The sequence below is a fragment of the Vibrio sp. CJQ_6 genome (assembly GCF_043106745.1).
In the GTDB taxonomy this organism is placed as follows: domain Bacteria; phylum Pseudomonadota; class Gammaproteobacteria; order Enterobacterales; family Vibrionaceae; genus Vibrio; species Vibrio furnissii.
Genome location: NZ_JBICMV010000036.1, coordinates 57672 through 170101, shown reverse-complemented (window position 1 = coordinate 170101; position 112430 = coordinate 57672). Strand labels below are relative to the sequence as shown.

At 52.0% G+C, this 112430-nt stretch carries 119 protein-coding genes (2 of these 119 cut by a window edge); 79 read left to right on the top strand and 40 right to left on the bottom strand.

Features of this window, described 5'->3' with window-relative positions:
• Together gpsA and cysE are read left to right on the top strand one after the other, a co-directional pair.
• A protein-coding gene (gene gpsA / locus ACF8PK_RS21125; RefSeq protein ID WP_055465841.1) for an NAD(P)H-dependent glycerol-3-phosphate dehydrogenase crosses the window boundary here: on the top strand, window positions 1–450 show its 3' portion. 585 nt of this gene lie to the left of the window's left edge; 450 of the gene's 1035 nt are visible here — the last part of the coding sequence; the start codon falls outside the window, past its left edge; its stop codon occupies window positions 448–450.
• Between the two features lie 93 nt (window positions 451–543).
• Window positions 544–1365, top strand: coding sequence for a serine O-acetyltransferase (gene cysE, locus ACF8PK_RS21120; protein ID WP_004728552.1), 822 nt, complete (start codon window positions 544–546; stop codon window positions 1363–1365).
• Window positions 1366–1425: 60 nt separating this feature from the next.
• Here cysE and ACF8PK_RS21115 read toward each other — a convergent pair whose 3' ends face one another.
• The 3 genes from ACF8PK_RS21115 to argE form a co-directional block, all read right to left on the bottom strand.
• Window positions 1426–1965 (bottom strand): PadR family transcriptional regulator, encoded by a 540-nt coding sequence (locus ACF8PK_RS21115; protein WP_041942469.1) that lies wholly within the window; start codon window positions 1963–1965, stop codon window positions 1426–1428.
• Between the two features lie 357 nt (window positions 1966–2322).
• On the bottom strand, window positions 2323–4956 hold the full coding sequence (gene ppc / locus ACF8PK_RS21110; protein ID WP_004728554.1) for a phosphoenolpyruvate carboxylase: 2634 nt from the start codon (window positions 4954–4956) through the stop codon (window positions 2323–2325).
• Window positions 4957–5185: 229 nt separating this feature from the next.
• Window positions 5186–6322, bottom strand: coding sequence for an acetylornithine deacetylase (gene argE / locus ACF8PK_RS21105; RefSeq protein WP_004728555.1), 1137 nt, complete (start codon window positions 6320–6322; stop codon window positions 5186–5188).
• Window positions 6323–6478: 156 nt separating this feature from the next.
• On the opposite strand from argE, the gene argC reads away from it, so the two are divergent.
• The 4 genes from argC (at window position 6479) to argH (ending at window position 11714) form a co-directional block, all read left to right on the top strand.
• Complete coding sequence (gene argC / locus ACF8PK_RS21100) at window positions 6479–7483, top strand: N-acetyl-gamma-glutamyl-phosphate reductase (RefSeq protein ID WP_004728556.1); 1005 nt, start codon at window positions 6479–6481, stop codon at window positions 7481–7483.
• Window positions 7484–7492: 9 nt separating this feature from the next.
• The gene (gene argB, locus ACF8PK_RS21095; protein ID WP_004728557.1) at window positions 7493–8284 is read left to right on the top strand and encodes an acetylglutamate kinase; all 792 of its coding nucleotides are present in this window, start codon (window positions 7493–7495) and stop codon (window positions 8282–8284) included.
• Window positions 8285–8370: 86 nt separating this feature from the next.
• Entirely contained in the window at window positions 8371–9588 is a 1218-nt protein-coding gene (locus tag ACF8PK_RS21090) for an argininosuccinate synthase (RefSeq protein ID WP_004728558.1), read from the top strand.
• 251 nt (window positions 9589–9839) lie between these two features.
• A complete protein-coding gene (gene argH / locus ACF8PK_RS21085; protein WP_004728559.1) occupies window positions 9840–11714 on the top strand; it encodes an argininosuccinate lyase in 1875 nt (624 codons plus the stop codon).
• A 199-nt stretch (window positions 11715–11913) separates the two neighbouring features.
• Here argH and ACF8PK_RS21080 read toward each other — a convergent pair whose 3' ends face one another.
• Together ACF8PK_RS21080 and ACF8PK_RS21075 are read right to left on the bottom strand one after the other, a co-directional pair.
• Window positions 11914–12177 (bottom strand): DUF3624 domain-containing protein, encoded by a 264-nt coding sequence (locus tag ACF8PK_RS21080; RefSeq protein ID WP_004728560.1) that lies wholly within the window; start codon window positions 12175–12177, stop codon window positions 11914–11916.
• A 123-nt stretch (window positions 12178–12300) separates the two neighbouring features.
• On the bottom strand, window positions 12301–13035 hold the full coding sequence (locus ACF8PK_RS21075) for a glutathione peroxidase (RefSeq protein WP_004728561.1): 735 nt from the start codon (window positions 13033–13035) through the stop codon (window positions 12301–12303).
• Between the two features lie 143 nt (window positions 13036–13178).
• On the opposite strand from ACF8PK_RS21075, the gene oxyR reads away from it, so the two are divergent.
• A complete protein-coding gene (gene oxyR / locus ACF8PK_RS21070; RefSeq protein WP_014204332.1) occupies window positions 13179–14075 on the top strand; it encodes a DNA-binding transcriptional regulator OxyR in 897 nt (298 codons plus the stop codon).
• Window positions 14076–14161: 86 nt separating this feature from the next.
• Here oxyR and ACF8PK_RS21065 read toward each other — a convergent pair whose 3' ends face one another.
• The gene (locus ACF8PK_RS21065; RefSeq protein ID WP_143680273.1) at window positions 14162–16642 is read right to left on the bottom strand and encodes a penicillin-binding protein 1A; all 2481 of its coding nucleotides are present in this window, start codon (window positions 16640–16642) and stop codon (window positions 14162–14164) included.
• 144 nt (window positions 16643–16786) lie between these two features.
• Here ACF8PK_RS21065 and pilM point away from each other — a divergent pair, with 144 nt between their 5' ends.
• From pilM to ACF8PK_RS20975, 18 genes are all read left to right on the top strand, one after another.
• Complete coding sequence (gene pilM, locus ACF8PK_RS21060; protein WP_004728564.1) at window positions 16787–17791, top strand: type IV pilus assembly protein PilM; 1005 nt, start codon at window positions 16787–16789, stop codon at window positions 17789–17791.
• Window positions 17781–18371, top strand: coding sequence for a PilN domain-containing protein (locus ACF8PK_RS21055; RefSeq protein ID WP_392443441.1), 591 nt, complete (start codon window positions 17781–17783; stop codon window positions 18369–18371). Before pilM ends, ACF8PK_RS21055 begins: the two co-directional genes overlap by 11 nt.
• Window positions 18364–18954 carry a type 4a pilus biogenesis protein PilO gene (locus tag ACF8PK_RS21050; protein WP_158141364.1) on the top strand — a complete coding sequence of 197 codons (591 nt, stop codon included), beginning with the start codon at window positions 18364–18366 and terminating at the stop codon, window positions 18952–18954. Before ACF8PK_RS21055 ends, ACF8PK_RS21050 begins: the two co-directional genes overlap by 8 nt.
• On the top strand, window positions 18944–19456 hold the full coding sequence (locus ACF8PK_RS21045) for a pilus assembly protein PilP (protein ID WP_392443439.1): 513 nt from the start codon (window positions 18944–18946) through the stop codon (window positions 19454–19456). The genes ACF8PK_RS21050 and ACF8PK_RS21045 overlap by 11 nt, the downstream gene beginning before the upstream one ends.
• Before the next feature lie 24 nt (window positions 19457–19480).
• On the top strand, window positions 19481–21205 hold the full coding sequence (locus tag ACF8PK_RS21040) for a type IV pilus secretin PilQ (protein ID WP_041942471.1): 1725 nt from the start codon (window positions 19481–19483) through the stop codon (window positions 21203–21205).
• Between the two features lie 187 nt (window positions 21206–21392).
• Window positions 21393–21911 (top strand): shikimate kinase AroK, encoded by a 519-nt coding sequence (gene aroK, locus ACF8PK_RS21035; protein ID WP_004728569.1) that lies wholly within the window; start codon window positions 21393–21395, stop codon window positions 21909–21911.
• 27 nt (window positions 21912–21938) lie between these two features.
• On the top strand, window positions 21939–23024 hold the full coding sequence (gene aroB / locus ACF8PK_RS21030) for a 3-dehydroquinate synthase (protein WP_392443437.1): 1086 nt from the start codon (window positions 21939–21941) through the stop codon (window positions 23022–23024).
• Between the two features lie 45 nt (window positions 23025–23069).
• Window positions 23070–24569 (top strand): SPOR domain-containing protein, encoded by a 1500-nt coding sequence (locus tag ACF8PK_RS21025; RefSeq protein WP_392443434.1) that lies wholly within the window; start codon window positions 23070–23072, stop codon window positions 24567–24569.
• Between the two features lie 94 nt (window positions 24570–24663).
• Window positions 24664–25494 carry a Dam family site-specific DNA-(adenine-N6)-methyltransferase gene (locus tag ACF8PK_RS21020; RefSeq protein ID WP_238773782.1) on the top strand — a complete coding sequence of 277 codons (831 nt, stop codon included), beginning with the start codon at window positions 24664–24666 and terminating at the stop codon, window positions 25492–25494.
• A 125-nt stretch (window positions 25495–25619) separates the two neighbouring features.
• Window positions 25620–26291 (top strand): ribulose-phosphate 3-epimerase, encoded by a 672-nt coding sequence (rpe, locus tag ACF8PK_RS21015; RefSeq protein ID WP_004728573.1) that lies wholly within the window; start codon window positions 25620–25622, stop codon window positions 26289–26291.
• Between the two features lie 37 nt (window positions 26292–26328).
• Window positions 26329–27009 (top strand): phosphoglycolate phosphatase, encoded by a 681-nt coding sequence (locus ACF8PK_RS21010; RefSeq protein WP_014204341.1) that lies wholly within the window; start codon window positions 26329–26331, stop codon window positions 27007–27009.
• 154 nt (window positions 27010–27163) lie between these two features.
• Window positions 27164–28180, top strand: a complete 1017-nt coding sequence (trpS, locus tag ACF8PK_RS21005; RefSeq protein ID WP_392443432.1) for a tryptophan--tRNA ligase — start codon at window positions 27164–27166, stop codon at window positions 28178–28180.
• 307 nt (window positions 28181–28487) lie between these two features.
• Complete coding sequence (locus tag ACF8PK_RS21000; RefSeq protein ID WP_392443429.1) at window positions 28488–31121, top strand: ExeM/NucH family extracellular endonuclease; 2634 nt, start codon at window positions 28488–28490, stop codon at window positions 31119–31121.
• Between the two features lie 276 nt (window positions 31122–31397).
• Window positions 31398–31976 carry an aminodeoxychorismate/anthranilate synthase component II gene (locus ACF8PK_RS20995; RefSeq protein ID WP_392443427.1) on the top strand — a complete coding sequence of 193 codons (579 nt, stop codon included), beginning with the start codon at window positions 31398–31400 and terminating at the stop codon, window positions 31974–31976.
• A 432-nt stretch (window positions 31977–32408) separates the two neighbouring features.
• Window positions 32409–33620, top strand: coding sequence for an aspartate aminotransferase family protein (locus tag ACF8PK_RS20990; RefSeq protein ID WP_004728578.1), 1212 nt, complete (start codon window positions 32409–32411; stop codon window positions 33618–33620).
• 99 nt (window positions 33621–33719) lie between these two features.
• Window positions 33720–34739 (top strand): arginine N-succinyltransferase, encoded by a 1020-nt coding sequence (gene astA, locus ACF8PK_RS20985; protein ID WP_392443425.1) that lies wholly within the window; start codon window positions 33720–33722, stop codon window positions 34737–34739.
• Between the two features lie 33 nt (window positions 34740–34772).
• A complete protein-coding gene (astD, locus tag ACF8PK_RS20980) occupies window positions 34773–36230 on the top strand; it encodes a succinylglutamate-semialdehyde dehydrogenase (protein ID WP_238820885.1) in 1458 nt (485 codons plus the stop codon).
• A 185-nt stretch (window positions 36231–36415) separates the two neighbouring features.
• Entirely contained in the window at window positions 36416–37210 is a 795-nt protein-coding gene (locus ACF8PK_RS20975; protein ID WP_055465827.1) for a DUF1338 domain-containing protein, read from the top strand.
• A gap of 82 nt (window positions 37211–37292) precedes the next feature.
• On the opposite strand, the gene crp is transcribed toward ACF8PK_RS20975, so the two are convergent.
• The 6 genes from crp to ACF8PK_RS20945 all read right to left on the bottom strand — a co-directional run bounded on the left by crp (window position 37293) and on the right by ACF8PK_RS20945 (window position 42927).
• Window positions 37293–37925: a cAMP-activated global transcriptional regulator CRP gene (gene crp / locus ACF8PK_RS20970; protein WP_004728582.1), complete on the bottom strand. Its 633-nt coding sequence runs from the start codon at window positions 37923–37925 to the stop codon at window positions 37293–37295.
• A gap of 242 nt (window positions 37926–38167) precedes the next feature.
• On the bottom strand, window positions 38168–39037 hold the full coding sequence (locus ACF8PK_RS20965) for a phosphoribulokinase (RefSeq protein ID WP_004728583.1): 870 nt from the start codon (window positions 39035–39037) through the stop codon (window positions 38168–38170).
• Between the two features lie 94 nt (window positions 39038–39131).
• Window positions 39132–39341: a YheU family protein gene (locus ACF8PK_RS20960; RefSeq protein WP_004728584.1), complete on the bottom strand. Its 210-nt coding sequence runs from the start codon at window positions 39339–39341 to the stop codon at window positions 39132–39134.
• Window positions 39342–39429: 88 nt separating this feature from the next.
• A complete protein-coding gene (locus ACF8PK_RS20955) occupies window positions 39430–40407 on the bottom strand; it encodes a hydrolase (protein ID WP_004728585.1) in 978 nt (325 codons plus the stop codon).
• A 127-nt stretch (window positions 40408–40534) separates the two neighbouring features.
• A complete protein-coding gene (locus tag ACF8PK_RS20950; protein ID WP_004728586.1) occupies window positions 40535–41008 on the bottom strand; it encodes a TIGR02444 family protein in 474 nt (157 codons plus the stop codon).
• On the bottom strand, window positions 41005–42927 hold the full coding sequence (locus tag ACF8PK_RS20945; RefSeq protein ID WP_004728587.1) for an ABC transporter ATP-binding protein: 1923 nt from the start codon (window positions 42925–42927) through the stop codon (window positions 41005–41007). Before ACF8PK_RS20945 ends, ACF8PK_RS20950 begins: the two co-directional genes overlap by 4 nt.
• A gap of 136 nt (window positions 42928–43063) precedes the next feature.
• On the opposite strand from ACF8PK_RS20945, the gene kefG reads away from it, so the two are divergent.
• The 7 genes from kefG (at window position 43064) to ACF8PK_RS20910 (ending at window position 49812) form a co-directional block, all read left to right on the top strand.
• On the top strand, window positions 43064–43633 hold the full coding sequence (gene kefG / locus ACF8PK_RS20940) for a glutathione-regulated potassium-efflux system ancillary protein KefG (RefSeq protein ID WP_004728588.1): 570 nt from the start codon (window positions 43064–43066) through the stop codon (window positions 43631–43633).
• 1 nt (window position 43634) lies between these two features.
• Window positions 43635–45437, top strand: coding sequence for a glutathione-regulated potassium-efflux system protein KefB (kefB, locus tag ACF8PK_RS20935; protein WP_143680285.1), 1803 nt, complete (start codon window positions 43635–43637; stop codon window positions 45435–45437).
• A 13-nt stretch (window positions 45438–45450) separates the two neighbouring features.
• Entirely contained in the window at window positions 45451–45666 is a 216-nt protein-coding gene (locus ACF8PK_RS20930) for a YheV family putative zinc ribbon protein (RefSeq protein WP_014204352.1), read from the top strand.
• Between the two features lie 164 nt (window positions 45667–45830).
• A complete protein-coding gene (slyD, locus tag ACF8PK_RS20925) occupies window positions 45831–46394 on the top strand; it encodes a peptidylprolyl isomerase (protein ID WP_392443418.1) in 564 nt (187 codons plus the stop codon).
• A gap of 169 nt (window positions 46395–46563) precedes the next feature.
• Window positions 46564–47505 (top strand): isoaspartyl peptidase/L-asparaginase family protein, encoded by a 942-nt coding sequence (locus ACF8PK_RS20920; RefSeq protein WP_004728592.1) that lies wholly within the window; start codon window positions 46564–46566, stop codon window positions 47503–47505.
• Window positions 47506–47633: 128 nt separating this feature from the next.
• Window positions 47634–48950, top strand: coding sequence for an adenylosuccinate synthase (locus ACF8PK_RS20915; protein WP_004728593.1), 1317 nt, complete (start codon window positions 47634–47636; stop codon window positions 48948–48950).
• Between the two features lie 226 nt (window positions 48951–49176).
• Window positions 49177–49812 (top strand): flagellar protein MotX, encoded by a 636-nt coding sequence (locus ACF8PK_RS20910; protein ID WP_014204354.1) that lies wholly within the window; start codon window positions 49177–49179, stop codon window positions 49810–49812.
• Between the two features lie 53 nt (window positions 49813–49865).
• Here ACF8PK_RS20910 and ACF8PK_RS20905 read toward each other — a convergent pair whose 3' ends face one another.
• Window positions 49866–51701, bottom strand: coding sequence for a DUF3413 domain-containing protein (locus ACF8PK_RS20905; protein ID WP_172561689.1), 1836 nt, complete (start codon window positions 51699–51701; stop codon window positions 49866–49868).
• A gap of 184 nt (window positions 51702–51885) precedes the next feature.
• Between ACF8PK_RS20905 and rnr the strand changes: the two genes are divergently transcribed.
• From rnr to rplQ, 30 genes are all read left to right on the top strand, one after another.
• Entirely contained in the window at window positions 51886–54336 is a 2451-nt protein-coding gene (gene rnr / locus ACF8PK_RS20900) for a ribonuclease R (RefSeq protein WP_004728596.1), read from the top strand.
• Between the two features lie 7 nt (window positions 54337–54343).
• Window positions 54344–55084 carry a 23S rRNA (guanosine(2251)-2'-O)-methyltransferase RlmB gene (gene rlmB, locus ACF8PK_RS20895; RefSeq protein WP_055465822.1) on the top strand — a complete coding sequence of 247 codons (741 nt, stop codon included), beginning with the start codon at window positions 54344–54346 and terminating at the stop codon, window positions 55082–55084.
• A 418-nt stretch (window positions 55085–55502) separates the two neighbouring features.
• On the top strand, window positions 55503–55814 hold the full coding sequence (gene rpsJ / locus ACF8PK_RS20890; protein ID WP_001181007.1) for a 30S ribosomal protein S10: 312 nt from the start codon (window positions 55503–55505) through the stop codon (window positions 55812–55814).
• A 14-nt stretch (window positions 55815–55828) separates the two neighbouring features.
• On the top strand, window positions 55829–56458 hold the full coding sequence (gene rplC / locus ACF8PK_RS20885; protein WP_004728598.1) for a 50S ribosomal protein L3: 630 nt from the start codon (window positions 55829–55831) through the stop codon (window positions 56456–56458).
• A gap of 16 nt (window positions 56459–56474) precedes the next feature.
• Entirely contained in the window at window positions 56475–57077 is a 603-nt protein-coding gene (gene rplD / locus ACF8PK_RS20880; RefSeq protein WP_004728599.1) for a 50S ribosomal protein L4, read from the top strand.
• Window positions 57074–57376 carry a 50S ribosomal protein L23 gene (rplW, locus tag ACF8PK_RS20875; RefSeq protein ID WP_004728600.1) on the top strand — a complete coding sequence of 101 codons (303 nt, stop codon included), beginning with the start codon at window positions 57074–57076 and terminating at the stop codon, window positions 57374–57376. The genes rplD and rplW overlap by 4 nt, the downstream gene beginning before the upstream one ends.
• Before the next feature lie 16 nt (window positions 57377–57392).
• Window positions 57393–58217 carry a 50S ribosomal protein L2 gene (rplB, locus tag ACF8PK_RS20870; protein WP_004728601.1) on the top strand — a complete coding sequence of 275 codons (825 nt, stop codon included), beginning with the start codon at window positions 57393–57395 and terminating at the stop codon, window positions 58215–58217.
• 21 nt (window positions 58218–58238) lie between these two features.
• On the top strand, window positions 58239–58517 hold the full coding sequence (rpsS, locus tag ACF8PK_RS20865; RefSeq protein WP_004394525.1) for a 30S ribosomal protein S19: 279 nt from the start codon (window positions 58239–58241) through the stop codon (window positions 58515–58517).
• Window positions 58518–58527: 10 nt separating this feature from the next.
• On the top strand, window positions 58528–58860 hold the full coding sequence (gene rplV / locus ACF8PK_RS20860; RefSeq protein WP_004728603.1) for a 50S ribosomal protein L22: 333 nt from the start codon (window positions 58528–58530) through the stop codon (window positions 58858–58860).
• 19 nt (window positions 58861–58879) lie between these two features.
• On the top strand, window positions 58880–59581 hold the full coding sequence (gene rpsC, locus ACF8PK_RS20855; RefSeq protein WP_004728604.1) for a 30S ribosomal protein S3: 702 nt from the start codon (window positions 58880–58882) through the stop codon (window positions 59579–59581).
• An 11-nt stretch (window positions 59582–59592) separates the two neighbouring features.
• Entirely contained in the window at window positions 59593–60003 is a 411-nt protein-coding gene (rplP, locus tag ACF8PK_RS20850) for a 50S ribosomal protein L16 (protein ID WP_004728605.1), read from the top strand.
• Window positions 60003–60194 carry a 50S ribosomal protein L29 gene (gene rpmC, locus ACF8PK_RS20845; RefSeq protein WP_004728606.1) on the top strand — a complete coding sequence of 64 codons (192 nt, stop codon included), beginning with the start codon at window positions 60003–60005 and terminating at the stop codon, window positions 60192–60194. Before rplP ends, rpmC begins: the two co-directional genes overlap by 1 nt.
• Entirely contained in the window at window positions 60194–60448 is a 255-nt protein-coding gene (gene rpsQ / locus ACF8PK_RS20840; RefSeq protein WP_004728607.1) for a 30S ribosomal protein S17, read from the top strand. The genes rpmC and rpsQ overlap by 1 nt, the downstream gene beginning before the upstream one ends.
• Window positions 60449–60609: 161 nt before the next feature.
• Window positions 60610–60981: a 50S ribosomal protein L14 gene (gene rplN, locus ACF8PK_RS20835; protein WP_004394532.1), complete on the top strand. Its 372-nt coding sequence runs from the start codon at window positions 60610–60612 to the stop codon at window positions 60979–60981.
• A gap of 14 nt (window positions 60982–60995) precedes the next feature.
• Window positions 60996–61313: a 50S ribosomal protein L24 gene (gene rplX / locus ACF8PK_RS20830; protein ID WP_004728608.1), complete on the top strand. Its 318-nt coding sequence runs from the start codon at window positions 60996–60998 to the stop codon at window positions 61311–61313.
• Window positions 61314–61337: 24 nt separating this feature from the next.
• Window positions 61338–61877: a 50S ribosomal protein L5 gene (rplE, locus tag ACF8PK_RS20825; protein WP_004728609.1), complete on the top strand. Its 540-nt coding sequence runs from the start codon at window positions 61338–61340 to the stop codon at window positions 61875–61877.
• A 17-nt stretch (window positions 61878–61894) separates the two neighbouring features.
• The gene (gene rpsN / locus ACF8PK_RS20820) at window positions 61895–62200 is read left to right on the top strand and encodes a 30S ribosomal protein S14 (RefSeq protein ID WP_004728610.1); all 306 of its coding nucleotides are present in this window, start codon (window positions 61895–61897) and stop codon (window positions 62198–62200) included.
• A gap of 29 nt (window positions 62201–62229) precedes the next feature.
• Complete coding sequence (rpsH, locus tag ACF8PK_RS20815) at window positions 62230–62622, top strand: 30S ribosomal protein S8 (protein ID WP_004728611.1); 393 nt, start codon at window positions 62230–62232, stop codon at window positions 62620–62622.
• 12 nt (window positions 62623–62634) lie between these two features.
• A complete protein-coding gene (gene rplF, locus ACF8PK_RS20810; RefSeq protein ID WP_004728612.1) occupies window positions 62635–63168 on the top strand; it encodes a 50S ribosomal protein L6 in 534 nt (177 codons plus the stop codon).
• Between the two features lie 9 nt (window positions 63169–63177).
• Window positions 63178–63531 (top strand): 50S ribosomal protein L18, encoded by a 354-nt coding sequence (gene rplR / locus ACF8PK_RS20805; protein WP_004728613.1) that lies wholly within the window; start codon window positions 63178–63180, stop codon window positions 63529–63531.
• 15 nt (window positions 63532–63546) lie between these two features.
• A complete protein-coding gene (rpsE, locus tag ACF8PK_RS20800) occupies window positions 63547–64050 on the top strand; it encodes a 30S ribosomal protein S5 (RefSeq protein ID WP_004728614.1) in 504 nt (167 codons plus the stop codon).
• A gap of 7 nt (window positions 64051–64057) precedes the next feature.
• Complete coding sequence (gene rpmD, locus ACF8PK_RS20795) at window positions 64058–64234, top strand: 50S ribosomal protein L30 (RefSeq protein ID WP_000201159.1); 177 nt, start codon at window positions 64058–64060, stop codon at window positions 64232–64234.
• Window positions 64235–64239: 5 nt separating this feature from the next.
• Window positions 64240–64674, top strand: a complete 435-nt coding sequence (rplO, locus tag ACF8PK_RS20790) for a 50S ribosomal protein L15 (protein ID WP_004728615.1) — start codon at window positions 64240–64242, stop codon at window positions 64672–64674.
• Window positions 64675–64694: 20 nt separating this feature from the next.
• Window positions 64695–66029, top strand: a complete 1335-nt coding sequence (gene secY / locus ACF8PK_RS20785) for a preprotein translocase subunit SecY (protein ID WP_004728616.1) — start codon at window positions 64695–64697, stop codon at window positions 66027–66029.
• A 38-nt stretch (window positions 66030–66067) separates the two neighbouring features.
• Complete coding sequence (rpmJ, locus tag ACF8PK_RS20780; protein ID WP_000868186.1) at window positions 66068–66181, top strand: 50S ribosomal protein L36; 114 nt, start codon at window positions 66068–66070, stop codon at window positions 66179–66181.
• A gap of 149 nt (window positions 66182–66330) precedes the next feature.
• Complete coding sequence (gene rpsM / locus ACF8PK_RS20775) at window positions 66331–66687, top strand: 30S ribosomal protein S13 (protein ID WP_004728617.1); 357 nt, start codon at window positions 66331–66333, stop codon at window positions 66685–66687.
• 19 nt (window positions 66688–66706) lie between these two features.
• Window positions 66707–67096, top strand: a complete 390-nt coding sequence (gene rpsK, locus ACF8PK_RS20770) for a 30S ribosomal protein S11 (protein ID WP_001118870.1) — start codon at window positions 66707–66709, stop codon at window positions 67094–67096.
• Between the two features lie 27 nt (window positions 67097–67123).
• Window positions 67124–67744, top strand: a complete 621-nt coding sequence (rpsD, locus tag ACF8PK_RS20765; RefSeq protein ID WP_014204361.1) for a 30S ribosomal protein S4 — start codon at window positions 67124–67126, stop codon at window positions 67742–67744.
• A 24-nt stretch (window positions 67745–67768) separates the two neighbouring features.
• Entirely contained in the window at window positions 67769–68761 is a 993-nt protein-coding gene (locus tag ACF8PK_RS20760) for a DNA-directed RNA polymerase subunit alpha (RefSeq protein ID WP_004728619.1), read from the top strand.
• Window positions 68762–68787: 26 nt separating this feature from the next.
• Window positions 68788–69174 carry a 50S ribosomal protein L17 gene (rplQ, locus tag ACF8PK_RS20755; RefSeq protein WP_001216360.1) on the top strand — a complete coding sequence of 129 codons (387 nt, stop codon included), beginning with the start codon at window positions 68788–68790 and terminating at the stop codon, window positions 69172–69174.
• An 85-nt stretch (window positions 69175–69259) separates the two neighbouring features.
• On the opposite strand, the gene ACF8PK_RS20750 is transcribed toward rplQ, so the two are convergent.
• A complete protein-coding gene (locus ACF8PK_RS20750; RefSeq protein ID WP_158141376.1) occupies window positions 69260–69757 on the bottom strand; it encodes a DUF2780 domain-containing protein in 498 nt (165 codons plus the stop codon).
• Between the two features lie 99 nt (window positions 69758–69856).
• The gene (locus ACF8PK_RS20745) at window positions 69857–70477 is read right to left on the bottom strand and encodes an FKBP-type peptidyl-prolyl cis-trans isomerase (RefSeq protein WP_004728621.1); all 621 of its coding nucleotides are present in this window, start codon (window positions 70475–70477) and stop codon (window positions 69857–69859) included.
• Window positions 70478–70707: 230 nt separating this feature from the next.
• Between ACF8PK_RS20745 and ACF8PK_RS20740 the strand changes: the two genes are divergently transcribed.
• Window positions 70708–71286 carry a LysM-like peptidoglycan-binding domain-containing protein gene (locus ACF8PK_RS20740; protein WP_143680287.1) on the top strand — a complete coding sequence of 193 codons (579 nt, stop codon included), beginning with the start codon at window positions 70708–70710 and terminating at the stop codon, window positions 71284–71286.
• On the opposite strand, the gene ACF8PK_RS20735 is transcribed toward ACF8PK_RS20740, so the two are convergent.
• Both ACF8PK_RS20735 and ACF8PK_RS20730 read right to left on the bottom strand, forming a co-directional pair.
• A complete protein-coding gene (locus ACF8PK_RS20735; protein ID WP_081454510.1) occupies window positions 71232–72137 on the bottom strand; it encodes a DMT family transporter in 906 nt (301 codons plus the stop codon). The two genes, ACF8PK_RS20740 and ACF8PK_RS20735, sit on opposite strands and share 55 nt — an antisense overlap.
• Entirely contained in the window at window positions 72134–72586 is a 453-nt protein-coding gene (locus ACF8PK_RS20730; protein ID WP_392443399.1) for a GNAT family N-acetyltransferase, read from the bottom strand. The genes ACF8PK_RS20735 and ACF8PK_RS20730 overlap by 4 nt, the downstream gene beginning before the upstream one ends.
• A 170-nt stretch (window positions 72587–72756) precedes the next feature.
• Between ACF8PK_RS20730 and dbpA the strand changes: the two genes are divergently transcribed.
• Window positions 72757–74139, top strand: coding sequence for an ATP-dependent RNA helicase DbpA (dbpA, locus tag ACF8PK_RS20725; protein ID WP_014204363.1), 1383 nt, complete (start codon window positions 72757–72759; stop codon window positions 74137–74139).
• Window positions 74140–74142: 3 nt separating this feature from the next.
• Here the strand turns inward: dbpA and ACF8PK_RS20720 are convergent, their stop codons facing one another.
• Entirely contained in the window at window positions 74143–74709 is a 567-nt protein-coding gene (locus ACF8PK_RS20720) for a Crp/Fnr family transcriptional regulator (protein WP_392443522.1), read from the bottom strand.
• Window positions 74710–74794: 85 nt separating this feature from the next.
• Window positions 74795–76756 (bottom strand): 2',3'-cyclic-nucleotide 2'-phosphodiesterase, encoded by a 1962-nt coding sequence (gene cpdB / locus ACF8PK_RS20715; RefSeq protein WP_004728626.1) that lies wholly within the window; start codon window positions 76754–76756, stop codon window positions 74795–74797.
• A gap of 304 nt (window positions 76757–77060) precedes the next feature.
• Between cpdB and cobA the strand changes: the two genes are divergently transcribed.
• The 5 genes from cobA to cysC all read left to right on the top strand — a co-directional run bounded on the left by cobA (window position 77061) and on the right by cysC (window position 82786).
• A complete protein-coding gene (cobA, locus tag ACF8PK_RS20710; RefSeq protein ID WP_154180448.1) occupies window positions 77061–77939 on the top strand; it encodes a uroporphyrinogen-III C-methyltransferase in 879 nt (292 codons plus the stop codon).
• 72 nt (window positions 77940–78011) lie between these two features.
• The gene (gene cysD / locus ACF8PK_RS20705; RefSeq protein ID WP_038152619.1) at window positions 78012–78920 is read left to right on the top strand and encodes a sulfate adenylyltransferase subunit CysD; all 909 of its coding nucleotides are present in this window, start codon (window positions 78012–78014) and stop codon (window positions 78918–78920) included.
• A 17-nt stretch (window positions 78921–78937) separates the two neighbouring features.
• Window positions 78938–80368, top strand: coding sequence for a sulfate adenylyltransferase subunit CysN (cysN, locus tag ACF8PK_RS20700; RefSeq protein WP_014204369.1), 1431 nt, complete (start codon window positions 78938–78940; stop codon window positions 80366–80368).
• 43 nt (window positions 80369–80411) lie between these two features.
• On the top strand, window positions 80412–82136 hold the full coding sequence (locus ACF8PK_RS20695) for an SLC13 family permease (protein WP_004728631.1): 1725 nt from the start codon (window positions 80412–80414) through the stop codon (window positions 82134–82136).
• A 29-nt stretch (window positions 82137–82165) separates the two neighbouring features.
• Window positions 82166–82786 carry an adenylyl-sulfate kinase gene (cysC, locus tag ACF8PK_RS20690; RefSeq protein WP_014204370.1) on the top strand — a complete coding sequence of 207 codons (621 nt, stop codon included), beginning with the start codon at window positions 82166–82168 and terminating at the stop codon, window positions 82784–82786.
• 68 nt (window positions 82787–82854) lie between these two features.
• On the opposite strand, the gene ACF8PK_RS20685 is transcribed toward cysC, so the two are convergent.
• The 8 genes from ACF8PK_RS20685 to msrA all read right to left on the bottom strand — a co-directional run bounded on the left by ACF8PK_RS20685 (window position 82855) and on the right by msrA (window position 89025).
• Window positions 82855–83754, bottom strand: coding sequence for a TIGR03899 family protein (locus ACF8PK_RS20685; protein ID WP_004728633.1), 900 nt, complete (start codon window positions 83752–83754; stop codon window positions 82855–82857).
• 297 nt (window positions 83755–84051) lie between these two features.
• A complete protein-coding gene (locus tag ACF8PK_RS20680; protein ID WP_392443394.1) occupies window positions 84052–84546 on the bottom strand; it encodes a DUF3299 domain-containing protein in 495 nt (164 codons plus the stop codon).
• Between the two features lie 27 nt (window positions 84547–84573).
• Entirely contained in the window at window positions 84574–85833 is a 1260-nt protein-coding gene (locus tag ACF8PK_RS20675; protein ID WP_392443392.1) for an ABC transporter permease, read from the bottom strand.
• Window positions 85830–86546: an ABC transporter ATP-binding protein gene (locus ACF8PK_RS20670; RefSeq protein ID WP_004728637.1), complete on the bottom strand. Its 717-nt coding sequence runs from the start codon at window positions 86544–86546 to the stop codon at window positions 85830–85832. Before ACF8PK_RS20670 ends, ACF8PK_RS20675 begins: the two co-directional genes overlap by 4 nt.
• Before the next feature lie 57 nt (window positions 86547–86603).
• A complete protein-coding gene (locus tag ACF8PK_RS20665; RefSeq protein ID WP_238825694.1) occupies window positions 86604–87260 on the bottom strand; it encodes a DUF2796 domain-containing protein in 657 nt (218 codons plus the stop codon).
• Window positions 87261–87280: 20 nt separating this feature from the next.
• The gene (locus tag ACF8PK_RS20660) at window positions 87281–87622 is read right to left on the bottom strand and encodes a DUF2607 family protein (RefSeq protein WP_004728639.1); all 342 of its coding nucleotides are present in this window, start codon (window positions 87620–87622) and stop codon (window positions 87281–87283) included.
• Between the two features lie 106 nt (window positions 87623–87728).
• A complete protein-coding gene (locus ACF8PK_RS20655) occupies window positions 87729–88280 on the bottom strand; it encodes a YtfJ family protein (protein WP_004728640.1) in 552 nt (183 codons plus the stop codon).
• A 109-nt stretch (window positions 88281–88389) separates the two neighbouring features.
• A complete protein-coding gene (gene msrA / locus ACF8PK_RS20650; RefSeq protein WP_004728641.1) occupies window positions 88390–89025 on the bottom strand; it encodes a peptide-methionine (S)-S-oxide reductase MsrA in 636 nt (211 codons plus the stop codon).
• Between the two features lie 145 nt (window positions 89026–89170).
• Here msrA and ACF8PK_RS20645 point away from each other — a divergent pair, with 145 nt between their 5' ends.
• The 4 genes from ACF8PK_RS20645 (at window position 89171) to ACF8PK_RS20630 (ending at window position 95469) form a co-directional block, all read left to right on the top strand.
• A complete protein-coding gene (locus ACF8PK_RS20645; RefSeq protein WP_038152622.1) occupies window positions 89171–90886 on the top strand; it encodes an autotransporter assembly complex family protein in 1716 nt (571 codons plus the stop codon).
• A complete protein-coding gene (locus ACF8PK_RS20640) occupies window positions 90883–94638 on the top strand; it encodes a translocation/assembly module TamB domain-containing protein (RefSeq protein WP_392443388.1) in 3756 nt (1251 codons plus the stop codon). The genes ACF8PK_RS20645 and ACF8PK_RS20640 overlap by 4 nt, the downstream gene beginning before the upstream one ends.
• Before the next feature lie 46 nt (window positions 94639–94684).
• Window positions 94685–95032 carry a gamma-glutamylcyclotransferase gene (locus ACF8PK_RS20635; protein WP_004728644.1) on the top strand — a complete coding sequence of 116 codons (348 nt, stop codon included), beginning with the start codon at window positions 94685–94687 and terminating at the stop codon, window positions 95030–95032.
• A gap of 89 nt (window positions 95033–95121) precedes the next feature.
• Window positions 95122–95469, top strand: a complete 348-nt coding sequence (locus ACF8PK_RS20630) for a DUF2799 domain-containing protein (RefSeq protein WP_143680297.1) — start codon at window positions 95122–95124, stop codon at window positions 95467–95469.
• A gap of 91 nt (window positions 95470–95560) precedes the next feature.
• Here ACF8PK_RS20630 and ppa read toward each other — a convergent pair whose 3' ends face one another.
• Complete coding sequence (gene ppa, locus ACF8PK_RS20625) at window positions 95561–96091, bottom strand: inorganic diphosphatase (protein ID WP_004728646.1); 531 nt, start codon at window positions 96089–96091, stop codon at window positions 95561–95563.
• Window positions 96092–96320: 229 nt separating this feature from the next.
• A complete protein-coding gene (gene fbp, locus ACF8PK_RS20620) occupies window positions 96321–97331 on the bottom strand; it encodes a class 1 fructose-bisphosphatase (RefSeq protein WP_004728647.1) in 1011 nt (336 codons plus the stop codon).
• Window positions 97332–97590: 259 nt separating this feature from the next.
• Between fbp and mpl the strand changes: the two genes are divergently transcribed.
• From mpl to thiQ, 5 genes are all read left to right on the top strand, one after another.
• Window positions 97591–98961, top strand: coding sequence for a UDP-N-acetylmuramate:L-alanyl-gamma-D-glutamyl-meso-diaminopimelate ligase (gene mpl, locus ACF8PK_RS20615; RefSeq protein ID WP_014204376.1), 1371 nt, complete (start codon window positions 97591–97593; stop codon window positions 98959–98961).
• Window positions 98962–98986: 25 nt separating this feature from the next.
• Window positions 98987–99610, top strand: a complete 624-nt coding sequence (locus ACF8PK_RS20610; RefSeq protein WP_004728649.1) for a flavin prenyltransferase UbiX — start codon at window positions 98987–98989, stop codon at window positions 99608–99610.
• A gap of 254 nt (window positions 99611–99864) precedes the next feature.
• On the top strand, window positions 99865–100854 hold the full coding sequence (gene thiB / locus ACF8PK_RS20605; RefSeq protein ID WP_206981751.1) for a thiamine ABC transporter substrate binding subunit: 990 nt from the start codon (window positions 99865–99867) through the stop codon (window positions 100852–100854).
• A 7-nt stretch (window positions 100855–100861) separates the two neighbouring features.
• The gene (gene thiP / locus ACF8PK_RS20600) at window positions 100862–102472 is read left to right on the top strand and encodes a thiamine/thiamine pyrophosphate ABC transporter permease ThiP (protein WP_392443384.1); all 1611 of its coding nucleotides are present in this window, start codon (window positions 100862–100864) and stop codon (window positions 102470–102472) included.
• Window positions 102466–103182 (top strand): thiamine ABC transporter ATP-binding protein, encoded by a 717-nt coding sequence (thiQ, locus tag ACF8PK_RS20595; RefSeq protein WP_392443381.1) that lies wholly within the window; start codon window positions 102466–102468, stop codon window positions 103180–103182. The genes thiP and thiQ overlap by 7 nt, the downstream gene beginning before the upstream one ends.
• 87 nt (window positions 103183–103269) lie before the next feature.
• On the opposite strand, the gene yjgA is transcribed toward thiQ, so the two are convergent.
• A complete protein-coding gene (gene yjgA, locus ACF8PK_RS20590) occupies window positions 103270–103797 on the bottom strand; it encodes a ribosome biogenesis factor YjgA (RefSeq protein WP_004728653.1) in 528 nt (175 codons plus the stop codon).
• A gap of 108 nt (window positions 103798–103905) precedes the next feature.
• Here yjgA and pmbA point away from each other — a divergent pair, with 108 nt between their 5' ends.
• A complete protein-coding gene (gene pmbA, locus ACF8PK_RS20585) occupies window positions 103906–105249 on the top strand; it encodes a metalloprotease PmbA (RefSeq protein WP_004728654.1) in 1344 nt (447 codons plus the stop codon).
• Window positions 105250–105353: 104 nt separating this feature from the next.
• Here pmbA and mgtE read toward each other — a convergent pair whose 3' ends face one another.
• The 10 genes from mgtE to kdsC form a co-directional block, all read right to left on the bottom strand.
• Entirely contained in the window at window positions 105354–106712 is a 1359-nt protein-coding gene (gene mgtE / locus ACF8PK_RS20580) for a magnesium transporter (protein WP_004728655.1), read from the bottom strand.
• A gap of 115 nt (window positions 106713–106827) precedes the next feature.
• Complete coding sequence (locus ACF8PK_RS20575; RefSeq protein WP_014204381.1) at window positions 106828–107106, bottom strand: HPr family phosphocarrier protein; 279 nt, start codon at window positions 107104–107106, stop codon at window positions 106828–106830.
• 9 nt (window positions 107107–107115) lie between these two features.
• A complete protein-coding gene (rapZ, locus tag ACF8PK_RS20570; protein WP_004728657.1) occupies window positions 107116–107976 on the bottom strand; it encodes an RNase adapter RapZ in 861 nt (286 codons plus the stop codon).
• Window positions 107977–107984: 8 nt separating this feature from the next.
• Entirely contained in the window at window positions 107985–108440 is a 456-nt protein-coding gene (gene ptsN / locus ACF8PK_RS20565; RefSeq protein ID WP_004728658.1) for a PTS IIA-like nitrogen regulatory protein PtsN, read from the bottom strand.
• A gap of 2 nt (window positions 108441–108442) precedes the next feature.
• Window positions 108443–108730 carry a ribosome hibernation promoting factor gene (hpf, locus tag ACF8PK_RS20560; protein WP_004728659.1) on the bottom strand — a complete coding sequence of 96 codons (288 nt, stop codon included), beginning with the start codon at window positions 108728–108730 and terminating at the stop codon, window positions 108443–108445.
• 23 nt (window positions 108731–108753) lie between these two features.
• Entirely contained in the window at window positions 108754–110214 is a 1461-nt protein-coding gene (locus tag ACF8PK_RS20555; RefSeq protein ID WP_004728660.1) for an RNA polymerase factor sigma-54, read from the bottom strand.
• Window positions 110215–110264: 50 nt separating this feature from the next.
• A complete protein-coding gene (gene lptB, locus ACF8PK_RS20550) occupies window positions 110265–110990 on the bottom strand; it encodes an LPS export ABC transporter ATP-binding protein (protein ID WP_392443374.1) in 726 nt (241 codons plus the stop codon).
• Between the two features lie 8 nt (window positions 110991–110998).
• Window positions 110999–111490 carry a lipopolysaccharide transport periplasmic protein LptA gene (gene lptA / locus ACF8PK_RS20545; protein ID WP_004728662.1) on the bottom strand — a complete coding sequence of 164 codons (492 nt, stop codon included), beginning with the start codon at window positions 111488–111490 and terminating at the stop codon, window positions 110999–111001.
• Window positions 111471–112034: an LPS export ABC transporter periplasmic protein LptC gene (gene lptC / locus ACF8PK_RS20540; RefSeq protein WP_004728663.1), complete on the bottom strand. Its 564-nt coding sequence runs from the start codon at window positions 112032–112034 to the stop codon at window positions 111471–111473. Before lptC ends, lptA begins: the two co-directional genes overlap by 20 nt.
• Window positions 112031–112430: the 3' portion of a 3-deoxy-manno-octulosonate-8-phosphatase KdsC gene (gene kdsC, locus ACF8PK_RS20535; protein WP_014204382.1), read on the bottom strand. Its footprint extends 158 nt past the window's final position; only the last 400 of its 558 coding nucleotides appear in the window; the start codon falls outside the window, past its right edge — the gene reads right to left on this strand; it ends in the stop codon at window positions 112031–112033. Before kdsC ends, lptC begins: the two co-directional genes overlap by 4 nt.

The following is a 112430-nucleotide window of genomic DNA, read 5'->3' as shown; positions in this document are numbered from 1 at the left end:
ATGCAACTGGGGGGCGCTGTGAAGAACGTGATTGCCATTGGTGCGGGGATGTCGGATGGCATCGGCTTTGGTGCCAACGCACGTACGGCGCTGATTACCCGTGGTTTGGCGGAAATGACCCGTCTAGGCGCGGCGCTGGGCGCGCAGCCGGAAACCTTCATGGGCATGGCGGGGCTGGGTGATTTGGTGCTGACGTGTACCGATAACCAATCGCGCAACCGTCGCTTTGGTTTGGCCTTGGGTCAAGGCAAAGATGTTGATACGGCGCAGCATGATATCGGCCAAGTGGTGGAAGGGTATCGGAACACCAAAGAGGTGTGGCTACTGGCGCAACGCATGGGCGTGGAGATGCCAATAGTTGAACAAATTTATCAAGTATTGTATCAAGGAAAGGACGCCCGCATGGCAGCACAAGATTTGCTGGCGCGTGATAAAAAAGCAGAACGATAACCACAGCAATAAGCTGCTTGGCATTTTTTGAAGGATTAAAAGAGCAACCCGGCGTGACGCCATGCCGGGGAAAAGCCCGAGGCAGAGTGATCAATGAAACAGTGCGCACAAAATAAAGTCTGGCAAGCCATCGTGAACGAGGCTCGCGAGCAGTCAGAGCAAGAGCCAATGCTGGCCAGCTTCTATCACGCGACGATTATTAAACACGAAAGTTTGGCGGCTGCGCTGAGTTATATTCTGGCGAATAAACTCAATACCGCATCTATGCCAGCCATGGCGGTTCGTGAAGTGGTGGAAGAGGCGTTCGCCGCCGATCCGAGAATCACTGAAGCCGCGGCGTGTGATATTTGTGCGACGGTGACGCGTGACCCGGCGGTTTCCATGTACTCGATGCCGCTGTTGTATCTGAAAGGGTACCATGCGCTGCAAGGGTATCGCGTGGCGAACTGGCTGTGGCGACAAGGCCGTCAGGCGCTGGCAACTTATCTGCAAAACCAAATTTCAGTCGCGTGTCAGGTGGACATTCACCCGGCAGCGCGCATCGGTCGCGGCATCATGCTCGACCACGCCACGGGGATCGTGATTGGTGAAACGGCGGTGGTGGAAGATGATGTGTCTATTCTGCAAGACGTGACATTGGGTGGTACGGGTAAAGAGTGTGGTGATCGTCACCCGAAAATCCGCGAAGGCGTGATGATTGGTGCTGGGGCAAAAATTCTCGGCAACATCGAAGTGGGGACAGGCGCCAAGATTGGGTCGTGCTCGGTGGTGTTGCAACCGGTTCCGCCGCACACCACAGTGGCGGGCGTGCCCGCACGCATTGTCGGCCGTCCGAGAACCGATAAGCCGTCGCTGGACATGGACCAGAACTTTAACGGTCGTTCACAAACCTTTATTGGCGGCGACGGCATCTAGTTCGAGCTGTCAACGATAACAAAAAAGGGATGGTGCTGCGCATCATCCCTTTTTTTCACTTTACGCCATCGCGTCCAGTTCAGCGACCACTTCTTCGGCCCACTGAATCCAGGCTTGACGCACCAACAGGTTGCGACGCAGTGTCAGGCGCTCTAACCGCTGCTGCTTGTCCATCACGGCTGGGTTGGCATAGTACGCCGCTTCAATCTCGTTGTAGTGGGCAACCAGTTTGCGCGACTCTTCGATGAGTTCGGTCAGTTGAATGCGGTACGGATCCGCCGGTTGGACAGCACAAGCCATTAATTTTGCGCTGAATTCATCACGTACAGTTGGGTGGGCGGTCGGTTGGTCAAACCATTCACCTAGCGCGCTGCGGCCTAAATCGGTGATGGAGTAGACTTTACGATCCGGTTTGCCTTCTTGAGGTTCCAGAACACAGGTCACCAGATTCTGCTGACCCATTTTGTTCAGTTCACGATAAACTTGTTGGTGACTGGCTTTCCAGAAATAGCCGATGCTTGCAGAAAACTCTTTTGTGATGTCGTATCCGGTTGCATCGCGTGTGCTCAGAACAGTGAGGATAACGTGTGGTAATGACATGTCTTCAATCCAAATGGTTAATAAACTTCTAACAGTAGACTCAGCCATCGTGCGTACTTCTTGTTGGTACGCTGTGATTCAGGGTTTGAGTCTTGTCAGCAACGATGTGCTGCCCTTGTCACCTTGAAAGCCGTTTATCACCTAGGATTGATATGTCGTTGCATATCGAACTGCGACTTGTAGTGTTTGAATAGATGTCGCAGAGGAGCTGTAGTATATCTAAATAATAAGCATAAAGTAGAATACAATAGCGTTTTTTTTCAAAAAACTGATATTATTCTCAATAAATCTATCAAATAAAATAAAAGACCGCCAGTAAGCGGTCTTTTGGTTTTAAGTGGTTTTTTATGCTGTTAATTAGCCGGTATTGCGCATACCTGCTGCAATGCCCGCAATGGTGACCATCAGCGCTTCTTCCAGTTCCGGTGCTGGTTCCTGCGATTGACGCGTCCGGTACAGCAGTTCGGCCTGGAGCATGTTCAACGGCTCGACGTAGATGTTGCGCAGACGAATGGACTCATGGCCCCACGGATCACTTTGCATCAAGTTCTCGTTGTTCTCGACGTTCAGCACTGTCTTGATGTCTTTTTGCAGTTGCGCGCGCAGGCGTTGGCCCAATGGGCGCAGTGCTTCATCCACCAAACGCTCGTCGTAGTAACGGGCAATGTCGACGCTGCACTTGGTGTACACCATTTCCAACATGCCCAGACGGGTAGAGAAGAACGGCCATTCGCGGCACATCTCTTCCAACAGCGCCTGATGGCCTTTGTCGATAGAGTACTGAATCGCTTCACCCGCTCCCAGCCACGCAGGCAAGACCAGACGGTTTTGGCTCCACGAGAAGATCCACGGGATCGCACGCAAGCTTTCGACGCCGCCGTTCGGGTTACGTTTGGCCGGACGTGAGCCCAGCGGCAGTTTACCCAGTTCTAGCTCCGGCGTGGCTTGGCGGAAGTACGGCACAAAGTCCGGTTCGCCCCGTACCACGGCACGATAGGCTTCACATGACACTTCCGATAGCACGTTCATCAGATCGCGCCATTCCTGTTTCGGCTCCGGTGGTGGCAGCAGGTTCGCTTGCAACACCGCGCTGGCGTATAGGTTAAAGCTGTTGACCGCGACTTCGGGCAGACCGAGTTTAAAGCGAATCATCTCGCCTTGCTCCGTCACGCGCAGGCCGCCTTTCAAGCTTTTCGGTGGCTGAGACAGCAGTGCCGCGTGCGCTGGCGCGCCACCACGACCAATTGTACCGCCACGGCCGTGGAACAGAGTCAGTTCAACACCCGCTTCTTCTGCCACTCTCACCAGCGATTCCATCGCGTGGTACTGCGCCCAACCTGCGGCCATCACGCCAGCATCTTTGGCGGAATCGGAGTAACCGATCATGACCATTTGATGGTTTTGAATAAAGCCGCGGTAGAGATCGATGCTCATCAATTGAGTAATGACGGCTTCGGCGTTGTTGAGGTCGTCCAGCGTTTCAAACAGTGGACACACGTCCATGCGGTAAGGGCAGCCCGATTCTTGCAGCAGCAGGTGAACCGCGAGCACATCGGAAGCTGTGCGCGCCATCGAAATCACGTAAGCACCAAACGCTTCGCGCGGCTGCGCGGCGATGATCTTACACGTATCCAGTACTTCTTTGACCGGCTCAGATGGTTCCCAATCACGTGGCAACAGCGGACGTTTGGACGCCAGCTCGTTGGTCAGGAACGCAATTTTGTCTTGTTCGCTCCAGTGATTGTAATCACCGATGCCAAGGTAACGGGTCAGTTCCGACAAAACATCGGAATGACGGGTGCTTTCTTGGCGAATGTCGAGGCGTACCAAGTGAACCCCGAACGCTTTGACGCGGCGCAGGGTATCGAGCAGCGAGCCGTCGGCAATCACGCCCATGCCACACTCATGTAGCGATTGGTAACAGGCGTACAGTGGATCCCACAGCTGGCTGATGTTTTGCAGCGGTGCTTTCACCGCGAGTTTTTGGCCGTGAATTTTTGCATCGAGAATATCGAGTGTTTCTTGCAGCAACGAACGAACGCGTTTCAACACCGCGCGATACGGTTCGTGCTCTTCTTCACCGGCTAGTTCACGTAGCGTGTCGTTGCATTTGGTCATCGACAGTTCGGCCACCAACTCGCTGATGTCGCCTAAATACAGGTCGGCAGCTTTCCAGCGCGACAGCAGCATCACTTCACGCGTGATGGAGTGGGTCACAAACGGGTTACCGTCGCGGTCGCCGCCCATCCAAGAGGAGAAGTGCACCGGACGAGCGTCGATAGGTAATCCTTCTCCCAGATACCCTTTGACGCTCTCGTTTAGTTCACGAAGAAACTCAGGTACCGCTTGCCACAGAGAGTTTTCCACCACGGCAAAGCCCCATTTGGCTTCATCCAGCGGGGTTGGGCGCTGTTTACGAATCACGTCGGAATGCCAGCCCTGTGCGATCAGCTGCTCTAAGCGACGCTCGGTTTTGAGGCGTTCTTTGGAAGAGAGTTCGCTCAGCTCCAGTTTGGACAGGCATTCGTTAATTTTGACCAGGTTGTTGATCATGGTGCGACGGGTAATTTCCGTCGGGTGCGCGGTCAGCACCAGTTCAATGTTCAGATCGCGTACCGCTTGGGCGGTATCCAGTTTGCTGATGCCGTTCTGGCTCAGTTGGCTGAACAGCGAATGCACCGCATCCGGTTCACACACATGCGCTTCACAATGACGTGAAATGGTGTGGTATTGATCGGCGATGTTGGTCAGGTTCAAGAATTGGTTGAAAGCACGAGCGACGGGCGTGAGCTCATCGTTGTTAAGGCTTTTAATCTCTTCAATGAGATTCGCGTGATCCGCTTGGTTGCCGGCGCGGGCAGATTTGGAAAGTTTTCGGATGGTCTCCACTTTCTCTAAAATAACGTCTCCGTCTGCATCTTGAATGGTCTGACCGAGGAGTCGACCCAACATGCTCACGTTACTTTTGAGCGCGGCGTATTTTTCGTTCATTGTCATCCTGCCTTGTAAAAAAATTACATCCATTGTTCTTTTCTTTAAGTACACAATCTAACGAAATTTGTCCAGTGCCGTCAAACATAGCAGACTAAGATTCCATTTATTGCTTCGTTGGTTCTTTTGAACAGCTGTTAGGATAAAACACCTTTTTTGTTGAAATTTTCTTACAAAAAGCCCTGAGTGGTAAAACCGACTCAGGGCGACGTAACAGCTTGTTCACACTTTAAAAGCAGTATTTGACCATCGCTTTGGACAACACGTTGATGGTGGGGTCGATGAACTCAAATGCCAAAAATTCGTCTGGTTGGTGGGCTTGATCAATCGAGCCCGGGCCTAAGACTAAAGTCGGACATAGCTCCTGCAAGAACGGCGCTTCCGTGCAGTAGTTGACGGTTTGCGCTTCATGGCCACAAATTTCACTCACGCCGGTGATAAATGGGTGATCGTGCGCGCACTCGTAACCCGGAATCGCGTCGTGCAGCGGCTCCAATTCAATTCGCCCCGGCCATTTTTCCTGAACCTCTTGTAGCGCGCCACGCAGCATGTTGTCCAACCCATCCAAACTGATGCCCGGTAGCGGGCGCACATCGTAATGCAGTTCGCAGCAACCACAGATCCGGTTGGGCGCATCGCCGCCGTGAATATGGCCAAGGTTGAGTGTCGGCGTGGGAATTTCAAAACCGGGGTGATGGTACTCTTTCACCAGTTTGTCGCGCAGTTGCATCATCGCAAACAGCACTTCATACATGATTTCAATCGCGTTTACACCGAGCGCAGGGTTCGAGGAGTGCCCCGATTTGCCTGTCACGCGAATGGCGTTGGCGACGTGGCCTTTGTGGCCGTGAATTGGCACCAAGCTGGTGGGCTCACCGATGATGCAGTAATCCGGTTTGAATGGCGCATTTTGCGTGAAGTGACGTGCGCCCAGCATGGTGGTTTCTTCATCGCAGGTCGCCAGCACATACAGCGGTTTGCGCTGTTTGCTCCAGTCCACTTTTTTCACCGCTTCCAGAATGAAGGCAAAAAAGCCCTTCATGTCGGCGGTGCCGAGGCCGTAAAACCGGTTGTTATCCTGCGTGAGCGCATGAGGATTATAGTTCCAGCGCCCTTCATCAAACGGCACGGTATCGCTGTGGCCTGACAGTAACAGACCGCCTTCCCCTTCGCCCTTTTTGGCAATCAGGTTTTGTTTACCCGGCGCCACTTGATCAATCGTCACCTGAAAGCCGAGATCGGTCAGCCAGCCTGCCAATTTGGCAATCACCTGTTCATTACCTTGGTCCCATTTGGGATCGGTGGCACTAATCGACGGGGTCGAAATCAAGCCTTCATAGACTTCGAGGAAACTGGGTAATTGCATATTATCTTCGCTCCTACTATTGACAGAATAACGCTGAAAATGTAAAACACATATTAAATCACTTTTAATGAATAAAAAACCGATTAATCTGGTCTTTTTGGAAATTAATAGTCAGTTTTAAATGTTGTTATTCACCTTCTTTTTGGATGTTTTACGATGCTAAAAACCACCATCATCGGCGCAAGCGGTTACACCGGAGCAGAGCTGGCTCTTATGGTTCATAAACACCCAGAGCTCACGCTATCAGGTTTATACGTTTCCGCCAACAGCGTAGACGCTGGAAAGTCAATTGCCCAATTGCACGGCAAATTGGCTGGATTGGTGGAGATGCCAGTGCAGGCATTACTCGATGTCGAGCAAGTAGCGCAAGATGCTGATGTGGTCTTTCTTGCCACGGCACATGAAGTCAGCCATGACCTCGCGCCTGTGTTTCTGGCCAACAACTGTCAGGTGTTTGACCTGTCTGGCGCGTACCGCGTGCAAAGCGAAGGGTTTTATCAACAGTTTTATGGGTTCGAACATCAGCATGGTGATTGGTTAGCCGAAGCGGCTTACGGATTGGCGGAGTGGAACCAAAACGCGATTCTCAATAGTCAGTTGATTGCCGTCGCGGGTTGTTATCCAACCGCTTCGCAACTGGCGATTAAGCCGCTGCTGGTGGCGGGTCTGGTGGATAAATCTCAGTGGCCGGTGATCAACGCGGTGAGCGGTGTGTCCGGCGCGGGGCGTAAAGCCAGCATGACCAACAGTTTCTGCGAAGTCAGCTTGCAGCCATATGGCGTATTTACCCATCGTCACCAACCTGAAATCGCGGCACACCTCGATTGCGATGTGATTTTTACGCCGCATCTGGGCAACTTTAAGCGTGGCATTCTGGCCACCATTACCCTGAAGCTCGCCGCGGGTGTCACGGCGGAGCAGGTCGCGCAAGCGTTTGAGCAGGCCTACCACAACAAACCAGCCGTGCGTTTGCAGACCAACACACTGCCAAGCATTCAGAATGTGGAATTCACGCCTTTCTGCGACATCGGTTGGAAAGTGCAGGGCGAACACATCATCGTCGTATCGGCGATAGACAATTTATTGAAGGGTGCATCGAGTCAAGCGATGCAATGTTTAAACATTCACTACGGTTTCGATGAACTAACCGCTTTGGTGTAAGGGTTAAAAATGACGGATACAAAGCAAAATCCATTGGTGATTAAGTTAGGTGGTGCCGCTCTGTCGTGTGCAGAGACACTCAGCAAGCTTTTCGGCGCAATCGCCCAGTATCAAGCCCAAGCACAGCGACGAATTGTGATCGTACACGGCGGTGGTTACCTCGTGGACGAACTGATGGAAAAACTGCAGCTGAAAACCGTGAAAAAAGACGGTTTGCGCGTGACCCCTTACGATCAGATCCCGGTCATTGCCGGTGCGCTGGCCGGGACGGCGAACAAGATGCTGCAAGGCCAAGCGATCAAAGATGGTTTGAATGCGGTGGGGCTTTGTTTGGCTGACGGCGGCCTGTGTCAGGTGGTTGAACTGGATCCGGAACTGGGCGCGGTTGGTCTGGCGAAAGCGGGTGATGCCAAGCTGGTTGAAGCGCTGCTGACGGCGGGTGCTCTGCCCATCATCAGCTCCATCGGCCTGACCGCTGAGGGGCAGATGATGAACGTCAATGCTGACCAAGCTGCTGTTGCAGTGGCTGGCGCGCTCGACGCTGAACTGGTGCTGCTGTCGGATGTGAGCGGTGTGTTGGATGGCAAAGGTCATCTGATTGCCAGCCTTGATGAACAGCAAGCCGACGCGTTGATCGCCGGCAAAGTGATTACCGACGGCATGATTGTGAAGGTCAAAGCGGCGCTGGAAGCGGCTAAAGATCTGGGTCGCCCGATTGAAGTGGCCACCTGGCGCTATCCGGAAAAGCTCGCCAAGCTGTTCGCCGGACAAAGCATCGGCACGCAGTTTCTGCCTGAATAAACGAATTGAAATAACAAACGAATTAATGGACATAAACCTGAGCACTGACCGCCAAGCGCAGAGCCAGGAAGTTGGAGAGAAGTACAATGAGTAAAGTTCAAGTAAATAAAGTGGTTGTCGCATATTCTGGCGGTCTGGATACATCAGTCATCATTCCATGGCTGAAAGAAAACTATGACTGTGAAGTCGTGGCGTTTGTGGCCGATGTTGGTCAAGGCGCGGATGAGCTGGTCGGCATTGAAGAGAAAGCGATCGCCTCAGGGGCTTCAGAGTGTTACGTCGTCGATCTGAAAGACGAGCTGGTTAAAGACTACATCTACCCAACGCTGAAAACCGGTGCTTACTACGAAGGTAAATACCTGCTGGGAACGTCAATGGCGCGCCCGGTGATCGCGAAAGCACAAGTGGAAATTGCACGTCAAGTTGGCGCAGATGCACTGGCGCACGGTTGTACCGGTAAAGGCAACGACCAAGTGCGTTTCGAAGGCGCGTTCGCTGCGCTGGCACCGGATCTGCACGTGATTGCCCCTTGGCGTGAGTGGGATCTGGTCAGCCGTGAAGAGTGTCTGGATTACCTTGCCGAGCGTAACATTCCATGTGCGGCGTCACTGACAAAAATCTACTCGCGTGACGCAAACGCATGGCACATCTCTACAGAAGGTGGCGTACTGGAAAGTACTTGGAACGCACCGAACGACGATTGCTGGGCATGGACAGTCGACCCAGAGCAAGCGCCAAATGAAGCCGAGTACGTGACGCTGAAAGTCGAGAAAGGCGAAGTGGTTGCCGTGGACGGCCAAGCGCTGTCACCTTACGACGTGTTGGTTGCGCTGAACGAGAAAGGCGTGAAACACGGTGTGGGTCGTATCGATATCGTGGAAAACCGTTTGGTGGGCATGAAGTCTCGTGGCTGTTATGAAACGCCGGGGGGCACCATCATGATGGAAGCGCTGCGTGCTGTTGAACAGCTGGTTCTCGACAAAACGGCGTTTGAATTCCGTGAAGAGCTGGGCATCAAAGCCTCTCACCTGGTGTACGATGGCCGTTGGTTTACACCACTGCGTAAGTCTGTGTTTGCCGCGGCAGAAGAGCTGGCGCAAGACGTGAATGGTGAAGTGGTGATCAAGCTTTACAAAGGTCAGGCAACGGCGACTCAGAAACGTTCTGAGAACAGCCTCTACTCGGAAGAGTTTGCCACATTCGGTGCAGACGACGTGTACGACCAAAGCCACGCGGGCGGTTTCATTCGTCTATACTCTCTGTCGAGCCGTATTCGTGCGCTAAGCGCTGCAGCGAAGAAATAACGCGCAAATAAATAATCAAAATTTGCCACAAATAGAAAAGCCCGTTTGCTCTGCAAGCGGGCTTTGTTGTATCTGCGATAGTAAACGAGTCAGTCTTAAAATATTTACTGAATAACTATGTTTAAAAAGTGAATTTTTACTTTATTTTTTGTTCAACTTCCCGTAACTTTGACAAACACAATAAATCGCCTGATTCAGGTCGGATATCATACTAGCACAGCAAGTGATGAGTGAGCATTAGGAGACACGCAATGGCATTATGGGGCGGAAGATTTACCCAAGCGGCAGACACAAGATTCAAAGACTTTAATGATTCATTGCGCTTCGATTACCGATTGGCTGAGCAGGACATTGTGGGGTCCATTGCTTGGTCGAAAGCTTTGCTGTCTGTGAATGTGCTGAGCGAAGAAGAACAGCAAAAGCTGGAGCTGGCGCTCAATGAACTCAAGCTAGAAGTGATGGAAGACCCTGAGCAGATTTTGCTGTCGGATGCGGAAGACATTCACTCTTGGGTTGAGCAACAACTGATCAGTAAAGTCGGCGATTTAGGTAAAAAACTGCACACCGGCCGTTCGCGGAACGACCAAGTGGCCACCGACCTGAAATTGTGGTGTCGTCAGCAAGGTCAGCAACTGCTGATTGCACTGGATCGTCTGCAAAACAAAATGGTCGACGTGGCCAAAGCACATCAGGGCACCGTACTACCGGGTTATACACACCTGCAACGGGCTCAACCAGTAACATTTGCGCACTGGTGCTTGGCGTATGTTGAAATGTTTGAGCGTGACTATTCTCGTTTGAGCGATGCGATTAAACGCCTCGATACATGCCCGCTGGGTTCTGGCGCGCTGGCGGGGACCGCTTATGCGATTGATCGTGAAAAACTGGCGCACTCACTCGGCTTTCGTCGTGCGACTCGGAACTCACTCGATTCCGTATCGGACCGCGACCATGTGATGGAACTGATGACCACGGCGTCGATTTCGATGCTGCACCTGTCACGTCTGGCGGAAGACATGATCTTCTACAACTCCGGTGAATCAGGCTTTATTGAACTGGCAGATACCGTCACCTCGGGCTCGTCCTTGATGCCACAAAAGAAAAACCCAGACGCGCTGGAGCTGATTCGTGGCAAGACTGGTCGTGTGTATGGCTCACTGGCTGGCATGATGATGACCGTGAAGGCGCTGCCGCTGGCGTACAACAAAGACATGCAAGAAGACAAAGAAGGGCTGTTTGACGCGCTCGACACTTGGAATGACTGTATGGAAATGGCGGCGCTGTGCTTTGAAGGGATCAAAGTGAACAACGCACGTACGTTGGAAGCCGCCAAACAAGGATACGCCAACGCCACTGAACTGGCAGATTACTTGGTGGCGAAAGGCATTCCATTCCGTGAAGCGCACCATATTGTTGGGGTTGCGGTCGTGGGTGCGATTGCCAAAGGCTGCGCACTGGAAGAGCTGTCACTGGAAGAGTTGAAAGCCTTCTCACCCGTGATTGAAAACGATGTGTATGCGATTTTGACCATTGAGTCGTGCTTGGAAAAACGGAGCGCTCTCGGCGGCGTGGCACCACATCAAGTGGCCTACGCAGTGGAACAAGCGGAGAAACGCCTGTCTAAACGCGATGCGTCTTCAGTCAAAGTGCGTCCTGCGCGTCTGACCGACATTGAAACGTTGGAAGGCATGGTGACTTACTGGGCCAACATGGGCGAAAACCTGCCGCGTTCACGCAATGAAATCGTGCGCGATATCGGTTCGTTTGCGGTGGCGGAACACAATGGTGAAATCACCGGTTGTGCGTCGCTTTATGTGTACGATTCCGGCTTAGCCGAGATTCGCTCACTGGGCGTGGAAGCGGGCTGGCAAGGACAAGGTCAGGGCACGGCCATCGTCGACTATCTGGTGAAAAAAGCGCGCCAAATGGCGATCAAGAAAGTGTTTGTGCTGACACGGACACCGGAGTTCTTTATGAAGCTGGACTTCATTCCGACCTCGAAAACGTTGCTGCCTGAGAAAGTACTGAAAGATTGCGAGCAGTGTCCGCGTCAACATGCGTGTGATGAAGTCGCGCTGGAAGTCAATTTGGATGAGCACCTGATCATTAAGGCCAGTGTTGCATAACCAATTGAATATTCAGTACTCGATTGAATGACTCAAAAAGATCGAAAAAAGATCGATTTTTTTGGGAACCAATAAGAGGAAGCTGGGTCTATATCTGTACCACTGCTTTTTCTTAGAAGAATCTAAGAGAGCCCTGAAACACGTTTCGTTTTGGGGCTTTTTTCTTTTCTGAGCCGCAATAAATCAAAGTCTTCGTGTTTCATCTATCGCGCTTATGATTCCCTTGGCGTTGACGCCACGGCAGAATGACAAACTTCATCCACAAATGCAGAAACAGCAACGTGTTAAACGCAAAACCGGCCACGATCAAAGCGATCGATTGGATGCTGCGTGGATCGTCTCGAAATGCAAAATACCACACCACCCAGCACACCACCGACAACGTGGTGAGTTGATCCATGCAGCGCTGACAGCGGCCAATTTTTTTCCAGAACCAGTTTTCGCGGCAATCATGACACGCCATCGATTTTCGCCTCACAGGGATGATTGGATACGACACCGTTAGTATACGCAACCCAAACGCCAATGCGAACTCATCAATAGAGCGACGAAAAAAAGCCCCTGAATAGGGGCTATCGGCATGAAATTAGCGGTTGAGCAAGTGCGCTTCTAACTCTTCACTGCCACCAATGTGGCGTCCTCCGATGAAAACTTGTGGCACTGTGGTGCGGCCAGTAATGGCACGTAGGCTGACGCTAGTGGCATCTTTGCCCAGAATCACTTCTTCGTATTGCAGGCCAGCATCAATCAGGTTCTGCTTGGCTTTGGCACAGAATGGGCAACCGGGTTTGGTGAAGACGGTAATCGACTCTTGCGTCTTGTAGTCCGGGGCCAAGTAATTCAGCATGGTATCTGCGTCTGACACTTTGAATGGGTCACCTGGCTCATTGGGTTCAATGAACATTTTCTCGATGATGCCATCTTTGACCAGCATGCTGTAGCGCCATGAACGTTTGCCAAAACCGAGTTCTTTTTTATCAACCAGCAAGCCCATGCCATCGGTAAACTCACCGTTGCCATCAGGAATGAACTGAATGTGTTCTGCTTCCTGATCGTGTTTCCATGCATTCATCACGAAGGTGTCGTTGACGGATAAACACAGAATGCTATCGACGCCGTGCTCCTTGAATACCGGAAACAGCTCGTTGTAGCGAGGCAGGTGGCTGGATGAACACGTGGGTGTGAAAGCGCCCGGTAAACTGAATACGATGACGGTTTTGCCCTTGAACAACTCATCACTGGTCACGTTGACCCAAGCATCGCCTTGACGAATCGGAAACGTAACTTGTGGTACAGCTTGGCCTTCTTTTGATGCAAACATGATTTTTCCTTATAAATTTGAGAAATTCAGTTCAAGGGGATGGGTGCGCCCCGTTAAGTTGTGCCTATTATTGAAGAAAAACTTTGATAGCTCTAATCGTTTGATGTTATGGTTTTGATAGGTGCATTCTATCGAGGTACAAAATGAACATTCGAGATTTTGAATACTTGGTGGCCTTGGCTGAGCATAAACATTTTCGTAAAGCCGCAGAGGCTTGCTTTGTCAGTCAACCTACCTTAAGTGGTCAAATTCGTAAGCTGGAAGACGAATTGGGAACGGTACTGCTGGAGCGCAGCAGTCGCCGAGTTCTGTTCACGGATGCCGGATTGCAATTGGTGGATCAGGCCAAGCGGATTCTGAGTGAAGTCAAAACCTTCAAAGACATGGCGAGCGGCCAAAGTGGCGCCATGACTGGCCCGATGCATATCGGGTTTATTCCAACGTTGGGGCCGTATTTGCTGCCGCGCATTGTGCCGACATTGAAAGAGCGCTTTCCTGAGCTGGAGCTTTACTTGCATGAAGCGCAAACGCATCAGCTGGTGCGTCAGTTGGAAGAGGGGAAGCTCGATTGCTTGGTGCTGGCTTCGGTTGAAGAGACCGCGCCATTCAAAGAAATTGATATTTTCAACGAACCGATGAGCATCGCGGTGCCGTGTGGTCATGAATGGGCGGGGCGCAACGAAGTCGACATGCTGGAGCTGAACGGAAAAACCGTGCTCGCGCTGGGCGATGGGCACTGCTTGCGTGATCAAGCCTTGGGGTTCTGTTTTGCGGCAGGCGCTAAAGATGACGAACGTTTCAAAGCGACCAGCTTAGAGACGCTGCGCAATATGGTGGCGGCGGGCGCTGGTATCACGCTGTTACCACAATTGTCGTTGCCGGGCGAAAAAGAGAAAGATGGCGTGTGTTACATCAAAGCGGTCAATCCGGTGCCGTCACGTCGTTTGGTGTTGGTCTACCGTCCCGGTTCGCCGCTGCGTCAACGATTTGAAAACCTCGCGGCATCCATGCAAGGTTGTTTGAGCGCGACACTGCATTAAGCGATAGGCGAGCGTCGCAATCAATAAAAACGAGCGATAAAAAAAAGAGGCTGAAGATTCTTCAGCCTCTTTTTTCGTCCTTGTCATCAGAACAGCGATTCGTTGTCGTCGCTGGTGTAGATGCTGTTGGTGCTTGATTCCGTCATGTACTCTTTCGGTTCTGTGCCATTAACGAAGTATTCAAACATGGAGCTGGAATCCAGCTTATTGGTCAGCAGGCCACTGTCGCGGTCGATACGCACGCGCACGATGTTGTCGGGGATCGCTTGCTCTTGATACGGCACGCCATCTAACGCCAGACCCATAAATTCAATCCAAGCTGGTTGCGCTGTTTTAGCTCCCGCTTCTGCGCCGGAGACATCGTCTTCAATCGCTGGGTTTGGCGTGGTGCGACCGAGGTTGCGACTGTGTTCGTCAAAGCCGACCCAAGCGGTGGCCACAATGCCCGGACCATAACCGTTGTACCACGCATCTTTTGAATCGTTGGTGGTCCCGGTTTTACCGCCGATATCACGACGTTTCAACGCTTGCGCGCGCCAACCTGTGCCGTTCCAACCTGTGCCTTCACGCCAGTCACCGCCGCCCCAGATGTTGCTGTACATCATCTGACGCACTAAGAATGCGTTCTGTTCAGAAATCACTTTCGGGGCGTATGGTGCATCGACATCTTGCTCTTCAATGCCATTGCTCAGCGTGGTGGTGCACTCGCTGTGGCATACCGCTTTCGGAGTTGCCGCAAATTCAGCGTCGCCGTAAGGCCCTTCCACTTTGCTGATGTAGAACGGTTCCACATAGTAACCGCCGTTGGCAAACACGGAATACCCTTGTGCCATTTTCACCGGCGTTAAACTGCCTGCACCCAGTGCAATGGTTTCGGAACGGGGTAGTTGGTTGAGGTTAAAGCCAAAACGAGTCAGGTACTGACGCGCATCGTCAAGGCCCACTTCACGCAGCACCCGCACCGCCATGACGTTTTTCGATTGTGCCAAACCAATGCGTACGCGGGTGGGGCCTGCGTAAGTTGGTGGTGAGTTCTTTGGACGCCATGCGGTGCCTTGGCTCTCATCCCATTGGTTGATGGGCGCATCGTTGATCAGGGACGCCAGCGTCAGCCCTTTGTCCAATGCCGCCGAATAGATAAACGGTTTGATACTCGAACCCACTTGGCGCACCGACTGAGTCGCACGGTTAAATTTGTTGTGGACGAAGTTGAAGCCACCCACCAGTGCCAGTACGGCGCCGTTTTCTGGATTCATTGCCACAAAGGCCGTTTGTGCATTCGGTACTTGGCTCAGTTTCCAGTGCTGTTCCTCTGCGCCGCTGTCGTGTAACTGACGTACCCACACTTGTTCGCCGACGGCCAAAATGTCCGCTGCTTTGTTAGGCACTGGCCCTTGACGTTCATCCGTAATGAAGCGACGTGCCCAGTTCATGTCATCCCAAGCGATGGTTTGTAGACCGGTATTTTTCACCCACACCTGGGCCGATTTGCTGTCAACCTTCATCACCACAGCAGGGAAGAGGTCGTTGTACGTCGGTTCATTGCGCAGGTGACTGCTGATTTTCTCTTCATCCCAAGCGGCTTGACCCGATTTCCACAGTTCTTTTTCTGCGCCGCGGAAGCCGTGACGTTCGTCGTAAGCCAGCAGGTTATCGAGGGCTGCTTTGTTGGCCGCCCGTTGCAGTTTGGAATCAACCGTGGTGTAGACGTTCATGCCGGAGGTGTACGCATCTTCGCCGTAACGATCAATCATCCAAGCGCGAGCGATTTCAGCCACGTAAGGCGCGCTGAGTTCAATTTCTGCGCCGTGGAAACGCGAGTCGAGTTGCTCGTTGCGCGCTTCATCATACTGTGCCTGCGTGATGTATTTTTCGTTGAGCATACGCAGCAGCACCACGTTTCGACGGTTCGTCGCACGCTCAACGGAATAGATAGGGTTCATGGTGGATGGGGCTTTTGGCAAGCCAGCAATCATCGCAATTTCACCCAAGGTCAGGTCTTTCACTTCTTTGCCGAAGTAGGCCTGAGCCGCAGCGCCAACCCCGTAAGAACGGTAGCCGAGATAAATCTTGTTGAGGTAGAGCTCAAGAATCTCGTCTTTGGTCAGCAGTTGTTCGATGTGAACGGCGATAAAAATCTCTTTGATTTTTCGCATGATCTTCTTCTCGTTTGAGAGGAAGAAGTTACGCGCAAGCTGTTGCGTGATGGTACTGGCGCCTTGCGACGCACTGCCAGAAGCTAACACGGCAAATGCAGCGCGCGTGATACCGATGGGGTCAAAACCATAATGTTCGTAAAAACGGGAGTCTTCGGTTGCGATGACCGCTTCGAGCAGCTCTTTTGGCATTTCGTCGAGTTTCAGCGGAATACGACGTTTTTCCCCAAACTGAGCAATCAGTTTGCCGTCCTGACTAAAAACTTGCATTGGCGTTTGCAACTGCACGTCACGCAGTGTCGCCACATCTGGGAGATCAGACTTCACATAGAAGTAGAAGCCAAAGATTGTAGTGACTCCAAGAATAATGCAAATCAATGAAAATACTAATAAACGCTTTATGAACTTCACCGGAGAATCCCTGTTTAGTAGAGGCTGCCCTAATGCAAACCCCTGTACTCTAGACTAAAAACGCAGCACTTAAAAATGTCGCGTGACTATTTTTCACATAAATAAATGTGCTGCCATTGCGTGTAGCCACCGGAGTACGTGGGCATGGGTAAATCATTAGTTACAGGTGTCGATATCGGCCACCACAGTATTAAAGCGGTGGTTTTAAAACCGAAGGGCGAATCGTATTCGCTGGTCGGCTACCAAGAAATAGTCGTATCCGACGATATTTTCGCTGATAACCACACGCTGGATTATCAGAAAATTGTAAAGAAACTCAAAGAACTAAAAAAGGGATTACCGTTATTTAGTCGCAAAGTTGCGCTGGCTGTGCCGGATAATGCGGTAATAAGTAAGGTATTACAGATAGATAGCGATTTAGATGCCAGCGAACAAGAATTTGCTGTCTATCAGGCGTTTTCCCATCAATCGCCGTTTCCCATCGATGATCTGAGTTTGGATTTCGTGCCAAGCGGCGATAACCCCGCCGGGCGCAGCACCAACACCCTGTATCAAGTGTACGCCACGCGACGTGAAGTGGTCGATAACCGGTTATCGGTGGCGAGCAAAGCGGGCTTTGAGCCGCTGCTGCTCGATGTGCAGGTGCATGGGTTGCTCCAGATTTGGCAATGGGTGAGTCGCGCGCAGCAGCGCGACGATTGGATGCTGGTGGACGTCGGGCTGACGCAAACCACGTTATGCATGGATTTCGCCGATAAAGCGCCCTTCTATAAAGACATTCCGCTGGGAACGCGTCAATGGCATGCCGACCCCACGCCCCATCCTGTGCCGCTGAGCGAGCCACCGATGGCTGGGGTCAACGAGCTGGTTGAGCGAATTGCGCGCCAAGTGCAACTGCTGTTGTCCTTGCAGGGCCATCAAGCGCTGGGCGGGATTTGGCTGTCGGGTGGTGGGGCGACAACGGAAGGCCTCAGCGCGGCTTTGGCTGCGCGACTGAATCTGCCGTGTGAACTGTTTCATCCGCTGACGGGATTTGTGACGCGCCGCCGCATGCGAGCGCGTGTACCAGACGATCTGCAACGCTTTAGTACGGCGGCCGGCTTGGCGCTGCGCGGACTCAACTGGTTGGAGCGTGACCATGGTGCATGACATCAATTTAATGCCGTGGCGAGAAGCGCGGCGCGAAGCCCATAAACGCCATTTTGCCGGTTTGTGTGTACTGGCGGTGCTGGCCGCGTTGGGACTGCAATGGGGCGCAGGAGCGTATATCGACCGTCAAACGCAAGTGCAGCAGCAACGGCTGGATTTTCTCAACCAACACATTCGTGACTTAGACAGCCAAATTGCGGCGCTGAAGGTGACTGAGCAAGAGCATAAGGCGTTGTTGACCCGTTTGTCGGTGGTGGAGTCGTTGCAGCAGAAACGCAACAAGACCACTGAGTTTATGAACTTGATGCCCCAACTGATCCCGGAAGGCGTCTACGTCGACAAAATCAAAATGAACGGTCAGGAAATTGAGCTGAGTGGTATCAGCGACAGCACCGCGCGGCTGGCAACCATGCTCGATAATTTGGAGAAATCCGACCAACTGTCTGAGGTCGGTATGCATTCGATTGTGGCGGGTAACCGTCGGTTTGGTAAGCAATTTCAGAGTTTTAAAGTGTCGTTCTTGTTCCACGCTTCGTCGCAGCAAGCGGTGAGTGCTGATACCGGAGGTGCCCATGGCTAACGTACACGATCTGGAACTGGACGAAATCAGCGAATGGCCGTTGGTGGCTCAATTGGTCGCCTTGGTGCTGCTGGTGTTGGTGTTGCAGGGCGCGGGATACTGGTTCTATTTGCAGCCTAAACAAGACACATTGGCCGCACACAAGCAGCAAGAGCAAACGCTGAAGTCGACGATTCGCATCAAAGCCAGCAAAGTCGCGACATTGCCGAAGCTCAAGATTCAGCTGGATGAACTGGCACAGCGGTACGACTTCCTGTTGCGTCAGCTGCCGGTGCAAAAAGAGCTCGCCAGCATGTTGGCGTCGGTGAACGAGTTGGGGCTCGACAACAGCCTGACTTTTACTCGCATCGATTGGGGGGAAAAGCAGAATCAGCAATTTCTCTATCGGCTGCCGCTCAATATCGAATTGACCGGTAATTATCACGACATCGGCGATTTTTCTGAAGCGATCGCGCGTCTACCGCGCATCATTAATTTTGACGACGTTGACTGGCAGCGCGTCAGCCAAGAGAGCAGCACGCTCCATTTCCGCGTTCGCGCCTATACCTATCAGTTCAAACCGGAGGTCAGTGATGAACAGTAAATGGTGCGGGTGTTTGCTCCTGATGCTGCTGGGCGGCTGCAAAGCTAATCAAGAGTCCTTGACGGATTACCTAGCGACGGTGGAACGGCAGGCTCAGCGCGATGTCGCGGTGCTGGCGCCCGTGGTGCAATTTGAGGTGTTTGCTTACACCCAGCAGCAGGGGCGCGAGCCGTTTGTACTGCCACAAGAAGCTTTAGTGCAAAACCAACCGGTGGTGAAAGCCAACTGTTGGCAACCGACAGCGCGGCACAAAAGTGGCGTGTTGGAGCGCTATCCGCTCAGTCAATTGCACCTGAAAGGCGTGATGAGCAGTGGTGGTGCCGTTTCAGCGTTGGTGCAAACGCCGCAAGGTTCAGTCATGAATATTAAAGCAGGACAGTACCTGGGATTAAACAACGGCCGGGTGACCCGCGTGGCAGACGATTATCTGTTGATCAAAGAGACCCTGCCGGATGGATTGGGATGTTGGAACCAACGCAACGTTAAATTGGCTTTGAAATAAAATTTTGAGTTTAGAGACATAACTATGATTAAAGGACTAAATGCCTCCACGGCTTGGGGAATACGTTGTCTGTTTGTGGGCGTATGCCTGCTGTTATCTGCCGCCACATTTGCTCAGGAAGCGGCGGCCAATCAGCTGAAAAATATCGACTTTCGCATCAATAAAGACAAAGCGGCGGTGTTGATTGTCGAACTGGCGTCGGCTTCTGCGGTGGTGGATGTGCAGAAAACGGAGCAAGGATTGACGATCGAATTGCTTAAAACCGATGTTAGCGATGACAAACTGTATTTGGTGGACGTGCGCGATTTTGCCACGGCGGTGGAAAACATCGAAGTGTTTCGCCAGCAACCGAGCACGGTGCTGGTGGCGACGGTGCAAGGGGCATTCAATTACGAATACAGCCTGAAAGGCAATTACTTGGAGGTGGTGATCAGCAAAGTCAGTGCGCAAGAACCGCAACCGAAAAGTGTCTTAGAAAAAGAAGGCAAGCTGATTTCGATTAACTTCCAAGACATTCCCGTGCGCAACGTGCTGCAGCTCATCGCCGACTACAACCAGTTCAACTTGGTGGTCTCTGATTCCGTCAGCGGTAACTTGACATTGCGCCTCGATGGCGTGCCGTGGCAACAAGTGCTGGATATCATTTTACAAGTCAAAGGGCTGGACAAACGGGTCGATGGCAACGTCATTCTGGTGGCACCCAAAGAGGAGCTGGACCGACGCGAGCAGCAGCAATTGGAAAAGGCGCGCATGGCGGAAGAGCTGGGCGATCTGCAATCGGAAATCATCAAAATCAATTTCGCCAAGGCATCTGACATTGCACAGATGATCGGTGGGGATGGCGCGGTGAACATGTTGTCAGAGCGCGGCTCCATCAGTATTGATGAGCGCACCAACGCCTTGCTACTGCGCGAGCTGCCCGACAACATTCACGTGATCCGCGACATCGTGGCCTCTCTCGACATTCCGGTTAAACAAGTGCAAATCGAAGCGCGCATCGTCACGGTGAATGAGGGCGATTTGGATGAGCTTGGCGTGCGCTGGGGCTTTAGTTCCACCAACGGGAGCACCACCACCGGGGGTTCGATTGAAAGTAATCTCGGTGCCATTGGGTTGTATGACGGCAGCAGTGATTCGGGCGATGGCGCCGCGATTGATGATTTCCTCAATGTGAACCTCGCCGCCACCTCCGCCAATGCATCCAGTATTGCGTTTCAAGTCGCCAAGCTGGGCGCTGACACCTTACTTGATCTTGAATTGTCGGCGATGCAGCGCGAGTCGAAAGCGGAAATTATTTCCAGCCCAAGACTGATTACCACCAACAAACAACCGGCTTACATTGAACAGGGGACGGAAATTCCTTATCTCGAATCGTCCTCCAGTGGCGCAACCAGCGTGGCATTTAAAAAAGCGGTCCTCAGCCTCAAAGTGACCCCGCAAATCACGCCTGACAACCGTTTGGTGCTCGATTTGAGCGTGACCCAAGACCGACCGGGTGAAGTGGTGAAAACGGGCACGGGCGAAGCGGTGGCGATTAACACGCAGCGTATTGGGACCCAAGTGTTAGTTAATAACGGTGAAACCGTGGTGCTGGGCGGCATTTTTCAACACAGCGTGACCAGTTCTGTGGACAAAGTGCCCTTGCTTGGGGACTTGCCATTACTGGGCGCGCTGTTCCGTCGCAGCTACGAACAGATGGGGAAAAGTGAGCTACTGATCTTCGTCACGCCGAAAGTTGTGATTCAGTAACTTATCGTCATAATTGTCAGGCAGACAAAATTAAAGTTGCATTAGTGGCACCATATCTAGATAATTTCGGGTCTTATCACGAAATATCTGTGAGGAATAGGTGCCACAAGCATTCCTATCGCTGACGGCTGTCTGGCGTAACCTTGTGGCGATGTCATTGAATTAACGTTGTAAATTACTGCTAAACATGGCTGAAAAACGCAATATTTTCCTTGTTGGCCCGATGGGCGCCGGCAAAAGCACAATTGGTAGACACCTGGCTCAACAACTGCATATGGAGTTTGTCGACTCTGATACAGTGATTGAAGAGCGCACAGGTGCAGATATCGCATGGGTCTTTGACGTCGAAGGTGAAGAAGGCTTCCGCAAACGCGAAGAAGCGGTCATTAATGATCTCACCGAAGAGCAAGGTATTGTTCTTGCCACGGGTGGTGGTTCTGTGAAGAGCAAAGAGAACCGCAACCGTCTATCTGCACGTGGTATTGTTGTTTACCTTGAAACGACCATTGAAAAACAACTGGCGCGCACTAACCGCGACAAGAAACGCCCGTTGCTGCAAACCGACAATCCGCGTGAAGTGCTCGAAACACTCGCGGGTGAGCGTAACCCTCTGTATGAAGAAATTGCAGATATTACGGTACGCACAGACGATCAAAGTGCAAAAGTGGTAGCCAACCAGATCGTAAAAATGCTAGAAGAACATTAAGTTGTTCTTTTACTTGGAGTACGAACCATGGAACGGATTACGGTCAGTTTAGATGAGCGTAGCTACCCAATCTCAATTGGTGCCGGATTATTTAATGATCCGGCTCTTCTTTCTTTATCAGCAAAACAAAAGGTTCTGATCATCACCAATCATACAGTGGCTCCGCTGTATGCTGATCGGATCACGGCTTTGCTCGATCAAAAAGGCTGTCAGTCTGCGGTGTTAGAACTGCCTGACGGTGAAAAATACAAAAGCCTCGATACCTTCAATACGGTCATGAGCTACCTGCTCGAGCACAAGTACAGCCGCGATGTGGTGATTATTGCTCTCGGTGGTGGCGTGATTGGTGACTTGGTGGGCTTTGCTGCGGCATGTTATCAACGTGGCGTCGATTTCATTCAGATCCCCACCACATTGCTGTCTCAGGTGGATTCGTCCGTGGGGGGAAAAACCGCGGTCAATCACCCTCTGGGCAAAAACATGATTGGTGCATTCTACCAACCCAAAGCCGTCATCATCGACACCGATTGTTTGTCGACGTTGCCTGCACGCGAATTTGCCGCGGGGATGGCGGAAGTGATCAAATACGGCATCATTTACGATCACGACTTCTTTGTGTGGCTGGAACAGAACATGGACTCGCTCTATGCGCTGGACAAGCACGCGCTCTCTTATGCGATCGCACGTTGCTGTCAGATCAAAGCGGAAGTGGTGGCGCAAGATGAAAAAGAAGCCGGTATTCGTGCGTTGTTGAACCTAGGTCATACATTTGGTCATGCGATCGAAGCGGAACTGGGTTATGGTAATTGGCTACACGGTGAAGCCGTGGCAGCAGGCACAGTGATGGCGGCGAAAACCGCTCAGCTTCAAGGGCTTATCTCTCAAGATCAACTGGATCGCATTCTCGCGATTCTGCAAAAAGCCAATCTGCCGGTGCACACGCCAGACAGCATGTCGTTCCACGATTTCATGAAACACATGATGCGCGATAAAAAAGTGCTGGCGGGTGAGCTACGCTTGGTATTACCGACCAGCATTGGGACCGCCGATGTGGTGAAAGGGGTACCGGAAGCGGTGATTGAACAGGCGATCGACTACTGCCGTACGGTGTAATGCGAATTTTTTCAGTGTGACCACTGATTGTCATTAGGAATCTCCATGAGTTTGGCACATGAGTTGACGTTGGATTCTCAGGTCGAGCTGCTTGAACGCTTGCAGCTGCTGACCCGCTTTGGCTCCAACTTCGTCAATGTGGTCGGTCCGTTGGGGGCCGGAAAATCCTGGTTGGCTCAACGTTATCTGGAACATTGGGCAGACGATAAAAACCAGTCGCTCTTGATGTGCCATCCGAATCAGGATGACGAACAGCGCCGCACCACGTTGTTGACACAACTGGTGTCGGAGCCGCTGTTCAATCCGAAAGATGCTTTGGTCGAAAGTTTCTCCCGCCTGTTTGAAGACAGCAGCTGCGACATCGTGGTGGTGGTGGATGATGCCCATCTGCTCACGGACACCATGGTGTCTGAATTGTGGATGTGGGTGCTAGAAGCGCAAAGCAATCCGCGCTGGACGGTGAACGTTGTGTTGTTTGCGCAGTCCAACAGCTTGGACGCACTGCTGACTCGCCTGAGTTATGGCCAGGATTTGAAACCGGTGGACCTCGAAATTGAAGCGCTTTCACCGGATGAGTCCGACCGGCTGTTTGAACAGCGCGTCATGCGTTATGTGGAAGACGAGATGGAACGTCAGGTGCGCAACGCCTACAAGAAAGTGAAACCGTTACCGGGAGAGATTATGGCACTCGCAGATCAGAAAATGGAAAAACGCATTGTGATTCGTTCTATCATCGGTTCGCCGTTGAAGATTACGTTACTGGTGCTGATTCTGTTGCTCCTGATTGGCGGCGGTTACTGGTGGATGCTCTCGCAACCTTCCCCAAATGAAAAAACGCAGCGTTTGACACAAACGGCTGATCAAACGGCCATTCCGACGTTGAGCGTGTCGAGCGGCTCGGCCACCAAGATGGATTCGGTGCTGTCGACTGTCAGCTCGCAACCTGATCAAGCGGAAGATGACTCGTCGGCACTCCCGCCAGATGTGAAAGAATCTACCGAAGGCGTGGGGCAAGCCGACAGCGATCAACAGCGTGTGGTGATTACCTCCGATGTGGTTGATGCGCTGCTGGAAGGCAAAGCGCAACCTTCGGATACCCAAGTGCTGGATGAGGTCGTGGCCGCTGCGCCTCAAAGCGATGCGTCAGCACAAACCACGGCACAAACGACGGTAGAAGCACCGCAGCCTGCGTTAGAGCAACCGAGTGCGGAGGCGCAAACGCCACCGTCGTCGCCCATCACGTTCTCATTTGGCCGAGACGAGCTAAAAGCGATGTCGCCACGTAGCTACACGTTGCAACTGGCGGCGGTCAACTCGCTGGCCGAAGTGCAGACGTTCATTGAACGGCATCAGTTGCAAGGCCAAGTGAATGTGTACCCGACACTGCGCAACGACGTCGAGTGGTACATCATCACCTACAGCAATTACCCCACCATTCAGATGGCGCGTGATGCGGTGGAAACACTGCCAAAAGCGCTACAAGCGATGGGGCCGTGGGCCAAATCACTCAGTCAGGTGCAGCGAGAAATTGAGCGTGGCCAGTAAGGCTGCGCCATTCGGTGCCTTTTACGTTGGGTCTGGTCTGAAAATGTGTTACATTCCGCAGCCTTATTTTTTCGGTGATTGATTAGAGCAGTAGATGAAAAAGCAGCGTGCCTTTCTGAAATGGGCGGGGGGAAAGTTTGGCCTCGTCGAAGATATTCAACGCCACCTGCCACCGGCTGATGAACTGGTTGAACCGTTTGTCGGCGCTGGGTCTATCTTTCTCAACACCGAGTTTAAGCATTACTTGCTGGCGGATATCAATCCGGACCTGATCAATCTCTACAATCTGCTCAAAGAGCGTCCAAACGATTATATCGACGAAGCCCGACGCTGGTTTACGCCGGAAAATAATCGCAAAGAAGCGTACCTGTCGATTCGTCAGCAGTTTAATCAGACCGACGATATCATGTACCGCTCGCTAGCCTTTTTATACATGAACCGTTTTGGTTTTAATGGCCTGTGCCGTTACAACAAAAAAGGCGGCTTCAATGTGCCGTTCGGTTCGTACAAAAAGCCTTATTTCCCGCAAGCAGAACTGGAATTCTTTGCCGAAAAAGCGCAGCGCGCGACCTTTATCTGCACGGGGTATGACGAAACATTCCGCCGCGCGGCAGCCAGCAGCGTGGTGTATTGCGATCCCCCGTACGCGCCGCTCTCCTCCACGGCGAACTTTACCTCATACGCAGGCAATGGCTTTACGCTTGATGACCAAGCGGCGCTGGCCGATATCGCTGAAAAAACCGCAACAGAACGTGGCATTCCGGTGCTGATTTCTAACCACGACACCATTTTGACCCGCCGTTTGTATCATGGCGCGCAGCTCAACGTGGTGAAAGTGAAGCGTACCATCAGCCGCAACGGCGCGGGCCGCAATAAGGTCGACGAACTGCTGGCGCTGTTTAGTCCGGTTCAACAGGATTTGTAATCACTGGCGCAGAATGTGCAGATTTGCCAGTTGGCTTGGCCCTTGGCGCTAGGATCTCTCTGCGCCCTTAGGTAGAATGTCGAACACAAACTGTTCACTCCATTCCATCGCCTAAGAGGTCAGGTATGAAAGATTTTCTCATTGCGCCATCCATTCTCTCTGCAGATTTTGCCCGTCTCGGGGAAGACGTCGAAAAAGTGCTCGCGGCGGGTGCCGACGTGGTTCACTTTGACGTGATGGACAACCACTACGTACCTAATCTGACGTTTGGCGCGCCGATTTGTAAAGCGCTGCGCGATTACGGCATTACCGCACCGATCGACGTGCACCTGATGGTCAAACCGGTCGATCGCATCATTCCTGATTTCGCCAAAGCGGGCGCCTCAATGATCACCTTCCATGTGGAAGCGTCGGAGCACGTGGATCGCACACTGCAACTGATCAAAGAGCACGGCTGCAAAGCGGGCGTGGTGCTCAACCCCGCAACATCACTCAGCCACCTCGATTACATCATGGACAAAGTGGATATGATTTTGCTGATGTCGGTCAACCCGGGCTTTGGCGGCCAGTCATTCATTCCGCACACGCTGGATAAACTGCGCGCAGTGCGCAAGCTGATTGACGACAGCGGCCGTGACATTCGTCTGGAAATCGACGGTGGTGTGAAAGTGGACAACATTCGCGAAATCGCAGCCGCTGGTGCAGATATGTTCGTTGCAGGCTCCGCGATTTTCGGTCAGCCCGATTACAAAGCGGTGATCGATGCGATGCGTGCCGAACTGGCACACGTTGAATAACGCGATCCCATCATTTGAAAGCTTTAGGAAGATTGTTTTGAACCAAATTAAGTTGATCGCTTTTGATCTCGACGGCACGCTGCTCGACAGTGTGCCAGACTTGGCGGTTGCCGCCGATCAAGCGGTGCGCGCCATGGGATTCCCGGGCGTGACAGAACTGCAAGTACGTGATTATGTCGGCAATGGTGCTGATGTGTTGATTGCGCGTTCATTAAGTCACAGTTTGACGATTGATCCGTCATTGAGCGACGAAGTGCGCAGCCAAGCGCGCGTGTTGTTTGATGAGTTTTATGAGCAAACCGGCCACAAACTGAGCCATTTGTACCCCAACGTGAAAGAGACGCTGGCGCAGCTGCACCGCGCGGGCTTTACGCTGGCGTTGGTGACCAACAAACCGTCGAAGTTTGTGCCCCACGTGTTGGCGCAACACGGCATTGATGGCTTTTTTAGCGACGTGATTGGCGGTGATACCTTCCCGAATAAAAAACCGGATCCGATGGCACTCAACTGGTTGCTGGACAAACATCACCTCAGCGCCAGCGAAATGCTGATGGTCGGCGATTCCAAGAACGACATTCTGGCGGCGAAAAATGCAGGCTGTGCGTCGTTTGGTCTGACTTACGGATACAACCACGGTGAGCCTATCGCGGCATCTGAGCCGAATGTGGTCGCCGACAACATCGCGCAATTGCTCGATGTTGTGCTCGTTTCTGCGTAAAAGACGTCAATCTTCGCTGGCAAAATACTTGTTAATGAGTACACTGCTGGTTTGATGTTTTTCACATCAAAGCGCGCGCCGCGTGGTCTGAGCGCGCTTTTTTCACAGATTTGTTCTGTCTTATCTCATATTAAGTAACAAGGAAATCATTCTCATGAGCAAACCCATTGTATTGAGTGGTGTTCAACCGTCAGGTGAACTAAGTATCGGTAACTACTTGGGTGCTCTCCGTCAATGGCAACAGATGCAAGACGATTATGACTGTCACTACTGTGTGGTAGATTTGCATGCGATCACGGTTCGTCAAGATCCGAAAGCGCTGCATGAAGCGACACTGGATGCATTGGCAATCTGTCTGGCCGTTGGTGTTGACCCGAAAAAGAGCACGCTATTTGTTCAGTCTCATGTACCAGAGCATGCTCAATTGGGTTGGGTTCTTAACTGTTACACCCAGATGGGCGAGCTGAGCCGCATGACTCAGTTTAAGGACAAATCAGCGCGTTACGCGAACGATGTGAACGCGGGTCTGTTTGATTACCCGGTGCTGATGGCTGCGGATATTTTGCTGTACGGTGCGCACCAAGTGCCCGTGGGCAGCGACCAGAAGCAGCACTTGGAGCTGGCGCGCGATATCGCCACCCGTTTCAACAACATCTACAGCCCAGAAATGCCTATCTTTGAAGTGCCAGAGCCGTACATTCCAACTGTGAATGCGCGTGTGATGAGCCTGCAAGATGCGACCAAGAAGATGTCGAAGTCGGATGACAACCGCAAGAACGTGATCACGTTGCTGGAAGATCCGAAGTCGATCATCAAGAAGATCAACAAAGCCCAGACAGACACAGACACGCCGCCACGTATCGCACACGATGTTGAAGCGAAAGCGGGTATCTCGAACCTGATGGGCCTGTACGCTGCGGCGACCGGTAAAACGTTTGCCGAGATTGAATCGCAATATGCAGGCGTGGAAATGTACGGTCCGTTTAAGAAAGACGTCGGTGAAGCGCTGGTGGCGATGCTCGAACCCGTTCAAGCCGAATACCACCGCGTGCGCGCAGATCGTGCCTACCTCGACAGCGTGATGCGTGATGGTGCAGAAAAAGCCTCAGCGCGTGCGCTGCAAACGCTGAAGAAAGTGTTTGATGCTGTCGGTTTTGTCGCTCGTCCGTAAACGTTCTCCGAATGTAAAAAGCCCCGGCATGGTCCGGGGCTTTTTTATGCCTGAAGAAATCGCTTTGCAATCAATGTTTAATCTAATGTTCATTTAAGTTTTTACGTTAACTGTTGAAACTTTGCACTGGGTTCAAATATTGATTTTGAGAATGCGAGATATGTCTCGATATGCATAGTGAATGGTTTGTGTTTGCAAACAAAAGCACAACACTGGTTGATGTTTTTAACCGTGTTGCACTGCTGAGTGTGACATATCGCACTTTACTTCATACCCAGATTACATCGTAGGGATGACGAGGCTAATCATGCATACCCAACCCACTTTTTCAGTTTCTTTTTCGGCACTGGCGCTGGCCATTGCTGCGGGACTCAGTGCGCCAGTGCGCGCGGAGATTGTGCTGTCGCAATACGTTGAGGGCAGCAGTTACAACAAAGCGATCGAGATCGCCAACACGGGCGACGCGTCGGTCAGCCTGGATGGCTACGTGCTGGCCATGTCGACCAACGGCAGTGGCAGCTGGGATAAAACCCTGCCGCTGAGCGGCCAAGTGATCGCCGCACACGATGTGTTGGTGCTGTCCAACTCTGGCGCGAACAGTGATATTCAGGCGGTCACCGATATCAGCAACAACAGTGTGATTAATTTTAACGGCAACGACCCAGTGGCGCTGCTTAACAGCGATGGTGCCGTGCATGATGTTATTGGCGAGATGGGCGGCGCCGATTTCGGGAAAGACCGCACGCTGGTGCGCCAAGCCGATGCGCTGACGCCATCGGCGGTGTATCAACCACAGCAGTGGATGGTGTGGGATGCCAATGTCATCGACGGTTTGGGGTCGCTTGATACAGCGCTGCCTCAGGCGTTCACTTGTGCTCAGGATGGCAACGAGCCAACCTTTACCGCCATTCAGGATATTCAGGGCGAGGGCGATACGTCACCGTTGATCAACGGTTATCCGTACATCACCGACGACGAATACACGGTGAAAGGGGTGGTCAGTGCGGTGACGGGCGGCCTGACCAAAGGGTTTTATCTGCAAGCGTTGGACGATGACCACAATCCGTTGACGTCAGAAGGGCTGTTTGTGTTGACCGGTCAGTCGTCGAGCGATCTTCAGCCGGGTGATGTCGTGTGTACTCGCGGTAAAGTGCAGGAGTACTACAATCTGACCCAACTGAAAGTAGACAACAATCAGTGGGAAAAATTGTCCGAACAAGCCGCGCCGACCGCGCACGAGGTCACCATGTTGGACAGTGACGAGCACTTTGCCCAAACCATGGAACGCTACGAAGGCATGTTGGTGACGCTGCCGAAAGCGCTGGATATGCGTGTCACCCGCACCTTTGGTTACGATTACGATGCGCGCCGCAACAATATGGTGCTCGCCCAAGGGCGTGTGAACATGCAGCCGAACCAGTTGTTCCCGGCAGGCTCCGAGCCCGCTCAGCAACAGAGCCTCGACAACGCTCAGCGCCGACTGTTTGTCGAATCGGATGCCAAAGCGGGTGATGGTCAGATCCCTTACTACCCGCAATTTGGCCGCAGCGATATCGATCAGGATGGCTCAACGGAAGACTACATTCGTGTGGATGATACGCTGTTCGATGTGGAAGGCGTGGTAACCTACAGCTACGGCGAATACCGTCTGGTGGTGACCAACACCATCAACCAAGACAATCTGGTCCACAACGATCCGCGTACCGCCAAACCGAAGATGTACGAAGGGGATTTACGCATCGCGTCGTTTAACGTCCTCAACTACTTCAATTCCCCTTATGGGGGAGACGCGAATCAGCACGGTGCTAACCGCGGTGCCAGCAACTTGACTGAGTTCTCGATGCAGCAGGCGAAGATCGTCAATGCGATTTTGCGTCTGGATGCGGACATCGTCGGCTTGATGGAAATTGAGAACAATGGTTTTGGTGATGGTGCGGCGATTCGCCAACTGGTTGATCAGCTCAACGAACGTATCGATGACAAGAAAAAACGTTACCAGTTTGTGGCCGTGGATTCGAATCAGGATGGTCAGACCGATGAGAAAGATTCGGTTGGCAGCGACGCGATCACCACAGGCGTGATTTATCGCGGCAAAGTGGTCAAACTGCTGCAAAGCCGCGTGATCCCCATGCCGAGTCAGCACGCCCCTGAAGTGCTGAATGAGGAAGGCAAAGTGATTGAAGATGGTCAAAACTACCAGCGTGATACGCTGGCGCCGACCTTTCAAGTCAAAGGCGGCAATGAGACCATCACCGTTGCCGTCAACCACCTGAAATCCAAAGGGTCAACCTGCTGGGAAGATGCGGCGCCAGTCAGTGAAGGCGGGCAGGGCGGCGAGGATGCCGATCTGCAGGGGTCGTGTGAGAACTTCCGTGTTGCCGGAGCAGTTGCACTGGGTGAAGCGTTGGCGAAAATCGACGGTCACAAAGTGATTCTTGGCGACATGAACTCGTACGGTAAGGAAGATCCGATGCTGGTTCTGACGGACTACACGCCAGAGAAATACGGTAAAGTCATTAAGGCCGCGCGCAATACCGTGATTGGTGAACAACCCCAGTTTGGCGATGACGGCGCGGTGATCACGCAAGGTTTCGGTTACCTGAGTGCGATGGAACTGGCGCACAAAGACAACAGCTGGAGCTACTCGTACAACGACGAAGTGGGCGCGCTCGATCACCTGTTGGTCAGCGACAGTCTGAAGCTGCGTGTCGTCGATGCCATGGATTGGCACATCAACGGCGGTGAGTCGACGCTGTTTGACTACAACGATGAATACAAAGGCGATCTGCCGAAATATGCGGACCATTTCCGCGCTTCTGACCATGATCCCGCCGTGGTTGAACTCAATATCTACGGCGGTTCATTCAGCGTGGCAGGGCTGGCCTTGCTGCTTGGGTTAGGTGGGTGGCGTTGCCAATCTGGCCGCCGAGCATCCGCGTAATGTGCTGAGTCATACCTCGGGGCATATACCTCGAAATATCGCCACAGCATGAACATTCGAGTCCGGCACGTTGGCAACAATTACGGGGGAGCATGGCTCCCCTGATTTGTTGGCGCCCTTGATGTGTTCGCCCGCAATTTGCTCGCCCACGACACGCGTGCGCGCTCACCGATGGCAAGTCAGCTCGGCTGAAAACAAAATAAACCGCTTTATTGATTGAATCTGGCGCGCTGGTTTGTAGAATGCGAGGCATTCTTGTCTCACGCTGGCGACGTTATGCTTCTGATCATCGATAACTACGACTCTTTTACTTACAACCTCTACCAGTATTTTTGCGAACTGGGTGCCGAGGTCAAAGTGGTGCGTAACGATGAAATCACGCTGGCACAGATAGAAGCGCTGGCGCCCAGTCACCTGGTGATTTCTCCGGGGCCGTGTACGCCAAATGAAGCGGGCATTTCACTGGCGGCGATTGCGCATTTTGCCGGCCGGCTGCCAATTCTGGGGGTGTGTCTTGGTCATCAGGCGATTGCACAGGTGTTCGGGGGTGAAGTGGTGCGCGCCCGTCAGGTGATGCACGGCAAAACTTCCCCAGTGCGTCATACCGGGCGCAGTGTATTTGCCGGGCTGAATAACCCACTCACCGTCACGCGTTACCATTCGCTGGTGGTGAAAAACGGCACGCTTCCCGATTGCTTTGAGCTGACGGCGTGGACGGAACTACCGGATGGCACGCCGGACGAGATCATGGGCTACCAGCATAAAACACTGCCTATTGATGCAGTGCAGTTCCACCCGGAATCGATCAAAACCGAACAAGGTCATGAACTGCTGGCCAATTTCCTGTGTCGATAACCTCTCATCCCTGTTCTCCTGTGCGCTACCGCCGAGGATGCGGCAGGGCGGGCTGTACAATTTTTCCTGATCGCGATCACTATTCTTAACATTTTCGTCATCAAAATTTCCTTTTTTCTACATTGAAAATTTATTCGCCGCAGATCCTGCCAATCCCTTGCTATGCCTTATTCAACCAAGGTGCGAACAGGGTTTTTTCAGCCATAATAAAAAAGTGCTTCATAAAAGTGTTTACTTGGTGCATAAATAATCATGAGTGGTGAAGATTGTGAGCTGAATCGACTGGCTGAAAGAATAAATCACTATTGAACTGGTTAATAATTTGTAAATACAATGCTGCATCAGCTGATATGCAATACAAAATCTTATTGACGAGGTTTTGTGAAAGGACGGCCTTTCTGCTAGGCATGCGGTATCGAGAAGGAATGTGCAATGACAGTGGAAACTAAAGTAGAACGCGGTTTGTTTGATGAGGTGATGGTGCCTTGTTACAACCCGATGGAATTCATCCCGGTGAAGGGACAGGGCTCACGTGTGTGGGATCAGCAGGGCAACGAGTATATCGATTTTGCCGGTGGTATCGCGGTGAGCTGTTTAGGGCATTGTCACCCTGCGATGGTGAACGCACTGACGGAGCAAGGCAACAAACTGTGGCACCTCAGTAACGTGATGACCAACGAGCCTGCACTGCGTCTGGCAAAGAAACTGACTGAAGTCAGCTTTGCGGAAAAAGTGTTCTTTGCCAACTCAGGCGCGGAAGCGAACGAAGCGGCACTGAAACTGGCACGTCGCTACGCGGCCGATGTGCACGGCCCTGAAAAATCAGAAATCATCGCCTTCAAACAAGGTTTCCACGGCCGTACGTTCTTTACCGTGACTGTGGGTGGCCAAGCGGCTTACTCTGACGGTTTTGGTCCCAAACCGGGGGATGTGACGCATCTGCCATACAATGATGTGGCCGCGCTGCAAGCACATATGTCTGACCGCACTTGCGCGGTGATGATGGAGCCGCTGCAAGGTGAAGGCGGTATTGTTTCGCCAACGCCAGAATTTGTTCAGGCGGTGCGTGAGCTGTGTGACAAACACAATGCGCTGCTGATTTTTGATGAAGTGCAAACCGGGAACGGTCGTACCGGTCACTTCTACGCTTACCAAGGCATTGGCGTGACGCCAGATATCCTGAGCACCGCCAAATCACTGGGCGGCGGTTTCCCAATCGGCGCCATGCTGACCACATCGAAACTGGCAGAGCACATGAAAGTGGGCGTGCATGGTTCGACTTACGGCGGTAACCCGCTGGCTTGTGCGGTCGCAGAAGCTGTCGTGGATGTGGTGAGCAAGCCAGAAACATTGGCGGGTGTCAAAGAGCGTGAAGCGCTGTTCCGTGAAGGTTTGGCGAAAATCAATGCCAAGTACAACCTGTTTGAAGAAATTCGTGGTAAAGGCCTGCTGTTAGGTGCAGCACTGAACGACGAGTGGCAAGGCCGCGCGCGTGATGTGTTGGTTGCCTGTGGTAAACAAGGGCTGATGCTGCTGGTGGCTGGTGCGAACGTGGTTCGTATGACCCCATCCTTGATCATCACCAAAGAAGAAATCGAAGAAGGTTTCGCACGACTAGATAAAGCCATTGCGACCCTAGTTTAAGCGAGCCCGTGCGCCATACCAAACCCATCGGATGGGGGCGGTATGGCGGCGTTACCAGGTCGAAGCATTTAGACCTGTTTGCATCTGGAGGGAGTATTGATGCTAGTTGTTCGCCCTATTGCAATTTCAGACTACGACGCGCTGCACACCTGCGCAGTGGAATCGGGTCATGGATTCACCTCATTGCCGGTTAACGAAGAACTGTTAACCAATCGCATTAAACATTCCGAATACAGCTTTACCAAACCCGACGTTAACCAGCCGGGCGATGAAGGCTACCTGATGGTTGGTTTTGATTCCGACAGCGGTGAAGTCGCCGGGACCACCGGCATCGAAGCGTCCGTGGGCTGGGATATTCCGTTTTACTCATACCACATCAGCACCATTGTGCATGCCTCGCCAAAACTGGGCGTCAACAATGTGGTTAAGTTGTTGACGTTTGGAAACAACTACACCGGTTGTTCGGAAATCTGCACGCTGTTTTTGCGCCCGCCGTTTCGCGAGGGCCTCAACGGACGCCTGATGTCGAAATGCCGCTTTCTGATGATGGCCGAGCATCCGCATCGATTCTCGCAAACCATTTTTGCGGAGATGCGCGGTGTGTCGGACGAAGATGGTAACTCACCATTTTGGCAATGGTTGCAAGAGCACTTTTTCTCCATCGACTTCACCATGGCGGATTACCTGACCGGCATCGGCAAGAAAGGCTTTATCGCCGACTTGATGCCAAAGCTGCCGATTTATATCAACCTGCTGAGCAAAGAAGCGCAGGCGGTGATTGGTCAGGTGCATGAGAAAACCCGCCCGGCGCTGAAGTTGCTGGAAAAAGAGGGCTTTACCTGTCGTAACTACGTCGACATTTTCGATGCGGGCCCGTCTGTGGAATGCGACCTGCGCAATATTGAATCGGTGCGCGACTCGGTGCGTGCCAAGGTGGAGATCGCCGAGCATTCCAGCTCGCAGGATTTCCTGATGTGTAATACCTCATTTGAATATTTCCGCGCGACGGCGGCGAAAGCAGCCTATAACCGTGAGCGGGGAACCGTGATTATTGCGCCGAACGTGGCAGCCGCGCTGCAAGTCGACCAAGGCGACTTCCTGCGCATCCTAGCGCAATAATCAGCGCACAGTAACGAATTGAAGGACAAGACAATGACTCAGTGGATTGCCGGTCAATGGGTGGCTGGTCAGGGGGAACACCTCACCTCTTTAAGCCCATACAACAACGAAATCGTCTGGCAGGGCGACAGTGCCACGCCCGCTCAAGTTGAAGATGCCGTGAAAGCCGCGCGCACTGCGTTTGTTGCGTGGAAGAAACTGCCATTCGCGGCACGCGAAAAAGTGGTGCTGGCGTTTGCTGAAAAGGTTAAAGCCAACGCCGAAGCCATTGCGGAAGTGATTGCCAAAGAAACCGGCAAACCGATTTGGGAAACGCGCACCGAAGCCGCCGCCATGGCTGGCAAGATTGCGATCTCGATTCGAGCCTACCACGACCGTACCGGTGAAAGCGTGCGTGAAGCGGCAGGCAACCAAATTGTGCTGCGTCATCGTCCGCTGGGCGTGATGGCGGTCTTTGGACCGTACAACTTCCCGGGCCACCTGCCAAACGGCCACATCGTGCCTGCGCTGCTGGCAGGCAACACTGTGGTCTTCAAACCATCGGAACAAACCCCGTGGACGGGGGAAGTGGCGATGAAACTGTGGGAAGAAGCGGGCTTGCCGAAAGGCGTGCTGAACTTGGTGCAAGGCGGTAAAGAGACCGGGATTGCACTCGCGCAGTCAAAAGGCATTGATGGTTTGCTATTTACTGGCAGCGCCAATACGGGACATCTGCTGCACCGTCAGTTCGCAGGACAACCCGGTAAGATGCTGGCACTGGAAATGGGCGGCAACAACCCGATGGTGATCTCCGATCAATATGGTGATTTGGATGCCACCGTGTACACCATCATTCAATCGGCGTTTATCAGCGCTGGTCAACGCTGTACCTGTGCACGCCGCTTGTACGTGCCGCATGGCGACAAGGGCGATACGCTGATCACTCGTCTGGTGGAAGCCACTCAGAAACTGCGCATCGACCAACCTTTTGCAGAGCCTGCACCGTTTATGGGGCCACAAATCTCCAAAGCGGCCGCGGACGTGATTCTCAATGCGCAGGCAAACTTACAGTCGCTGGGCGGTGAAATTTTGTTGGAAGCGCGCGGTCTGCAAGCGGCGTTTGTCACGCCGGGCATCATTGATGTCACGCCGATTGCCGAGCTACCAGATGACGAATACTTTGGCCCGCTACTACAAGTGGTGCGTTACGAAACGCTGGCCGAGGCGGTTGAACTGGCCAATGACACCCAGTTTGGTCTGTCGGCGGGTCTGGTCACCACTGATGACCGCGAGTGGGAATACTTTGTGGACCATATTCGCGCTGGCATTGTGAACCGCAACCGTCAGCTGACGGGCGCAAGTGGCGATGCGCCATTTGGTGGCCCGGGCGCGTCGGGCAACCTGCGTCCAAGCGCGTTCTACGCCGCGGACTACTGCGCGTATCCGATGGCGTCGATGGAAGGTTCGGCCACTGAATTGCCAGCCACGTTGAGTCCGGGTATCGAACTGTAATTGATGATTTAGCTTACGTCACAGGCTGAAGGCTACCCGGTCCTTCTCGGGCTTCGGATCGGGTAGCCACTTTTTACCAGAACAACAATAAATCGGTATCGTTGCCCCAAGTCGTGAGTGGTCACTTGGGCAACAGAATTCAATCACCCAGGTTGCTTGCAGAGCAGCGCAGACAAGGAGGCGTTATGACGCCAGCAGTTCTTTTTGAATCCCTATGGAATGACTACATTCGACGCCTTTGTCCGTCGGCCGACAAGGTGCATCAACTGCTTCAGGAAGACGAAGTGTTGATCAACGACCACATCGCCCTGCGCACCTTTAATATCGCGCCGTTGGGGCTGGAAACACTGGCCAAACCGTTTCTGGCATTGGGCTACACGCCGTGCGGTGATTACGTTTTTGAAAGCAAAAAGCTGGTGGCAAAACATTTTGAGCATCCAGACCCGCTGCAACCGAAAGTGTTCATCAGTGAACTGAAAGTGGAAGCGTGCTCGCTTGAGCTGCAATCGATTGTGGCGAAGTTGGCGGCGCAAGTAGATGTGACACAACTTCAGCACGCGGCATTCCTCTACGGTGGCCGCTTGTGGGATCTGAGTTACGCTGATTATCTGCAACTGGCGAAAGAGAGCGAATACGCGGCTTGGTTGGCTGCACATGGTTACGGCGCTAACCACTTTACCGTGAGCGTGAATCAATTGAAGACGTTGGATGAAGTGAAACAGGTGAACGATCACCTACGCAGCGCAGGCTTCACCATCAACGAATCTGGCGGCGAAGTGAAGGGATCACCCGACGTGCTGCTGGAGCAGTCATCGACCATGGCGGATAAAGTGCCAGTGAGTTTCCTTGAAGGCAGCGAGATCATTCCGGGTGGGTTTTATGAGTTTGCCAAGCGTTACCCCATGGCCAATGGTGAACTCTACACCGGGTTTGTTGCGGCATCAGCCGATAAGATTTTTGAAAGCACCGACAGCAAATAACCACGGCACGTTGACCGTAATCGACACAAATAAAAAGCCACCGCGAAGGTGGCTTTTCTGTGTAATGCTGTTGCGACGTCGATTAACGAGTGCCGTACACCACGATGGTTTTACCGTGTGCAGAAATCAGGTTCTGCTCTTCCAGCATCTTCAGGATGCGGCCCACGGTTTCACGTGAACAGCCAACGATTTGACCAATCTCTTGACGAGTGATCTTAATCTGCATGCCATCTGGGTGAGTCATCGCGTCGGGTTGTTTCGCCAAGTTCAGTAGGGTCTGTGCAATACGACCGGTTACGTCTAAGAACGCCAAGTCACCTACTTTTTGGCTGGTCACTTGCAGACGGCGAGCCATCTGACCAGACAGGCGCATCAGGATGTCCGGGTTAACCTGAATCAGCTGACGGAATTTCTTAAATGAAATTTCCGCTACTTCACAAGGAGATTTTGCACGAACCCAGGCAGTACGCTCCTGACCTTCTTCAAACAAGCCAAGCTCACCGATGAAGTCACCTTGGTTGAGGTAAGACAGAATCATCTCCTTACCTTCTTCATCTTTGATCAGTACCGCAACAGAACCTTTGACGATGTAGTACAACGTTTCTGCTTTCTCGCCCGCGTGAATCAGCGTGCTTTTTGAAGGGTACTTATGAATGTGACAATGTGAAAGAAACCACTCTAGTGTTGGGTCGGTTTGAGGTTTACCTAGAACCATAATATCTCACTTCCTCTGCAGGGTACGCTTGCTGCTATCCATATTTTAGCGAAGCCTTATTTTGGATTCTCTAGAATAAGAGGACTTTCTTGTTGCTGCAAGTTATCTTGTGTTTCGGTATGGAATAGTATCCTTTTTCCCAAACGATTTCTTGATTTTAATCGTGTCGGGGGACGGATAAACTACGCAAAATTGTGCACATGATCACGGTATGAAAAGTAATCGACACAGTGACGGTATGATTAGCCAATTTTCCCTGACTCGATCAGCTGTTGCAGGAGCGGTCTGACGATCAACTCCATGGCAAAGCCCATTTTCCCCCCCGGTACCACAATGGTGTTGTGGCGCGACATGAATGAGCCATCAATCATCGCCAGCAAGTAGGGGTAGTCGACGTTTTTAATGCCGCGCAGGCGAATGACGACAAAACTTTCATCCAAACTGGGAATGCCTTTCGCATTGAGCGGGTTGGAAGTATCGACGGTGGGCACGCGCTGAAAGTTGATGTGGGTGCGAGAAAATTGCGGCGTGATGTAATTGAGGTAATCGTCCATCGAGCGCACGATCGAATCCATCACCGCTTCTCGAGAATGGCCGCGGTCGCGCGTGTCACGCACGTATTTTTGAATCCATTCCAAGTTCACAATCGGCACCATGCCAATCAGAAAATCGACGTGTTGTGCGACGTTGACTTCGCCATCGACCACCCCGCCGTGCAGCCCTTCGTAAAACAGCACATCGGAGTTTTCTGGCAATTGCTGCCAAGGCGTAAAGGTGCCCGGCATCTGATTGTACGGCACGGCTTCGTCAAAGGAGTGAAGATAGCGTCTGACCTGACCGGTGCCTGATTTTCCAAACTGACGGAAGAAGTCTTCCAGCGCGGTAAAGTCGTTGGCTTGCGGCCCAAAATAGCTGATGTGACGACCTTGCTCGCGCGCTTTGCGAATCTCGACGTCCATCTCTGGGCGAGTAAAGCGGTGAAAGCTATCGCCTTCCACCCACGCGGGTTTGATGTCCATCATATTGAACATCTTGCGAAATGCTTCTGAGGTCGTGGTTGTGCCGGCGCCCGACGAACCGGTGACGGCGATAATAGGGTGTTTCGCTGACATGACAAACCTTGTCTCTGAGTCCATAAAATCGGGCTGTTTCAACACAGCCCAAGTCGAATCACTATAGCACGGAAAAGATGACTGTCGTCATCCGTTAGCGTTGATTGACTTTGATATCAACGGTTTCATGTAATTCTGAATAGACGATCACGGCCTCGCCAGACTGCAATTGCGCCTTCACTTGATCGACTTTTTCTTGCAGCGAAATCTCGACTTCACCGTAATCAGTGCCTTCGCGTAACACGAATTCACGAATCAGACTGTCGAGTGTATCCGGCGCGATTTGCTGCCACGGAACGATCATAAATACCTCTTGCTTTTATGTTCGTGGTTGAATGCCCAAGTATAACGCCTTCGAGGGAAGGCGTCAGTGCTAAGCGAGTCCGTGCAGATCAGATGCTGTCGCGCAGGCTCGCGTAGTAAGCGGGCAGGGATTGTTCGAGCCAGAATGTCGGTTTGAGTAGCGAGCCACTAAGGAAGCCGACATGGCCGCCTTGATCAAACAAGCGATAATCGATGTTTTCCGGCAGGACAAATTTGGGGATCACGGCATCGGTCATAAACGGATCGTCTTTGGCGTGGATGATCTGAGTCGGCACGCGAATGTCTTTGAGTTTATGGATGCCTGAGCAGCGCTGATAGTAATCCTGCGCGTCTTTGAATCCGTGCAGGGGCGCGGTGATCAAATCATCAAACTCTTGCAAGCGCGTGACGCGTTTGATGTTGTGATACGACAGCCCCAATTCACCTTTCAGCAACTGATGTTTGCGCAGCGCATTTTGTTTGAGCGACGAGAGCAAATAGGTGCGATAGAGTTTGGAAAATCCGTGTTCGATACGCTCCGAACAGGCGGCGAGATCCAGCGGCGCAGAGACCACGGTTGCGGCACTGACGATGGGATCGTGGTTGAACTCGGCCAGATAGTTGACCAGCATATTGCCGCCGAGCGAAATGCCGACCGCAATCATGGGTTGCGAAGGAAATTGCTCGCGCAAGGTTTCCAAGACAAAACGCGCATCTTGCACTTCACCGGAATGGTACGCGCGCGCCAAATGGTTGGGTTTGCCGCTACAGCCGCGAAAATGCATCATCACCGACAGCCAGCCGTCGCGAGCAAACGCGTGCATCAAGCCATTGGCATACGGGCTGTAGAAACAGCCTTCCAAGCCGTGAAATAGCACAAACAGCGGCTTATTTTGCGCATCGGCGTGGTGCGGGTCTTCACTCCAAGCGAGATCGAGAAAGTCGCCGTCCGGCGTATCGAGGGTTTGCCACACCGGTTCAAACAGCGCTTTTTTTCGAATGAAACGCGGAAACAGCGTTTGCAAATGCGGGTTTTTCAAGCCGGTTGCGGCCACAAACTGGGTCATAATTCAAACCAATACCGAATGATTGAATGAGTATATACCCAAGTTACCTCAGATGAGTCGATTCGGCGAGTGGTGGTGACATTTTGTGAAGCGCTGCCCCAAATGAGAGGGATAGCCGATGATGAGATTAATAGCTGGGTGGCACGGGCTTCATAAATACGGCCGCCAGATGCTCTGCGCCCAGTTGGCGGCAGTAGCGTAGTGTGAGCGCTTCGCCGTGGCTATTTTCTAAGGTGAGGTGGTTGATGCAGTCGACCAAATCCGCTTGCTGCTGCTTTTCGAGTTGCAGTTCAAATTGCAGCGCTTCGCGGTAGAGCGTATCGGGCAGATGGGTTTTCATCTTACGGCGCATCTCGCGGTAACTGTGCAGCAGGGTTTCTGAGCGACTGAGGCAGTCGATCACCTGCTGCCATTCGTTTTCGATCGGCGTGACTTGCTGCTCGTCGAGGTATTTGAGCAGGAGCAGCAAGTTGACGTTGCCGTTGAAGTTGTTTTGCAAGCTTAAGCACGCCTCTTTCACCTCGCGCACGCTGTAATACTGCAAACTGAATTGCCATAGTCGTTCCAACGTGAGGGGGATTCTGACGTGCTCGTGGCTCATTGACTGTTGAACTCCTGTTCCATCTCTTCCAAGACTTCCTGCTCTGCCATCCAGTCCATTTCAATGGTTTCGAGTTCGGACTTGGCGTTGGCCTGCGTGGCGAGTACTTGTGTAAGTTTAGCTTTATTTTCTGCGTCATACAGTGAGGCATCGGACAATTGTTCCTCTGCTTCAGCGATCATGGCGTTCAACTTATCCATTTTCGTTTCCAACTGTGTCAGCTTTTTGCGAATTGGCGCAGTCTGCTTACGAAAATCGGCTTCACGGCGTTTTTGCTCTTTCTTCGCCGCAGCGCTGTTGGTGTTGTCTTTGGCCGGGGCCTGCGCTTGCGTCTCTTTGCGCTGCGCTTTTTGCTGATCGGTCAGCCACTTGTAGTAATCAGTGAGGTCACCATCAAACGGTGCCACTTGGTGATCGTGCACGAGGTAAAGATCATCGGTGGTCGCGCGCAGCAGATAGCGGTCGTGACTGACGATCACCATGGCGCCTTCATAGCTTTGCAGCGCAAGCGTGAGCGCTTGACGCATGTCGAGATCCAAGTGGTTGGTCGGTTCGTCGAGCAAGAGCAGGTTCGGCTTTTGCCATACCAGCAGCGCCAGCACCAAACGCGCTTTTTCGCCGCCGGAAAACGGGCCGACTTTATCCAGCGCTTTGTCGCCGTGGAAGCCAAAACTGCCCAGATAGTTACGCAGTTCGAGTTCGTTTTTGTCAGGCGCAATCTGCATCATGTGTTGCAGCGGCGTCTCTTCCGGATGCAGCGTTTCCAACTGATGCTGGGCAAAGTAACCAATTTTTACGCCTTGCGAATAGGTGAAATCGCCGCCTTGCTGTTTCAGTTCACCGGACAGCAGTTTGATCAGCGTGGATTTACCCGCGCCGTTTCGACCCAGCAAACCGATGCGGCTGCCCGGTACCAGATTGAGGCGAATTTTTTCTAGGATCAGGCGCTCGCCGTAGCCTGCGCTGACATCATCCATCATCAAAATGGGGTTCGGCAGTGCCGATGGCTCACGAAACTCAAAGCTGAAGGGGTTATCAAACTGCGCTGGCAGCACTTTCTCCATGCGTTCCAGGGCCTTGATGCGGCTTTGCGCTTGACGGGCTTTGGACGCTTTGTAGCGGAAGCGGTCGATGTAGCTTTGCATGTGCGACATCTGCTTTTGTTGCTTCTGGAACATGGCTTGCTGTTGCAGCATCTTCTGCGCGCGTTGGGTTTCAAACGATGAGTAGTTGCCGGTGTATTCGTTGAGTTTTTCGTTCTCGATGTGAATGATGCGACCGACGATCGGATCGAGGAAGTCGCGGTCATGCGAGATGAGGATCAGCGTGCCCGGATAGCTCTGCAGCCAGCGTTCAAGCCACATCACGGCGTCCAAATCCAAGTGGTTGGTCGGTTCATCCAGCAGCAGTAAATCGGAGCGACAGATCAGCGCTTGTGCGAGGTTGAGTCGCATTCGCCACCCACCGGAGAACTGAGTCAGGCTCCAGCTCATCTGCTCTTGAGAAAAGCCCAGACCATCGAGCAGCTCAGCAGCGCGTGCGCGAATGCTGTAGCCGCCAATGGTGTCGATGTGGCCGTGCAGTTCGGCCACTTTGTTGCCGTTGTCTGCGCGCTCCGCGTCTGCCAGTTGGCGTTCCAAGTCGCGGTATTCACGATCGCCGTCAATGACGTATTCCAGTGCGCTGCGCTCTAAAGCTGGCGTTTCTTGCGCCACCCAAGCCAGCTCCCACTGCGCCGGTTTGCTGAACGAGCCGGCGTCAATGCTCAGTTCGTCTTTCAGCAAGGCGAACAGGGTGGATTTACCGCAGCCGTTTTTCCCCACCAAGCCGACTTTGTCGCCGGGTTGAATGGTTGCCGAAGCCTGATCGAGCAGTGGTTTACCACCGCGCAGTAACTGAATGTCAGAGAAGGTAATCATAAAAATATCGTCTGTTTTGGCCTTTAATTTTTTCGCTCGGAATAGTAGGGGGAATAAGGATAAATGTCGATCATTATGCAAATTGGGTTATGATGCGAAGTCACTTATTGTTAACAAAACGGAGTGTCGTCAAGGAATGACAAACGCTGAAACGTGCCCATCCAATAAGCCCAGCGTGCTGGTGATCTACGCGCATCCCGAGCCGGATCATTCGGTCGCCAATCAGGTGATGATCAAAAAGATCGCCGCGCTGGAGCATGTGTCGATCCTCGATCTGTACGCCACCTATCCCGATTTCTTCATCGATGTCCATGCTGAGCACCAACGGGTGTTGCAGTACGACGTGATTGTATTTCAGCACCCGCTGTACATGTATTCCTGCCCGGCCTTGTTAAAAGAGTGGATTGACCGCGTGCTTGGTAAAGGATTTGCGTTTGGCAATGAGAGTGCGATGAAAGACAAAGTGTGGCGCAGCGTGGTGACGGCTGGCGGCCATCAAGATGCCTTCACCTCCGATGGCTACAACCGCTACACCATGCGTGAAATTCTCCAGCCATTTGAGCTGACGGCGGCGCTGTGTCGTATGCAGTGGGTGGAACCCTTGGTGCTGTACTGGGCGCGCAATGTCAGTGACGTCGAGCGTTATCAACACGCGGAAGCGTACTTCGACTGGTTGCAAAACCCACTCCCGGGTGGAGGGCGATAACATGGCCTCGTTAACAGGCGATTTTCTACAAAGCGGCGTGGTGTTTCTCACCGCAGCGGTGGTGGCGGTGCCGCTGGCGCAGCGGATGGGCTTGGGGTCGGTGATCGGTTACTTGTTGGCGGGCGTGGCCATCGGTCCGTGGGGACTGGGGCTGATTAGCGATGTGAATGCCATTTTGCACTTTGCCGAATTTGGGGTGGTGCTGCTGCTGTTTTTGATCGGTTTGGAATTGAATCCGAAAAAACTGTGGCAGATGCGCGGGCCGATTTTAGGGCTGGGCGGCGCGCAAGTGCTGGTGACCGGGGCGGTGCTGGCGAGCATTGCTTACCTGCTAGGGTTCAATTGGCAAAGCTGTTTGGTGATCGGCATGGGCTTGGCGCTGTCATCGACGGCGATTGCGCTGCGCGTGATTGAAGAGCAAGGCTGGTCGCGCAGTGAAACCGGCCAATCTGGATTTGCGGTGTTGCTGTTTCAGGACATCGCGGTGATCCCGATGCTCGCGCTGATGCCGGTGCTGGCCGGAAACACAGGCGGGAACTGGCTCGATGGCGTGTGGATGCTGTGCGGCATTGTGGGGCTGCTGGTCGGCGGCCATTATCTGCTTAGTCCGTTGTTTCGTTATATTGTGCTCAGTGGCGTGCGTGAGCTGTTCACCGTCGCGGCGCTGCTGCTGGTGATCGGCATTGCGCTGCTGATGCAAAATCTGGGGTTGTCGATGGCGCTCGGCACCTTCCTTGCGGGCGTCCTGCTGGCGGAGAGCGAATTTCGCCATGAACTGGAAATCGCGATTGAGCCGTTCAAAGGGCTGCTGCTGGGCTTATTTTTTATCGCGGTCGGCATGGCGGTCGATCTCGGCTTATTGGCACTGATGCCGGTGCAGATCGTGCTGGCGGTGATCGGCTTGGTGGTGGTCAAAGGGTTGATCCTGTATGTGTTGGCACGCTTGTCGGGCACCCGCGCAAAAGCGCGCAGCAGCATGGCGGCGATCCTCAGCCAGGGCGGTGAATTTGCGTTTGTGATTTTCACGGCGGCCAGTAGCGAAGGGTTGTTGCACAGCGAACAAGTCTCCTTCTTGCTGGTGGTGGTGAGCTTATCCATGGTGACCACTCCGCTGCTTCTGACGGCGCAGCGCAAATGGTTTGCGCGCAATCTTAATGTGTCTGGCGATGACAAGTTGGCCAGCGATATCGTGAATAAAGAGCCGCGGGTGATCATTGCCGGATTTGGCCGCTTTGGCCAAATTGTGGGTCGTCTGATGTACGCCAATAAGATTAAAATTACCGTGCTGGAGAGCGATCCCAGCCAAATTAAACTGCTGCGTAAATATGGCTACAAAGTGTTTTATGGCGATGCCACACATCTTGAACTGCTGCGGGCTGCGGGCGCCGATGAAGCCGAAGCCATCGTGATTTGTACCGACGCGCCGGATGAAGTGATGAAAATCGTCGAATTGTGCCAACATCACTTCCCGCACATGAAAATTCTCGCGCGTGCTCGCAGCCGCGTAGAAGCGCACCAACTGCTCAATCATGGTGTGGAACGCTATTCGCGCGAGATGTTCCTCGGGGCACTGGATTTAGGCCGCCAAGCCTTGGTGACGCTGGGTATGCATCCGTATGAAGCCAAACGCGCAGAAGCGCATTTTCGCCGCTTGGATAGTGCGATGCTCAAAGAGTTGCTGCCACAACACAATGAAGACAAGCGATTGACCTTGCGGGCCAGAGAAGCGCGCAAAGAGTTGGAAGAAATTTTTGGCCGCGAGATGGACAACGATCGTCAATCGCGCGGCTATTGGGAAAAGTAACAGGACCAAGAACGTGAATAACAATCAACTAAAATCAAAAAAACGCTTTATCGCCGGTGCGAGCTGCCCAAGCTGCAAGGCGCAGGACACACTGCGCTGGTGGATTGAGAACAATATCGAGCTGGTGGAATGTGTCGAGTGTGACTACCACGAGCAGCGCAAACCGAAATCGGTGGAAAGCAGCGACCATGGCAGCGATCAGATGATCGGTATTTTTAAACCGGAATAATGCGCTGTCTGCCCCGTGATTCACGGGATTGAACCGCAGTTCGATGCCAAGGTGGTCACAGATGGCTTGAGGTGACTGGGGGATTACTCCATAATATTGCCCATCTCAGTCGCCAGTTCGCTGGCACGAATTGAGTATTGAATACACAACTCCTTGGAGCCGTTATGAAAATTGAAAAGAACGTGGTTGTAAGCCTTGCCTACCAAGTCAAACTGGAAGATGGCATCGTGGTTGACCAATCAACAGTGGAAGCCCCACTGGATTACCTGCATGGTCACAACAACCTGATCATTGGTCTTGAGCGTGAACTGGAAGGCAAAGTTGCCGGCGATAAATTCACTGCAACCATCGCACCAGAAGACGCATACGGCGAACACAGCGATGAGCTCGTTCAGCGCGTACCAGCAGACGTTTTCCAAGGCGTGGATCAAATCGAAGTGGGCATGCGTTTCTTGGCCGATACTGACCAAGGTCCAATCCCTGTCGAAATCACTGAAGTTGATGGTGACGAAGTTGTGGTTGATGGTAACCACATGCTGGCTGGCCACACACTGACATTCGAATGTGAAGTGGTTGCAATGCGTGAAGCGACTGAAGATGAGATCGCGCACGGTCACATCCACCAAGCACACGATCACGACCATGAAGGTGGTTGCTGTGGCGGTCATGACCACGATCACGGCCATGACCACGACGGCGGCTGCTGCGGCGGCGGTCACTGCCACTAAGTTGCAGTGACAAGCGACTTCGGCCGGAGTGAATCTCTTGGCTGAAGCAAGACACAAAAAGCGCGAATCGAGCGATCGGTTGGCGCTTTTTTTATGCGCGCCAGTTGAGATGCGGTATGTTAGATACATCAGGCTGATGAATTGGCCATTTGACGGTAAGGAATCGAACATGTCTCAACCTATTGCGATTGCCATTCACGGCGGCGCGGGCACCATTTTACGAGCGCAGATGAGCGATGAACTCAAGCAGGGGATTGTTGCGGCGCTGGAGCAGTCGGTGCGCGCTGGTCATCAGCTGTTAGTTCAAGGGGGCGATGCGCTCGATGCCGTGGTGGCAGCGGTAAGGGTGTTGGAAGACTCGCCGTACTTCAATGCGGGCAAAGGCTCGGTGCTGACACACCAAGAGATGGTTGAAATGGATGCGTCGGTCATGCATGGCTTGCACATGGATGCCGGTGCGGTGGCGGGGGTGCGCCACATTCGTAATCCAGTTGAACTCGCGCGTGATGTGATGCGTCACAGCGACCATGTGTTGCTGATCGGCGATGGGGCGGAGGCGTTTGCGTTTGGCCAAGGTTACGACTATACCGAACAGGATTACTTTTTCACTGAACGCCGTTATGAGCAGTTGCAAGCGATGAAAGCCAAAGGGCTGTTTGCGCTGTCGGAGTCCAAATATCCGGATGATAAGAAATTTGGCACCGTGGGCGCGGTGGCGCTCGATCAGCACGGTAACTTAGCAGCGGCAACCAGTACCGGCGGCATCACCAACAAGAAATTTGGCCGCGTGGGCGATTCTGCACTGATAGGCGCGGGCACGGTGGCAGAAAATGGCAATGTGGCCGTCTCGACCACTGGCATGGGCGAATTCTTTATTCGCAAAATGGTCGCGGGCGATGTGGCAGCGCGCATGCGGTACTTGAAAGAGGATGTTCACACCGCCAGTGAACAGGTGATTCAGGGCGAACTTAAAACGTTGGGCGGTGAAGGGGGCTTGATCGCCTTGGATGCCTCCGGCGAGATTCATTTTGCCATGAACAGCAGCGGTATGTATCGCGCAAGCATTGACACACAAGGGGATTTGCTCGTCAAAATTTATGCAGACGAGTGAGTGTTTTTTCACGAAAAAATGGATTCTATCCGTCTTTTTCGCATGGTATTTACATGCTTAAAAAATGACTGCAACGATCTAAATTCGATGCTAGAATCCATTTTTAACTAGCAACAGAACTTGGAAAGATGGGAAATAACGTAGTCGTTCTTGGCACCCAATGGGGTGACGAAGGGAAAGGTAAAATCGTAGACCTTTTAACTGAAGATGCAAAATACGTGGTTCGCTACCAAGGCGGTCACAACGCAGGTCACACGCTCGTAATCGACGGTGAGAAAACCGTTCTTCACCTGATTCCATCAGGTATCCTTCGCAACAATGTGAAATGCATTATCGGTAACGGTGTTGTACTTTCACCTGATGCACTTATCAAAGAAATGACTGGTTTAGAAGACCGCGGTGTTCCTGTGAAAGAGCGTCTTTTCATTTCTGAAGCTTGTCCTCTAATTCTTCCTTATCACATTGCTTTGGACCAAGCGCGTGAAGCGGCGCGTGGTAATAAGGCGATTGGTACAACGGGTCGTGGTATCGGTCCAGCTTACGAAGACAAAGTGGCACGTCGTGGTCTGCGCGTTGGCGACCTATTTGACCGTGCAGCATTCGCTGAGAAACTTAAAGAAGTGATGGCGCTCCATAACTTCCAGCTAGAACACTTCTACAAAGTTGAACCTGTAAGCTACGAAGACGTACTTGAGCAAGCCATGGGTTATGCCGATCTGCTGACTTCTATGGTGATTGACGTGACAGACGAGCTGGATGCAGCACGTAAGCGCGGCGATAAGATCATGTTCGAAGGTGCACAAGGCACACTGCTGGACATCGACCACGGTACTTACCCATACGTGACTTCTTCTAACACCACAGCAGGTGGCGTTGCGGCAGGTTCTGGTTTTGGTCCTCGTCACTTGGGTTACATTCTGGGTATCGCGAAAGCGTACTGTACTCGTGTGGGTGCAGGTCCATTCCCAACTGAACTGTACGATGGTAAAGAGAAGCAAGATCCAATCGGTAAGCATTTGGGTACTGTCGGTGCTGAATTTGGTGCGACAACGGGTCGTCTGCGTCGTACCGGTTGGTTCGATGCGGTTGCGATGCGTCGTGCCATTCAAATCAACTCAATTACTGGTTTCTGTATGACGAAACTAGACGTCTTAGACGGTCTAGAAGAAATCAAGATCTGTACCGGTTACCAAATGGCGGACGGTTCTGTGCTTGAAGTGTCGCCAATGGCTGCTGATGCGTACGAACACGTCACACCAATCTACGAAACCATGCCGGGTTGGTCTGAAAAAACATTCGGTGCTAAATCGATTGATGCGCTGCCTCAAACGGCACTGGATTACATCAAACGTATCGAAGAGCTGACTGGCGTACCTGTAGACATCATCTCAACCGGTCCAGACCGTAACGAAACCATCATCAAAGTACACCCATTTAGCGTGTAATTTTGCGTTTCTGAACATCAAAAGCCGACTGATTCAGTCGGCTTTTTTTATGTTTGTTGTGCATTGGTTTTGCTGTGATTTTGTGCGCTGGTGGCAAAAAATTGCCGCTGCTAGGCAAGTTTTCATTAAAGCGTGGTGCCAAATGGCCGATAAAGGAATCAGACCGAGCCAGCGCGGACGACGCGCTATACTGTTATGGCTATCGGAGTCAACGAAGAGTGCAGGTATGAAGCTACGTACGGTAGCTGCTTCTTTAGTGTTCGCATTGCATTCGGCTTTTAGTTACGCCAACGTGACCGAAGTCGGAGAACCCGTGCCGATCTATTCAGAAGCAGAGCTGATTAAATTAATTGCAGAAAACAAACACCTTGAGCGTGTGAAAGCAGACAACTGCCAGTTGGTGGAAGACATTGTTGCGCGTGCCACGCGCATCAACTTGCCGTCGTACGAGTTTCTGTATGGCGACATGCTGGCGTGGGGCGTGTGTGTGAACCAAGACGTGGAGCTGGGGCTTTACTACATGGAGAACGCGGCGCATCAAGGCTTGCCGGAAGCGCTGGAGCAGCTTGGGCGTTATTATTCGCGTGGCACCTTGGTGCAACAAGATAAAGAGCGCGCGATCCCTTATCTGCGAGAAGCGGCCGCCATGGGCAACTTGAATGCGCGAATTCAGCTGGCCGAACTGCTGCTGCGTGATTACGGTAGTCCGCTGGATTACGAAGATGCTTATCGTTGGCTGTATAACTCCGTGACCGCCGACAAACGCACGCATAACCGCATTGCGATTTTGCGCCAAGGTTTGGAGCAACGCATGCCGGAAAACATCATCGCGCGCGCTAAGCGTCGCGGCACCTTTTGGTAACGGGCACTCATACCCGTCCGTTACCAAAGGTCGTCATCACCTGATTCCTGCCATCAATTCAAAAATCGATTCATCTGCTTCAACGCCTGCATCAGATCGCCACTGCTCAGTGAGCGAAGTGCCTTGGGCTCCAATTGCGGCGTCATGGTTTGAACCGCACCACTGGGGTAGGTCACCATAATTTCATCATCGGCAACCAGCGCATAGTTGAAATAACTGCCCACAATCAACCATTCTCGATCACGTTGTGTATTCAGTAAATCGTACCCCACCGAATAGTCGTCCGTTGGGTTTTGGACGCCGAGCACACGATGCATAAAGGTTGGGGCAATATCCAAGTGTGTCGTTTTCCAGTCAATCTCTTCCGGTGCTTCTCCCGGAACATAGATGTACAGCGGAACATGAATTTGCGCCATGCTGTAGTTACTGCCATGCCCCCAATAGTTCTGATGATTGTCGTTAAACTCCTGACCGTGGTCGGAGGTAATCACGATGATGGTGTTGTCTAAACCGCCTTGCGCTTCCACGGCACTTAACACGCGTTCAATTTGGCCATCAATGTAATACAGCGCATTGCGGTAGCGGTTTCGATACGGCTCAGGATCGAAGTCGTTATTGAGCTTGATGTGATCGACACGGCTCCAAGATGGGGTAAAACGCGGCGTCATGTCGGCCGGAAATTCGGTCGCATGCGCTGAATCGTAGAACAGAAAACCAAAATACGGCTGCTGAGTGTCTCGCTGAGCGAGGAAGTCAACAAAGTCATCAGTGATACGACGGTCGCGATCGGTCGAACGGTCGGCCGGTGTGTCGACGCGCAGATGGTCGATGCCGCGAAAAACGGTGCGATCAAACGGCGGGCTGTTGAGCGGCGCCGATGCGTAAATGGCAAACTGATAGTTGAGTGCTGCCAGTGTTTTCATCATCGCCGGGCGCTTTTGGGCTGCGTGAAAGGCCTCCCAATAGGTCGCTGGCAAACCGTAAAACAGGCTAAATATACCGGCTTGCGTCGAGTTGCCGCCACTGATGTGTTGCTCAAAACGCAGCGAGCGTTGGGCAAACTGAGCGATGTTTGGCGTTACCTCGGAGTTGGCATCGTCATAACGCCACGTATCAATGGCGATAAACAGAATGTTGGGTTGCTCGTGCGGCGGCTCAATGACCAGTGGATGCAACGGATAATTCAGATGGGAGTTGCTTGGCCGGCTCATGTTCAAGCTTTGTTCTCGCACGGCCTGCGTATCCACCCAGCCGAAACGATGGAAAAAGCGTTTGGCGGTCAGGGGGTAATACAGCGGCCAATGCACGCTGTAGCTCGGTACGGTGGTATCGTAATTGGCATCGCGCCACATGTGAATGGATTGGCTGACCAACAATGCTGCCAGCCATACCCCGCCGGCATAAGCCGCCCAACGCAAGTGACGTTTGGCGAGGCGAGTGCTGAGCAGGGCAATCGCCGTGCACGCGATGGCGACGGCAAGCACTTGCAGCGTCGCCATCAACAGGGTGTACCAAGAGAGTGAGATGACCTCATCGCCCCCTTCAATCAACAGTTCCCAAATGAAACCACTGAGATGGAAGCGATATTGCTGATACACCGCCACATCAATCATCAGCAGCACCGACCCCAGCCAAGTCACGAAGGTGGCCAATATGCGTAAGACACGGCAAGGCAGCCAACTCAGAAGTAGCATGGCAAACAAAATGACGACAGCAAACAGGCCGAACCAGCCGATTTGAGTGGTCACCAAGTACAAGTGTGCCACGACATCATGGTCGGGGGGCGTCATCCATGTCAGGTACGGTAAGCCTAAACCAGATAATAAAACAATGTTCAAAATAAATTGGCACAATAACCAACGAACGTTTTGTCGAATCGTGAATCGCATAAAAAATGGGTTCCCTGACGGGGTAAACAAATGGGGGAAAAAACGTGCACAATGTAACGAATTATTCGAGCGATGTCACATCTTGTCGTTTGGTGATGTTGTTCAGGATATTCGTATTAACCCTTAAGGTTAGGAACTCGGTAGGATATACTGTAATCCCCTACCTAAATAAGCAGGTCTGCCTATGTCTGACACCACCCACGTTGATCCGTTTGCGGATCGTGAAGCTGATAACTACGACAACCCGATTCCAAGTCGTGAATACATCATTGAATTCCTGACGAAGGCCAATGTGCCAATGAACCGTAATGATCTGTTTGAAGCCTTGGAGCTGAATGGTGAAGAACAATACGAAGGTCTGCGCCGCCGCTTGCGTGCGATGGAGCGTGATGGCCAGCTCGTCTTTACGCGCCGTCAGTGTTACGCATTACCAGAAAAACTGGAAATGGTGAAAGGTTATGTGATTGGTCATAAAGACGGTCACGGCTGGGTGCGCCCAGAAGGCAGCAATAATAAAGACAACGATATTCTACTTCCTCATCACCAGATGCGGACCATCATTCATGGCGATCTGGTTTTGGTGCAACCAACCGGTACCGATAAACGCGGCAGAAAAGAGGGGCGTCTAGTCCGCGTGTTGGAAGAGCGTCAGACGCAAATCGTCGGTCGTTTCTTCTTTGAATACGGGTACTCATACGTGGTGCCAGACGATTCACGTATTCATCAGGACATCTTGATCCCGAATGAACTGCGCGGCGGGGCTCGCATGGGTAACGTGGTGGTCATTGAGATCACCGATCGGGGCGGTCGCAACCGCGGCATGATGGGGAAAGTGGTCGAAGTGTTAGGCGAAAACATGGCGCCGGGCATGGAAACCCAAATTGCGATTCGTACGCACCAGATCCCGCACGTGTGGCCACAAGAAGTGGAGCAACAGATCACTGGACTGGGCGAAGAGGTTCCAGAAGAAGCCAAACAGGGCCGTGTTGACTTACGTGCGCTGCCGTTGGTGACCATCGATGGTGAAGACGCACGCGACTTCGATGACGCCGTGTTCTGTGAAGCCAAAAAAGGTGGCGGCTGGCGCTTATGGGTGGCGATTGCCGACGTGAGTTATTACGTGCGCCCAAACAGTGCGCTGGATAAAGAAGCCATCAACCGCGGCAACTCCGTCTACTTCCCATCCCAAGTGGTGCCGATGTTGCCGGAAGTGCTGTCCAACGGTCTGTGTTCGCTCAACCCGCAGGTGGATCGCCTGTGTATGGTGTGCGAGATGACCATCTCAGACAAAGGCAAACTGTCGGGCTACAAGCACTACGAAGCGGTCATGAACTCCCATGCTCGCCTGACCTACAACAAAGTGCACGACATTTTGGAAGGTGACGAAGAGCTCCGTGAGCGTTATCGCGAACTGGTTCCCCACCTCGAAGAGTTGCATCGCATGTATAAAGTGCTGAAAGGTGCGCGTGAGCAACGGGGTGCGATTGAATTCGAAACCGTAGAAACCAAATTTATTTTCAATGCGCAACGTAAAATCGAGAGCATTGAACCATTGATTCGCAATGATGCACATAAACTGATTGAAGAGTGCATGATCATGGCCAACATCGCCTCGGCGTCCTTGGTAGAAAAAGCCAAAGAGCCGTCGCTGTACCGAATTCATGAAGCGCCGGGTGAAGAGCGCTTGATGGGCTTCCGTGATTTCCTCGGCGAACTCGGCCTAGATCTGGGCGGCGGTCTGGAACCGTCCCCGACTGATTATGCGCACTTGATGAGCCAAGTGGGTGAGCGTCCGGACAAAGAGCTGATTCAAACCATGCTGCTGCGTTCGATGAAACAGGCAGTGTACAACGCAGACAACGCTGGCCACTTTGGTTTGGCGCTGCAACGTTATGCGCACTTTACGTCGCCTATTCGTCGCTACCCGGATTTGCTGTTGCACCGCGCCATCAAGTACCTGATTGCCAAAGAAGAAGGCCGTAACCAAGATCGTTGGACGCCGACTGGTGGCTATCATTACTCGTTTGATGACATGGATTACTACGGCGAACAATGTTCGATGACCGAGCGCCGCGCCGATGATGCCACGCGCGAAGTGTCGGACTGGCTGAAGTGTGAATACATGCAAGATCATGTGGGAGAAGAGCTGGAAGGGGTGATTGCCAATGTCACCGGATTTGGCTTCTTTGTTCGTCTCACGGAACTGCACATCGATGGTCTGGTGCACATCTCGACGCTGGCAAACGACTACTACCAGTTTGACCCGATTGGTCAACGCCTGATTGGCGAATCGTTTGGGGCAATTTACCGCTTGGGCGATGTGGTCAAAGTGAAAGTGCTGGCGGTGAACTTGGATGATCGTCAAATAGACTTTGAATTAGTCGAAACTAGTCGTAAGCTACGCGGCGAAGGCAAAACGGCGAAGAAACGCGCGGCGGATGCGAAAGCCAAAGCCAAAGGTAAAAAACAAGCGGCGACCCGTGGTGGTAAAGCGGTGCCTTTGGTCGAGCCAACCAAGCGTCCGGATGAACCGGGGGCTGCCCGAGGGCCAAAACACAACAAGACCAAAGCCGAAAAAGCGCGTAAGCAAAAAGCTCGCAGTAAAGCTGGCAAAGCGCGAGCGAAAAAACAATAGGTAAACAATGAGTAACGAATTTATTTATGGCATCCACGCGGTGAACGCAGTTCTTGAGCGCGATCCCGCTCGTTTTGTGGAAGCCTATGTACTGAAAGGTCGTCAGGATGACCGACTGTTGCCGGTTCTGAATGAACTGGCACGTTTGGGGATTTCGATTCAGGAAATGCACCGCAAAGCGCTGGATGACAAAGCGCAAGGGGCCAATCACCAAGGCGTGATTGCCAAAGTGAAACCGGCGAAACAACTGAATGAAAACGACCTGGATGACATCCTGGCTCAGCATCCTCAGCCTTTGCTGTTGGTGCTGGACGGTGTGACTGACCCTCATAACCTCGGTGCATGTTTGCGTAATGCAGACGCTGCGGGCGTGGCGGCGGTCATCGTGCCGAAAGACAAATCTGCGCCAATGACGGCCACGGTCAGCAAAGTTGCGTGTGGCGCGGCCGAAACCGTGCCACTGGTTCGCGTGACCAATCTGGCTCGCACCATGCGTGCGCTGCAAGAAAAGGGCATCTGGTTTGTCGGTACGGCGGGTGAAGCGACACACGATATTTACCAAAGCAAACTGACTGGGCCTTTGGCGATTGTCATGGGAGCGGAAGGGGATGGCATGCGCCGCCTCACGCGTGAAACCTGTGATGACCTGATCAAGATCCCAATGGCGGGTAGCGTCTCGAGCCTCAACGTTTCGGTCGCCACCGGCATCTGTTTGTTTGAAGCGGTGCGTCAGCGTTCATTAGCATAAGCCATTCTACGTATGAATCCAAAACGCAGGCAATTTGCCTGCGTTTTTTATTGCCCGCGTTCAACCAACAATCAGCCGCTTAATTCGAGAGGCGATTATTTTTCAAACACTACTTGCATGAAAACATGTGATCTGTATAATGCAGCGCACTGGTTAAGCCAGTTGTGAACCAATGAGCAGCGAGGAGCTGATGAATCTCTTGATTCGTTAGGTAATGTAAACTCAGCTTATGTTCGCAGTTAATAAAAATTTAGCTTTCACTATCGTTATGATAGTTCAGGTTAATCACCTATTAGCTGACAATGCGTCCTAATCTTGGATGCTACGGTTTCACATAAATCAATCGGCATTCTCTCGTCTCGACGAGTTTGAGTGGCGATATTGTTTGTGTAATTTTTTAATATTGGAGCTCTGTCTCATGCAGAACCAACGTATCCGTATCCGCCTAAAAGCATTCGATTACAAACTGATCGACGCTTCTACCGCGGAAATCGTTGAAACAGCTAAGCGCACTGGCGCACAGGTTCGTGGTCCAATCCCACTGCCAACTCGTAAAGAGCGTTTCACAGTTCTTATCTCTCCACACGTTAACAAAGATGCTCGTGACCAGTACGAAATCCGTACTCACAAACGTCTAATCGACATCGTTGAGCCAACAGACAAAACTGTTGATGCTCTGATGCGTCTAGACCTTGCTGCGGGCGTTGACGTACAAATTAGCCTAGGTTAAGGGAGATTAGAAGAATGATTGGTCTAATCGGTCGTAAAGTGGGCATGACCCGCGTATTTACTGAAGACGGCGTTTCTATTCCAGTAACTGTTGTTGAAGTTGAAGCAAACCGCGTTTCTCAAGTGAAAACTCTTGAAACTGACGGCTACGCTGCAATCCAGGTAACTGCTGGTTCTAAGAAAGCTAACCGTGTAAACAAAGCTGAAGCAGGTCACTTTGCTAAAGCCGGCGTTGAAGCTGGTCGCGGTCTTTGGGAATTCCGTTTGGAAAACGGTGAAGAGTTTGAAGTTGGTTCAGAACTGACTGTTGAACTGTTCAACGAAACTAAGAAAGTAGACGTTACTGGTACATCGAAGGGTAAAGGTTTCCAAGGCGCTGTTAAGCGTTGGAACTTCCGTACTCAAGATATGACTCACGGTAACTCATTGTCTCACCGTGCTCCTGGTTCTATCGGTCAATGTCAGACTCCAGGCCGCGTGTTTAAAGGCAAGAAGATGGCAGGTCACATGGGTGCTGAGCGTGTAACGACTCAAAACCTAGAGATCGTACGTGTTGACGCTGAGCGCAATCTGCTTCTGATTAAAGGTGCAGTCCCTGGCGCAACTGGCGGTAACGTGATCGTTAAACCAGCTGTTAAAGCATAACGTCTAGGAGTAAGTAATGGAATTGATGGTTAAAGGTGCTAACGCACTAACTGTTTCCGAAACTACTTTCGGACGTGAGTTCAACGAAGCTCTTGTACACCAAGTAGTTGTTGCGTACGCAGCAGGTGCTCGTCAAGGTACTCGTGCTCAAAAGACACGTTCAGAAGTTTCTGGCGGTGGCGCTAAGCCATGGCGTCAAAAAGGTACTGGCCGTGCACGTGCTGGTACAATTCGTAGCCCAATCTGGCGTACAGGTGGTGTTACTTTTGCTGCGAAACCACAAGATCACAGCCAAAAAGTAAACAAGAAAATGTACCGCGGTGCTATGAAGAGCATTCTGTCTGAGCTAGTTCGTCAAGAGCGTCTAATCGTTGTTGAAGAATTCTCAGTTGAAGCACCAAAAACTAAAGAGCTAGTAGCTAAGCTTAAAGAACTTGAGCTTAACGATGTACTAATCGTTACTGGCGAAGTAGACGAGAATCTATTCTTAGCTGCTCGTAACCTGTACAAAGTTGACGTGCGTGACGTTTCTGGTATCGACCCAGTAAGCCTAATCGCATTTGACAAGGTTCTTATGACTGCTGCTGCAGTTAAGCAAGTTGAGGAGATGCTGGCATGATCCGTGAAGAGCGTCTACTAAAAGTTCTACGTGCACCGCACATCTCTGAAAAAGCAACTATGGCTGCAGAGAAAGCGAACACTATCGTTTTCAAAGTAGCACAAGATGCAACTAAGAAAGAGATCAAAGCAGCTGTAGAAAAGCTATTTGAAGTTGAAGTTAAGTCTGTAAATACTCTTATCATTAAGGGTAAGACCAAGCGTCAAGGTCTACGCCAAGGCCGTCGTTCAGACGTGAAGAAAGCGTACGTAACTTTGAAAGAAGGTCAAGATCTTGACTTTGTTGGCGGCGCGGAATAACAGGAGTAGTTGAAAAATGGCTATTGTTAAATGTAAGCCGACTTCGGCTGGTCGTCGTCACGTAGTTAAAGTTGTTAACGCTGACCTACACAAAGGTAAGCCTTACGCACCACTTCTAGAGAAAAACTCTAAGAATGGCGGTCGTAACAACAACGGTCGTATCACTGTACGTCACATCGGTGGTGGTCACAAACAACACTACCGTGTAATCGACTTTAAACGCACTAAAGACGGCGTTCCAGCGAAAGTTGAGCGTCTAGAATACGATCCAAACCGTAGCGCAAACATTGCTCTAGTTCTGTACGCAGACGGTGAGCGTCGTTACATCATTGCACCAAAAGGTATGCAAGCTGGTGACGTTATCCAATCTGGTGTTGATGCACCGATCAAAGCGGGTAACACTCTACCAATGCGCAATATCCCAGTGGGTTCTACTGTTCACTGTGTTGAACTGACTCCTGGTAAAGGTGCACAGCTAGCTCGTTCTGCGGGTGCATATGCTCAAATCGTTGCTCGCGACGGTTCATATGTAACTATCCGCCTACGTTCTGGTGAGATGCGTAAAGTATTGTCTGAAGGCCGTGCAACAATCGGTGAAGTAGGCAACGCTGAACACATGCTACGTGAACTGGGTAAAGCAGGTGCAAGCCGCTGGCGCGGTGTTCGTCCAACCGTTCGCGGTGTGGTAATGAACCCGGTTGACCACCCACACGGTGGTGGTGAAGGCCGTACTTCTGGTGGTCGTCACCCTGTTTCTCCTTGGGGTATGCCTACTAAAGGCTTCAAAACCCGTAAGAACAAACGCACTGACAAGTACATCGTACGTCGTCGTAACAAGTAATCTATTTAAAGAGGAATCGCCATGCCACGTTCTCTCAAGAAGGGTCCATTTATTGACCTACACTTGCTGAAGAAGGTAGAGAAAGCGGTGGAAAGCGGAGACAAAAAGCCTATTAAGACTTGGTCCCGTCGTTCAATGATCATTCCAACAATGATCGGTTTGACCATCGCTGTCCATAATGGTCGTCAACACGTTCCAGTTTTTGTAACTGACGAGATGATCGGTCACAAACTGGGTGAATTTGCACCAACTCGTACTTACCGCGGTCACGCTGCGGATAAGAAAGCTAAGAAGCGTTAAGGAGTAAATAATGGAAGCATTAGCTAAACATAACTTTGCTCGCATTTCGCCTCAGAAAGCTCGCTTAGTTGCAGATCTAATTCGTGGTAAATCAGTAGACCAAGCTCTAGAAGTTCTGACGTTCAGCAACAAAAAAGCTGCTGATCTGATCAAGAAAGTTCTTGAGTCAGCTATCGCAAACGCGGAGCACAACGAAGGTGCTGATATCGACGACCTACGTGTCGCTAAAATCTTCGTAGATGAGGGCCCTGTCATGAAGCGTATTATGCCTCGTGCCAAAGGTCGTGCGGATCGTATCTTGAAGCGTTCAAGCCACATCACTGTGGTTGTCGCAGATCGCTAAGAGACTAGGAGAGTAAGCAATGGGTCAAAAAGTACATCCAAATGGTATTCGTCTAGGCATCGTTAAGCCTTGGAATGCTACATGGTTTGCTAACACCAAAGATTTCGCTGACAACCTAGACGGCGACTTCAAGGTACGTCAGTTCCTAACTAAAGAACTGTCAAAAGCGTCTCTTTCACGCATCGTTATCGAGCGTCCAGCGAAGAGCATCCGTGTGACTATTCACACTGCTCGTCCAGGCGTTGTTATCGGTAAGAAAGGTGAAGACGTTGAGAAGCTACGCACAGCTGTAGCGAAAATCGCAGGTGTACCAGCGCAAATTAACATCGCTGAAGTACGCAAGCCTGAGCTAGACGGCCAACTAGTGGCTGATAGCATCGCGTCTCAACTAGAGCGTCGCGTGATGTTCCGTCGTGCTATGAAGCGCGCGGTACAAAATGCCATGCGTCTAGGCGCTAAAGGTATCAAAGTGGAAGTAAGCGGTCGTCTAGGCGGCGCTGAAATCGCACGTTCTGAGTGGTACCGTGAAGGCCGTGTGCCTCTACACACTCTACGTGCAGACATTGATTACGCAACTTCTTCGGCTCACACCACATACGGTGTAATCGGCGTTAAAGTTTGGATCTTCAAAGGTGAGATTCTGGGCGGTATGCCAGCTGCTAACGCAGTAGAGCCAAAGGCTGATAAGCCTAACAAGAAGCCGCGTAAAGGCCGTAAGTAAGGAGTCGACAGATGCTACAACCTAAACGTACTAAGTTCCGTAAGGTTCATACAGGTCGTAACCGTGGTCTGGCTAAAGGTACAGAAGTAAGCTTCGGTTCTTTTGGTTTGAAAGCTGTTGGCCGTGGTCGTCTAACTGCTCGTCAAATCGAAGCGGCACGTCGTGCTATGACGCGTCACATTAAGCGTCAAGGTAAAATCTGGATCCGTGTGTTCCCAGACAAACCAATCACAGAAAAACCACTAGAAGTTCGTCAAGGTAAGGGTAAAGGTAACGTTGAGTACTGGGTAGCCCAAATCCAACCTGGTAAGGTTATGTACGAAGTTGATGGTGTACCTGAAGAACTGGCTCGTGAAGCGTTCCGTCTTGCGGCACGTAAACTGCCATTCAAGACTACATTTGTAACTAAACAGGTGATGTGATGAAAGCACTAGATCTACGCGAAAAAAGCGTTGAAGAGCTGAATGCAGAGCTACTGAATCTGCTTAAAGAGCAGTTCAACTTGCGTATGCAAGCTGCAACTGGTCAACTACAGCAAACTCATACTCTGAAAGCTGTACGCCGTGATATCGCACGTGTAAAAACTGTTTTGACTGAGAAGGCGGGCGCATAATGAGCGACAATATTCGTACCCAACAAGGTCGTGTTGTTAGCGACAAGATGGATAAGTCTATCACTGTTGCTATCGAGCGTTTCGTAAAGCACCCTATCTACGGTAAATTCGTTAAGCGCACGACTAAAGTACACGCACATGACGAAAACAACGAGTGTGGCATTGGCGACACAGTTGAAATTTCAGAATGTCGTCCACTGTCCAAGACTAAGACTTGGACATTGGTGAAAGTAGTAGAAAAAGCGAAAATCTAATTTAGCTTAAACCTACGAAAAAGCGGCCCCAATTATTTTTGGGGCCGCTTGTTTTTTGACTACCCAATCTCGAAAAAGGGTGATACAATTCGCGTCCCTTTAAAGAGGCAGCCCGACCCGAGATGGGTCTAGTTAATTTAAATATTTAGCGGAGCACTAACATGATCCAAATGCAAAGTATGCTGGACGCAGCTGATAACTCAGGCGCTCGCAGCGTAATGTGTATTAAGGTTCTGGGTGGCTCTCACCGTCGTTACGCCCACGTTGGCGACATCATCAAAGTTACCGTTAAAGAAGCAATTCCTCGCGGTAAAGTTAAAAAAGGTGATGTACTGAAGGCGGTGGTAGTTCGCACCCGTAAAGGCGTACGTCGTCCAGACGGTTCTGTCATTCGCTTCGACCGTAATGCTTGTGTGTTGTTGAACAACAACACTGAGCAACCTATCGGTACACGTATCTTTGGTCCAGTGACTCGTGAACTTCGCAACGCGAAATTCATGAAGATTGTCTCACTGGCTCCAGAAGTTCTGTAAGGAGCGGCAATACAATGGCAGCTAAAATCCGTCGTAATGACGAAGTAATCGTTCTTGCTGGTAAAGATAAAGGCAAGAAAGGTAAAGTAACTAAGGTTCTCGCAACTGGTAAAGTTATCGTTGAAGGTATCAACCTTGTTAAGAAACACCAGAAACCTGTTCCTGCACTAGGTATCCAAGGCGGTATCGTAGAGCAAGAAGCAGCGATCGATGTTTCTAACGTTGCAATTTTCAACGCAGCTACTGGTAAAGCGGACCGTATCGGTTTCCGTATCGAAGACGGCAAGAAAGTTCGTTTCTTCAAGTCTAACGGCGAAACCGTTTCTAACTAATTAGAAGTAATTTGGAGTTCTACTATGGCGAAACTGCATGATTACTACAAGTCGTCTGTAGTCGCTGAACTGACCAAACAGTTCAGTTACACAAGCGTCATGCAAGTCCCTAGAATTGAGAAAATCACCCTCAACATGGGCGTTGGTGAAGCAATCAACGATAAGAAACTACTAGAAAACGCAGCAGCTGATATGGCTATCATCTCTGGTCAAAAACCATTGGTGACTAAAGCTCGTAAATCTGTTGCAGGTTTCAAAATTCGTGAAGGCTACCCAATTGGTTGTAAAGTAACCTTGCGTGGCGAACGCATGTGGGATTTTCTGGAGCGTCTGATTTCGATCGCTCTTCCACGTGTACGTGACTTCCGTGGTGTTAGCGCTAAGTCTTTTGACGGTCGCGGTAACTACAGCATGGGCGTTCGCGAGCAAATCATCTTCCCGGAAATCGACTACGATAAAGTCGATCGTGTGCGCGGTCTTGATATTACTATCACGACTACTGCTGCAAACGATGAGGAAGGCCGTGCTCTGCTGGCTGCCTTTAACTTCCCATTCCGTAAGTAAGGTGAAGGGTTACTGTTATGGCTAAACAATCAATGAAAGCACGTGAAGAAAAACGTGCAAAGCTAGTAGCTAAGTTCGCTGAAAAGCGTGCTGCGCTTAAAGCTACCATCAGCGATGTAAACGCATCCGAAGAAGATCGTTGGAACGCAGTTCTGACACTGCAATCTCTTCCACGTGATTCAAGTGCATCTCGTCAGCGCAACCGTTGTAACCAAACTGGTCGTCCACACGGTTACCTACGTAAGTTCGGTCTGAGCCGTATCAAAGTTCGTGAAGCTTGCATGAAAGGCGAGATTCCTGGACTTCGTAAGGCTAGCTGGTAATTGCCACTTAATCATTTGGAGTAAAGTTTATGAGCATGCAAGATCCGATTTCGGATATGCTGACCCGTATTCGTAACGGTCAGGCAGCAAACAAAGTTGCTGTTAAAATGCCTTCTTCAAAGCTTAAAGTTGCAATTGCTGCACTACTTAAAGCTGAAGGTTACATCGTTGACTTCGCTGTTGACAGCGAAGCAAAACCTGAGCTGGAAATTACTCTTAAGTATTTCCAAGCAAAACCAGTAATCGAGCAAATCAAACGCGTTTCTCGTCCAGGTCTTCGTGTTTACAAGAAGAAAGACGAGCTGCCATCAGTGATGGGCGGTCTTGGTGTTGCTGTCGTTTCCACTTCCAAAGGTCTGATGTCAGACCGTGCTGCTCGCAAAGCAGGTCTTGGTGGTGAAATCATCGCTTACGTAGCGTAATAGGAGTAGAAAATGTCTCGTGTTGCTAAGGCACCTGTCGCTATTCCAGCTGGCGTAGAGGTGAAACTAAACGGCCAAGAGATCACTGTAAAAGGCGCTAAAGGTGAACTGACTCGCGTTGTTCACAATGGCGTAGTGATCGCACAAGAAGAAAACAAGCTAACTTTCGGCCCTCGCGACGGTGTTGAAAATGCATGGGCTCAAGCAGGTACTGCTCGCGCTCTTGTAAACAACATGGTTGTTGGTGTTACTGAAGGCTTTACTAAGAAGCTAGTTCTTAAAGGTGTTGGTTACCGTGCTGCTATCAAAGGCAACGCTGTAGGTCTAACCCTAGGCTTCTCTCACCCAGTTGAGCACGAGTTGCCAGCGGGTGTTAAAGCCGAATGTCCAAGCCAAACTGAGATCGTTCTGACTGGTTGTGATAAACAAGTCATCGGTCAAGTAGCGGCTGACATTCGTTCTTACCGCGCGCCTGAACCATACAAAGGTAAAGGTATTCGTTACGCAGATGAAAATGTGCGTACTAAAGAAGCTAAGAAGAAGTAAGGTAACACTATGGATAAGAAAGCATCTCGCATCCGTCGTGCTACACGTGCACGTCGTAAGATTGCAGAACTGGGTGCAACTCGCCTAGTAGTACACCGTACTCCTCGTCACGTGTACGCTCAAGTGATTGCAGCTAATGGCTCTGAAGTTATCGCAGCAGCTTCTACTGTAGAAAAAGCGATCCGTGAGCAAGTGAAATATTCTGGTAACATCGATGCAGCGAAAGCAGTTGGTAAAGCAGTTGCTGAACGTGCGCTTGAAAAAGGCGTAACAGTAGTTGCATTCGATCGTTCTGGTTTCCAATACCACGGTCGAGTGGCGGCGCTAGCAGACTCTGCTCGCGAAGCTGGTCTGAAATTCTAAGGTAGGGTTGGAAAGATGGCTAAAGAACAACAAGTTCAAGCGAATGATTTGCAAGAAAAGCTAATCGCCGTTAACCGTGTTTCTAAAACGGTTAAAGGTGGTCGAATCATGAGCTTTACTGCACTGACTGTAGTTGGTGACGGTAACGGTCGTGTAGGTTTCGGTTACGGCAAAGCTCGTGAAGTACCTGCAGCGATCCAAAAAGCAATGGAAAAAGCGCGTCGTAACATGACTACGATCGCTCTGAACGAAGGTACTCTTCACCACCCGGTGAAAGGTCGCCATTCGGGCTCTAAAGTTTACATGCAGCCTGCTGCAGAAGGTACTGGTGTAATCGCAGGTGGTGCGATGCGTGCAGTACTTGAAGTTGCTGGTGTACACAACGTTCTGTCTAAAGCATACGGTTCTACGAACCCTATCAACATCGTTCGTGCAACGATCGATGCACTAGCAAGCGTTAAGTCACCTGAAATGGTTGCTGCTAAACGTGGTCTGACTGTTGAATCTATTTCGGAGTAAGAACACCATGGCAACTATTAAAGTAACTCAAACTAAAAGCTCAATTGGTCGCCTGCCTAAGCACAAAGCTACTTTGCGCGGTCTAGGCCTTCGTAAAATCAACCACACAGTAGAACTTGAAGATACTCCGTGCGTGCGCGGCATGATCAACAAGGTTTACTACATGGTTAAAGTTGAGGAGTAATCAGAATGTTTTTGAATACTCTAGCACCGGCTGCGGGTTCTAAGCCTTCTAAGAAGCGTTTGGGCCGTGGTATCGGTTCTGGCCTTGGTAAAACTGGTGGCCGTGGTCACAAAGGTCAAAAGTCTCGTTCTGGCGGTAAAGTTCGTCCAGGTTTTGAAGGCGGTCAAATGCCTCTGAAACAACGTCTACCTAAATTCGGTTTCACTTCTCGTAAGAGCCTAGTGTCTGCTGAAGTTCGTCTAGCTGAGCTAGCGAAAGTAACTGGTGACGTAGTTGATCTGAACAGCCTGAAAGCGGCTAACGTCGTTACTAAGAACATCGAGTTTGTTAAAGTTGTTCTTTCTGGCGAGATCACCAAAGCAGTGACTGTAAAAGGTCTGCGCGTGACTAAAGGCGCTAAAGCTGCAATCGAAGCTGCAGGCGGTAAAATCGAGGAATAATCTCGAGGATTGAGGTACAGATGGCTAAGAAACCAGGACAAGATTTTCGTAGTGCTCAGAGCGGCTTAAGTGAACTGAAGTCGCGCTTGTTATTCGTAGTGGGTGCGCTTTTAGTATTCCGAGCAGGCTCTTTTGTGCCGATTCCTGGTATTGACGCTGCTGTACTTGCCGATTTGTTCGAACAGCAAAAAGGCACCATCATTGAAATGTTTAACATGTTCTCTGGTGGTGCACTTTCGCGTGCATCTATATTCGCACTGGGCATCATGCCGTATATTTCGGCGTCGATTGTTGTTCAGTTGTTGACTGTAGTTCATCCAGCGTTAGCGGAACTCAAAAAAGAGGGTGAAGCAGGCCGTCGTAAGATCAGCCAATATACGCGCTACGGCACGCTTGTACTTGCAACTTTCCAAGCTATAGGTATTGCAACTGGCCTACCAAACATGGTCGACAATCTGGTTGTTATCAACCAAACCATGTTTACGCTAATTGCGACCGTGAGTTTAGTAACCGGCACCATGTTCCTAATGTGGTTAGGTGAACAAATTACAGAGCGAGGAATTGGTAATGGTATTTCATTGCTAATTTTTGCAGGTATTGTTGCTGGATTGCCAAAAGCAATCGGACAAACAATCGAGCAAGCGCGTCAAGGTGAACTGCATGTACTTCTTCTACTGTTAATCGCAGTGGTTGCGTTTGCTGTTATTTACTTCGTTGTGTTCATGGAACGTGGTCAGCGTCGAATCGTCGTTAACTACGCGAAGCGTCAACAAGGTCGTAAAGTATTTGCAGCGCAGAGCACGCACCTGCCGTTGAAAATCAACATGGCGGGTGTTATCCCTGCGATTTTTGCATCAAGCATTATCCTGTTCCCAGGAACACTGGCTCAGTGGTTCGGTCAGAACGGTGAGAGCAGCACATTCGGTTGGCTAACTGATGTGTCTTTGGCTCTCAGCCCAGGCCAGCCGCTGTATGTAATGCTTTATGCAGCAGCGATTATTTTCTTCTGTTTCTTCTATACAGCGTTGGTGTTTAACCCACGTGAAACAGCAGATAACTTGAAGAAGTCAGGTGCATTCGTACCCGGTATCCGCCCAGGTGAACAGACAGCTAAATATATTGATAAAGTAATGACTCGCTTAACCCTTGCTGGTGCGCTATACATTACTTTCATCTGTCTGATCCCTGAGTTCATGATGGTCGCTTGGAACGTACGTTTCTACTTCGGCGGTACATCACTACTGATTGTAGTCGTCGTAATCATGGACTTTATGGCACAGGTACAGACACATATGATGTCAAATCAATATGAGTCTGTGTTGAAAAAGGCAAATCTGAAGGGTTACGGCCGTTAATCGGTCGCTCATTCAGAGTAGATTTACGGAGTTTAGCAATGAAAGTTCGTGCTTCCGTTAAAAAAATCTGCCGTAACTGTAAAGTTATCAAGCGTAACGGTGTCGTTCGCGTGATTTGCAGTGAGCCAAAGCACAAGCAGCGCCAAGGCTAATAAGCAGAAATTTTTACTTGAAAAGTAAAGGTTGGTCGAGTATATTCCTCGGCCTACCTTTTGCGTGCAAAAGAAGTAGTATCCCGCAGCGTATCCTCTACGGGCTTTGCTGCGGCTAATTCTTTTATAGAAAGTACTAGGAGTGAATAGTGGCCCGTATAGCTGGCATTAACATTCCTGATCAGAAACATGCTGTAATCGCACTGACTGCGATCTACGGCATCGGTAAAACTCGCTCTCAAGCTATTCTAGCTGAGGTGGGTATTGCTGAGCATGTTAAGATCAGTGAACTAACTGAAGATCAGATCAATCAACTGCGTGATGGTGTAGCTAAATACACTGTAGAAGGTGATCTACGTCGTGAAGTTTCCATGAATATCAAGCGTCTTATGGACCTTGGTTGCTACCGTGGTCTTCGTCATCGTCGCAGTCTACCACTACGTGGACAGCGTACTAAAACCAATGCTCGCACCCGTAAGGGTCCGCGTAAGCCGATCAAGAAATAATCGGGAAGGGTAGAGTACAATGGCTAAACAACCAACACGCGCTCGTAAGCGTGTACGCAAGCAAGTTGCTGATGGCGTAGCGCATATCCACGCATCTTTCAACAACACAATCGTTACCATTACTGACCGTCAAGGTAATGCTCTAGCTTGGGCTACAGCAGGTGGTTCTGGTTTCCGTGGTTCTCGTAAGTCAACTCCGTTCGCTGCACAGGTTGCTGCTGAGCGTTGTGCTGAAATGGCTAAAGAATATGGCCTGAAGAACCTGGAAGTTATGGTTAAGGGTCCTGGTCCAGGTCGTGAATCTACTGTTCGCGCACTGAACGCCGCTGGTTTCCGTATCACTAACATCGTTGATGCGACACCAATCCCTCATAACGGTTGTCGTCCACCTAAGAAACGTCGCGTTTAACGTTTCTGGGAACATTGGAGAAAGATCATGGCAAGATATTTGGGTCCTAAGCTGAAGCTTAGCCGCCGCGAAGGTACTGACTTGTTCCTTAAGTCAGGCGTTCGTGCGATTGATACCAAGTGTAAAATCGATAACGCACCAGGTGTACACGGCGCTCGTCGCGGTCGTCTATCTGAGTATGGCGTTCAGCTTCGTGAGAAGCAAAAAGTTCGTCGTATCTACGGCGTTCTAGAAAAACAATTCCGTAACTACTACAAAGAAGCAGCTCGCCTTAAAGGTAACACTGGTGAGAACCTACTTCAGCTTCTTGAAGGTCGTCTAGATAACGTAGTTTACCGCATGGGCTTTGGCGCAACTCGCGCAGAAGCACGTCAGCTAGTTAGCCACAAAGCTATCCTAGTAAACGGTAAAGTTGTAAACGTTCCTTCTTTCAATGTTGCGGCTAACGACGTTGTTGCAATCCGTGAGAAAGCTAAAAAGCAATCTCGCATTAAAGCAGCTCTAGAAGTTGCAGAACAACGCGAAAAACCAACTTGGATTGAAGTAGATGCTAGCTCGATGGAAGGTACTTTCAAGCGTTTGCCTGAACGTTCAGATCTATCAGCTGACATCAACGAACAATTGATCGTCGAGCTTTACTCTAAGTAAGGTTTAAACTAAAGAGAGGACACAATGCAGGGTTCTGTAACAGAATTTCTTAAGCCACGTCTTGTTGATATCGAACAAATCAGCACGACACACGCAAAAGTAACTCTTGAGCCATTAGAGCGTGGTTTCGGCCATACTCTGGGTAATGCACTTCGCCGTATTCTTCTATCTTCTATGCCGGGTTGTGCCGTAACAGAAGTAGAGATTGAAGGCGTACTTCATGAGTACAGCACCAAAGAAGGTGTTCAGGAAGATATCCTTGAGATTCTCCTGAACCTGAAGGGTCTGGCTGTTCGCGTTGCCGAAGGCAAAGATGAAGTGTTCATTACGCTAAACAAATCAGGCTCGGGCCCTGTGGTTGCAGGTGACATCACCCATGATGGTGATGTAGAGATCGTAAACCCTGAACACGTTATTTGTCACCTAACTGATGACAACGCTGAGATCGCTATGCGTATCAAAGTTGAACGTGGTCGTGGTTATGTTCCAGCTTCTGCGCGTATCCATACCGAAGAAGACGAGCGTCCAATTGGTCGTCTGCTTGTCGACGCGACTTTCAGCCCAGTAGACAAAATTGCCTACTCTGTTGATGCAGCACGTGTTGAACAACGTACTGACCTGGACAAACTCGTTATCGATATGGAAACTAACGGTACTCTAGAACCTGAGGAAGCAATCCGTCGTGCAGCAACTATTCTTGCTGAACAACTGGATGCATTCGTAGATCTACGTGATGTACGAGTTCCTGAGGAGAAAGAAGAGAAGCCTGAATTCGATCCGATCCTACTGCGTCCTGTAGACGATCTTGAACTAACAGTTCGCTCTGCTAACTGTCTGAAAGCAGAAGCGATTCACTACATCGGTGATCTAGTACAGCGCACTGAGGTTGAGCTACTTAAAACGCCTAACCTTGGTAAGAAATCTCTTACAGAGATTAAAGACGTGCTTGCATCACGTGGTCTTTCTCTGGGCATGCGCCTAGAAAACTGGCCGCCAGCGTCCATCGCTGAAGATTAATCGATACTAGTTAGAAGGATTTGGTCATGCGCCATCGTAAGAGTGGTCGTCAACTCAACCGCAACAGCAGTCATCGCAAAGCGATGTTCAGCAACATGGCTAGCTCTCTAGTACGTCATGAAGTTATCAAGACTACTTTGCCAAAAGCTAAAGAGCTACGTCGCGTAGTTGAGCCTTTGATTACACTAGCTAAGACTGACAGTGTTGCTAACCGTCGTCTAGCATTTGCACGCACTCGTGACAACGAAGTCGTTGCTAAACTGTTTAACGAACTAGGTCCACGTTTCGCTGCACGTCAAGGCGGCTACACTCGTATTCTGAAGTGTGGTTTCCGTGCAGGCGATAAAGCTCCAATGGCTTACATTGAGCTTGTTGATCGCCCAGAAGCTGCTGTTGAAGCTGCTGCTGAGTAATCAGTTCGTGATTAAAAAAGCCGAGCATTTGCTCGGCTTTTTTGTATCTGCGCTATCGTGATGTACCCGATGCGCTGCGTGAGCGTTACGCGCCCCACAAACTGCTCAGTGAGCTGAGCAAGCCATCACTGGCTCCTTGGCCGGTCAAGTATTGCAGTAGCACCGGCGCAAACTGCGACACCATACCTGAATCCAATCCCAATTGTTCAAACACTTTATTCACCGATTCCATATTTTGAAGGTTCGATAAAATGTCGGTGCTGCCCGAGCTGCCTGACAGGTTGAGGCTGGTCAACTGATCCATCCCCGGAATGAGTTTGGTGAGTTCTTCGCTGTTGCTCTCGGATAATTGGTTTTGAGCCAGAGACAATAACGCGCCAACGCCGCCTGTGGCTTGTTGTCCTGAGACGGGCAGTTGACTGGTGACTTGAGAAATTAGTGACGAGTTACTCTCTGCTTGATTGAGCGTGTTGCTGACCATGCTGGCCAGATCATCATTGCTGCTACCGAAGTTGAGAAAAGCATAAGATGGCGCGCTGATCAGCGTACCGAGCATCAGTGTCCATACGAGCGACTGTTTCATGATGAATGAAATTCCTAAATGTGGGCTGAGCTTTAATTTTAGATAAAAAAAGCGGCGCTGAGCGCCGCTTGATGTTAATTCTTTGCTAAATTGTTCTGCTTACAGAATGTCTAGCAGTTCTACTTCAAATACCAGAGCAGCAAATGGAGGGATCGCGGCACCTGCGCCACGCTCGCCGTATGCTAGGTCGTGTGGAATGTACAGTTTCCATTTAGAACCCACAGGCATCAGTTGCAGGGCTTCAACCCAACCTTTGATGACGCCAGTCACTGGGAATTCAGCAGGTTGACCGCGCGATACAGAGCTGTCGAATACTGTGCCGTCAACCAGTTCACCGTGGTAGTGAACACGAACTGCTTTATCTGCAGTTGGGATTTCGCCAGTACCTTGTGTGATCACTTCGTACTGTAGACCTGATTCCAGAACGGTTACTTCTGAACGCAAAGCGTTGTCTTTCAGGAATGCATCACCTTCAGACGCAGCTGCTTTTGCTGCTTCTTGGCGTGCTTCTTCCGCGCGCATGTGCAGTGCTTGCAGCGCTTGGTTGATTTCGTCGATTTCGATTGCTGGCATGTCGCCAACCAGTGCAGTGGCAATGCCCGCTGCAATCGCGTCAACACTCAGGCCTTCCAGACCGCTACCTGCCAGTTGTTGGCCCATTTGCAGACCGATACCGTAGCTTGCTTTCTGTTCTACGGTGTCAAATTTTACGTCAGACATAAAAGTCACTCTTTGTCGTATCAATAAAGGCCACAGGATAACAGGTTCAGGATAGGGATGAAACGTTCGACAGGAAATCGCTGCAATATGGGCGTAAGGTGTGACTTCGCGCAGAATCCCAGAGGAAATTCTTCAGGATTATGTCAACCTTTAGCAGATTAGGGGGCTGCCTCTATACTCTCGGCACATGAGTTTTTATACTGTGGCAAGGATTTTAGGGACGGATTAACATGAATCGTCGACATAAGAAAAAGCAGCAGACGGATTATCTCGCACTGATTCAAAGCAAGTGGGCAGCTATCGATGTGCAATTCGATTGGCGTGAATATCAGCACAAAGCGACGCAGTTCTGGCAACGTTTACCGAGATTACATCAGCGTGCCTTGATGGTGCTGGTGCCGGTCGTTTTGATCTTGATGGTGATGCCACTGCCTCAGCGTTCGGAGCAAGCGCCACAAACGCCAGCCTCCGGTCAACGAGTGGAAGTGAACATCAACACGCGTGGTTTGAGTGAACAACAATCGGCAGAGCAGAGCCAACTGAAGTCGACAGTGTGGCATGAATACATCGTGCAACAGGGCGATACGCTATCGCAAGTGTTTCGCAATAACCAACTGCCGATGGCGGATCTGAACGATTTGGTCAAAATTGAAGGCAGTGATAAGCCGCTGAGTCAGATTCAGCAAGGACAACTGATTCGTTTTAAACTCGCCAGCGACGGCAAATTGGATATTCTGCAACTTGAGAAAAACAATCAATCGGTGATGTTTTTCCGTTTATCCGACGGTGGTTTCGGCCGCAGTAAATAATGGCCAGCGACGGCTGTCCGTTTGAGAATTCTAACGGGCAGCAGTGGCAGAACGATCAACGCGATGCCCAGCCAAGTGAGGCGATCGGGGATTTCGTTGAACCACCCCATGCCCATCAATGCAACGAAAATCAAGCCGGAATACTCCGCCAATGCAATCTGACTAGCGGGTGCACGCCGGTAGGCAGCCACGGCCAAACCGTTGTAGGTCAAGATCAGCAGCGCGCTACTGGCCACCCAACCCATCTGTTCCCAAGTCATGGCATGCCATTGCCACAGCGCAAGCGCCGCAGACAGCGGCAGCGAAAAGAGGCAAGTCCACATCAGGGTCGTGACCACCGTCTGCTTCGCGGGAATCTTCCGCGCCAAAATATTAAACAGTGCTAAGGTCATCGCAGTGCCGAGTGCAAACAGCGCCGCCCAGTGAAACTGCGAGGGACGTAAAACCACCAACACGCCTACAAATCCCAACGTCGTCGCCACCACTTTGCCGAGTCCCGGTGTTTCCTTAAGCAAGACAATCGACAGCGGCAGCATCAACAATGGCGCCGCGTAAAATACCGCATTGGCGGTGGCGAGCGGCAAATAGGTAATCGCGACCAACATACAGCCACTGCCGATTAAGACCAGATGCGCCCGCAATACCGTGATGCCAGGATGATGCAGCGCTCGCTGCGCGCGAGGTTGTCGCCACCACAACGGCAGGATCACGGCGAATGAAATCAACTGACGCAGAAACATGTACTGAAAAGGCGACACTTCCCCGTCAAGCAGCTTGACCGCGACATCCGAGAGTGACGCGGCCAGATTGCCGAAAATCAATAACCACAGCGCGAGCGTTTGCGAGGTCATGCGTCGCGCTTCATGTCCACGTGCGCGATGCCATCTTCGAGATAGGGGGCAGAGCTTCGAACAAAGCCATGACGGGCATAAAATTCTGACAGGTGCGCTTGCGCGCCGATTTCAATCGCTTGCTTGGGCCACAAGCTTTGGCACTGCTGAAGTGCTTCACGAATCAGTTGATGGCCAAGGCCATCTCCGCGGGCGGTGGGGGAGGTTGCAACACGGCCGATGCTGACACTGGAATAACTGATGCCGGGGGGCAGCAAGCGCGAACACGCGATCAACTGCCCGTCTCGATAGCCAAGCAGATGTTTGACACCGTCGACGATGTCTTTGTTGTCGAGTTCCGGATAAGGACAGGTTTGCTCGACGACGAACACGTCAACCCGCAGTTTGAGCAGCTCGTACAGTTGGTGGTTGCTGAGTTCAGAAAAAGAAAGGCATTGCCAGGTTACCATGCGTCACTCCTTAGGATGGTTTGCGTGTTACTCTAGCAGCGCATTCTTGTATCGGCATTAACAAAAGTTAAGCGTCGACCGCAAAAAATTTAAATCAATATTCACTGGTGCTGACGATTAAAATAACGATAATAGCCGCTCGTTTTTTCGTCTGACCTAAGGACACACCCTTGAACCCAACATCTTTTGCTGCTTTGAACCTCAAGCCAGAACTGCTCTCAAACCTCGACACCATGGGGTTTACTCATATGACGCCAATTCAGGCGCAATCTCTGCCAGCAATCCTCAACGGTCAGGATGTGATTGGTCAGGGGAAAACCGGCTCAGGCAAAACCGCAGCGTTTGGTCTGGGTGTGTTGCAAAACCTCCACGTGAAGCGTTTTCGCGTGCAATCTTTGGTGTTGTGTCCGACGCGTGAACTGGCGGATCAAGTGGCGACCGACATTCGCACTCTGGGCCGCGCGATTCACAACATCAAAGTGCTGACGTTGTGCGGCGGCATGCCGATGGGGCCTCAGATTGGCTCACTGGAACACGGTGCGCATATTCTGGTGGGTACGCCGGGGCGGATTCTGGATCACCTGTCCAAAGGACGTATCGACTTGTCAGAACTCAACACTTTGGTGCTTGATGAAGCGGACCGTATGCTGGAGATGGGGTTTCAGGAAGCGCTGGATGCGATCATTGCCGAAGCGCCAAAACAGCGTCAAACCTTGCTGTTCAGTGCCACTTATCCGGAAGCGATCCAAGAGATCGCCCAATCGGTGACGCGTGACGCGCTGATGATCAAAGTGGCATCGACCCATGAAACTTCGAGCATTCGTCAACAGTTCTACAAAGTCGAAGGCACCGAAGCGCGCGATGAAGCGTTGGCAACCCTGCTGCTGAATCATCAACCGGAATCTGCGGTGGTGTTCTGCAACACCAAACGTGAAGTACAAAGTGTGGCGGATGAGCTGCACCACAAAGGCTTCAGTGTGATTGAACTGCACGGTGACATGGAACAGCGTGAGCGCGATCAGGCGCTGGTGCAGTTTGCCAACAAGAGTATCTCGGTGTTGGTCGCGACGGACGTGGCCGCACGTGGTCTGGATGTGGATAATCTCGACGCGGTATTTAACTTCGAGCTGTCACGCGATCCGGAAGTCCACGTCCACCGCATTGGCCGTACTGGTCGCGCGGGCAGTCAAGGTCTGGCGATCAGTTTCTTTAGCGATAAAGAGATGTACCGCATTGCGCAGATCGAAGAGTACATGGACATTGTGATTTCGCCTGCCGAATTGCCTGAACCGGTGAAAGGGGTTGCGCCGTACCGTTCAAACATGGTGACGATTCAGATCGACGGTGGTAAGAAACAGAAAGTGCGTCCGGGCGACATTCTGGGCGCTTTGACCAGCGATGGCAGCTTGACTGGAGATCAGATCGGCAAGATCAACCTGTTCCAAATGCGCGCCTATGTCGCGGTGCAAAAGAGCGTGGCCAAAGTGGCGTTGGATAAACTCAGCAACGGCAAAATGAAAGGCCGTCAGTTCCGCGCGCGTTACATCAAATAACCGTCACTCATTTCTCAGCCGAGCCTTGATTCGGCTGAGGCTGATGGGAGTGATCCCCAGATAGGCGGCGATGTGGGTGTCGCTGACTCGCGGCATCAATTCCGGAAACTGCTGACACATCACTTGATAACGCTGCTCTGGGCGATAGAGCAACATGAAGCGTTCTTTATTCTCCTTGTGCATCAACTGCGCTTCCAGCAGTTTGATGTACAACGGATGCACACGCTGACGCCATTGATGTAAATACTCAATCGGTAAGCACAGCAACGTCACCGGCGTCAGACTTTCAAGCAGATACGGCGATGGTGCGCGGTGAATCAAGCTTTCAAAACCGATGATCCAATCTTGTTCCCAGTAAAATTCTTTACTGAACTCCTTGCCCTCTGGCGTCAGGTAGCTGGCGTGACAAATACCCTGACAGATGAAGTAAAAATGCGTTGGGGTTTCCCCCTGATTGACCAGAATATGGCGTGTTGGCAGCTCCAACGGCGTGGCCGCCGCGAGCAGTTCCGCGATGTCGTTGGCGCAAAAACCGTGCTCGGTCATCACCTGATGAAACTGTTGCTGAATGTCTGTCTCGGCGAATGGCATGCCGGTTTGCTCCGATAAAAAAGCCGCAGCACATGCTGCGGCTGATACTGTACTCAATCTTGCGTTAGTTTTGTAGATCGATACGGTAGACGGCAAAGCCGACCTCATCCGTGGCCACTTTGAGCATCGGGTACTGACCTTTGTCTGCAATAAACTGCGCCGCTTTGTCACTCGGTGAGGTTTCAAAGCGAATGTCGAGTTTGTGCGTGCTGTGAATCGGTGCGAACGACCAGTTGTTATCGGCACTTGGCATCACTTGCCCTTGCTCCTTGCTGACGCGAGAAATGTAATCGGCCACCACGGTGCGGTTCTCATCCGGAGAATCAAATGCAATGAACTCACTCCCGGTGCCCGGGAACTTGTTGCTGTAAGCGCGGTAGTTGTTGGTCGCGATCAAAAAGGTTTGATCATCTCGAATCGGTTGGCCTTGATAGGTGAGGTTCACGATGCGCTGTGCATGGGGATGAATCACCTGACACTCGCCATCGTATTTCGCCGGCTGCGTGACATCAATTTGGTAGTTCACGCCATCAAGCACATCAAAGTTATAGGTGCGGAATCCATCCCAGTTGATCAGCGATTGTGGCTGCTCAGTGTTGACGTCGATCTGATTGAATTGCCCTGCCGAACATTCCAGCCATGCTTTGACTTGCTGGCCGGAGACTTTCATCGTCACCAGCGTGTTCGGGTACAAATAGAGGTCGGCGGCGTTGCGGAATGTCAGCTCGCCTGATTCCACTTCGGTAAAGTTAGACGGATCGTTTTTGCGCCCGCCCACTTTAAATGGTGCGGCGGCGGACAGTACCGGCAGGCCATCCAAGTTCGGGTCGCCCTGAATAAAGCGCTCGACGTAATCCTGCTGCGCCAAGTTGACGATTTGAATCGTTGGGTCGTCCTGCACCAGCGCGAGGTAGCTGTACATCACATCATTGGCTTTGCCGATCGGTTGGTTGACAAAATCGCGGGTGCCTTTGTGATCCGCTTTGAGGGCTTTCACGATCCCTTGGTCGGCGTCTACCAGCGGTTTGTTGTGTGCTTTATCGAAGATCGGGCGCGCTTCAGACTGGCCGTGCGTCACCACCCATTGGCCCTCTTTTTGTTCCAGCGTCAAATCCATCACCCCGACATGGCTGCCCCAGCGGCCCGGCATCACGGCGGTGACCCCGTTGATGGTGCCTTGCTCAATATCGGCGCCCGGCAGTGACGCGAACTCTTTACCCGGGAAGACGGCGTGTGAGTGACCAAAGGCAATGGCATCAATGCCCGGCACTTGGGTGAGGTAATAGACTGAGTTTTCCGCACCCAGTTTGTATGGGTCGGAAGAGACGCCCGAGTGTGGAATCGCCACAATCACGTCCGCGCCCTGCGCGCGCATTTCTGGCACCAGTTTTTCAGCGGTCGCTTTGATGTCTTTGGCGGTCACTTTGCCTTCGAGATTCTTTTTGTCCCACACCATGATTTGTGGGGGGACGAAGCCGATGTAGCCCACTTTGACGGAATGCGCTTTGCCATCGGTGTCTTTAAAGGTGTGCGTTTTGATCAGGTAGGGTTGAAAGAAGTGCTCGCCTGATTTCGCGTCGTAGACGTTGGCATTGATGTACGGGAAATTCGCATCATTGATGGTTTCGAGCAGAAATTCCAGACCGTAGTTGAATTCGTGGTTGCCGATATTACCCACGTCGTAGCTGAGCTGATTCATCGCCTTATATGCGGGATGGACTTCGCCCGGCTTGATGCCTTTGGCTGCCATGTAATCGCCCATCGGGCTGCCCTGAATCAAATCGCCGTTATCGACCAGAATACTGTTGGTGACTTCACTGCGCGCTTCTTTGACGAGGCTGGCCGCTCGCGCCAGACCAATTTGCTGCGACGGTTTGTCTTTGTAGTAGTCGTAATCCATCAGGTTGGTATGGATGTCGGTGGTTTCGATAATACGAAGTTTGATGGTTTCTGCCATCGCCGGGCCAGCTAGCGTCAGCAAGCCGCCGAGAATGGCGATAGAGAGAGGTTTGATTGCCGCTGTCATCGTGCGCTCCAATCGGGTTAAGGGAAGTCTATAACTCGATAAATGTAACAAATATCGATGAAACAATGACTTCACTTGAAGTTGAAGTGTGATTTTACGCACTTTATTGCGTAATCCATGGGCCGTTTTGCCAAGGTGCTGCGCATTTCGTCATCACGCCATCCGTTCGAATTGTAGCCACGCAATGCTTCAACTGTGCCAAGCCTATATCAGTTTTTCGAATAAAAAATGAAATTTTAGAATTTCCGGTAATAAAAGGAACTGCCCATAATGCAATCATCAATCGGGTAAAGGATGACAAGACATGGCGGGTTCTCACACAGTGTCAACGCTGACCACCGCAGCCCCACGCTTAGTTGCCGTGGATAGTGGCACACACAACGCGACATGGTCGAAGATTGCTCGCAGTCAATTGCAGCCAGGTGAAGTGGCGCTGGTGGGCTCGGGGCCGGGTGATCCGGAACTGCTGACCGTCAAAGCGCTGAGTTACCTGCAACAGGCAGACGTGGTGCTGTACGACTATTTGGTCTCGGACGACATCATGGCCTTGATTCCCAGCGACACCATTTTGGTTTGTGTGGGCAAACGCGCTGGCCACCACAGCGTGCCGCAGGAAAAAACCAACCAGTTGCTGGTGGATTTTGCCAAGCAAGGCCACCGTGTGGTGCGCATCAAAGGCGGCGATCCATTCATGTTTGGTCGTGGTGGTGAAGAGCTGGAAGTGCTGTTTGACGCCGGCGTTCAGTTCCAAGTGGTGCCGGGCATTACCGCAGCCGCAGGGGCAACGGCCTACGCGGGCATTCCATTGACTCACCGTGATTACGCGCAATCGGCGCTGTTTGTCACTGGGCATTTGAAAGCCGATGCCGCGGATATGGATTGGTCAACGCTGGCTCGCAGCCAACAAACGCTGGTGATTTACATGGGGCTGATGAAATCGAGCACCATTGCGCAGCAGTTGATGGAACACGGTCGCCATGCCAGCACGCCGATTGCCATCATTGAACGTGGCACGCAGTCCTCACAAAAAGTATTTCGCGGCGCACTCAGTGAATTACCTCAGTTAGCGGCACATGCTCAGTCGCCGTCACTGATTGTCATTGGCGAAGTCGTCACGCTGGCCGACAAATTGGCTTGGTTTGGTGACCACGCCAACCCGTCAGCGCAATACCAATACGCATAACTCATTATTCAAATTGCGAGACCCGGTTGCGGGTCTTTCAAGCCAACAGGCAGCTAAAAGGAAGCACGCAAAATGGATCAACAACGCTTAACCCATTTAAAACAGCTTGAGGCAGAAAGTATCCACATCATTCGTGAAGTGGCTGCGGAATTTGCCAATCCCGTCATGATGTATTCGATCGGCAAAGACTCTTCGGTCATGCTGCATCTGGCGCGCAAAGCGTTTTATCCGGGCAAGATCCCATTCCCCTTGTTACACGTCGACACCGACTGGAAATTCCGCGACATGATCGCGTTCCGTGACGCGACCGCAAAGAAATATGGTTTTGAGCTGCTGGTGCACAAAAACCCGGAAGGGATGGCGATGGGTATCAACCCGTTTGATCACGGCTCTTCCAAGCACACCGACATCATGAAAACGCAAGGCCTGAAACAGGCGTTGAACAAATACGGTTTTGATGCCGCTTTTGGTGGCGCGCGTCGTGACGAAGAGAAATCGCGCGCCAAAGAGCGTGTCTACTCATTCCGCGATAAGCACCACACGTGGGACCCGAAAAACCAGCGTCCGGAGCTGTGGAAAACTTACAACGGCCAAATCAACAAAGGTGAAAGCATTCGTGTGTTCCCGCTGTCGAATTGGACGGAACTGGATATCTGGCAATACATCTTGTTAGAAGGCATTGAGATTGTGCCGCTGTATCTGTCGGATGTGCGTCCAGTGGTGGAGCGCGACGGCATGCTGATCATGGTGGATGACGACCGCATGAAGCTGCAACCGGGTGAGAAAATTGAACACAAGAGTGTGCGTTTCCGTACGCTTGGCTGTTACCCACTGACTGGCGCGATTGAATCGAACGCCAAAACACTGCCGGAAATTATCGAAGAGATGCTGGTGGCGACGTCGAGTGAGCGTCAAGGCCGAGCGATCGACCACGATCAGTCCGGATCGATGGAATTGAAAAAACGTCAAGGTTACTTCTAAGGGTCTAAGGAAAGAACATGAATAGTGCAGTTCAAGCTCAACTTGCTGAGCTAGGTATTGAAGGTTACCTCAATCAACACCAACACAAATCGCTACTTCGCTTCCTCACCTGTGGCTCAGTTGACGATGGTAAAAGTACGCTGATTGGTCGTCTGCTTCACGACTCAAAACAGATTTATGAAGATCAACTGGCCGCGGTGCATTCCGACAGCCAACGTGTCGGCACCACGGGCGAGCGCCCAGACTTAGCGCTACTGGTCGATGGTCTGCAAGCGGAACGCGAACAGGGGATTACCATTGACGTGGCGTACCGTTATTTCTCGACGCAGAAGCGCAAATTCATCATCGCCGATACACCGGGACACGAACAGTACACCCGTAACATGGCGACTGGTGCCTCGACTTGTGATCTGGCGGTGATCTTGATTGATGCGCGCAAAGGCGTGCTGGATCAAACGCGTCGTCACTCGTTTATCTCCAACCTGTTGGGGCTGAAACACTTTGTGGTCGCGGTCAACAAGATGGACTTGGTCGAGTATTCGCAAGCGCGTTTTGAAGAGATTCGCGCCGAGTATCTTGAGTTTTCCAAACACCTACACGGTGACATCGATATTCAGATCATTCCCCTGTCGGCGCTGGAAGGCGACAACGTGGTCGATAAAAGCGCGCACATGGACTGGTACCAAGGTCCGTCACTGCTCGATCTGCTGGAAACCGTCGATGTTGATCAGCAAAAAGGCAGCGGCGAATTCCGTTTCCCGGTGCAGTACGTCAACCGTCCAAACCTCGATTTCCGCGGTTTTGCCGGCACGATCGCGTCCGGATCCATCAATGTGGGCGACACGGTCAAAGTGCTGCCATCGGGCAAAACGTCTACGGTTGCTCGCATTGTCACGTTTGATGGCGATCTGCAATCTGCGCGCGCTGGGCTTGCCGTCACGCTGACGCTGGCGGATGAGATTGACATCAGCCGCGGCGATCTGATTGTGCTGGCGCACGATCAAGTGGAAAGCACCAACCATCTGCTGGCCGATGTGGTGTGGATGACGGAGCAACCGCTTCAACCGGGTCGTGATTACGACGTGAAGATTGCTGGCAAGAAAACCGTGGGTCAAGTGACGGCGATTCGCCACCAATACGACATCAACAACCTGTCGAGCTATGCCGCAGACGAACTGCCGCTGAATGGCATCGGTTTATGTGAGTGGACGTTTAACCAAGCGGTCGCGCTGGACAAATACCTCGATTGTGCCGACACCGGCGGTTTCATCATCATCGATCGTCTGACCAACGTCACCGTGGGTGCGGGCTTGGTGCGAGACAGTTTGCAAAGCGTGGCGCAAGCCGAAGGTCAATTCTCTGCGTTTGAAGTTGAACTCAACGCGCTGATCCGTAAACACTTCCCACACTGGGATGCGAAGGATCTGAGTCAATTGCTTAAATCATAAGTGATGGAGGGTGGGCAACCACCCTCGTGTTGAGGGATGTGTTATGTGGGAACAAGGGCTGGTACTGGCGATTCTGCTGGGCATCGTGACCTGTCTGCTGGTCACGCGAATTAAGCCGAGCTTCATTTTTGCCGGCGCGGCGTTTGTGGCGTTTATGTCCGGCATGATGGATGTGAACGCGCTGGCGTCGAACTTCACCAACACGTCTCTGTTGACTCTGGTTTTGTTGATCTTGGCCTCCAGTGCGTTGGAAAAAACGCGTCTGGTAAGCTGGGTGAGTCGCAACATTTCAGAAGGCAACTTGGGAACTGTGGTCGCCAAGTTGGGTTTGTCGACCGCATTTCTCTCCTCATTCACCAATAACACCGCGGTGGTGGTGTCGTTGATCGGCGCGATCAAGCGCAATCAACAACATGCGCCGTCGAAGTTATTGATCCCGCTGTCGTACACCGCGATCTTTGGCGGCACGCTGACGCTGATCGGCACGTCGACCAACTTGATCATCAACAGCTTTGTCGAAGATGCCGGGCTACCCAGCCTGAACTTTTTCGCGCCATCGTTGATCGGTCTGGCGGTGCTGGTGGGCGGGGTGATCATTTTGATCCCGCTGAGTTATCTGCTGCCCAGTTACGATGAGCAGGGCCAAGACGATCTGCCGTACTTTTTGGAAGCGATTGTCGAACCGGGGTCACCGTTGGTGGGCCACAGCATTGCCGAAAATAACCTGCGTGCCTTGCGTAAGCTGTTTCTCGCTGAAGTGAACCGCGATGGGGAAAGTGTGCCGTCGGTCGGGCCGGATTTTGTGTTGCAGGCGCGCGATCGTCTGCTGTTTTGTGGCGACGTGGAAAGTGTCTCGACATTGCAGGAAATTCAAGGTTTGACGCTGTTTGGGCAGCACCATCTCAACGGCCAAAACTTTGTCGAAGTGGTGGTGAGTTCCTCGGCCAGTTTCTGCAACAAAACCTTGAAATCGAGCCGCTTTCGCGACCGTTTTGATGCGGTGGTGGTGGCGATTCGCCGTGGCCATGAGCGCTTGGAAGGCGGGCTGGGCAATATCACGTTGACTGCCGGTGACACGCTAGTATTGGTGCCGGGCAAACGCTTTGATGCGCAGCGCAGCGCCAACAGCCGCGAATTTGTGCTGATCAATGATTTAGATTCCAGTGCCAAACTCGATACCACCAAATCCACTTTGGTATTGGTGGGGTTTGCTGCAGTCATTGGCGCGTCGCTTCTTGGGGTGATGCCGATCATTAAAGGCTTGCTGGCGTATCTGCTGCTGCTATTTGTGTTTGGTATTGTGCATGTGGGGGAGCTGCGTCGCCGTTTTCCGGTCGATATCGTGGTGATTGTCGGCTCGGCGCTGTCGATTGCGCAATTGATGATTTCGTCTGGTTTGTCCGAGCGTATGGGGCAGATGTTTATTCAGGCCTTTAACGGCTGGGGCGTGGTGGGCGGTTTGATTGCCACGTACTTGGTGACCTTGGTGTTAACCGAACTTATCACCAACAACGCCGCCGCAGCGCTGGCCTTTCCGATTGGCTACAGCATGGCGGTCGGGTATGGCGTGGATCCGATGCCGTTTATCATGGCGGTGCTGTTTGGTGCCAGTGCGAGCTTTATTTCCCCTTACGGGTATCAAACCAACTTGTTGGTGTATAGCGTGGGCAACTACAAACTGAGTGACTACGTGCGGGTCGGCATTCCGATTTCATTGGTGTATTCCGTGTTAGTCCTGACCTTGATCCCGGTATTTTTTCCATTTTAATTTTTAGAATCTGTGTAAAAGGATGACCTATGAGCAGCGCATCGAATGTGAAAGACGACAACATCGTGTGGCATCAACACTCGGTTGATAAACAGTGTCGCGCTGAACTGAAAAAGCAGAAACCGGCCGTGCTGTGGTTTACCGGCCTGTCAGGCGCGGGTAAATCAACCGTGGCGGGTGCGCTGGAAAGTCGTTTGGCGACGCTGGGGTATCACACGTACTTGCTGGATGGCGACAATGTGCGCCATGGTTTGTGCAGCGATTTGGGTTTTTCAGAACAAGATCGCCGCGAAAATATTCGCCGCATCGGTGAGCTGGCCAAGCTGATGGCCGACGCCGGTTTGATTGTGCTGACAGCCTTTATCTCGCCGCATCGCGCCGAGCGCCAATTGGTGCGAGACTTGCTGCCGCAAGGGGAGTTCATCGAAGTGTTCGTCAACACGTCGCTGGACGTGTGTGAGCAGCGCGATCCGAAAGGGTTGTACAAGAAAGCACGTGCCGGGGAGATTGCTAATTTCACTGGGATTGATTCTGCGTACGAAGCGCCACGCGATCCTGAGATCGACTTGCCTGCCGGTGAGGCCAGTATCGATGAGCTGGTGGCGCAATGTGTGGCTGAGCTCAACGCGCGCGGTATCATCGCTCAGTAAATCCATAGACTGAACACGATAAACAAAAAGTCAGGCTCAGCCTGACTTTTTTTGTCTCTGCGGCGCCATTACACCGTGTGGTGAATGGTCGATGCGCTGGCTTCGGTGTGCACGGTAAATTTCTGATTGAGCAGGGCCACCAGTTGATCGTAATACCCCATGTTGGGCTTGTTGCCGAGTAGGCGGCACAGCTCATTGCCGGTGGGCGTGAAGCGGTAGTAGAGCAGTCGCACGCCGCGCGAGTTGGCGTTCAGCGACAAATGCTTGCCTTGATAGCTGAGGGTGAGTGGCGGGTCGAGCTCAATTTCGCCCGATTCCAGTTCGGTGGCATGCAGCAAGCCAAGCTCAATCAGCACCAGCAAGCTGGAGTAAGGCATTTGATGATTGCCAATGTTGAGCGTGTTGGTCACCGCCCGTTTGCCAAGGCTGAACAAGCCATTTTGAATCTTGAGGCCAAATAGCAATTTCAAGCTGTGGTCACTGCCAAAACTGCACGACAGGCCGGCGGCGCGTTGCAGAATCTGCGCCTCTTTCGGCGTCATGTCTTGCAGCACTTTCAGCGCTTTCATCGAGGTAAATCCCGGATTGGTCACTTCGCGTTTGAGCACTTGAGCCCACAAGCGCTGCATCGACGAGTTGTGAATGTCTTGCGCCATATCGAAAAAACGGTACAGCCAATCTTGGTCGGGGTCACCGGCGGTTTCATTGTGGCATGATACGTGCGCCAAACGCACAATCTGCTCTAAGTTTTTCTGGCGCTGCTCTTTGCGATCACGTTCGCGCTTGAACGCGCGGTCGAGCGGCGTTTTCTTCGGCGCTTCACTCAGCAACAGCGCATCGACACCATGTTGCTGCGCGATCGCAAAGATGCGCTTGCCGCTGTCTTTCACGTAATGCGATTTTTTGTTCTGCGACGAACCCGATGTCGGTTCGTGTTCAATCACGACAGGTTGTTTCGATTCGGCCATGTTTACCAGCAGTTATGCGTTTCGGACATGGTTTAAAATGTACCCTGTCTGCCGCGATGCCTCCAGCGAAACTCTTGGTTGGAGTGCACAAATTTGCACTATGCCAAATGATAATAGTTTGTTAAAATTGTTATCGCTGTTTGTGGGGGTGCACATGAAATATTGGAAGGATAATAAACTACGCAAGCACCTATCGATTGCGCTACTGTTTGTCGTTTATCTGGGAGTACTGACGTATCTCTCCAAGTACATCGTTTAGGCAGCACAATCCATAGGTAACTTGGTTGTTAAGAAATTTTACATATCGTCGTATTCGGCAATCTCTTGGCCTTCAATCACATAGCCGGTTTCTGCTAGATCCAAACTGACCGATTGCGTTTTGAGCGTGCCGATCACATACACCACATCCCAAAGCTCCTGCACGGGGGCACCTTTCGGGAATTTCACATAAATGATCTGATTCGGTGGCGGAGGCGGCACGTGAATGCAGGCGCCAAAATACGGCACCAACAGAAACTCGGTGACGGTATTTTCATCCCCTTCTAGTGGAATCACGAAGCCAGGAATTTTCACCGTACTGCCGTTGAGTTCGGGGCGCACGTTGCCAATTTTTTGCTGCTGTGCGGGCGCATCTCCGCTGTGATCCGGCATGAGCATGCCTTGGTGATCAAACAAGTTACGCTCGTTTTCCGGGATCAGATCGATCCAGTCCAGTTTCAAGACCTCATTGCTCAATGCAGGGGCTGCCACCGTGAGTAGCAGCAGCGTGGCGCTCGCCAGCCATTTTTTCATCTCGTTCCTCATGTCGATGTGGAGGGATTAAAGTCGAATCGTCATGCCATCGCTGAGCGACTGACGGTAAGCGCGTAGCGCTGGAATAAAGCCGATCAGGATACCCGCTGCTTGCACATAGCCCAGCAATTGCCACTCATAGTGCGACAGCGATTCCAGTTGCAAGCGAATGCCGTACTGATTTTCGATCAGCGGCGCGGCAATCGCCAGCAGCGCATAAAGCCCGCCAAGGCCCACCACAATACCACAACAGGTCAACACGCTGGCTTCACTGACCAGCAACGCAAACACATGATGCGGCCGTGCGCCCATGGCGCGCAGAATGGACATCTCTCGGCGTCGCTCTTGCAAGCTGGTGAGTAGGCTACTGAGCATGCCAAGCAGCCCTGCGACCACCACAAATACCGACACCGCCATCAAGGCTTGTTCGGCGACGGACATCATGCCCCACAATTCGTGCAGTGCGACTCCCGGCATAATCGCGCTGAGCGGTTCTTGGCGATATTCGTTGATTTGGCGCTGCAGCGCAAATGTCTGAATTTTGGATTTCAGCCCGATCAGCATGGCGGTGATCTGCTTGGGTTCAAACTGACGCTGCTCCAGTTGGGCGGCATCCGGTGTTTTGCCCAATCGCGCGCCGGACTCCCAGCCGACATGAATCGCTTCAATGGCGCCAAGCGAGACGTGCACGGTTTTATCCACCGGGGTGCCGGTTGGTGCCAGAATGCCCACCACGGTAAATGGTAGGTTGTCATGACGGGCAAACCCGACGTCGCTGATGCCGTGCGCAATGATGATTTGGCTACCGATGTGATACCCGAGCTGGCGAGCGACATCGGCGCCCAGCACGGTTTCAAACAACCCGTTGAACTCGCGACCTTGAGAAAAAGTAAGTGGTTGCTTACTGCCGTAGCGATAGTGTTCAAAGTAGCTGTGGTTGGTGCCCATCACACGAAAGCCTTTGTGCGAATCGCCGAGCGAAATCGGAATCGCCCACTTCACGGCCGAATGGGTACTGAATTCTTGATAACTTTTCCAGTCGATGTTGTTGGTGGCATTGCCAATACGAAACACCGAATAGAGCAGTAAGTTCACCTGTCCGCTGCGACCGCCCACAATCAGGTCGGTGCCGGAAATGGTGTTGGCAAAACTACTTTTGGCCTGAGTCCGAATGCGTTCGACCCCGAGCAGCAGAATGACGGAAATCGCGACCGTTAGAACGGTCAACAGGGCGGTAGTTTTGCGATTGAGTAGGCTTTTCCAAGCCAATTTGATCGTGACGCTCATAGCATGCCTCGCGCGCGGTTGAGAGTCGGTAAGTGGACACTTCGGCTAAACAGGCTTTCCAGCGTAGGGTCATGGCTGACGAACACCAAAGTGGAGCCGACGCGATTCGCCTCTTCTAGCAACAGTTCAATGAATGCGGTGCGGTTGTCGTAATCGAGTGATGAGGTCGGTTCATCGGCGATGATCAGTTGCGGTTCCCCCATCAATGCTCGAGCTGCTGCGACACGTTGCTGCTGGCCGATGCTCAGTTCAACGACCGGTTTGTCCAGTAAGGATGGCGGTAAATGCAGCCGAGCCAGCAGAGCTTTGGCGCGCGTTATCAACGGTTCATTGATTTTGCTGCGACGCAGCGCCGAGAACTGACACGGCAGAATCACGTTGTCGATCACCGACAGGTAAGGCAACAGGTTGAATTGTTGAAAAATATAGCCGATATGGTCGGCGCGAAAGCGATCACGTGCGCTGGCTTTCAGTTGCGTCATGTCCTGACCGAGCAGACGCACCGCGCCGCTGGTGGCTGGGTTGATGCCCGTCAGCAAGCTGAGTAACGTCGATTTACCACAACCACTGGGGCCTTTAATAAACAGATGTTCTTTGGCGGCGACAACAAGGTGTTCGATGTCTAATGTCGGAGCGTCGCTGTCGGGCCAATGAAAGGTGACCTGCTGCAGTTCGATCACCTGTTTCGCAGAATAGAGATGGGGTTCACTCATCACGGTGCCTCGCAAAAACAAAAACTCGGGTAAGTGCTGACTTACCCGAGAGGGTGATTACAGTGAAATGCGGGTTTGGCCCGGACGCAGTTCAGTCGCCGTTTGCTGTGTATCGGTCAGCAAATTGACATCCATTTTCTGGGTGCTTGGGAACAGTTGGAACCAGTGTGTGTCGATCTGCTTGAGCTCTTGAATCTGGTCGCAGTGATACTGGTATTGCACGGTAAACGAACCATGTTGGTGATCGTGGTGGTCATGGCCATCGTGGTCATGGTCATGATCGTCGTGATGTTCATGGTCATCATGCGCTTGATGTTGCGCGTGGTCATGATCATCATGCTGGTCGTGGTCGTGGTCGTGGTCGTGGTCGTGGTCGTGGTCGTCATGACCCCCCAGCGTATGGTGCACCGAGGCTGTTTCCAGATGACAACGGGCACGCTCGCTTAAAGTGAACAATGCATCCGCAGTATTGAGGTTTTCTAGGGCTTGATTCAGGCGCTGTGTTTCGGCGTCGGTTTTCGGCGCGTGTTCAAAACCCACCACATCGGCACCCGGTGCCGTGATTTCAATCAGCAGATCGTGCGCATCTTGCGCGATGTTAAGTTCAACTTGGCCGTGGACGTGCGCGTCGTGTTGGCGAAATTCTTCGTGAGCGAAAGCGCTACCGCACACGGCAGCAGAAATGCTGAGTGCCAGCATTGGTTTGGTAAACATGGTGGTTTGACTCCATCAATTCAAAATAAGTAATCCGCGCGCGAGGGCGCGTCGTGGTCTTTTGTGAGGGATGAAGTCGGCGGTGAACGGGCAAGATAGGCCAGATAAAGCAGCGTCACGCTGAGTGGCGTGGCGACAGGCTGCAGGTACTCATGTTCAATCCACACCGGCAGTTCAGGCAAGGCCGCCGCAACGCCATGATGGGCTGCGGAAAACAGTTGGCAGTGATGCTGCGCATGATGCGATGGTGTGACGTCCAGTTGGTGTTCGACAAACGCGAGATTGAGCCATAGCGTCAGCAGGATAGCCGTTAACGCGACTACCCGAGCATGCAGTCGCAGACTGTGCAGGCTATGCTTCATGATGAATCCAACTGGAGTGAGAAAGAATTGTTATAATATAACAATTGAACGCAGAGGCAAGTGCGGATTGTGCCGTGAGGCGAGATTTCTTCTCACGGCATCAAGGTTACAAGCTTTGTTTGACCAATCCCAGAACCTGTTCGATTTCCGGCTCACTCAGTGCGCCTTCTTTCACAAACAAGACTTTACCGGCTTTGTCTTGCACGATAATGGCGGACGACTCTGGTTGTAGATCCCAGCTTTTCGCTACTTTCCCGTTTTGATCCAGCACGATAGAAGACCATGGGAACTCTTTCTTGCTGTCTTGTGCGGAGGATTTGACGAACGAACCGGTGCCCCACATGGCATCGTCTTGGTTGATGATCGACGTGGTTTGGTACTGTTCTTGCGGTAAATGTGCGGCGGTGATGGCGGTCATCAGCGGTGCATTCATCTCTTTGGCACTGCTACGGCCAGCAATCGCCTGAATGACGCGTACTTTACCGGGCATTTGCGCGCTGTTCCAAGGTTGGAACGCGGTGTCTTTATTTTGCAGAATCACTTCCCCGTAGCTGTCGACTTCGACATTCGGCACCGCTTGACCGAGCTGAATGTTGTGTGCGAGAGCCAGGGTGGGAGAGCACGCCAGCATTAAGGCGATAAGTGTTTTATTTTTCATTATTTTTTCCTTTGGTTGAGCACTCAAAGGTATAGCACAGAAAATGCAGTTGCGAAAAAGTCAGGTGGTCGGAATGTGGGTTCGCTCCACCTGACTTCGCATGAGTGCGTTACGCTAAACTTGGCGGAAAGCAGACGCCTGTGCCGCCCAAGCCGCAGTAGCCTTGTGGATTTTTCGCCAAATATTGCTGGTGGTAAGTTTCGGCAAAGTAGTAAGGGCCAGCGGGCAGAATCTCGGTGGTGATGTGATCGCGTTGGTGCGCTTCCAGCAGCGCTTGATAATCGGCTTGACTCTGCGTCGCGATCGCGTGTTGCTCGTCGCTGTAAGTGTAAATCGCGGAGCGGTATTGGGTGCCCAAATCGTTGCCTTGGCGCATGCCTTGGGTGGGATCGTGACGTTCCCAAAATGCGTGCAGCAGGGCTTTGAGTGGCAGGGTTTGGGGATTGTAAATCACGCGCACCACTTCGGTATGGCCAGTGCGACCGGTACACACTTCTTCATAGGTCGGGTTTGGCGTGTAGCCGCCCGCATAACCAACCGATGTTGAGACGACGCCATCGAGTTGCCAGAACAGGCGTTCGGCGCCCCAGAAGCAGCCCATACCAATCAGAATTTCTTCCTGACCGGCAGCGGGTGGCGCCGAGAGGCGGGTTTGATTGACGAAGTGAGTGTCGTCTACACTCAGGGGCGTTGCACGTCCTGGCAATGCCGTTTCAGCGGTGACCATCACTTGTTTGTCTACCATGGTATTTCCTTTTTGATTCGCTGACTGTGTGACTCAAAACAGAGAGACCGGATAATTGACGGATTTCATACAGACTAAATTGCATATTGACGGTATGATTCCCAACTAGCTAAATCTAACTGCTGTATAACGCCAATAATTAAGCATGAGACGGACCCCATTACCAGTGCTAATCTCGGCTTTATGCTTTTCCGCTGCTTCTTTCGCCGACGTGGATTTAACCATCAAAGGATTGGAAGGAGGGTTGAAAGATAATGTCGATGCTTACCTATCTTCCATTCCCAAGAGCGACTACTCCACGCAGTTGCGCTTTCAGTCGCGCCTGGAGAAAGTGGTCACCGAAGCGCTCAACGCTTTGGGTTACTACCATCCGCAATTTTCCTTTGACGTGACCAGCCCCGACAAGGCGCTCACTCTGACGGTGAATCCCGGCGAAGTGGTGCGCCTGCAATTGGTCGACATTGTGATCACCGGTGAAGCGGAGAACGACCCCGATTTCCAGCGTTTGATTCGCCGCAGCGGCCTCAGCGTGGGTGAACCGCTGAATCATGGCCAGTACGACAGTTTGAAATCAAGCCTGCGCAATTTGGCGTTACAGAAAGGCTATTTCGATGGGGAATACCTTACCAGTCGACTTGAAGTGTCGCCGGAGTTGAACCAAGCGTTCGTGCGTATGCACTATGCCAGTGGGATTCGCTATCACTTTGGGGCCACCACGATCACGGGCAGCCAGATTGATGAAAATCGTGTGCGTTCCCTGCAACCGTTTAAAGAAGGGGATCCGTATCTGGTGTCGCAAGTGGGGCAGTTTAACCAGAACTTGTCGAACACCGATTGGTTCTCGTCGGTGTTGGTCGAGCCGGATCTCAGCCAGCTCGATCAGGGGCGGGAATTGCCGATGAAGGTGTCGCTCGCGCCCCAGTCGCGTAACCAACTCGAAACGGGGATTGGCTATTCGACCGACGTTGGCGTGCGTGGCACCCTAAAATGGAAAAAACCTTGGGTGAACGAACGGGGTCACAGTTTTGACAGCAGTTTCTCCATTTCGGCCCCCGAGCAGAGCATTACCGCTGGCTACAAAATTCCGCTTGAAGACGTGTTGCACGAGTACTATCGCATTCAGTACGGGATGAAAAACGTCGATAACCGCGATACGAAAAGTATTGAATCCAACTTGTCGCTTGAGCGTCACTGGCTGCTTGACGACGGCTGGCACCGCACGCTGTTTATCCGCTATCTGATTGAAAACTATGAACAAGGCTTGCAAGATGACGTCGCGCAATTCGTGCTGCCCGGGGTCACTTACACGCGAACCCGCACGCGCATGAATGGCTCGCTGCTTACGTGGGGGGATAAACAGACCATCACGTTGGAATATGGCGATCCGGCGTTTGTGTCGGAAACGCGTGTCACGCGTGTGCAAGCGGGGACTTCGTGGCTGCGTAGTGCCGGGCGGAATCATCGTGGCCTGATTCGCCTCGATGGCGGGGCCAACTTTGCTGAAGATTTTGACAAGCTCTCGCCGTCATTGCGCTTCTTTGCCGGGGGCGACAATAACCTGCGTGGTTACGGTTATGAATCGATTTCACCACGCGATGAAAGTGGCTCGTTGACCGGTGCCAAATACATCGCGACCAGCTCGCTTGAATACCAATACCGCCTGACGGGGAACTGGTGGGGCGCGCTGTTTGTCGATTACGGCGATGCGTTTAACGACACGCCGGACTGGAAAACCGGGACCGGGTTTGGCATTCGCTGGATCTCGCCCGTGGGGCCGATTCGGCTCGATTTTGCCTGGGGGTTGGACTCAGATCCCGGCGATCGCTTTAAGATCCACTTCACGCTGGGGCCTGAGTTATGATCAAACATGCGTTGAAATGGACCAAATGGTGCTCGGCTGGATTTGTGGCCCTGGCGATGATCCTCACGCTGGCCATTGCGGGCTTGGTGTTCACCAATCAAGGCTTGAATGTGATGGTCTGGGGCGCGCAGCAGGCGCTACCGCAGTTGTCGGTCGGTGCGACGCAAGGTGCGCTGTTTCCTCGCTTTACCTTGCAGCAAGTACGCTTCCATGATCCAGAAGGGCACATCGATACTCAGGTCGAACGGTTAACGCTGGCAGTCAAAGCCAGTTGCTTGCTTGATCCGGTGGTGTGTATCAATGAAGTGGCCATCAGCGGCCTACATTTCAATATGCCGACGCTGCCGGCATCGTCGGATGAACCGACGCCACCGGCCAAACCGGTGACGCGCATCGCCACTCCCGTGCCGATCAAACTGGGTCGTTTGGTGCTAGATGACATTCATCTCAACGTGCTGGGCCACCAGATTGACTGGCAACACTTTGCGACCAGCGCGACGTTTCAAAGTAACCGCCTGCGCATCGGTCAGACCGATTGGCAAGGCGTGCGCATTGCGCTGGCGCAGGCCAGCGAGCCCGAGGCTGCCACGGCCCCTGCGCCGGTTGAACCGGCTCAGGACATCGAGCTGCCCGCCGTCATCATTCCCTTGCGAGTGGAACTGAGCCGCTTTGATCTGCGAGATTTTACGCTGGCGCAAGAGACGCCGATTCAAATTCATCATCTGGGGCTCCAGGCCAACGCGTTTCAGTCGCAGGTCAATGTCGACACGCTAGAGCTCGACATGCCGCAGGTGGTCGCCAAGCTCAACACACAAGTCACCTTGCGTGGCGACTACCCGTTGTCGCTCGCCCTCAATGCGACGGTGAAACAGGCGGAAGCCCAAGGGCAAACCTTGGCGCTGCAAGCGAGTGGCAGTGTCGCTGACTTAACACTCAAAGCGCAGCTCGGTGGCCGTGCGGAGGCGAACCTCTCCGCGCAGTTGCAACCGCTGAAACGTGCGCTGCCGTTTGACATTGCCATCGAACAACTGAAAGCGCAGTGGCCGCTGGTAGAGCAAGGCGAGTACTTTGTTCAAGCGCCGCACATCGGCGCTCAGGGTTCACTCAACGGCTATCACATGACGCTGCAAACTCATCTCCAAGGCCAAGCAATACCCAACGTGGATGTGGCGTTGCAAGGCGAAGGAAATTTGCAGCACATCGCCCTCAACACGCTGAACGTGCAGACGCTGGGCGGAACCATTCAGGGGCAAGTCAGCGCCGATTGGAGCGCGCTGGCGAAGTGGCAGGCGTCGCTCAATCTGAATCAAATTCAACCGGGGTTGCAGTGGCCGGAAGCGGAAGGCGTGATCAGCGGAGACATCGCCACGTCAGGTCAATTGACCAAGCAAGGCGGCTGGCAGATTGAGCTACCAACGTTGGCGATTCGAGGCATCGTGCGGGATTACCCATTGGACATTAACGGCACGCTCAGCGCATCGGATGTCAGTGGCAACGGGGAATTTAAGTTTACGACGCCGGGGCTGACGTTGGCTCACGGGCCAAACCAAGTGACCGCGCAAGGCCAGCTGGATACTGATTGGCGGCTTGGATTATCGCTGGATTTACCAGATTTAGCCAAAAGCGTGCCCGATTTACACGGCAAAGTAATTGGCGATATGACGCTATTGGGGCCGCTCAAGACGCCGAAAGTCAAACTGGCGCTCGATGCCGACAGCTTGGCGTGGCAGAAAGAGGCCACGGTGAAGCACGTCACACTGGTGGGCAACGTGACCCCGATGCCTGTGCCGCAAGGCGATGTAAGGCTACGCATCAGCGACATTCAATATCAAGATCAGCGCATCGACAGCGTGAGCTTGGTTGCCGCAGGCGGGCAGCAGCAACATGAACTGACACTGGATGTGGCATCAGACATTGTCTCCACGCAGATCGCGATCAGCGGTAGTTTGCTGACGCAGCCGTCGATGCGTTGGCAGGGCCGCTTGGAACGTGCGCGCATTGAATCGCAGCAGGGCGTGTGGTCGCTCAATCAACCCACGGCGATTGACGCCAACATCGATCAGCAGAATGCAACCATAGCGGCGCACTGCTGGCTGCAAGCGGGGTCGTCACTGTGTCTCGATAAACCCGCCACGGTCGGCACGCGCGGTGAAGCGCAGTTGTCCATCAACCAGTTTGATTTCTCACAGGTGAGCGCGTTTTTGCCTGCCGAAACGCAATTGCGCGGCTCGGTTGATGCGGATGTGTGGGCGCAATGGGCCCCAGAGCAGCCGCCTCAAGTCAAAGCCAAAGTTCGTCTGCCGCAAGGCCATGCCGAACAGAAATTCGATCAGCCACTGCGAGTGGGTTGGGATGACATTGAACTCAACGCGACGCTGCTCAAAAACCGCTTGGAGGCCGATTGGCGATTGGATATCACCGACAACGGCGACATCAGCGGTAAATTGATGATTCCCGACGTCACCGTGCAGGACAAACAGATGCAGGGCGGGCTCAAGCTGACGACCTTCAACATCGATTTTCTTGCGCCGTTGATTGGTGAGTACAGCGAAGTGAAATCCAACATTGAAACCGACCTGACCTTCAGTGGTGCGATGTTACATCCACAGGTCAAAGGTCGTTTCAACGTCAGTGACATGGTGGTGCGTGGTGACATTTCGCCTGTCGAAATCAACGACGGCACGGTGGCGCTTTTATTCAATGGCTATGACGCCACGCTCAATGCAGACATACAAACCACCGACGGGTTGCTGAATGTCACTGGGGATGCCAACTGGCAACAACTCGACGACTGGCGCGTCAACGCACATGTCGGTGCAGCGTCGTTGTTGGTGGATATGCCGCCGATGGTGAAGATGAAGGTGGTGCCGGATTTGACGCTGGCCATTCGTCCACAACTGGCCAAAATCGACGGCTCAATCGCATTGCCGTGGGGGCGTATCGTGGTGGAAGAGCTGCCACCAAGCGCCATTGGGGTGTCGAAAGATCAAGTGTTAGTGAATGCGGATCTGCAACCGGTATCTGAGCAAAGCGCGATTCCGTTTGATGTCGAAACCAATGTCAGCATCGTGATTGGGGATGACTTTAGACTCAATGCGTTTGGTTTGTCGGGCGGCTTAGTTGGTCGTTTGCAAGTGAGCCAAAAAGACAAAGGCCCCTTTGTGACCGGTGAGGTGAACATTCAGGGCGGCCAGTATCGTTCGTTCGGCCAAGATTTGATCATTCAAGAAGGCAAAATTTTGATGAATGGTCCGGTGGATCAGCCGTACGTGTCGATCAAAGCGATTCGTAACCCGGATAACACGCAAGATGACGTGGTTGCCGGGGTGCAGGTGACGGGGCCGGCGGATGAACCGACGGTGTCGATTTTCTCTGAGCCGTCGATGCCTCAGGCCAACGCGCTGTCTTACTTGCTGCGTGGTCAGGACATTGATGGCGAAACTGGCGGCAACGCCATGACCACCACGTTGATTGGTTTGAGCCTTGCGAAAAGCGGGAAAGTGGTTGGCCAGATTGGCGAAGAGCTCGGCGTGCAGGATTTGCAATTGGATACTGCCGGTTCCGGCGATGATTCGCAGGTGACGGTGAGTGGTTACATTCTGCCGGGCTTGCAAGTGAAGTATGGTGTGGGTATTTTTAACTCGGTGGGCGAGTTTACCGTTCGCTACCGGTTAATGAAGGATCTCTATCTGGAAGCGGTGTCGGGCATCGACAGTGCGGTGGATCTGTTGTACCGCTTCGAGTTTAACTAATCGCTGGCTGACGATCGCAAGCCGAATGACATCAGGGAGAAAAGCTGTGCAGCATCTGGTCTTTGTTTATGGCACGTTGCGTCAAGGTGAGAGTAACCACAATTACCTGACCGACGGTGAACTGCTGGGGCGTTTTGATACGTTGCCTGAGTATGCCCTTCATGATCTCGGGCCTTATCCGGGATTGGTCGCGGGCCATCAGTCGATTCATGGCGAAGTCTATCGCGTTGATGAAGCGACACTCGCCAAGCTCGATATTCTGGAAGATGTGCCGGTGGAATATCGGCGTGAGACCATCGAGACGCCGTATGGCATGGCGTGGATTTACATCTACCAAGATGCCAGTCGCCTTGATGCGATCATCGATTCCGGTGACTGGTGTCAGAGAATCTAAATCTTTACACTGATTTACATTTCATTTACAAGGTCTGACCCAAAAACGTCCATACTATTGATATGGTTATCTATAAAGGAGACGATATCATGAAGAAAGGTTGGTTAATGGCAGTGGCCGTCACCGTGATGGCCGGTTGTAGCATGAATCCAGATACCACGGCGTTTAACGCGGCAGATTGGCAATCTTATGGCTATGACCAAGGGACTCATGGGCGTGTGGCGATGAATTTCGACCAACAGAAGGCGACGTCGGAGATGATTGCCAGCTATCAGCAAGGATATGCGCAAGGCCTGCAACAGTACTGCGCTCAGGATCCGGTTGCCCTCGGGAAAGCGCAACGTGCCTATTTGGGTGTGTGTGATGCGCAAAACCCCAATTTCCGCGCTCAATTTTCTGAGGGGTTATGGTGGGATGATGGTGCCAGCCTCGACTAAGTCGAGCGCTATGTCAGGTTCATTTCGCAGCCTGTCGATGTAAAAAAGCCAGCAAATTGCTGGCTTTTTAGATCGTCTGACGTCGAAACGCTTATTTTTGTTGAGCGCGCTCGTAAGAAGTCAGGATTTCAGCGCGAGCTGAAGCTGCGTCTTCCCAGCCGTCAACTTTCACCCACTTGCCTGATTCAAGCTCTTTGTAACGCTCGAAGAAGTGAGTGATTTGTGCTTTCAGAAGTTCTGGCAGATCGTTCACATCTTGAATGTGGTCGTACTCTTTCGACAGTTTAGAGTGCGGTACCGCAACAACTTTCGCGTCTTCACCAGACTCGTCTGTCATTTTCAGGACGCCAACTGGGCGGCAGCGAATCACTGAACCTGGGATCAGTGGGTATGGCGTTGGGACCAATACGTCTACCGGGTCACCGTCTAGAGACAGGGTGTGGTTCACGTAACCGTAGTTACATGGGTAGAACATTGGCGCAGACATGAAACGGTCTACGAACACAGCGCCAGAATCTTTGTCGACTTCGTATTTGATCGGATCCGCGTTGGCTGGGATTTCGATTACAACATAGATGTCATCAGGAAGCGATTTGCCTGCTGGCACATTGTTTAAGCTCATTAAGTTTTCCTTTTTCTGTTGGCCGGACTTCAAAAAATCGAGACTTATTATTATTCAAGTTGCGCTGAGGTGCAAAAATCAACACTCAGTTACGCCGAGAGTTTACTCTCAAATTGACTGATTCCCAAATAAACCTCAGCCGAATCACGTCACCGAGCGGCCGCGCATGGCTAATTGCTTGAATTTCTGTGAAGCGAAAAAAAGCGCCGCATGTGCGACGCTCAGTGATTTAATCGGGGTTGGCTTCGAGGAATTCTTCGACTTTCGCCACCATGCGCTTCGAACCGACGAAGAACGGCACACGCTGGTGCAACTCGGTCGGTTTGATGTCCATGATACGGTTCACGCCATCCGATGCGGTGCCGCCAGCTTGCTCAATCAAAAAGGCCATCGGGTTGCACTCATACAACAGACGCAGTTTGCCGTTCGGGTGGCTTTGCGTGCTCGGGTAGAGGTAGATACCGCCTTTGAGCAGGTTGCGGTGGAAATCTGCCACCAAGGAACCGATGTAGCGAGAGGTGTAAGGACGACCATCTTCCGGCACATTTTCCTGACAGTATTTGATGTACTTTTTCACGCCGGTTGGGAAACGAATGTAGTTACCTTCGTTGATCGAGTAAATCTTCCCGTTTTCTGGAATGCACATGTTTTCATGCGACAGGCAGAATGAGCCAATTGACGGGTCGTAAGTAAAACCGTTCACGCCATTGCCGGTGGTGTACACCAGCATGGTGGATGAACCATAAATCACGTAACCCGCGGCGACTTGTTTATTGCCCGGTTGCAGGAAATCTTCCGCAGTTGGTGGACCGCCCACCGGTGAAATACGGCGGTAAATCGAGAAAATGGTCCCTACGGACACGTTCACATCGATGTTCGATGAGCCGTCAAGCGGGTCCATCAGCACAACGTATTTGGCGTTTTTGTTCAGCTCTTTATTGAACGCGACGGCTTCATCTTCTTCTTCACTCGCCACGCCACACACTTGGTCGCGCGCTTCGAGAGCGGATTTGAATTTTTCGTTCGCATACACATCAAGCTTCTGTTGTTCTTCACCTTGAATATTGTCGTTACCTGACGCGCCAGTAATGTCGGCTAGGCCCGCTTTGTTGATTTCGCGGTTGACAATTTTCGCAGCAAGACGAATCGATGCCAGTAGGGAGGATAGTTCACCACTTGCATGGGGGAAGTCATGTTGCTTCTCAACAATGAACTCACCAAGGGTGCGCATCTCAGACATGTTCTTTCCTTAACACTAATTTTTTGGGGGAGTTTGTCGGCGCCGTGACGGGTTCTTTGGGGGGAACTTATTTGCACTCGCGCCTAGCGACGATTTTAGGGGGTAGATCTTTTTATGGGTAATGAAGTAACAGACGGAGATCTCAATTTGTTTGTCGACTTTTTGGAAATTACATTGCTCTGATTTGTGGTGCTCGCTTTTGCGATGCGAATCAGGATAATGGAGTGCAATACAAAACAGTCGTAATGAGGCTAGGTTTATGCACATTCATATTCTGGGAATTTGTGGCACATTCATGGGCGGTGTCGCCATGTTGGCTCGCCAGTTAGGCCATAAAGTGACCGGTAGTGACGCCAATGTTTACCCACCAATGAGCACCATGTTGGCATCGCATGGCATTGACATCATCGAGGGATTTGATCCGGTTCAATTAGAGCCGAGGCCTGACCTGGTGGTGGTTGGCAACGCCATGAGCCGGGGCAATCCATGTGTGGAATATGTGCTGAATCATAACCTGCGTTACACCTCAGGCCCGCAATGGTTGCAAGACCATCTTTTGTACGATCGTTGGGTACTGGCGGTTTCGGGAACGCACGGAAAAACGACCACTTCGAGCATGTTAGCGTGGGTACTCGAACATTGCGGTTACCAACCTGGCTTTTTGGTCGGTGGTGTTCTGGGAAATTTCGGCATTTCAGCCCGTTTGGGCGAAAGCATGTTTTTCGTGGTTGAAGCGGACGAATACGACAGTGCTTTTTTCGATAAGCGTTCGAAGTTCGTTCACTACCATCCGCGCACTTTGGTGATGAATAACCTTGAGTTCGATCATGCGGACATCTTCGATGATCTGGAAGCGATTAAGCGTCAATTTCACCACTTAGTGCGTACCGTGCCGGGCAATGGCCGTATTCTGGCACCGCGTCAAGATGCCGCATTAGCCGATGTGTTGCGTCGTGGTTGTTGGAGCGAAACCGAGTTTTCGGGCGAGCAGGGCGAATGGCAAGCGGAGAAAATCTGCAAAGATGGCTCGCAATTCCATGTGTTACACCAAGGCGAACGTGTTGGCACTGTGACGTGGGATTTGGTGGGCGAGCATAACGTGAATAATGCGCTGATGACCATCGCGGCGGCGCGTCATGTCGGCGTGACGCCAGATCTGGCGTGTGAGGCTTTGGGTTCTTTCATCAACACCAAACGTCGTTTGGAGCTGAAAGGTACTGAAAATGGCGTCACGGTGTACGACGATTTTGCCCATCATCCGACTGCGATTGAACTGACGCTGGAAGGGCTGCGTAATAAAGTCGGCGACCGTAAAATCATTGCTGTGCTGGAACCCCGTTCCGCGACCATGAAGCTGGGCGTGCACAAAGAAACCTTGGCGGCATCACTGGCGGCGGCCGACTCGGTTTACCTGTTCCAACCCAGTAACATTCCTTGGGCGGTGCAGGATGTGGCTGACCAATGTTCGCAACCGGCGCACGTGAGCGACAACATGGCCGAGTTTGTGGCGCAAATTTGCCAAGAAGCCAAGCCGGGCGACCAAATTTTGGTGATGAGCAACGGTGGCTTTGATGGCATTCACGGCAAACTGCTGGCAGCGCTGAAAGCCAAAGCGCAGCAACCGGCTTAACTCAAACAGTGAATCTGCGAACCCTATGACGAAACAACCCAAAGCCATCACCCTCGCGTGGACGGGGGCTTCCGGCGCGCCGTATGGCCTGCGCCTGCTGCAGTGTCTTTTGGCAGCCGATTACACGGTCTATTTGCTCATCTCTTCGGCAGCGCGAGTCGTGCTGGCGACCGAACATGGGCTGAAACTCCCCGCCGGCCCCGAAGCGGCCAAAGCGGCGTTGGTTGCCCATGTCGGGTGCGACCCCGACAAGTTGGTGGTGTGCGGCAAAGACGATTGGTTTTCTCCCGTGGCATCGGGGTCTGCGGCGCCCAAACAGATGGTGGTGTGTCCTTGTTCGGCCGGTAGTGTGGCAGCGATTGCGCACGGCATGTCGGACAATTTGATCGAACGTGCTGCCGATGTGGTGATGAAAGAGCGCGGCCAACTGCTGCTGGTGGTGCGTGAAACACCGTTCTCGACGTTGCATCTTGAAAACATGCACAAGCTGTCACAAATGGGCGTGACCATCATGCCCGCGGCTCCGGGGTTTTATCATCAACCGCAGTCGATTGATGACCTGATCGATTTTCTCGTGGCGCGCATTCTCGATCACCTGGGCATTGAACAAACGCTGGTTGCACGGTGGGGATACGACCAACGCGTGTAGTCGCTTTTTCATGCGAATCGAATTACAATCCGTAGCACTCATCGGGGAGCTCACCATTCATCACGTGAATGGCGCTGAGATCAAGCCTAGCTTGGGACCCGCATTAGTCGCAAAGGTCGTGCGTATCGCCCATCTTTGCGGTTAGACACCTGAACCAGATAATGCTGGCGTAGGAATTGAGCTGGGTTTGCGACACCGATTAACGGACGAATCACATCCTCTCAAACCTGTGCCGCTCAAAAGGAGAGCGAGCCTTGACCTTTAAATTGTCCGCCATTGCCATGGCGACCCTATTTTCTTCGGCAGCCTTGGCGGCGCCGACCCTCACCGTTTACACCTACGACTCGTTCGCGGCCGATTGGGGCCCGGGACCGGCGGTCGAAAAAGCCTTTGAAGCCCAATGCGGCTGTGATCTTCAGTTTGTGGCGCTAGATGATGGCGTGTCGATCCTCAACCGCTTGCGTCTGGAAGGCAAGAAGACCAAAGCAGATGTGGTGCTGGGCTTGGATAACAACCTGATGGTGGAAGCCAAGCAAACGGGATTATTGGCTCAACACAACACCGATACGCACGCGGTGCACCTGCCAAACGGCTGGAGTGATGACACCTTCGTGCCGTACGATTACGGTTACTTTGCCTTTGTCTACAACAAGCAAAAACTGACCAACCCGCCGACCAGCTTGAAAGCACTGGTAGAACAGCGCGACGATCTGCGCATCATCTATCAAGATCCGCGTACGTCGACGCCAGGCCAAGGGCTGTTGCTGTGGATGAAGTCGGTGTATGGCGATGATGCGACGCAGGCGTGGCAGAAGCTGGCCAACAAAACCGTGACGGTGACCAAAGGTTGGTCAGAAGCGTATTCGATGTTCCTCGATGGTGAATCTGACATGGTGCTGTCGTACACCACATCGCCAGCTTATCACCTGATTGCTGAACACGATGACAAGTACGCAACGGCCAATTTTGCCGAAGGTCATTACATGCAGGTCGAAGTGGCGGCCAAAGTGCAGGGCACGCCGAACGACAAGCTGGCGGATGAGTTCCTCCAATTTATGCTCAGCAATGAGTTCCAAGCCTTGATGCCGACGGGCAACTGGATGTATCCGGTGACGGACGTGGCGCTGCCCAAAGGTTTTGAGACGTTGAGCGTGCCAGCCAAATCGCTGTCGTTCAGCGCCGAAGAGGTGGCGGCGAAGCGCCGAGGCTGGATTCGCGAATGGCAAAATGCCTTAACGTTCTGAGCGATTGATGCAAAGCCGTACACCTAAATTGGGTCTCGGGGTCGCGGCAGTTGTCGCGGCCTTTGTCCTTTCGGCCCTCAGCGCTTTATTGTGGCAAGCGCCCACACTTCATCTGAATCAGATTTGGGGCGATGCTTATTATCGCCATGTGACTTGGTTCAGTCTTTACCAAGCCCTGTTGTCGACCCTGCTCAGCGTTGGCTTGGCGGTGCCAGTTGCGCATGCGTTAAGCCGCCGCCGTTTCCTCGGACGCGGGCTGCTGCTCAAACTGTTTGCCATGACGCTGGTGCTGCCAGTGCTGGTGGGGGTCTTTGGCTTGCTGGCGATTTATGGCAACAGCGGTTTACTGGCAAGTGGGCTGCAACATTGGCAGCTCAAATTGCCTTTTTCCATCTATGGCCTGAACGGCATTTTGCTCGCCCACGTCTTTTTTAATCTGCCATACGCCGCGCGTTTGTTGCTGCAAAGTCTGGACACCATTCCGGCCGAGCAGCACAAGTTATGCGCCCACCTTGGCATGACGGGCTGGCAGAAATTTGTTGCGGTGGAGTGGCCGCGGTTGCGCCAGCAACTGCCGCATGTGCTGGGCTTAGTGTTCATGCTGTGTTTCACCAGTTTTGCCACGGTGATGGCGCTGGGCGGCGGACCCAAATCGACCACGATTGAGCTGGCCATTTATCAGGCCATCAAATTTGATTTCGATCTGCAAACCGGCGCGCTGTTGGCGCTGTGGCAAATGCTCTTGTGCGGTGTACTGACGCTATCGATACAACGTTTTTCGCGCCCGTTGCCGGTGAGTAGCGGCAGTGTCGCCACGCAGCAATGGGTACGTGATTCGCGCTGCAGCCGTTTATGGGATGGGGCGTGGATTGGGTTTGCGCTATTGCTGGTCATTCCGCCGCTGCTGATGGTGGTGCTGAGTGGTCTGAACGAGAAACTTTTCAGCGTGCTGAGCAGTGGCGAGTTCTGGCGTGCGATGGGCGCTTCGTTGCAGGTTGCGCTGCTGGCGAGTTCGTTGGCGCTGCTGGCGGGCGTGGCGATCATTCTCACCAGTCGTCACTGGCGCTTGCAATCTCACTCGCGCAGAGCAAACGGGCTTGAACTGATTGGCACCATCATTTTGGTGACGCCGGGGCTGGTGATTAGCACCGGATTGTTCTTACTGCTGCGCAATCTGACCGATGTGTTCAGCCTCGCGTATTGGGTGGTGGTGGCGGTCAATGGCCTGATGGCGCTGCCGTACGTGGTGAAAACGCTCAGCCAACCGATGCTGCATCTGGCGCAGCAATATCAGTTTTTGTGTGCCAGTTTAGGCATGCGCGGCTGGCAGCGCTTGCGACTGATTGAGCTGCGCGCCCTGCGCAAGCCGCTGGCCCATGCGTTGACCATCAGTTTTTTGTTGTCGATGGGCGATTTAAGCGCGATTGCACTGTTTGGCAGCCAAGATTTTCGCACGCTGCCGCTCTATTTGTATCAGTTGCTGGGGAGTTATCAAATGCAGTCTGCCGCGGTGGTCTCTCTGGTGCTGCTGGTGTTGAGTGTTGGCCTGTTTTATCTGATTGAACGCCTGTTTCGCGTGCGTTCCTCTTCTACATCCTCGCGGAGAAGCTCATGTTAATACTGGATAATGTGCGTTATGAATATCAGGATGAGTGGTTCGTGTTTGACCTCAGCGTCGCGCAAGGCAGCATTGTCGCCCTGATGGGGCCAAGCGGGGCGGGTAAGTCCACACTGCTTAGTTTGGTGGCCGGTTTTATCGAACCTCGCAGCGGCGACATTCGGGTGCAAAGCGACGGCGAAACAGTATCCGTGGTGGGCAAAGCGCCGTATCAGCGCCCGTTTTCGATGCTGTTTCAAGAGCACAACCTGTTTGCGCACCTGAGCGTGCGTGACAATATTGGTTTGGGGTTACATCCAGGGCTCAAACTCAGTGCCGCGCAGCGGGAGCACGTGGTGCATGCGGCCCACCTAGTTGGGGTGGGGGATTTACTTGATCGCCTGCCGGAGCAGTTGTCGGGCGGGCAGCGTCAGCGCGTCGCGCTGGCTCGCTGTTTTGTTCAACCGCATCCCATCTGGTTGCTGGATGAGCCGTTTTCAGCACTGGATCCACTGCTGCGTGAGGAGATGTTAACGCTGGTCAAAACCTTAGCTGCGGAGCGCAATATCACCGTGTTGATGGTGACGCACCACATCAGCGACGCGCGCGCCATTGCCACGCATTTTGCGTTTATGGCCCAAGGGCAAGTGCAGCACATGGCGCCGATTGCCGCCTTAACGGCGCAGCACCGTGACGCGCCGCTGGCAGATTTTGTACGCGCGGGGGAGTAAGCATTTCACGCAGGTGTACTCAATGACAGGTAAGAAAAAAGGTTGGCATAAGCCAACCTTTTTTGTGATAACCATAGGCCGAAACACTCAGAACTCTTGGTCGTTGAGGGTTTTCAGCATCTGGAAAATTTCGCGAGAAGCTTTGGGCGGCTTCTCGCCTTGTTTCTCTTTTTTCGCCTGACGCGCCAACAGGCGCAGACGTTGACGGTCAGCCTCTGGGTACAGCGTCATCACCTCTTCAATTGCGTCATCACCTTGCTCGACGATGCGATCGCGCATCTGTTCCAGCTTGTGCAGCACTGCGGTGTTTTGCGAGTGTTTGTTACGCAGTTTGTCCAGCGCCGCTTGCAGCGGTTCTGGGTCGATGTTACGCATCAGACGACCGATGTATTGCAATTGACGACGACGCGCTTCGTTTTTGAAACGTTGCGCATCTTTGATTGCAGCGGCCAAGTCGTCGGGCAGCGGAAATTTCGCCAGCACCGAAGGCTTCAGCTCAACCAGCTCTTCGCCGAGTTTTTGCAGCACAATCATATCGTTCTTCATCTCGGTCTTACTGACCCAAATGATTTCCTCTTCGTCTTCCCAAGGGGCTTTTTGATTCTTACGAGCCATTTTCTTCACTAATGAGTTATTTATGTCTGCTATTTTAGCAAGAATCGTGGGGAGAAAGCGAAATTCTTGTTATCCTAACCTCATTAAAGCGCAATAGTTGGATGAGATATGGATGTAAGACAGCAAGTCGCTGTGCAGCGTACCGAGCTTGAAGCGGCCGTTGCAAAAGCGCTCGACATGGCTTCAGCTGGTGCTGACGCCGCTGAAGTTGCCATTACCAAAAGCACAGGTTTAAGTGTTTCGACTCGCATGTGCGAAGTGGAAAACGTGGAGTTTAACAGTGACGGTGCGTTGGGGATCACGGTGTATCGTGGTCAGCGTAAAGGCAGTGCGTCTACTTCTGATTTAAGTGAAAAAGCGATTCAGCAGACCGTGCTGGCCGCATTGGATATTGCTCAATACACTTCCGAAGACCCGTATGCTGGCCCGGCACCGAAAGAGTTGATGGTGACCGAGATTCCGGATTTGGACCTGTTTCACCCGGATGAACCGAACCCCGATAGAGCGGCGCAGGTGGCGATTGAAGCCGAACGTGCGGCGCTGCAATACAGTGACAAAATCAAACAGAGTGATGGGGGCAGTTACGACAGCCATTACGGCGTGAAAGTGTACGGCAACAGCCACGGTTTGCTGGCCAGCTACGCGTCAAGCCGCCAAAGCATCAGTTGCTGTGTGATTGGTCAGGGCAAAAATGGTGAAATGGAACGCGATTACAGCTACACCGTAGCGCGTCACGTCGATGACTTGTGGGCCCCTGAGCGTGTTGGCTTGGAGGCGGCCGAGAAAACCATTAGCCGTTTGGATGCGAAGAAGCTGAAAACCGGGAAGTACCCTGTGATGTTTGCCGCAGATGTGGCGACTGGCTTGATGGGGCATCTGGTGATGGCGATCAGTGGCGGTAACTTGTACCGTAAATCGTCGTTCTTACTCGACCACCTCGGTCAGCAAATTCTGCCATCGTGGTTTAACGTGTCAGAGCGCCCGCATGTGCTGCGCGGGTTGGCTTCCAGCCCATTTGACAGCGAAGGGGTACGCACGGAAGACCGCGATATCATCACCGATGGCGTGTTGGCGACTTACCTGCTAACTAGCTACGCTGCGCGTAAGATGAACATGACGCCTACGGGTCATGCGGGCGGCATTCACAACTGGTTCGTTCAACACACCGGACAGAACTTTGAACAGATGCTGAAAGCGCTGGGCACTGGGTTGTTGGTGACTGAAGTGATGGGCCAAGGCGTGAATGTGGTAACCGGTGACTACTCACGCGGCGCTGCGGGTTTCTGGGTGGAGAATGGCGAAATCCAATATCCTGTTTCTGAAATCACCATCGCGGGCAACCTAAAAACCATGTTCAATCAGATCGTGGCGGTGGGCAGCGATACGGAAACACGTTCGCAGATCCAAACCGGTTCGATTCTGCTGGAAACCATGAAAGTGGCTGGCGAATAACCGCCGCCCGTAGACAGCAGTTCGATCAAAAAAGCGCAGCCTTCAGTCTGCGCTTTTTTATGGCGTTCACGTTTACCCGCGTCCACGCCGCTAGAGGAGTTAGGCTAGCGAATCAACAGCGTTGCCAAGCCTAGGAACACCGATAAGCCCACCACGTCGGTGACGGTGGTCAGTGCCATCCCGCCCGCCAGAGCCGGGTCGATGTTCATCTTTTTCAGCAGCACCGGAATGGTTACCCCGGCGACACCGGCGACAAACAAGTTGGTCATCATCGCCGCAGAGATAATGCCGCCCAGTAGCCATTCGCCTTTCCAGACCACGACAATCGCGCCAATGATTAAGGCCCACAGAATGCCGTTGAGAAAGCCGATCGCGGCTTCTTTCATCAGCAGTTCGCGTTTGTTACTGTCACCGATATGACCCAGTGCCAGACCGCGAATCACCAGCGCCACGGTTTGGTTGCCTGCGACACCGCCCATCGATGGAACGATGGTCATCAAAACGGCAATCGCTGCCATCTGTTCCAGCGTGGCTTCAAACATGTTGGAGACGGACGCGGCGGCCAGAGCGGCCAGAACGTTCGCGCCCAACCAGACGCTGCGTTTACGTGCGGATTTGACCACAGGCGCGAAGGTATCTTCGTCGTCGTCCATACCCGCCATGCTCATCATCGAGTGTTCGGCATCTTCACGGATCACGTCGACCACGTCATCGATGGTGATACGACCGACCAGATGTTGGTTCTCGTCCACCACAGGCGCAGAAATCCAGTTCCGACGTTCAAACAGGCTGGCGATGTCAGAGTCTTTGGTGTCGACTTTGATGGCTTCATCGGCATCGTCCATCACTTCGCTGACGGGCACATCCGGTTGCGTGGTCAGCAGCGTACTCAGCGATAAGTGGCCAATCAGCTTGCTTTCATCATCGATGACATACAACGCATCGGTCGCTTCTGGGAGTTCACCTTTCATGCGCAGATAACGCAGCACTACGTCGACGTCGACATCACCACGAATGGTGATCACGTCGGTGTTCATCAAACCGCCGGCGGTGTCTTCTGGGTAGGACAGCGCGGTTTCGACGCGCAGTCGATCCGCAGCGTCCATTTGCGCTAAAACTTCACGGGACAGATCATCGGGCAAGCTACGCAGGACGTAGGCCACGTCATCGGTGTCCATGCCTTCGGTGGCTTCCGCGAGTTTTTCTGGTGCCATTTTCGACACCAACGCATCTTTGACGTCTTCGCTTAGCTCATCAAGGATTTCACCGTAATCTTCAGGGTCGGTCAGTTGCCACAGCACATCACGTGCTTTGCGAGGAGAGGCTTCTAACAGGCTGGCGATATCTTCCGGTTCCATGTCCTGCAGTTGGCGACGAACATGGACAAAGCGGCCGTTTTCCAGCGCTTCGGTAATTTCTTGGAGGGTTTGGTGAGCTTGGTCAAATTCAATTTGCTCTGCCATCGCTTCCCCCTAATGCTTTGAATTGTGGCAATGTGTTGAATAGTAACTTAATTCTAGGTCTTATTTAATACGTTCTGATTAATCATGAGTATTTAATTTCGTTTTCGACCGCGCGTCATTCGTCTTCTTCGAATTTCGCTTCAATCAAGTGGCATACGGCATCGAGCGCTTGCTCGGCCTGTGAGCCTTCGGCGGAAATAGTGACGTTCTGTCCTTGTGCGGATTCGAGCATCAGCAACCCCATCACGCTGTCGGCGGTTGCTTCTTTGCCTTCCTGACTTTGAATGGTCAGCACCGCATCGAAGGATTGTGCCAGTTCAACTAATTTTACGGCCGCTCGCGCATGCAAGCCGAGGCGATTCTGAATGAGGACGGTACGGCTTGCTTGCTGCATATCGGTTCCTTATGAGCGGTTCTTTTCCAGAGAGGTGTGACGAATTTGCACCTGATGACCCAGTTGGGCGAAGTATTCCCCCAATTGCTGCGTCAAATAAACCGAGCGGTGTTTGCCGCCGGTACAGCCAATCGCGATGGTGAGATAACTGCGATTGTTTTTCTCCAGCGATGGCAGCCAGTGTTCAAAGAACTTTTGGATCTGCTGCTTGAGTTCAATCACTTCAGCATGGCTTTCAAGGAACGATTTGATGGGAGCATCCAGCCCCGTGAGCGGCCGGAGATCGGGTTCCCAATGGGGATTGGGGAGAAAACGGACATCAAAGACGTAGTCGGCATCGCTCGGTAAACCGTATTTGAAGCCAAAGGATTCAAATACCATCACCAGATCTTTGCGCTCGCGGCCTTCCACGCGCATGCGCACGGTTTCACTCAGCTCATGAAGCGACTGATTGCTGCTGTCGAGCAGCAAATCGGCCTGCTCTTTGAGCGGTTCGAGTAAACCTTTTTCGAGTTCAATCGCTTGCGCCAGTGTCGGTTTCCCTTCACTAAGTGAGAGCGGATGAATACGGCGTGTTTCGCTATAGCGTTTGAGCAGCGTCTCTTTACTGGCATCCAGAAAGAGCACGCTGACATCGTTATTTTGCTTGAGTTGGTCCAGAACATCTTCGACCAAGCCCGGTTCTTTGGGCAGGTTGCGGATGTCGATACTGACCGCGACATTTTGTTTGCTGCCTTGTACCGATTGAATGAAGGCATGCAGCAAACTGACGGGTAAGTTATCCACGCAGTAGTAGCCCAGATCTTCTAAGACCCGCAATGCGACGCTTTTACCCGCGCCAGATTGACCACTCACAACAATTAAACGCATGGGATGACCTACTCAGGTTGTTGATTAACCATGATGTCGTACAGCTCCTGATCGCTGGTTGCGGCGCGAAGCTGTTTCAGAGTTTGCTTATCGTTCAGGCGTTCAGCCATGCACGACAAGGTTTTGAGGTGTTCTTTGCACTGAGCCTCAGGCACCAGCAAGGCAAAGAGCAAATCGACCGGACGATTGTCGATCGCGTCAAATTCAATCGGTTCTTCACACTGGACCAAAACGGCGACTGCTTGATCGCTGGTGGTCATTCGTGCGTGAGGAATAGCAATCCCATTCCCAATACCGGTACTGCCCATTTTTTCTCGGCTAAGCATGCACTCAAACAGCTCAGTGGCGTTTAAACCAGTGTGCTGTGCGGCGATCTCGCTGATGATTTCCAGGGCTCTTTTTTTGCTAGAACACTGGACTGCACTTTTGGTGCAGTCCAGTGAAAGTACTTCGCTTAATTGCATGATTAGTGGCTACTTAGCTTTTCTTTATGCTTGTTGAGTTGACGAGAGAGCTTGTCCACGAGGCCATCAATAGCTGCGTACATGATGTCATCTTCCGCAGTGGCGTGAACTTCTCCTTGGTTAATGTGAAGCGTAGCTTCTGCGATTTGGCGTGCTTTTTCAACACGTAAAATCACTTGAACGCTATTGATATGCTCGAAAAAGCGCTCAAGTTTCTGAAATTTAGAGTGAACATAGTCTTGCATTGAATCGGTTAGTTCAATGTGATGGCCTTGAATATTGATTTGCATAGACTTTCCTTCTCAGTTAGGCCTTATAACAGGCGTTTGCGCTGACTTGAGGGGGCGATGCCCAATGATTCACGGTATTTGGCGATCGTCCGTCGTGCCACCTGAATCCCTTGGTCAGCGAGTAAAGCCGCGATCTTGCTGTCACTTAATGGTTTGGCTGGGGTTTCCGCAGCGACCAATTTTTTGATCAGAGCTCGAATCGCGGTAGATGAACATTCTCCGCCATTGTCGGTACTGACGTGGCTGGAGAAAAAGTACTTCAACTCGAATATGCCACGCGGGGTATGCATGTATTTTTGGGTCGTCACACGTGAAATGGTCGACTCATGCATATCCACGGCAAGCGCGACGTCATTCAGGACCATCGGCTTCATGGCTTCTTCACCATACTCGAAGAAATCACGTTGATGTTCAACTATGCACTTGGCAACTTTGAGCAAGGTCTCGTTTCGGCTTTCCAAGCTCTTAATTAACCATTTTGCCTCTTGCAGGTTGGTGCGAATGTAGTTGCTGTCGGCACTGTTTCCGCGGCCTAAATTGGCGTATTGCTGGTTAATTTTGAGGCGTGGTACGCTGTCTGGATTGATGGTGACAATCCATTTGCCATGCTCTTTAAACACCGACACATCGGGGATCACGTATTCTGCATGCTCCGATGCGATACGGCTGCCCGGTCTTGGATCCAACTGTTGGATCAGTTGGAGCACGTCACGCAATTCTTCTTCTTTGAGTTTAGCTTCTTTCAGAATGACTTTGTAATCGCGGTTGCCAAGTTGGTCAATGTACTGAGATAGGAGAGTTTTGGCTTCGTCCAGCCATGGGGTGTCGGCTGGGTAGGTGGCCAGTTGCAGCAGTAAACAGTCCTGCAGATTGACGGAGGCCACGCCCAGTGGATCAAATTGTTGAATGCGCTTTCGCACCGCTTCGATTTCGTCGAGCTCAATCTCTTCACCGTGGAAGTTTTCCAAAATCTCTTCCAGCGATTGCGTGAGGTAGCCGTAATCGTCGATGGCATCAATCAGTGCCATGGCGATGGTGCGGTCGGTGTCGCTAAAGGGGGTTAAGTCCAGTTGCCACAACAAGTAATCTTGTAGGGTTTGGGTGGTTTCCCCTTGATACACCGGGGCGTCGTCGTCCAGCGCGATGCCGGTGCTGCCGGTGTTGGCGCTGTAAACGTCATCCCAAGTGGTATCAATTTCTAGCTCCGCACTGATTTCCGACTTTTCAATCAGTTCAGAGCTGTCTTGCGGTTCAGGCTCGGCGACGTCAGCACTGGCTTCTTTCTCCTCATTCGCGGTCGTGTTGTCAGCACCCGCAAAATCGTCCATTGGCTCTTCAACATCCAAAAGCGGGTTCGATTCCAACGCTTCTTGAATTTCTTGTTGCAGATCCAATGTCGACAGCTGAAGCAGGCGAATGGCTTGCTGCAGCTGGGGGGTCATGGCTAACTGTTGACCTAGCTTAAGCTGTAATGAGGGTTTCATTCAGTATTGACTGCCTTGTTTTTGTTAGAATTGATCACAATCTACTCTAATCATAGACGGAATTGTTCACCGAGATAAACCTGTTTCACCTGCTCGTTATTGAGCACTTCTTGCGGTGTCCCTTCTGCGATTAAGCGTCCTTGGCTTACGATATAAGCTTTTTCACACACATCCAAGGTTTCTCGAACGTTGTGGTCGGTGATCAGCACGCCGAGGCCGCGATCACGCAAATGTTCGATGATCTTTTTGATGTCGATCACCGAAATCGGGTCGACCCCTGCAAAAGGTTCATCCAACAAAATAAATTGTGGGTTTGCAGCCAACGCCCGCGCGATTTCCACTCGGCGACGTTCACCCCCAGACAGCGCCATACCGGCACTTTGGCGAATATGCTGAATGTGGAACTCTTCCAGCAAATCTTCCAGTTTGTCTTGGCGCTCTTCACGGGTCATCTCTTCACGCGTTTCTAGCACGGCCATGATGTTGTCTTCGACCGACAGTTTGCGGAAAATCGATGCTTCCTGTGGCAGATAGCCGATCCCGAGACGTGAGCGACTGTGCATCGGGAGCACACTGATGTCTTTGTCATCAATGCAGATGGTGCCTTCATCGCGCGCCACCAGACCCACGATCATGTAGAACGAGGTGGTTTTACCGGCACCGTTTGGGCCCAGCAGGCCGACGATTTGGCCCGACTCGACCTGCAGACTGACGTCCGAGACCACTTTACGTTTTTTGTAGCTCTTGGCTAAGTGTTCTGCTTTGAGTATTGCCATAGTTGTTCTTATTGTGCTGCTTGTGGTTGCAGTACGGTCGACACGCGGCCGCTGCCGTTGCTGTCCGCAATCAATTTCTGCGACGAGATTTTGTAGCGGATTTTGCTACCGCGAATTTCGCTATCATCCTGAGACAACATCGCCTGACCAATCATGGTCAGCTCATCGTCTGCCATTTTGTAATGCAGCTCTTTGGCTTCCCCGTACAGGGTTTTGCCATCATCGGTGAGCTGAGAGAAAGTGGTCAGATTCCCATAGCCTTCAATGGTTTCGATCTTGCCGGTTTTTGCATCGCGAATCACAACCAATTTATCGGCATTGATGTTGATGCTGCCTTGTTTGAGTTTGACATCGCCGACAAAGGTCACGCGGCTGCTTTTCATGTCCAGCTGCTGACTGTCTGAATCAATGTAAACCGGTTGCTGGGTGTCGGATGACAGCGCCAGCGCTGAACCGGAGGTCAGCAAACAAGCAATGAGACTAAGGTGTGAGAGTTTCATATCTACCTTGTACATGGTTATACAGAACAGCCGAGTGATCGCCAAAGTTGCCTTTCATCGCCTGTCCGCGAGTTTCAAATTGTGGCCCGGTCATCGTGACTTCGCTGTCGGCCCAAAAATCGCGGCTATCGAGCTGAATACTCAATTTGGCTGTTGATAATTCATCAAAGCCAGAGTCCGCCAGTAAATTCTTTGCTAACACTTCATCATACAGAATCAGCACGTGATCTTTGGTCAAAATGCCACGTTTCGCGGTGAGTTCCCACTCTTGAGTGGTCCCTTGCTGATACACCTTCAACACCGGGTACTCAAACGTGGTGTTGCCGCTCTTGGCGTAGTGGTCCAGGTGTTTCGATGTAATGACGTAGCTGCGCACGCCTTGCTGATTGTATGAGACGTTGTCTAGATTTTTACCACTAAACATCGGCAGCTCAAAATTGGGAGCCACCTGAATAGCAGTACTTTGTTCTTTGTCGATCAGGTAATAAGCGGACCATGATGCAACAAAGAAAAGTATCACGTAAAGGATACGAGAAAAACTCATATACTCAGGCCTTTGTGTACGTCGAGCTCATTCCGTGCTTGTAAGATTAAATCGCACACTTCGCGTACTGCGCCGTGTCCGCCTTTGATGTGAGTGACGTAGTTTGCGCGCTTGGCCAGCAGTGGGTGGCCGTCTGCGACGCAGACTTTCAAGGCCACTTTTTCCATCACGGGCCAGTCAATCAGATCATCGCCAATGTAGCCGGTGTGTTGCGGCTCAATGGCTAAGCGCTGGCAGATGTCGTGATAGGCTTTGACTTTGTCATCCTGACCTTGATAAATCAGCTTGATGCCCAGCGCTTTCATTCTGTTTTCAACGATTTGAGATTGTCGGCCAGTAATAATGGCGATCTCAATGCCAGCGTTCATTAACGATTTTACGCCATATCCATCACGA

What these genes read in the sequence shown, in the direction of transcription:
- cysE (WP_004728552.1), top strand. Translation starts at nt 544, where the DNA reads ATGAAACAGTGCGCACAAAATAAAGTCTGGCAAGCCATCGTGAACGAG.
- ACF8PK_RS21115 (WP_041942469.1), bottom strand. Translation starts at nt 1,965, where the DNA reads ATGTCATTACCACACGTTATCCTCACTGTTCTGAGCACACGCGATGCA.
- ppc (WP_004728554.1), bottom strand. Translation starts at nt 4,956, where the DNA reads ATGAACGAAAAATACGCCGCGCTCAAAAGTAACGTGAGCATGTTGGGT.
- argE (WP_004728555.1), bottom strand. Translation starts at nt 6,322, where the DNA reads ATGCAATTACCCAGTTTCCTCGAAGTCTATGAAGGCTTGATTTCGACC.
- argC (WP_004728556.1), top strand. Translation starts at nt 6,479, where the DNA reads ATGCTAAAAACCACCATCATCGGCGCAAGCGGTTACACCGGAGCAGAG.
- argB (WP_004728557.1), top strand. Translation starts at nt 7,493, where the DNA reads ATGACGGATACAAAGCAAAATCCATTGGTGATTAAGTTAGGTGGTGCC.
- ACF8PK_RS21090 (WP_004728558.1), top strand. Translation starts at nt 8,371, where the DNA reads ATGAGTAAAGTTCAAGTAAATAAAGTGGTTGTCGCATATTCTGGCGGT.
- argH (WP_004728559.1), top strand. Translation starts at nt 9,840, where the DNA reads ATGGCATTATGGGGCGGAAGATTTACCCAAGCGGCAGACACAAGATTC.
- ACF8PK_RS21080 (WP_004728560.1), bottom strand. Translation starts at nt 12,177, where the DNA reads ATGGCGTGTCATGATTGCCGCGAAAACTGGTTCTGGAAAAAAATTGGC.
- ACF8PK_RS21075 (WP_004728561.1), bottom strand. Translation starts at nt 13,035, where the DNA reads ATGTTTGCATCAAAAGAAGGCCAAGCTGTACCACAAGTTACGTTTCCG.
- oxyR (WP_014204332.1), top strand. Translation starts at nt 13,179, where the DNA reads ATGAACATTCGAGATTTTGAATACTTGGTGGCCTTGGCTGAGCATAAA.
- pilM (WP_004728564.1), top strand. Translation starts at nt 16,787, where the DNA reads ATGGGTAAATCATTAGTTACAGGTGTCGATATCGGCCACCACAGTATT.
- ACF8PK_RS21055 (WP_392443441.1), top strand. Translation starts at nt 17,781, where the DNA reads ATGGTGCATGACATCAATTTAATGCCGTGGCGAGAAGCGCGGCGCGAA.
- ACF8PK_RS21050 (WP_158141364.1), top strand. Translation starts at nt 18,364, where the DNA reads ATGGCTAACGTACACGATCTGGAACTGGACGAAATCAGCGAATGGCCG.
- ACF8PK_RS21045 (WP_392443439.1), top strand. Translation starts at nt 18,944, where the DNA reads ATGAACAGTAAATGGTGCGGGTGTTTGCTCCTGATGCTGCTGGGCGGC.
- ACF8PK_RS21040 (WP_041942471.1), top strand. Translation starts at nt 19,481, where the DNA reads ATGATTAAAGGACTAAATGCCTCCACGGCTTGGGGAATACGTTGTCTG.
- aroK (WP_004728569.1), top strand. Translation starts at nt 21,393, where the DNA reads ATGGCTGAAAAACGCAATATTTTCCTTGTTGGCCCGATGGGCGCCGGC.
- aroB (WP_392443437.1), top strand. Translation starts at nt 21,939, where the DNA reads ATGGAACGGATTACGGTCAGTTTAGATGAGCGTAGCTACCCAATCTCA.
- ACF8PK_RS21025 (WP_392443434.1), top strand. Translation starts at nt 23,070, where the DNA reads ATGAGTTTGGCACATGAGTTGACGTTGGATTCTCAGGTCGAGCTGCTT.
- ACF8PK_RS21020 (WP_238773782.1), top strand. Translation starts at nt 24,664, where the DNA reads ATGAAAAAGCAGCGTGCCTTTCTGAAATGGGCGGGGGGAAAGTTTGGC.
- rpe (WP_004728573.1), top strand. Translation starts at nt 25,620, where the DNA reads ATGAAAGATTTTCTCATTGCGCCATCCATTCTCTCTGCAGATTTTGCC.
- trpS (WP_392443432.1), top strand. Translation starts at nt 27,164, where the DNA reads ATGAGCAAACCCATTGTATTGAGTGGTGTTCAACCGTCAGGTGAACTA.
- ACF8PK_RS21000 (WP_392443429.1), top strand. Translation starts at nt 28,488, where the DNA reads ATGCATACCCAACCCACTTTTTCAGTTTCTTTTTCGGCACTGGCGCTG.
- ACF8PK_RS20995 (WP_392443427.1), top strand. Translation starts at nt 31,398, where the DNA reads ATGCTTCTGATCATCGATAACTACGACTCTTTTACTTACAACCTCTAC.
- ACF8PK_RS20990 (WP_004728578.1), top strand. Translation starts at nt 32,409, where the DNA reads ATGACAGTGGAAACTAAAGTAGAACGCGGTTTGTTTGATGAGGTGATG.
- astA (WP_392443425.1), top strand. Translation starts at nt 33,720, where the DNA reads ATGCTAGTTGTTCGCCCTATTGCAATTTCAGACTACGACGCGCTGCAC.
- astD (WP_238820885.1), top strand. Translation starts at nt 34,773, where the DNA reads ATGACTCAGTGGATTGCCGGTCAATGGGTGGCTGGTCAGGGGGAACAC.
- ACF8PK_RS20975 (WP_055465827.1), top strand. Translation starts at nt 36,416, where the DNA reads ATGACGCCAGCAGTTCTTTTTGAATCCCTATGGAATGACTACATTCGA.
- crp (WP_004728582.1), bottom strand. Translation starts at nt 37,925, where the DNA reads ATGGTTCTAGGTAAACCTCAAACCGACCCAACACTAGAGTGGTTTCTT.
- ACF8PK_RS20965 (WP_004728583.1), bottom strand. Translation starts at nt 39,037, where the DNA reads ATGTCAGCGAAACACCCTATTATCGCCGTCACCGGTTCGTCGGGCGCC.
- ACF8PK_RS20960 (WP_004728584.1), bottom strand. Translation starts at nt 39,341, where the DNA reads ATGATCGTTCCGTGGCAGCAAATCGCGCCGGATACACTCGACAGTCTG.
- ACF8PK_RS20955 (WP_004728585.1), bottom strand. Translation starts at nt 40,407, where the DNA reads ATGACCCAGTTTGTGGCCGCAACCGGCTTGAAAAACCCGCATTTGCAA.
- ACF8PK_RS20950 (WP_004728586.1), bottom strand. Translation starts at nt 41,008, where the DNA reads ATGAGCCACGAGCACGTCAGAATCCCCCTCACGTTGGAACGACTATGG.
- ACF8PK_RS20945 (WP_004728587.1), bottom strand. Translation starts at nt 42,927, where the DNA reads ATGATTACCTTCTCTGACATTCAGTTACTGCGCGGTGGTAAACCACTG.
- kefG (WP_004728588.1), top strand. Translation starts at nt 43,064, where the DNA reads ATGACAAACGCTGAAACGTGCCCATCCAATAAGCCCAGCGTGCTGGTG.
- kefB (WP_143680285.1), top strand. Translation starts at nt 43,635, where the DNA reads ATGGCCTCGTTAACAGGCGATTTTCTACAAAGCGGCGTGGTGTTTCTC.
- slyD (WP_392443418.1), top strand. Translation starts at nt 45,831, where the DNA reads ATGAAAATTGAAAAGAACGTGGTTGTAAGCCTTGCCTACCAAGTCAAA.
- ACF8PK_RS20920 (WP_004728592.1), top strand. Translation starts at nt 46,564, where the DNA reads ATGTCTCAACCTATTGCGATTGCCATTCACGGCGGCGCGGGCACCATT.
- ACF8PK_RS20915 (WP_004728593.1), top strand. Translation starts at nt 47,634, where the DNA reads ATGGGAAATAACGTAGTCGTTCTTGGCACCCAATGGGGTGACGAAGGG.
- ACF8PK_RS20910 (WP_014204354.1), top strand. Translation starts at nt 49,177, where the DNA reads ATGAAGCTACGTACGGTAGCTGCTTCTTTAGTGTTCGCATTGCATTCG.
- ACF8PK_RS20905 (WP_172561689.1), bottom strand. Translation starts at nt 51,701, where the DNA reads ATGCGATTCACGATTCGACAAAACGTTCGTTGGTTATTGTGCCAATTT.
- rnr (WP_004728596.1), top strand. Translation starts at nt 51,886, where the DNA reads ATGTCTGACACCACCCACGTTGATCCGTTTGCGGATCGTGAAGCTGAT.
- rlmB (WP_055465822.1), top strand. Translation starts at nt 54,344, where the DNA reads ATGAGTAACGAATTTATTTATGGCATCCACGCGGTGAACGCAGTTCTT.
- rpsJ (WP_001181007.1), top strand. Translation starts at nt 55,503, where the DNA reads ATGCAGAACCAACGTATCCGTATCCGCCTAAAAGCATTCGATTACAAA.
- rplC (WP_004728598.1), top strand. Translation starts at nt 55,829, where the DNA reads ATGATTGGTCTAATCGGTCGTAAAGTGGGCATGACCCGCGTATTTACT.
- rplD (WP_004728599.1), top strand. Translation starts at nt 56,475, where the DNA reads ATGGAATTGATGGTTAAAGGTGCTAACGCACTAACTGTTTCCGAAACT.
- rplW (WP_004728600.1), top strand. Translation starts at nt 57,074, where the DNA reads ATGATCCGTGAAGAGCGTCTACTAAAAGTTCTACGTGCACCGCACATC.
- rplB (WP_004728601.1), top strand. Translation starts at nt 57,393, where the DNA reads ATGGCTATTGTTAAATGTAAGCCGACTTCGGCTGGTCGTCGTCACGTA.
- rpsS (WP_004394525.1), top strand. Translation starts at nt 58,239, where the DNA reads ATGCCACGTTCTCTCAAGAAGGGTCCATTTATTGACCTACACTTGCTG.
- rplV (WP_004728603.1), top strand. Translation starts at nt 58,528, where the DNA reads ATGGAAGCATTAGCTAAACATAACTTTGCTCGCATTTCGCCTCAGAAA.
- rpsC (WP_004728604.1), top strand. Translation starts at nt 58,880, where the DNA reads ATGGGTCAAAAAGTACATCCAAATGGTATTCGTCTAGGCATCGTTAAG.
- rplP (WP_004728605.1), top strand. Translation starts at nt 59,593, where the DNA reads ATGCTACAACCTAAACGTACTAAGTTCCGTAAGGTTCATACAGGTCGT.
- rpmC (WP_004728606.1), top strand. Translation starts at nt 60,003, where the DNA reads ATGAAAGCACTAGATCTACGCGAAAAAAGCGTTGAAGAGCTGAATGCA.
- rpsQ (WP_004728607.1), top strand. Translation starts at nt 60,194, where the DNA reads ATGAGCGACAATATTCGTACCCAACAAGGTCGTGTTGTTAGCGACAAG.
- rplN (WP_004394532.1), top strand. Translation starts at nt 60,610, where the DNA reads ATGATCCAAATGCAAAGTATGCTGGACGCAGCTGATAACTCAGGCGCT.
- rplX (WP_004728608.1), top strand. Translation starts at nt 60,996, where the DNA reads ATGGCAGCTAAAATCCGTCGTAATGACGAAGTAATCGTTCTTGCTGGT.
- rplE (WP_004728609.1), top strand. Translation starts at nt 61,338, where the DNA reads ATGGCGAAACTGCATGATTACTACAAGTCGTCTGTAGTCGCTGAACTG.
- rpsN (WP_004728610.1), top strand. Translation starts at nt 61,895, where the DNA reads ATGGCTAAACAATCAATGAAAGCACGTGAAGAAAAACGTGCAAAGCTA.
- rpsH (WP_004728611.1), top strand. Translation starts at nt 62,230, where the DNA reads ATGAGCATGCAAGATCCGATTTCGGATATGCTGACCCGTATTCGTAAC.
- rplF (WP_004728612.1), top strand. Translation starts at nt 62,635, where the DNA reads ATGTCTCGTGTTGCTAAGGCACCTGTCGCTATTCCAGCTGGCGTAGAG.
- rplR (WP_004728613.1), top strand. Translation starts at nt 63,178, where the DNA reads ATGGATAAGAAAGCATCTCGCATCCGTCGTGCTACACGTGCACGTCGT.
- rpsE (WP_004728614.1), top strand. Translation starts at nt 63,547, where the DNA reads ATGGCTAAAGAACAACAAGTTCAAGCGAATGATTTGCAAGAAAAGCTA.
- rpmD (WP_000201159.1), top strand. Translation starts at nt 64,058, where the DNA reads ATGGCAACTATTAAAGTAACTCAAACTAAAAGCTCAATTGGTCGCCTG.
- rplO (WP_004728615.1), top strand. Translation starts at nt 64,240, where the DNA reads ATGTTTTTGAATACTCTAGCACCGGCTGCGGGTTCTAAGCCTTCTAAG.
- secY (WP_004728616.1), top strand. Translation starts at nt 64,695, where the DNA reads ATGGCTAAGAAACCAGGACAAGATTTTCGTAGTGCTCAGAGCGGCTTA.
- rpmJ (WP_000868186.1), top strand. Translation starts at nt 66,068, where the DNA reads ATGAAAGTTCGTGCTTCCGTTAAAAAAATCTGCCGTAACTGTAAAGTT.
- rpsK (WP_001118870.1), top strand. Translation starts at nt 66,707, where the DNA reads ATGGCTAAACAACCAACACGCGCTCGTAAGCGTGTACGCAAGCAAGTT.
- rpsD (WP_014204361.1), top strand. Translation starts at nt 67,124, where the DNA reads ATGGCAAGATATTTGGGTCCTAAGCTGAAGCTTAGCCGCCGCGAAGGT.
- ACF8PK_RS20760 (WP_004728619.1), top strand. Translation starts at nt 67,769, where the DNA reads ATGCAGGGTTCTGTAACAGAATTTCTTAAGCCACGTCTTGTTGATATC.
- rplQ (WP_001216360.1), top strand. Translation starts at nt 68,788, where the DNA reads ATGCGCCATCGTAAGAGTGGTCGTCAACTCAACCGCAACAGCAGTCAT.
- ACF8PK_RS20750 (WP_158141376.1), bottom strand. Translation starts at nt 69,757, where the DNA reads ATGAAACAGTCGCTCGTATGGACACTGATGCTCGGTACGCTGATCAGC.
- ACF8PK_RS20745 (WP_004728621.1), bottom strand. Translation starts at nt 70,477, where the DNA reads ATGTCTGACGTAAAATTTGACACCGTAGAACAGAAAGCAAGCTACGGT.
- ACF8PK_RS20740 (WP_143680287.1), top strand. Translation starts at nt 70,708, where the DNA reads ATGAATCGTCGACATAAGAAAAAGCAGCAGACGGATTATCTCGCACTG.
- ACF8PK_RS20735 (WP_081454510.1), bottom strand. Translation starts at nt 72,137, where the DNA reads ATGACCTCGCAAACGCTCGCGCTGTGGTTATTGATTTTCGGCAATCTG.
- ACF8PK_RS20730 (WP_392443399.1), bottom strand. Translation starts at nt 72,586, where the DNA reads ATGGTAACCTGGCAATGCCTTTCTTTTTCTGAACTCAGCAACCACCAA.
- cpdB (WP_004728626.1), bottom strand. Translation starts at nt 76,756, where the DNA reads ATGACAGCGGCAATCAAACCTCTCTCTATCGCCATTCTCGGCGGCTTG.
- cobA (WP_154180448.1), top strand. Translation starts at nt 77,061, where the DNA reads ATGGCGGGTTCTCACACAGTGTCAACGCTGACCACCGCAGCCCCACGC.
- cysD (WP_038152619.1), top strand. Translation starts at nt 78,012, where the DNA reads ATGGATCAACAACGCTTAACCCATTTAAAACAGCTTGAGGCAGAAAGT.
- cysN (WP_014204369.1), top strand. Translation starts at nt 78,938, where the DNA reads ATGAATAGTGCAGTTCAAGCTCAACTTGCTGAGCTAGGTATTGAAGGT.
- ACF8PK_RS20695 (WP_004728631.1), top strand. Translation starts at nt 80,412, where the DNA reads ATGTGGGAACAAGGGCTGGTACTGGCGATTCTGCTGGGCATCGTGACC.
- cysC (WP_014204370.1), top strand. Translation starts at nt 82,166, where the DNA reads ATGAGCAGCGCATCGAATGTGAAAGACGACAACATCGTGTGGCATCAA.
- ACF8PK_RS20685 (WP_004728633.1), bottom strand. Translation starts at nt 83,754, where the DNA reads ATGGCCGAATCGAAACAACCTGTCGTGATTGAACACGAACCGACATCG.
- ACF8PK_RS20680 (WP_392443394.1), bottom strand. Translation starts at nt 84,546, where the DNA reads ATGAAAAAATGGCTGGCGAGCGCCACGCTGCTGCTACTCACGGTGGCA.
- ACF8PK_RS20675 (WP_392443392.1), bottom strand. Translation starts at nt 85,833, where the DNA reads ATGAGCGTCACGATCAAATTGGCTTGGAAAAGCCTACTCAATCGCAAA.
- ACF8PK_RS20670 (WP_004728637.1), bottom strand. Translation starts at nt 86,546, where the DNA reads ATGAGTGAACCCCATCTCTATTCTGCGAAACAGGTGATCGAACTGCAG.
- ACF8PK_RS20665 (WP_238825694.1), bottom strand. Translation starts at nt 87,260, where the DNA reads ATGTTTACCAAACCAATGCTGGCACTCAGCATTTCTGCTGCCGTGTGC.
- ACF8PK_RS20660 (WP_004728639.1), bottom strand. Translation starts at nt 87,622, where the DNA reads ATGAAGCATAGCCTGCACAGTCTGCGACTGCATGCTCGGGTAGTCGCG.
- ACF8PK_RS20655 (WP_004728640.1), bottom strand. Translation starts at nt 88,280, where the DNA reads ATGAAAAATAAAACACTTATCGCCTTAATGCTGGCGTGCTCTCCCACC.
- msrA (WP_004728641.1), bottom strand. Translation starts at nt 89,025, where the DNA reads ATGGTAGACAAACAAGTGATGGTCACCGCTGAAACGGCATTGCCAGGA.
- ACF8PK_RS20645 (WP_038152622.1), top strand. Translation starts at nt 89,171, where the DNA reads ATGAGACGGACCCCATTACCAGTGCTAATCTCGGCTTTATGCTTTTCC.
- ACF8PK_RS20640 (WP_392443388.1), top strand. Translation starts at nt 90,883, where the DNA reads ATGATCAAACATGCGTTGAAATGGACCAAATGGTGCTCGGCTGGATTT.
- ACF8PK_RS20630 (WP_143680297.1), top strand. Translation starts at nt 95,122, where the DNA reads ATGAAGAAAGGTTGGTTAATGGCAGTGGCCGTCACCGTGATGGCCGGT.
- ppa (WP_004728646.1), bottom strand. Translation starts at nt 96,091, where the DNA reads ATGAGCTTAAACAATGTGCCAGCAGGCAAATCGCTTCCTGATGACATC.
- fbp (WP_004728647.1), bottom strand. Translation starts at nt 97,331, where the DNA reads ATGTCTGAGATGCGCACCCTTGGTGAGTTCATTGTTGAGAAGCAACAT.
- mpl (WP_014204376.1), top strand. Translation starts at nt 97,591, where the DNA reads ATGCACATTCATATTCTGGGAATTTGTGGCACATTCATGGGCGGTGTC.
- ACF8PK_RS20610 (WP_004728649.1), top strand. Translation starts at nt 98,987, where the DNA reads ATGACGAAACAACCCAAAGCCATCACCCTCGCGTGGACGGGGGCTTCC.
- thiP (WP_392443384.1), top strand. Translation starts at nt 100,862, where the DNA reads ATGCAAAGCCGTACACCTAAATTGGGTCTCGGGGTCGCGGCAGTTGTC.
- thiQ (WP_392443381.1), top strand. Translation starts at nt 102,466, where the DNA reads ATGTTAATACTGGATAATGTGCGTTATGAATATCAGGATGAGTGGTTC.
- yjgA (WP_004728653.1), bottom strand. Translation starts at nt 103,797, where the DNA reads ATGGCTCGTAAGAATCAAAAAGCCCCTTGGGAAGACGAAGAGGAAATC.
- pmbA (WP_004728654.1), top strand. Translation starts at nt 103,906, where the DNA reads ATGGATGTAAGACAGCAAGTCGCTGTGCAGCGTACCGAGCTTGAAGCG.
- mgtE (WP_004728655.1), bottom strand. Translation starts at nt 106,712, where the DNA reads ATGGCAGAGCAAATTGAATTTGACCAAGCTCACCAAACCCTCCAAGAA.
- ACF8PK_RS20575 (WP_014204381.1), bottom strand. Translation starts at nt 107,106, where the DNA reads ATGCAGCAAGCAAGCCGTACCGTCCTCATTCAGAATCGCCTCGGCTTG.
- rapZ (WP_004728657.1), bottom strand. Translation starts at nt 107,976, where the DNA reads ATGCGTTTAATTGTTGTGAGTGGTCAATCTGGCGCGGGTAAAAGCGTC.
- ptsN (WP_004728658.1), bottom strand. Translation starts at nt 108,440, where the DNA reads ATGCAATTAAGCGAAGTACTTTCACTGGACTGCACCAAAAGTGCAGTC.
- hpf (WP_004728659.1), bottom strand. Translation starts at nt 108,730, where the DNA reads ATGCAAATCAATATTCAAGGCCATCACATTGAACTAACCGATTCAATG.
- ACF8PK_RS20555 (WP_004728660.1), bottom strand. Translation starts at nt 110,214, where the DNA reads ATGAAACCCTCATTACAGCTTAAGCTAGGTCAACAGTTAGCCATGACC.
- lptB (WP_392443374.1), bottom strand. Translation starts at nt 110,990, where the DNA reads ATGGCAATACTCAAAGCAGAACACTTAGCCAAGAGCTACAAAAAACGT.
- lptA (WP_004728662.1), bottom strand. Translation starts at nt 111,490, where the DNA reads ATGAAACTCTCACACCTTAGTCTCATTGCTTGTTTGCTGACCTCCGGT.
- lptC (WP_004728663.1), bottom strand. Translation starts at nt 112,034, where the DNA reads ATGAGTTTTTCTCGTATCCTTTACGTGATACTTTTCTTTGTTGCATCA.